The following is a 113,618-nucleotide window of genomic DNA, read 5'->3' as shown; positions in this document are numbered from 1 at the left end:
CTGCGCCGCTACCTTTCGGTCCTGCAAGGACTCGCCCGCAATGGCTGAGGCGCCGACGAACCAGCCGAGCCGCGATGTCGTCCTGGTGGTTGACGATTCGCCCGACACGCTGATTTTCCTCACCGAGGCGATCGAGCGCTCGGGTGCCACCGTGCTGGTGGCGGTGGGCGGCGACCTCGCCCTCGCGCTCGTGGACGAGATCACGCCGGACGTGATCCTGCTCGACGCGATGATGCCCGGCATGGACGGGTTCGAGACCTGCCGGAGGCTTAAGGCCAAGCCGCAGATCGCCGGCGTGCCGGTGATCTTCATGACCGGGCTGAGCGAGACCGAGCACATCGTGAAGGGCCTGAGCGCCGGCGGGATCGACTACGTCACCAAGCCGATCGCCCCGGACGAGATCCTGGCCCGGATCCGCGTCCACCTCGCCAGCGCGCGCGCCGCGCAGAGCGCAAGGGCCGCTCTCGACACTGCCGGGCGCACCTTGTTCGCGGTCTCGGAGGCGGGCGCGGTGCTGTGGGCGACCCCGCAGGCCGGGCGGTTGCTCGCCGGGCTCGGCTCGGATCCGTCCGCGGGCCTCGCGCTGCCCGCTCGCGCCCGGGACTGGCTGCGCGGCTGCCTCACCGGGGGAGCCGCCAACGCCCTGACGCTGACCGGCGGCGACGGTACCCCCTACGCGCTCAGCTTCATCGGACGCACCCCGGACGAGATCCTGCTGCGCCTGTCGCGCGAGGAGGCCTCGGGCGGCATCGAGCGGCTGCGGGCGCGGCTTCCGGTCACCGGCCGCGAGGCCGAGGTGCTGCTGTGGCTGTCGCGGGGGAAATCGAGCCGCGACATCGGCGAGATCCTGGGGCTCAGCCACCGCACGGTGACCAAGCATCTGGAGGGCATCTACGCCAAGCTCGGCGTGGAGAATCGCACCGCCGCCTCGATCATCGCCGCGCGCCACCTGCAGGACTGAGCCGCGCAAGCCCGTGTTGTCCACAGGCATCGCCGCTGCGCGAAACCCGTTGGTAAGCGCCCTCCCACCACGGTCCCGGCACAGACGAACCAATTCGGGAACGGATGCGATGATGACCAGCCACCAGCTCGCCGACGAACTGAGGCGGGTCGCCACCACGCAGGTCAGCGACATCACGCGGGCGGTGAAGGAGGGCCAGAAGTCGATCGCCCTCAACGAGGTGCGCGACATGGCCCGGCGCCTCAGCCTGCTGGCGGACGCCTTCGATCCGAAATCGGCGGCCGAGGCCAAGGCCGACTTCGTCGAGGCCGAGCCGCAGGACGGCGCGCAAGCCGCCTGACGATCGCCGCCTGACGATCGCCGCCTGACGATCGCCGCCTGACGATCGCCGCCTGACGATCGCCGCCCGACGCGCGACGCCCGATCCTCCAAGGAACGCCACGATGGTCCGCGCCACTTTCAGCATCCGCCTGGACGGCGCCTGCCTGCCCGCCTCCGCGGCGCAGTGGGTCGCCGACCTGGACGCCGCCCGGGCCACCGCCCGGACCATCGTCCAGGGGCTGATGCGTCAGCACAGCGGCGATACGCGGCTGCTCGATGCGGCCCTGGTGGTCACCGACGACACCGGCGCGATGCTGCTGGAGATGTCGTTCCTCGAAGCCCTGTACCTGCCGGTCGAGCCGGTGGCCGACCCGTATCGACGCCGGCCTGTCCCGCGGGAATTCGGGGTGCCGCGCACGCCCCGGACGCTGCTGAGCGCCGCGATCGAACCGATCCGGCGCTTCGCCGTCGCCCGGATGATGCGCGGACCTGAATAGTGATCGACTCAACCGAGCATCGCTGGTTTCGCGCGGCCTCTTCTCCGGCGCGCGGAATGCCGCCCGGGATCCGGCACCGAACGACGTCACGCGCCTGATTGCGACAGCCAATTGACGATCGTGCCGCTGCGCGGCGCGTTCGCTGCGGGTTCCCGGATCGCCGTCCACACACGTTCCGGGCATCCGGGAAGGCGCGCGCGGTTCATTCCTGTGCGACGGCCAGAGCCGGCGGAGAGTCAGCCGAACAGGTCGGTGACGGCAAAGCCCCGGTCCGCGAGCCGTTCGGCCAGGACCCGGCGGTGGCAGCGGGCCGGGTCCCGCTCGAAGCACAGCAGGCAGGTCGGGGCGGCGGCCGCCATGGCGGCGAGTTCGTCCAGGGCTATTCCGCCGGCGCCCGTGTCGAGCACCTCTTCACAGTAGATCCTGCGCATCAGCGCCGCGTCGTCCGCCCGGGCCGCCTCGCGGCCGGCCTTCGGCGTGCCGAGGCTGCGCAGATGCGCGTAGCCGAGTCCCGCCTCTGCGAGACCCGTTCCGAGCGCACCCTTCGAGAAGCCGCGCTTGCGCGAGTTCGCCACCGCCCGCACGTCGGCCAGCACGGCCACGCCAGCCGAGCGCAGCGCATCCGTAAGGCGCTCCGGGTCGAGCCCTTCGTAACCTATGGTGAATAATTGCTTGCTCACGGGACCGTGACGGGACTCGCGTTGCGGGACTGGCACTTAGCCAGATCCGGGCCTGTGAACCAACCGGGGATCGATACCGTATGTCGCGGCAGCGACACGCATCTCGGAATTCCGCCGCAATGTTCGCAAAGCTCCGTTAACTGCGCCGGGCCCATCGATTACGCCTGACTTTGGCGCTTCTTCGGTGGCGGGCTGAACACTGATGGTGCGAGATATCAAGCTTTCGCAGGGTCCGTCCGCTTCGGCGATTCGGGGTGCCGGCCGGTTGAGAAGCGTTCGGCGCGTCGCTGCCCGGGTGCTGGCCGTCGCGGTGATGGCCGGCTTGGCCGCGTGCGCGTCGAACACGAATTTCTACCCGACCAAGGGTGACGCCAAGCCCCATCCGGGCGTGGCCAAAGCCAAGCAGCACCCGATCCAGGGCATCGACATCTCGAAATGGCAGGGCAACGTCGACTGGGCCTCGGTCCGGGCCGCCGGCACTCAGTTCGCCTTCATCAAGGCGACAGAGGGCGGCGACCACGTCGACGAGCGCTTCCGGACCAACTGGGACAACGCCGCCAAGGCCGGCGTGCCGCGGGGCGCCTACCACTTCGTGTTCTGGTGCCGCTCCGCCCGGGACCAGATGGAGTGGTTCAAGCGCAACGTGCCGAACGACCCGACGGCCCTGCCGCCGGTGCTCGACGTGGAGTGGAACGGCCATTCGCAGACCTGCCCGAAGAAGCTGCCCAAGGCGCAGGCTCTCGCGATGGTCACGGAGATGCTGGAAGAGATGGAGCGCTACACCGGCAAGCGCCCGATCATCTACACCGACATCACCTTCCACAAGGACGTGCTGGAAGGCGAACTGCCCGACTACCCGCACTGGCTGCGCTCCACCGCGGCCGAGCCGGAGCAGCGCTTCGTCAACCGGAAGTGGATGCTGTGGCAATTCACCTCCACCGGGCGCGTCCCCGGGGTGCAGGGCGACGTCGACCGCAACGCTTTCTACGGCACGCCGTCCGACTGGGCCTCGTTCCTGTCGACCGATTGCGACCCGCGCGAGCACCGGCGGCTTTCGGAACAGGGTCTTTGCACCGACAAATAAATGATCGGGCCGGATAGACTTAGGTTGGTTCCAGGTCAGGGGGCGGGATATAAGCGTGTCGGATTCGCCCGCTAGCAAGCGGGCCGCCCGACGAGGTTCCTTTCGGACGCCTCCCGTTCCACGGTCCCCGACCTGCATGCCCGCTGACCGCGCTGCTTCCCTCACGGGCAACCTGCTCCTCGACGCGCTCCGGGAGTCCGACCGCGCGCTGATCGTCCCCCATCTCGAGCGGGTCTCCTGCGACAAGGGGGCGATCGTGTTTGAGGCCGGCACGGAGGTGGCGCACATCACCTTCCCCTGCGACCAGACCGTCGTGGCGCTGATCATCGGCACCCGGGACGGGCGCTGCGCCGAGACCGCGAGCATCGGTCGCGAGGGAGCCGTCGGCGGCATCGTCAGCGCGGGCCGGGTGCCGGCATCCACCGAGGCGATCGTGCAGATCGGCGGGCCGATGCTGCGCCTGAAGGCCGACCGGCTCCAGGACGCCAAGCGCCGATCCCCCGAGGTCCGCAACCTGTTCGCACGCTACGGCGACTGCCTCCTGGCGCAGGTGCTGCAGGCCGCCGCCTGCAACGCCCTCCATCCGATCGAGCAGCGCTGCCTGCGTTGGCTCCTGACGCTACAGGACCGGATCGGAGGCGACACCCTGCCAATCACCCACGAATTGCTGGCCTCGATGCTCGGCGTCCAGCGCACCTACCTGACCCGCATCCTGCGGACGCTTCAGGACCAGGGCCTGATCCGGGTCGGGCGCGGACGCATCACGGTGCTCGACCGCCGGGCGATGTCGGCCTCGGCCTGCGAGTGCCACGCCCGGGTGCAGCACCATTTCAAGACGGTGCTCGGCGCGGTCTACAGCGCGGACGGCTTCGACCGGATCGAGCCGCCGTCCCTCGCCGAGGGCGACCGGGAGCCCGCCCTGGCCCTGCACGGCAGCCCCCGGCGCTGAGCCTATCCCGACACATCCGCGGGGCTCGGGCGCGGCCCGACACCCGTCGAAGCTGCCGCCCCGTGAGCGCGGTGTCAGGCAGCCGCGCGGCGCTCCAGAATCTCGATCAGCGCCCCGTCCGGACCTTCCACGAAGGCGATCCGCACGCCCTGGCCGCGCTCGGTGATGGGCATCCGCACGGTGACGCCGCGGCCTGCGAGTTCGGCCATGGCGGCGTCGATGTCGGCGACGCGCAGACCGATATGCTCGATGCCGAGGCAGGGCGTCTGCGTGGCGGGGGCGGTCTCGGAGGGGGCCTGCTCAATGAAGACGGTCAGGCCGCCGAGGTTGAGCACCATGCGCTGCACGGGATCGGCGCCGACGCGCTCCACCTCCGTGGCCCCGAAGGTCTCCACGTAGAAGGCTCCGGCCTTCACGGCGTCGCGGCTGCGCAGATGGACGTGGTCGCAGGCATACTGCATCGGATTTCCTCCCGCGGCCCGCTGCCGGCGAGCCGGTGATGGCGTCACGCGTCCAGGTTATGCGGTCGCGCGCGCCGGAGCGAGATCCACCGCTTGACGCAGCGCCCGAACCCGCAGACTTTCGCCGCCATGACCGTTGCAGGGATGCAACAGCCTTCCCACATCCGGGTGGATACCCCACCGCACAGCCTCAAGAGACCGATGCGCAATCCCTACGACGTGCTGGGCGTGGCCAAGGGAGCGAGCGAAGCCGACATCAAGAAGGCTTATCGCAAGCTCGCCAAGGACTTCCACCCCGACCGCAACAAGAACGACGTGAAGGCCAAGGACCGATTCGCCGAGGCGAACTCGGCCTACGAGATCCTGGGCGATTCCGAGAAGCGCAAGCAGTTCGACCGCGGCGAGATCGACGGCGACGGCAAGCCGCGCGCCAGCGGCTTCGAAGGGTTCTCGGGCGGCTTCGGCGGCGGCCGGTCGAGCGGGTTCGATTTCGAGAACATGGCCCGCAGCCGGCAAGGCGGAATGGGCGGCGGCGGGATGGGCGAGGACATCTTCTCGCACATCTTCGGTGAGGCGTTCCGCGCGGGCGGTGCCGGGCCCGGCCAGCGCCAGGCGGCCAAGGGCGAGGATGTCGCGGCCGAGCTGTCCGTGAGCCTGGAGCAGGTCGCCAGCGAAGAAAAGCTGCGCCTCGCCCTGCCCACGGGCCGGGAGGTCGACGTGGTGATCCCCCGGGGCGTCGAGGATGGCCAGACCATTCGGCTTCGTGGCCTTGGCCAGAGCGCCGGCCCCCGCGGCGAGCCCGGCGACGCCCTGCTGACCATCCGGGTCCGGCCGCATCCCCGCTTCACCGTCGAGGGGGCCGACCTGAAGGTCAGCGTCGAGGTGCCGCTGGAGGACGCCGTGCTCGGCGGCACGATCCGGGTGCCGACCCTGACCGGCGCGGTCGAGATGAAGATGCCGCCGATGACGAGTTCGGGCCGCACGTTCCGGTTGCGCGGCAAGGGCCTTCCCAAGAAGGACGGCACCCGCGGCGACCTGCTCGCCACCACGGCGATCACCCTGCCGGATAGCGAGGATCCCGCGCTCATCGAGTTCGCCAGGAACCGACGCGCCAAGGTGGCGTAGAACGCTGCGTAACAGGCGCCCCGCGCCCGGTCGCCCGGCGGCCGGGTGCGCACTTCCGTCTCCGAGCGGGCTCCGTTAAGGAGACCCCCGGTGCCGCAAGGGGCCGAGAGGTTTCCAGGATCGATCATGGCGGAACACGGGCAGGGCATTCTGGCGGGCAAGCGGGGCCTCGTGCTCGGTGTCGCCAACAACCGCTCGATCGCCTGGGGCATCGCCCGCAGCGCCCGCGCGCACGGGGCCGAGCTCGCGTTTACCTATCAGGGCGACGCCCTGCGCAAGCGGGTCGAGCCCTTGGCCAAGGAACTCGACGCCCACGTCATCGGGCATTGCGACGTGACCGAGGCGGCGACCATCGACGCCGTGTTCGCGGAGGCCGCCCGGGTCTTCCCCGAGGGCATCGACTTCGTCATCCACTGCATCGCCTTTTCCGACAAGGACGAGCTGACCGGCCGCTACCTCGAGACATCCGAGGAGAACTTCACCAAGTCGCTCCTGGTCTCGTGCTACTCGTTCACGGCGGTGGCCCAGCGCGCCGAGAGGATCATGCGCCCGGGCGGTTCCCTGGTGACGCTGACCTATTACGGCGCCGAGAAGTGGATGCCGCACTACAACGTCATGGGCGTGGCCAAGGCGGCGCTCGAAGCCTCGGTGCGCTATCTCGCGGCCGATCTCGGGCCGAAGAACATCCGCGTCAACGCGATCTCGGCCGGCCCGATCAAGACCCTGGCGGCCTCGGGAATCGGCGACTTCCGCTACATTCTGAAGTGGAACGAGTACAACGCGCCCCTGCGCCGAACCGTGACCATCGGTGAGGTCGGCGAGACCGCCGCCTACCTGATCTCCGACATGGCCGCGGGCATGACCGGCGAGATCCTGCACGTGGATGCGGGCTACCACGTCGTCGGCATGAAGAGCCCCGATGCGCCGGACCTGACCCTCGACAAGGATTAATCTTCGTCGTCGTCCGCGTCCGCGAATTCACCTGAAAGGGTGAGCCCGCCGATCCAGGTCTCGCCGTCGCGCTTGATGACCGTCCGCGGCCTGGCGCCCCCATGGGTCGCGATCCCGTCCGCCAGCCGCTCGGAATGCGTGACCAACCAGATCTGGGTGCGCTCGGCGGCCCGGGCGATCATCCGGGCGAGCGGTTCCATCAGATCCGGGTGCAGGCTCGATTCCGGCTCGTTCAATGCGATGAAGGGCGGCAGCCTGTAGGCCAGCAGCGCTCCGGTGAGGGCGAGGTAGCGCAGCGTCCCGTCCGACAGTTCCGAGGCCGCGAAGGTGCGGCCCGGGAAGTCCGGGAAGGTGACGCCGAAGCTCGCCTCGCGCCCCGGCTCCGGCACCACGAGCCGGGCGCCCGGGAAGGCGCCGTCTAGCGCCATATCGAGATCGCCCGTGTCCTGCCGGATATGGGCCAGGGTGGCGAACACGGCAGCGAGGTCGGACCCGTCCGAGGCGAGGGTCGGCGTCGTCACTGCCAGGCACGGGCGGCGGAGCGGCGACCCGGCATCGGTCCGAAAATCATGGTGGAAGCGCCAAGCCGTCATGGCGAGCCGAACCAAGGCGATCTCCGGGTGACGCGTCGCGTCCAGGAAGGTGCCGAGCGCGGTTTCGGTGGGCAGCAGATCCAGGGCCAGCGGCCGTTTGCGCCCCTCCTCGTCGCGGGCGAAGCCGGTCCGGCCGTCGCGGTCGAGGATGACCGCCGTGCGGGGGCCGGTCCTGACGGTCAACCGCTCGGCCTTCACCTGCGGTTCCTTGCGGAAGGCGGCGCCGTAGGTAGTGCCGCCGGCCTGCTGCACGAGCCCGAGTTCGACCGCATAGGTGAACGCCTGCCCGGTTCCGTCATCGTGCAGGCTGGCTGACAGGCGGATCCGGGCCACCTCGCCGTGCCGCCGACGCCCCGCCCAGAGCGCCGAATCCATCCCGCCCTCTATGGCGAGCGCGCGGGTGAGCGTTCCCCGGGCCGCGTCCTGAAGCAGTTCGAGGCCGCGATACAGGTTGGTCTTGCCGGTGCCGTTGCCGCCCACGAACACCGACAGGTCGTCCACCGGGAAGCCGATCCGCCGGAGCGAGCGGTAGCCCGAGACCGCGACCTCCCGAACCACCAGCATGCGGCACCCCTTGGATCAGTTCGGGACCTTCAGATCGGCGATTCCCTTCGCGGCCTTCGGGAATCGTGGGTCCATCGCCTCCAGCGTATCTGCGATCGTTCGGGCAATCACGTAGTTGCGGAACCACTTGTGGTTGGCCGGCACCACAAGCCACGGCGCGCGCGGCGTCGAGCATTGCGAGAGCGCGTCGGCGAAGGCCTGCTGGTAGGCGTCCCAGGCTTTCCGCTCGACGAGGTCGGCGGGGTCGAATTTCCAGTGCTTCTCCGGGTCGGCGATCCGGGCTTCCAGGCGCTTCTTCTGCTCGTCCCTGGAGATGTGCAGGAAGAACTTGATCACCACCGTGCCGGACTCGGTGAGCAACCGCTCGAAATCGTTGATCAGCCGGTAGCGGCCCTGCCAGACCGGGTCGGGCACCAGCTCCTTTACCCGCACCACGAGGACGTCCTCGTAATGGCTGCGGTTGAACACGCCGATCATGCCGCGCCCCGGCGTCTTGGCGTGGTAGCGCCACAGGAAATCGTGATCGAGCTCGTCGCTCGACGGCACCTTGAACGACGACACCGTGCAACCCTGCGGGTTCACGCCCTTGAGCACCGACCGGATCGTCCCGTCCTTGCCGCCGGTATCGATCGCTTGGAACACCAGCAGCAGGCTGCGGGCGCGCTCGGCATACAGCCGCTCCTGCAGGGCGCTGATCCGCTCGCGCTCCCGGCCGAGCGCGTCCTTGGCCCAGACCTTGTCGAGGCCGCCATGGGCGTCGGCGTCGACGGCCGTCAGGTCGATCCGCATTCCGGGCTCGACAGCCACGATCCCCGGTGCGACCCGGATCGGGGCCGGCCGATGGCCGCCCAGGGCCGCCGGGACCGCCCCGGCGATCGCATCGGCCGCACCGGCCCAGACGGCGGTCGAGGGCACCCGCGCCCGGGCGGCCTGGTGCCGATCGGGGGCGTCTGTCACGCCCCCGTCCTGCGACTGGCCGGGAAGATGCTTGCCGTGCTTCTTAGACATGGGCAGGACCTTATCGAGGGGCTTTGCCGACGAACGCCCAGAACGGTTGGCACGCCCGGCCGTTCCGGGCGCCTGCACAGCGACAGGATTTTGAGACGGTTGGCCACGATCTATTTCATCCGCCACGGCCAGACCGCCTGGAACGCCGAGGGCCGCCTGCAGGGCAGTCGCGACATCGATCTCAACCCGCACGGGGAGGCGCAGGCCGTCGCCGTGGCCGCGCGGCTGACCGCGGTGGCGGGGGCGGGTGTGGCGGAGGCGGAGTTCCTGGCGAGCCCGCTCAAGCGCACCCGGCGGACCATGGAGATCCTGCGCACGACGCTGGGCCTGCCGGCGGAGGCGTACCGCACCGATCCCCGGCTGAGGGAGATCGGCTTCGGCAACTGGGAGGGCTCGACCTGGGCCGAGATCCGCCGCCGTGACCCGGGGGGCGCTTCGGCCCGCGACCGCGAGCGCTGGAACCACCGTCCGCCCGGCCAGGGTGGCGAGAGCTATGCCGCGCTCGTGGAGCGGGTCGGGCCGGTTCTGTCCGGGCTCGAGCGGGATGCCGTGATCGTCGCCCACGGCGGCGTCGCCCGGGCTGCCCTGGTGGCGCTGGGCCATCTCGACATCTACGCGGCGCCGCGCCTCGGCATCCGCCAGGGCGAGGTGCTGGTCCTGGAGCCGTCGGGCTGGCGCTGGGCTTAAGCCGTCCTTCACCCAGGGTTCAAGGCCGCCTCGATAACGGCATGATCGGCTGGCTATAGGGCAGTCGCCACGGTATGCGCCGATCTGTTCGGTCGGCCAGCGGAGCAGCGGATGAGCGACGTCGCCGAGAAGACCCGGTCCGGACCGGCGGCCGAGGCGCATGAGCGTCCGGCGGGCGGGGCGGCGGTGCTGCGCGGCGCGCACCGCCCCGACCTGATCCGCGACGAGGTGCTGGCCGAGATCTTCCTGGATTCGGCCCGCGCCCGGCCGGAGCATCCCTGTCTGGTCGACGGCGCCCGCGTGATCGCGGGCGGCGTCCATCCGAGCCTGACCTATGCCGAGGTCGCCGCTCGCGCCGGCCGGATCGCCGCCGGCCTCGCCCACCGCGGCATCGGCCCCGGCGACGTCGTCGGCCTGTGGATGGCCCGGGGCCCGGACCTGCTGGTCGCCCAGATCGGCATCACCTTGTCGGGCGCCGCTTGGCTGCCCTTCGACGCCGAGGCGCCGGCCGACCGGGTCGGAGTCTGTCTCACGGATGCCGCCGCCAAGGCGCTGCTGGTCTCACCTGCCCTCGCCGCGACGGCGCCCGACGCCGCGCCCGCCCTGACCCCGGCGGATCTCGACGCGGCGACACCCGCGGATGCCCCGGTACCGGATGCCCGCGCCGCCGGCCTGACGCCGGAGGATCCCGCCTACCTGATCTACACCTCGGGCTCGACCGGCGTGCCCAAGGGCATCGTCATCAGCCACGCCAACATCTGCCACTTCCTCCGGTCGGGGAACGCGCTCTACGGCATGCGCGCCGACGACATCGTGTTCCAGGGCGCCTCGGTCGCCTTCGACCTGTCGATGGAGGAGATCTGGGTCCCGTATCTCGTGGGCGCGACGCTGTTCGTGGCGAGCCCGGCCATGATGGGCGACGTCGAGTCCCTGCCCGGCATTCTCGAAGCCGAGCGGATCACGGTGCTCGATACCGTGCCGACGCTGCTGGCGATGATCTCCGGCGACCTGCCGACCGTGCGCCTCGTGCTGCTCGGTGGCGAAGCGCTGCCGGAGCCGCTGGTCGGCCGCTGGGCGACCGGCGCGCGCCAGCTCTTCAACACGTACGGGCCGACCGAGGCGACCGTGGTCGCCACCGCGGCCGAGATGCGGCCCGGCGAGCCGGTGACCATCGGGGGACCGATCCCGAACTATTCGGTCTACGTCGCGGGCGAGGATCTGAGCCTGCTCGGGCGCGACCAGCAGGGCGAGCTGCTGATCGGCGGGCCCGGGGTGGCCCGCGGCTATCTCGCGCGGCCCGAGCTGACCGCCGAAAAGTTCATCGCCAACCCGTTCGCCTCGGACGGGACCGACCCGATCCTCTACCGCTCGGGCGATGCGGTCTCGCTGGATGCCGGCGGGCGGATCCTGTTCCATGGCCGCATCGACGACCAGGTGAAGATCCGCGGCTTCCGGGTCGAACTCGGCGAGATCGAGTCGCGGATCCGCAGCGTGCCCGACATCAACCAGGCCGCCGTGGTGCTGCGCCAGGACGACGGGGTCGACCGGCTCGTGGCCTTCCTGATCCCCGAACGCGGGCGGACGGTGGATACCGCCGCCCTGCGCCGGACGCTGGCCGGCCAGATGCCGCCCTACATGGTGCCCGGCCATTTCGAGCTGGCCGAGACCCTGCCGCGGCTGACCTCCGGCAAGGTCGATCGCAAGGCCCTGAAGATCGCCCCGCTCACGGTCGCATCCGCCGATGGCGAGCAGGAGCCCCCGGCCAACGAGACCGAAGCGGCTTTGGTCGCCGCGGCCAAGCAGGTGTTCGGCAACCAGCCGATCCCGCTCGAGGGCGATTTCTTCGCCGATCTCGGCGGCCATTCCCTGCTCGCCGCCCGCTTCGTGTCCGCAGTCCGCGAGGCGCCCGCGCTCGCCGGCATCACGCTGCCGGACGTCTACGCCCTGCGCACCATGCGGGCGATGGCCGACGCGCTGATCGCGCGCACCGGCGGCATGGGCGCGGCGGCTGCGATCCGCGACCTGAGCTTCGAACCGCCGCCGCTGTTGCGCCGGGCCCTGTGCGGCTTCGGCCAGCTGATCGCGCTGCCCTTCGTCATCGCGCTCGCCACCGCGCAGTGGCTCGGCATGTTCGTGACCTACCTGCTGCTCACCGGCGGCGGTCTCAGCTTCTTCGCCGAACTGGGCGTCCTGCTGCTCGTCTACATCGCAATCAACGGCGTGACCGCGGTGGTCGCGGTGGCGGGCAAGTGGCTGATCCTCGGCAGGACCAAGCCGGGTCGATACCCGCTCTGGGGGAGCTATTACTACCGCTGGTGGCTGACCCAGCGCCTCGCGCCCCTCGTCCACGTGAAGTGGCTCCAGGGCTCGCCGGCGATCTCGGTCTACCTCCGGCTGATGGGCGCCAAGGTCGGCCATGATGCGCTGATCTCCGACATCGAGATCGGCGCTCCGGACCTGCTGACCATCGGCGACGGCGCCTCGCTGGGCGGTCGCCTCGTCATCGCCAATGCCGAGATCGTCGGTAACGAGTTGGTGATCGGCACGGTCGAGATCGGCGCCGATGCGGCGGTCGGCACCTCCTGCGTGCTCAGCCACGACACGGTGATCGGCGCGCAGGCCGAGATCGCCGACCTGACCACGATCCCGACCGGCACCCGGGTCGGGCCCGCGGAGATCTGGGACGGCTCGCCCGGCCGCAAGGTCGGGATGGCGAACACGGCCGACCTGCCGGCCGCCTCCGAGGCCTCGTGGGCCCGCCGCGCCGCCTTCGCGGCGGCTTATATCGTTCTGCTCGGCGCGATTCCGGCGGTCGGCCTGCTGCCGATCTTCCCGGCGTTCTTCATCTTCGACCAGATCTCGGATTCGCTCTCCGACATCACCGATGTCGACTATCACTGGTACCTGCCGATCCTCACCTGGCCCACCGCCATGCTGATGACCGCCGGCACGGTGCTGCTGATCGCCGGCATCCGCTGGATCGTGCTGCCGCGGACCCGCTCGGGCACCTACTCGGTCCACTCGCTGTTCTACCTGCGCAAGTGGTCGCTGGCGCTCGCCGTCGAGGTCACGCTCGAGACGCTCTCGTCACTGTTCGCTACGGTCTACATGCGGGCGTGGTACCGGCTGATGGGCGCCAACATGGGCCACGGCGCCGAGATCTCGACCAACCTCGCCGGCCGCTACGACCTCGCCGAGGTCGGCGCGAAGAACTTCATCGCCGACGAGGTCGTGTACGGCGAGGAGGAGGTCCGGCGCGGCTGGATGCATCTCGAGGCCGCCCGCACCGGCGCACGGGTCTTCGTCGGCAACGATGCCGTGGTCCCCCCCGGCGCGGTCATCCCGGACGACGTGCTGATCGGCATCAAGTCGAAGCCGCCGGCCAACGATGCGATGAGCCCCGGCGAGACCTGGTTCGGCTCGCCGCCGATCCGGCTGCCGGCCCGCCAGAAGGTCGATCTCGGATCGACCGCGCAGACCTACGAACCCGGGATGTGGCCGAAGATCCGGCGCGGCGTGTTCGAGGCCTTCGCGACCTCGTTCTCGCCGATGCTCTACATCACCCTGGCGATCACCGTGATCGACTGGTATTTCTACCCGGCCATCCTGGAGAAGGACTGGACCGGTCTGGCCGTCAGCTTCGTGACCGCCAGCGTCTGCATCGCGCTGATCCAGTCCGCCGCGGTCATCGCGATGAAGTGGCTGCTGATGGGCGTCTACAAGCCCGGCATGCAGCCGATGTGGTCCTGGTGGGCGATGCGCACCGAGGCGATCGCGGTGGCTTATTGGGGGTTGGCCGGCAAGGTGCTGCTCGAGCACCTCCAGGGCACGCCGTTCCTGCCCTGGGCCCTGCGGTTGTTCGGCGTGAAGATCGGGAAGGGCGTGTGCATGCTCACCACCGACATCACCGAGTTCGACTGCGTGTCGATCGGCGACTACGCCACGATCAACCGCGTCTCCGCGCTGCAAACCCATCTGTACGAGGACCGGATCATGAAGATCGGCCGCGTCGTGGTCGGGCGCGGCGTCTCGGTCGGCGCCTTCGCGACGGTCCTGTACGACACCAAGGTCGGCGACTACGCACGGCTGCGCCCGCTCACCATCGTGATGAAGGGCGAGTCGATCCCCGCCAACACGGAGTGGGAAGGCGCCCCGGCGGTGCCGGTGATCCACGCGGCGCGCGACGAGCAACGGGCGGCCGGATAGGTCGCCGCGTCAATCCGGGGCGCCTGAAACGAGCCCTGGGACGCGCGAGGAAGCGACTGTCGTCATCGCCGCCGATATCCACCTTGCCGAATCGTAAACAACCGCGCGGTATTTTCGTCGCGCTGCTGCGAATTAAGCCGGCTCAAGCCTCGTGAGCCGGTCAATACCGTGCGGCTTATGCTATCTTCAGTATCGGAGACTGATAGAAAGCCGTGCATCTCGATCCAGCCACCCTGCTGATCGTCAGTTCCGTGATGACCTTGCTGGTCGGCACGCTGTTCGTTCTGTCGTGGCGGCAGGCGCCGGGTTCGCGCGCCCTGGCGCTATGGGGCGCGGCGCATATTCTCGGCGCGGTCGGCTCCGGCGGCCTCGCCCTGCGCGGCCAGATTCCCGACCTCGTGTCCATCGCGGTGTCCAACGCCGTGGTGCTGGCGGCCTACGGGCTGATCTGGAGCGGTGTCCGCTCGTTCGAGGGGCGACCGATCCGGATCGGTCTGGCGCTCGCGGGCGCGGCGATCTGGTGCGTGTTCTGCCTCCTTCCGGCCTTCTATGGATCGATCGAGGCCCGGATCGCGTACGCTTCCGCGGTGGCGGCGCTCTACACGGGCGATGCGGCCGTGGAGTTCTGGCGGGGGCGCAAGGAGCGTCTCGCGTCGCGCGTGGCGGCCGAGACCACGCTGGGCTTGCACGCCGCCTTCTACCTGCTGCGGATTCCATCGACCCTGCTCGCGCCGCCGCCACCGCGGTTGAACCCGTTGACCTCGCCCTGGGTCGCGATCCTGTGCTTCGTCACGCTGCTGTTCTCGATCGCCCTGGCCTTCACCTGCATGGCTCTGGTGAAGGAACGAGCCGAGCGCGAGCAGCGCATCGCCGCCGCGACGGACCCGCTCACCGGCATTTCCAATCGCCGGGCCTTCACGGGGGTCGCTGAGGCGACGCTCGCCACGCACCGGGATGTGGCGCTGCTGCTGTTCGACCTCGACCGGTTCAAGGCGGTCAACGACGTCCACGGCCACGCGGTCGGCGACGCGGTGCTGGTGGGGTTCTGCGCCATGGCCGCGTCCCTGTTGCCCCGGGACGCGATGCTCGGCCGGCTCGGCGGCGAGGAGTTCGCCTGCCTGCTGCCCGACGTCTCGCCTGCCGAGGCCCTGGCCCGTGCGGAGGAGTTGCGCCGGACCTTCGCGGGGCTGTCGGTGCCGGAATTGCCGGACCTGCGAGTGAGCGTCAGCATCGGGATCGCGCAGGCCCGGGACGGGATCAGTTTCGAGGCGCTGATGCGCCGGGCCGACGCCGCCCTCTACGTCGCCAAGCGCGGCGGGCGCGACCGGGTCGTGGTGGCCGGACGGATGCAGGCGGCCTGAGCGGGCGCAGTCGGAAATCGGCCGCGGATGCGCTATCGCGGGCCGGATTGGAGACCGGCCATGGACGACCCCACCCGCATCGACCGCCTGGAGATGCGCCTCACCGAGCAGGATTCGACGATCGAGGATCTGAACCGCACCGTCACGGAGCAGTGGCGGGTGATCGACCGGCTCGTCCGCCAGGTCGATGCGTTGCGCGATCAGGTTGAGGAGGCGGCGGCCCGGTCCGCACCGCGCGGGCCCGAGCCGCCGCCGCCGCATTACTGATCGGCATCGGCACGCCGCCCGCAGCGACGCGCCGGGCCGGCGTCAGAAGTTGGCCTGGGTGACGAACTTGGTCACCAGGTAGGCATCGAGCGCCTCCGAACCGCCCTCGCTGCCGTAGCCGGATTCCTTGACGCCGCCGAAAGGCGTCTCGGGCAGGGCGATACCGTGGTGGTTGATCGAGATCATCCCGCTCTCCACCCCGTGGGAGACCTTGGCGGCCCGCTCGGCCGAGCGGGTATAGGCGTAGGCCGCAAGCCCGTAGGGCAGGCGGTTGGCCTCGGTGAGCGCCTCCTCGTCCTCCGAGAAGCGGTTGATCATCGCGACCGGGCCGAACGGCTCCTCGTTCATCATCCGCGCGGTCAGCGGCACCTCGGTGAAGACCGTCGGCTCGAAGAAGTTGCCACGGTTGCCGATGCGCTTGCCGCCGGTCCGCAGCGACGCTCCGGCCGCTTCGGCGTCGGCGGAGAGGGCCTCGATGGCCTCCAGACGCCGCCCATGGATCAGCGGGCCCATCTTGGTGTCCGGATCCAGGCCGTCGCCGACCTTCGCGCTCTTGGCGTAGCTGGTGAAGCCCTCGACGAACCGGTCGAACACCGAATCGTGCACCAGGAAGCGGGTCGGCGACACGCAGACCTGTCCGGCGTTGCGGAACTTCGACGGGGCCAGGACCGACACGGCCTTCTCCACGTCGGCGTCGCCGAACACGATCACCGGAGCGTGGCCGCCGAGTTCCATGGTGGCGCGCTTCATGTGCTCGCCGGCCAGCGCCGCAAGCTTCTTGCCGACCACCGTCGAGCCGGTGAACGAGATCTTGCGGATCACCGGGTGCGGGATCAGGTAGGCCGAGATCGTCGCCGGGTCGCCGTAGACCAGCGACAGGGCGTCGCCCGGGATGCCGGCGTCGAGGAATGCGCGGACCAGCGCCGCGCAACTCGCCGGCGTGTCCTCGGGACCCTTCAGGATCACCGTACAGCCGGTGCAGAGCGCCGCCGAGATCTTTCGGACCGCCTGGTTGATCGGGAAGTTCCAGGGCGTAAAGCAGGCGACCGGGCCAACCGGCTCGCGCACCACCGCCTGCAGCACGCCGTCGGCGCGGGCCGGGATGACGCGTCCGTAGGCGCGCTTACCCTCCTCGGCGAACCAGTCGATCACGTCGGCGGCCGCCAGGGTCTCGACGCGCGCCTCGGCCAGCGGCTTGCCCTGCTCCAAGGTCATGATGCGGGCGATCTCGTCGGCGCGGCTGCGCAGCAGGTCGGCGGCCTTGCGCATCAGCTTGCCGCGCTCGAACGGCGACACCTTCCGCCAGGCCGGGAAGGCCCGCGCCGCGGCCGCGAGCGCTTCGTCCAGGTCCGCCGTGGTGGCGACGGCGCATTGGCCGATCGTCTCGCCCGTGGCCGGATTCAGGACGCCCAGGGTCTCTCGGTCGGCGCCCGTGCGCCAGCGTCCGGCAATGTGTAGCTCGGTATCCGGATACATCGTCAATTCCCGCTCGGCCGCACGATCGGCCGTGGCCGACATGTGGCAACGTGAAGCGGATCGACAATCCCGTTCCGAGCATGGCTGACGCCGCACCGCGACGGTGACGACCTGAGCCCGGTCAGGCGGCCCGGGAGCGGGCGGTGTCCGGAACGGTCACGGTCGTGGCGGTGCCGTGGCGGGCGCGCAGCGTGCCGCCCTTCGGGACGACTTGCCAGCCATCGCGGCAGCCGTCGATCGGCTCGGAGACGACGACGATCCCGCCCGGCCCGTCGCGGTAATACAGGCTCGGCGGCCGACCGTCGCAGGCCCACCGATAGGCGGTGAGCGTCTCGCCATCCGTCAGCAGGGCGGTGAAGCGCAACGGCTCGGAGACGTTGGCCTCCTTCATCAGGGCGCGGATCGTCTCCAGGGTGCGGGCCATCGCGCCGACAGGATCCTGCTCGAGGCCGTTGGCCAGGGCCAGCAGGAAGATCGCCTCGGAATCCGTGCTGCCGCGCCGGTGATCGTAGAAGGCGTCCGGAATCAGCGCCTCCAGCCGACGCTTGATGCGGTGGTAGCCGCCGATCTGGCCGTTGTGCATGAACAGGTGCCGCCCATGCACGAACGGGTGGCAGTTCGCCCGGGCGGTGGCGGTCCCGGTCGAGGCGCGCACGTGGGCGAAGAAGGTTCGCGCCCGGACCTGACCGCACAGGTTGGTGAGGTTCTCGTCCGACCAGGCCGGGGAGATGTCGCGATAGACGCCGGGCTCGGGACGCTCGCCGTACCAGCCGATGCCGAAACCATCGCCGTTGGTCTCGGTTTTCCCTTCGTCGGCGTGCAGGGACTGGTGCACCAGCGAATGCGTCGGCGCGCAGACCAGGTCCGAGAGAAAGACCGGCTCACCGCTATAGGCGAGGAAACGGCACATGTCGGACGTCGATCCTTCCCTGGTCCGTACGATCCAGGCGATGTCCCCCGGAATGGGGCAAACGCCTCAAGCGTGAGATTAACAGTCGGTCCACACGGGTGAACAGTTTCTTAACCGGGACCCAGCTGCGCCATTTTCAAGCGTTCGGGGCAAAATTGGTGCGGCGTGATCGCGGAGCAGGCATGGGCTGCCCGACCACCCGGACACTTGTGAGCCGGCTCTTGGCAGGTCAGCATGGCCGAATCGGGGAATCACCGGTCCACCAATGAGGCCGGGACCCGAAAAGGGGTTCACACGACCGAACCGCAGGAGACTGATATGGATCGCGCACAGCCCGAGTGTTCCGCCCCCGTGGCGCTTGTGGTGGAGGACGACGCGGCCGTGCGCCACCTCGCGACCGCGGTCCTGGAGGAAAGCGATCTGGGCGTGATCGCCTGCGAGAGCGCCGAAGCTGCGCTCTCGGTCCTGGAGCGATCCGACGTCACCGTGGCCCTGCTGTTCGCCGATATCCGCCTGCCCGGCGCCATGGACGGCGTGTCGCTCGCCCAGGCGGTGGAGCGGCGCTGGCCGGACGTGCGCGTGGTCGTCACCTCCGGAGCCAGCCGCGACGCGCGCCTGCCCGATCAGACGGTCTACATGCAGAAGCCGTGGCGGGCGCTCGACGTGCTGGTCCAGGCCGAGCACGCCACGATGGCCGCCAAGGCGGCCTGAACGGGGCCTGCGTGTTGCCCTCCTCCGGAGATGGGGGAGGGGGCTGGCGACCGGAGCCGAACCGGATCTCCGATCGAGCGGCTGGCGTTCCGACGATGCTGGGACAAGAAAGCCCAAGGCTTCCAGCGGTGGCCTTGTGGCAATCCTCGCCGCGCCCGTGATCTCCATGGCTCGAGCGACAGTCGAACGCAAAAAGCCCGGCCGCTTGCGCGGTCCGGGCTTCTGCCGTTCAGGATAGAACGTCTTAGGCGACGGGCGCCGGGTTCACGGCGACCTGGCCGGAGGCGTTGCCGCCCTGCTGCGACGGGGCGGCGCTCGGCGACGGGAAACCGGGGCGACGGCTGCCGGCCGGGAAACGGGGCTTCGGCTTCGGAGCGGCGATCAGGCCCTCGCGGATCGCGGTCTTGCGAGCCTGCTTGCGGGCGCGGCGGACGGCTTCCGCCTTCTCGCGCGCCTTGCGGACGGACGGCTTCTCATACGCCTTGCGCTGCTTCATCTCGCGGAAGATGCCCTCACGCTGCATCTTCTTCTTGAGGACGCGGAGCGCTTGGTCGACGTTGTTATCGCGAACGAGTACCTGCAACGGACTTGATCCTCTGGACCTGGATTTGGGGCTTGCGCAGCCCGCCGCCGATCTGGAAACCGGCAACGTCCCTCGCCCGGGAGCACCCGGGAGGGACGGGAACGTCGGTTTCCGAATCGGCGTGGAGCCCACGCCTTGGCGCGCCTTCTACACCAAGCGCGAACCAGTTCCAACATCTTCCCGGCAGCGATCTTCGCAGCGGACGTCTCGAAATCCGCGGTCACGGGCCGGATGCCGGTTCGGCGCGCAGCAGCCCTGCTTGGGCTCGATTTGGGACGAAGCCGGATTGCAACGCGATCGGACGCGGCTCTAGGCTGTGCGGATGCAACACGACGACCCGCAGCAATTCGCCAGCGACAACTACTCCGGCATCTGCCCGGAGGCCTGGGCCGCCATGGAGGCGGCCAATCGCGGCCACGCGCCGGCCTACGGCGAGGATGCCTGGACCGCCCGGGCCGCGGACGCGTTCCGCCGCCTGTTCGAGACCGAGTGCGAGGTGTTCTTCGCCTTCAACGGCACGGCGGCGAACGCCCTCGCGCTGGCGGCCCTGTGCCAATCCTATCACAGCGTCATCTGCGCCGACTCGGCCCATGTCGAGACCGACGAGTGCGGCGCGCCGGAATTCTTCTCCAACGGGTCCAAGCTGCTCACCGTCCGCACCGAAGGCGGCAAGCTCACCCCGGAGGCGATCCGCGGGCTCGCCACCAACCGCAGCGATATCCATTTCCCGCGGCCGCGGGTGGTCACGATCACCCAGCCGACCGAGACCGGGCAGGTCTATACCCTGGCCGAACTGCGGTCGCTGTCCGCCACATGCCGGGAACTCGGCCTCGCGCTGCACATGGACGGCTCGCGCTTCGCCAATGCCTGCGCCAGCCTCGGCTGCAGCCCCGCCGACATGACCTGGCGGGCCGGGATCGACGTGCTGTGCTTCGGCGGCACCAAGAACGGCATGCATGCGGGCGAGGCGGTGGTGTTCTTCGATCCGAAGCTCGCGGAGGATTTCGGTTACCGGTGCAAGCAGGCCGGGCAGCTCGCCTCGAAGATGCGATTCCTGGCCGCCCCCTGGGTCGGCATGCTGGAGAGCGGCGCCTGGCTGCGGAACGCCGCCCACGGCAATGCCTGCGCCCGGCGCTTCGCCGAGGCCGTCGCCGGCCTGCCGGGGATCCGCGCGCTGTTCCCCGTAGAGGCCAACGCCGTCTTCCTGGCGATGCCGGCTGCGACCATGGAGCGGCTGCGGGCGCGGGGCTGGCGGTTCTACACCTTCATCGGCGGCGGGGCCCGGTTCATGTTCGCCTGGGACGCCGAGGCCGCGCGCGTGGACGCCCTGGTTGCAGACTTGCACGCGCTGGCGGCCGAGGCGGCCTAAGGCTGGGTTTCCAAAGGGCTCAGCCCTTTGGCGGGTTGTCAGGGCGGAGCCCTGATGGAGACGAAGGGCTCCGCCCTTCACCCGCAAAAGGTCGAACGACCTTTTGAAACCGGGACCTGGATCAGCCCGAGATCGGTCGGCCCGGTCGGTTCTTTGCCAATACCGGGGCTTGCCGCTACACGATGCCGAGACCCTCGCCCGAGGCGGCACCGCCGGGCGACGCCCTCCCGTTGTGCCGACCCAGAGCGTTCGCTCCATGCTGATGCAGACCAAGACCGAAGCGAGGCCGGCCGACCCGGTTGCGCGGCGGCGCACCTTCGCGATCATCTCGCACCCGGATGCGGGCAAGACCACGCTGACCGAGAAGCTGCTGCTGTTCGGCGGCGCGATCCAGCTCGCCGGCGAGGTCAAGGCCAAGCGCAACCGGGTCTCGACCCGGTCCGACTGGATGGGGATCGAGAAGGAGCGCGGCATCTCGGTGGTCACCTCGGTGATGACCTTCGAGTACGGCGACTGCGTCTTCAACCTGCTCGACACGCCGGGCCACGAGGACTTCTCGGAGGACACCTACCGGACGCTGACCGCGGTCGATTCGGCCGTGATGGTGATCGATGCGGCCAAAGGCATCGAGGCGCGCACCCGCAAGCTGTTCGAGGTCTGCCGCTTGCGCGACATCCCGATCGTCACCTTCGTGAACAAGCTCGACCGCGAGGCCCGCGACCCGTTCGAGCTGCTCGACGAGATCGAGAAGACGCTGGCGCTCGACGTCGCCCCGGTGACCTGGCCGATCGGCACAGGCCGCAACTTCTCCGGGACCTACGAGCTGGGCGCCAACCGCGTGCGCCGGCTCGACGCCGCCGAGGATGCCGGCATGGTGGCGGTGTCCGGCCCACAGGACCCGCTGTTCGATACGCTGCTCACCGAGAACGGCGCGGCCGATGCGTGGCGCGAGGAGGTCGAGCTGGCCGAAGGCGGGCTCAAGCCGTTCGACCTCGACGCGTTCCGCGAGGGTCACCTGACGCCGGTGTTCTTCGGCTCGGCGCTGCGCAACTTCGGCGTACGCGACCTCATCGACGGTCTCGCCAAGGTGGCGCCGCCGCCCCGCGGCCAGGATGCCGACAAGCGCCTGGTCGAGCCGACCGAGCCGCGCATGACCGGCTTCGTGTTCAAGATCCAGGCGAACATGGATCCGAACCACCGGGACCGGATCGCCTTCATGCGGGTCTGCTCGGGCAAGCTCAGCCGGGGCATGAAGGCCCGGCTGGTCCGCACCGGCAAGCCGATCTCGCTCTCGGCGCCGCAATTCTTCTTCGCTCAGGACCGCGCCATCGCGGACGAGGCTTTTGCGGGCGACGTGGTGGGGATCCCGAACCACGGCACCCTGCGGATCGGCGACACGCTCACCGAAGGCGAGGACCTGCTGTTCCGCGGCGTACCGAGCTTCGCACCCGAGATCCTGCGCCGGATCAAGCTGACCGACGCCATGAAGGCCAAGAAGCTGCGCGAGGCGCTGCAGCAGATGGGCGAGGAGGGTGTCGTCCAGGTGTTCGTCCCGCAGGACGGCAGCCAGGCGATCGTCGGCGTGGTCGGCGCGCTCCAGCTCGACGTGCTGAAGGAGCGTCTCCAAGCCGAGTACGGCCTTCCGATCGATTACGAGACCTCGCGCTTCTCGGTATGCCGCTGGATCGAGTCCGAGTCCGAGATCGAGCTGGACAAGTTCGTGGACAGCCACGGCTCGGCCATGGCCAAGGACCTCGACGGCGCCCCGGTCTTCATGGCGACCACGGCGTTCTCGCTCCGCTACGAGGAGGAGCGCTACCCGGCGGTGCGCTTCACCGATGTGAAGGATTATCAGAAGCGGACAGCGTGAGATGTCGGCGGGGCGGGCGCGACAGGCTTTCCCGCCCTCTCCCTTATCCTGAAATGCGGGGCCGCGGTTCGGACGCCGCGACGGAGCCTTCCGGCAGCCGTGCGGTTCCCGGAGGCCTCCGTCGAGGCGCGTTACGCTCGCATCTCCGGATGCGGGAACCCGGGTTGGAGATGCTGCCCCTCAGAACTTCCCCAGCATCGGGAAATCGACTGTCAGCGTCGATTCCGCCGCGATCGGGGCGTCGCGCTTGCGCGGCTTGCGGTTGAGCACCTGCTTCAGCTTGCTCTTCAGCACGGCCATGTCGAACGGCTTGAGGATGAAGGCGTCCGCGCCCGCCTGGTGGGCGAGGTTGATGTCCTCGAAGTCGAAGGACGATTCGGTGAGCATGAAGGGCGTGTTCATCAGAGCGTCGTCGCCGCGGATCTCGCGCAGCAGGCTCAGCCCGTCCATCGGCTCCATGGTCAGGTCGGAGATCACCAGGGCGTAGCGGCGCGTGCGCAGCCGCTCCAGCGCCTCGGCGGCCGTGGTGACTCCCTCGACATCGGGGAAGCCGATCCGGGTCATCAGCATCACCTCGAGACGCAGGAGCTTTTCCTGGTCGTCGACGATGAGGATCGGGGGCGTATCGCTCTCGGACATCGCTCGGCTCAGATGAAGAGGTGATCGATGCCCTGGCGGGACATCGCGTCGTTCTGGAGCGCCACGCAGAGGCCGTGGATCGCGGTCGCCTTCGGAGTACCACGTTGAAGCATCGGCAGCAGGTTGGCCTTGGCGAACAGGCCGTCGTTGGTCGCGGTGCGCTGGGCGCTCTTGAAGGAGTGGACGAACTCGCGCTTGGCGATCTCCCGCCACTCGTTGATCTGCACGTCGCGGTGGCGCTGGTCGGCGCTAACCCGGTCGAAGGTCTCGTGGACCGACGATCGCTCGCCCTCGATCACCTGGCAGGCGAAGTTGCCCTCGATGATCAGGAAGCTGGTGATCACCGAGAACTCGTTCTTCTTCTGTGCGACCCGGCCGATCTCGTTGATCTGCTCCGACCGCTTTGCCGCATCCGACGAGAGGTTGAGGCGCGAGAAGTAGATGATGTGGACGAGGCTCGTCCGTTTCGCCCGCATGACCTCTAGATCCGCAATCCGTGCCGCTTCGACGCGTCCGGGCGGGACGCCCCCCACCCGGATCAGCCCGTGCCCGATCTTGGCGCGAGCCGGATAACACCCCGTAAACGCGCGCCGGGGATGCCGACGGACCGGGGCCCGCCCGGTCCGGCAGAATCTGCCGGGTCGGCACCTCCGGACGGTCAGTGCTGCCGGGTCGGGTGCGGCCAACGCTAGGCCCGCCAAGGACTTAGGCGTGGCACGGCGGTTGCGCTCGCTTGATCCTGCGGGCCATTGCGGCGCGTTTCGGGATCGCATGCCATGGATCTTTTCACCGCCCTGCAGACCTCGGTCTCCGGACTGCAGGCGCAATCCTATGCCATCAGCAACATCTCCGGGAACATCGCGAACTCGCAGACCACCGGATTCAAGCGGATCGACACCAGCTTCGTCGACATGATGTCCGAGACCACGCCCAAGCGCGAAGTGGCCGGCTCGGTCCTGGCGCAGTCGCAGCTGACCAACACGATCGCCGGCAACGTCGTGGCGTCGAGCGTCCCGACCAACATGGCGATCAACGGCAACGGCTTCTTCACGGTGGTCCGAAAGACCGGTGATTCGAACGGTGCGGCCACCTTCAGCGGCACGAACGTCTACACGCGCCGGGGCGACTTCGCGCAGGACAAGGACGGCTACCTGGTCAACGGCGCCGGCGGCTACCTGACCGGCACGAACCTCGATCCGGTCACCGGGCAGGCGACCAGCACCGGGCTGCTCAAGATCGGCAACACCTCGCTCCCGGCCCAGCCGACGACGTCGCTGACCTACGCGGCCAACCTGCCGGCGACCCCGGCCACCACTGCGTCCGCCACGTCGGGCTCGGATGTCTACAATCAGCTGCCATCCGCGGTCGTCCTGACCGGAGCCACGGTGCCCGGACCCACGGTGCCTTCGACCGCCGCCGGGACCTTCGTCAACAACAGCATCGCGGGCCCGTCGATCACCGCCTACACGCAGACCGGCGCGCCAGTCACCCTGAGCACGCGCTGGGCGAAGGTGCAGGATGCCACCACGACGCCGTCGCAGCCGGCGGTCTGGAACCTCTACTACGCCTCCGATCCCTCGGCGTCGGCGAACTCGACGGCCTGGCAGAATGTCGGGACGGCGTTCACCTTCGATTCCACGGGCAAGCTGACCGCGCCGACCACGAGTCCGGTGTCCCTCGGCGACGTCACGGTCGGCGACTACACCTTCGCGAACATGACCATGAATGTCGGCACCGCCGGCCTGACACAGTACGCCGACACGTCGGGTGCGGTGACCACCAACACGCTCAGCCAGAACGGCAACAGCGCCGGCACGCTGACCAGCGTCGCCATCGGCGAGGACGGCAAGATCAACGGCACGTTCTCGAACGGCTCGGTGCTCGGGCTCGCCACCGTGGGCATCGCCCAGTTCGCCAACCCCGACGGGCTGAAGGCCGATTCGAACGGAAACTACCTGCAGACCGCCGAGTCCGGCGCGGCGCTGGTGGGGCTGAACGGCAGCTCGATTACGGGCGCGAGCAATGAGCAATCCAATACCGACATTGCGAGCGAGTTCTCTAAGATGATCGTAACCCAGCAGGCCTACTCTGCGAACACGCGGGTCATGTCGACGGCCCAGACGATGATGTCTGACCTGCTCAACGTGATCCGCTGAGTGAGGGCGCGATCCCAACCGCGGAGGCCGTGAGATGTCGCTGAACGCGCTTTCCACCGCGACCGCCGGACTTGCGGCCACGCAGGCGGCGATCAACGTCGTCTCGCAGAACGTCGCGAATGCCGGCACGGCCGGATACGTCAAGCGGACGCTCTCGACGGTCGCGACCGGAACCAACAATTCCGGCGTCGCGGTCGGGGCGATCACCCGCAGTTTCGACGCCGCGGCGCTCAAGCAGCTGCGGCTCGAGACCTCGGGGGCCGCCTATACCAGCACGAAGGCCGGCATCGCGTCTCAACTCGACGCGCTCTACGGCGCGCCGGGCAGCGGGGCGGCGCTGGACGGCACGCTGAACACGTTCACCGAATCGCTGCAGGAGCTGTCGGCCAACCCGACCTCGGCGGCGGCACGCACCACCGTGGTCAGCAACGCGTCGGCGCTGGCGAGCCAGATCAACGGCGCCGCCGCCTCGGTGCAGAACCTGCGCTCGGGCGTCGAGGCCCAGCTCGGCACCGACACGCAATCGGCCAGCACAATCCTGTCCAGCGTCGCCCGGCTCAACGCCAAGATCCAGAACACCACCGACGCCTCGTCCCTGGCCGACCTCCAGGACCAGCGCGACCAGGTGATCAACACGCTCTCGGGCTACATGGACGTCCAGACCGTCGCGCAGCGCGACGGCACGGTGTCGGTGCTGACCCAGTCGGGCGTGACCCTGGTCGACCGCGGCACCGCTGCGACGCTGAGCTTCGACGGACATGGGTCGCTGAATCCCACTTCGAGCTACTCGACGGACCCGGCGAAGCGCACGGTCGGCACGATCACGGCCACCCTGCCGGGCGGCGGCAAGATCGACCTCGGGGCACCCGGCGCCATCCGGTCCGGGAGCCTTGCCGCGGGGATCGAGCTGCGCGACCAGGTCCTGCCGCAGGCCCAGCGCCAGCTGGACGACCTCGCCGGGGGGCTCGCCAGTGCGCTCACCGACAAGACCGTGACCGGTACGGTGACCGGATCCTCGGCCACCATCGATCTGACCGGCATCCAGGCCGGCAACTCGCTCACGATCCCGGTCACGGCCGCAAACGGCTCCGTCCGCAACATCACCCTGATCGCCTCGAACAAGGCGACCACCGGGATCGATCCGAGCCTGACCGACGACGGCAGCGGGCTCGCGCAGACCTTCGACATCTCCGGCGGTCCCTCGACCTACGCGAGCGCCATCCAGACCGCCCTGGCGGCGCTCAACACCCGGGCGACCGCCGCCGGCATCAAGAACGTCCCCAATCTCACCGCCACCGGTACCGGGGCGTCGGTCACAGTGGGGCCGGCGGCCGGCAGTACCGACAAGGTCTCGGCTGCAACTGCCGGGATCACGCTGCCGACCTCCCCGAACGATCTAACCTCGGGTTATCCGCAGCTCGCCCTGTTCACCGACGTGTCCGCGGCGCCGCCCCCGACCCCGCAACTGTTCACCGGGTCGTTCGACAGCGGCGCGCAGCTCACCGGCTTCGCGCAGCGGATCTCGATCAACCCGGCGCTGTCCGGCAACACCGCGGCGTTGACCGCATCGAGCGCCACCGATCCGAGCGCGTCGGGCGGCCGGGCGCAGGCGATCTTCACGGCCCTGACCTCGGCGCAACAGACCTTCTCGTCGTCGAGCGGTATCGGCGGGGTCTCCGCGCCGTACCGGGCGAGCGTCGTCGGCTTCGCGCAGGACGTGATCGCCTCCCAGGGGGCCGCGTCCGCGAATGCCGCCGCGATGGACGACACCCAGCAGACCGCGCTGTCCACCGCGCAGGGCCGGTTCTCCGCCGGGGCCGGTGTCAACATCGACCAGGAGATGTCGAACCTGATCGCCCTGCAGACCGCCTACGGCGCCAACGCCCGGGTGCTGACCGCCGCCCGCGACATGCTCAACCAGCTGCTGCAGATCTGACCATGACCACGATCTCTCCCTTCGCGGCCGGGTCCTACGTCGCCAACCGGAATACCTCGCAGCTTCTGACGCTGAAGAACCAGCTCAACGACCTGTCGAACCAGCTCTCCAGCGGCAAGGTCTCGCAGACCTATGGCGGGCTCGGCACCGGGCGCTCCACGGCGCTCGCCGCCCAGGCGACCCTGAGCGCGCTGGACGGCTACGGCGCCGGCATCACCGCCGCCCAGACCCGGACCAAGCTCGCGGTCACGAGCCTGACCCAGGTCGCGAAGCTGGGCACCGATGCCCGTACGGCCCTGAACAACGGCCTGCAGAGCATCGCGGCCAATACCACAGCGGGCCGCTCGATCGCGCAGGCCAACCTGCAGACGGCCCTCGACACGCTGAACCAGTCGGCGGCGGGCAGCTACCTGTTCGGCGGCCGCGACGCCACGACCCAGCCGGTGCTCGACGCCGACACGATCCTCAATGGCACCACCGACGCGCAGGGCAACGCGCTCGCCGGCCTCACGTCGCTGGTCAACGAGCGGGTCGCGGCGGAACTGGGCTCCGGCGGCAACGGCCGGCTGACGCAGACGGCGCCGAGTGCCACCTCCGTCCAGGTCACCGACGAGACGAACGCCGCGACCCGGGGCAAGTTCGGGTTCACCCTGTCCGGCACCCCGACGACCACCGGGACAGCGCTCACCGCCTCGATCACGGGCACCGGCCCGGCCTCACTCAACGTCGGCCTGTCGGGGCAGCCGGTGGCCGGCGACACGGTCAGCTTCGCGCTGAAGATGCCGGACGGCACCTCGACGACCGTGACGCTCACCGCGGCCGCCAGTGCGGATTCGACCTCCACCGGCAGCTTCGCGATCGGTGCCACCGCCGCCGACACGATGACGAACCTGTCCGCGACGCTGACCAACGCGCTCAAGGGGGCGGCCAGCAGCACGCTGGCGGTGAACGCCACCGCGGCCGTGACGACCGACTTCTTCACCGGCTCGGCGAAGGGCGGCCCGAACGGCACCGGCATCATGCCCCAGCAGCGCATCGTCTACGACGCGGCCAAGAACCCGACCGGATTCACAACCGCCAAGGCGACCGACACGGTGCTCTGGTACCAGGGCGAGAACACGTACACGACGCCGGCGGACCCGACCCAGGCCGTGCCGACCTCGCCGCTCGACACGCAATCGGTGCAGGTCAGCGCCACCGGCAAGGTCGGCACGGGCGCCCGCGCCAACGACAAGACGATCCAGAACGTCCTGGCCGGCCTGGCGACCATGGCGTTCGCGCTTCCGACGGCGAGCGACGCCAACACCAGCGCCACCTACAAGGCGGTGGTCGGCAAGGCCGGGACGCTCCTGTCCGCATCCGACCAGACCAACCCCAGCGTCCAGGACACCGTCACGCAGCTCAGCATCGCCGCGACCCGGCTCTCGAACGCCGGCACGACCAACACCGCCACCCGGACCGCGGTCCAGAACACCCTGGATGGGATCGAGCAGGCCCCAACCGAGGAGGTCGTCGCCAAGCTGCTCGACGTCCAGAACCGGCTCCAGGCCAGCTACCAGGTCACGGCCTCGCTCTCGAAGCTCTCGCTGGTCAATTACATCAGCTGACGTCGGTATTCGGCCCCGCGACCATAGTCTTGCCGCTTTCCCGCAGTGAAGCGCGCAGGACGGTCGCGTGTCGTGCGATCGCCTGCTCGAGGAGAGGTCCGCATGGCGCTGTCCGAACCCGTCCACGCGGTCCGCCGCCTCGGCGCCGCGGCGCAGATCGGCGCCATCGTGATGGCCGAACAGGCGATTGACAGCTATCTCGACGATTACGGCCGCCCCGGCGACCGTGCCACCGCCCTCGACATCCTGCTGCGCGACCTCGCCCGGCTGCGGTTCGTCGAGCCTGATCTCGACGCTTTCATCGGCGAGGTCGAGCGTTACATCGATCTGCTGTACCGGGACCTGGCGCGTCAGGCCGCCTGACATGGTGCGCCCGCTCACCGCCCTGGTCCTGAGCGCCGCACTCGTCGGGCACGGCACGCCCGCCGACGCCCGCGATCGCGAGAAGGCGCCGACCGCCGCGGCCACGATGCCGTGCCCTACGAAGGGGCCGGGTTTCGTGCGGCTGCCCGGCAGTGCGAGTTGCATCCGCGTGTCCGGCCGGGTGATCGCGGGTACCGACCTCCGGGCCGGCCCTGGCATCGGCGCGGCGGCCGCGCCCGTGGTCGCCGGCCACCTGGCGATCGACAACCGCGCCGACACCGACCTCGGCGAGGTGCGGACCTACGTGCGGATCGGCAACGGCCGGCGCTGAGGCGGCCCTACAGGTTCCGCGACAGCACCAGCGGTCCGCTGCGCACGCCGCGGCCGTACGGGGAGGGCGCCGGGGCCTGCCGTCCGTAACCCGAGGGCAGCTGCGCCCGTCCGATCTCCTCCGCCAGCGACTTGATCAGCCCCTCCGACACGGATCGCGCGCTGTCGAGCACCGATTGGTTCGCCTCGACGGCCGCGGTGAACCGGCGATGGGCGGCCCGCAGGGTCTCGACACCCTCCGGGTTGAATCTCTTCAGCGCCACGGCATTGGCCTTGGCGACTTCGAGGCCCTGCATGTAGGCCGCGGCGAGCGCCGTCTTGGGCTCGGCCGCCACTAGGCCCTCGCGGAGGCGCCCGGCCCGGACATGCGCGGCCTCCTCGGCCAGCACTGCCTCCAATGCGGCCATGTTGGCCAGCACGCCCCCGACCAGCGCCTCGGCGGTGATCCGGTCGGCGACGCGCAGCGGTTCAGCCCTTTGCATTGCCGGCTCCATCGGTGGTCGCGCCCTGCATCTTCATGATCTCACGAAACACGGAATCGGCGATGCCGATGCCGCCGCTCTTCACGATCTGTCCCGCGTATTCCTTGGTCAGCATCGATCGGTAGACGCCGCCGCCGGTCCCGTTCTCGCCGAGCGGGCCCTCGGTCCCATCCGACTGCATCATCCGGTCGAGGCTGTTCTCCAGGAACATCGACTCGAACTCGGTGGCGGTCTTGTGCGCCTTGGCGGTGTTGCCGGTCTTCAGGATGCCGTCGGACACGCTGGTGGCGATGGATTTCCCGACGCCGGAGGCAGCGTTGGCCGCGATGTTGGCGAGTGGCAGCATGATTTGGCCCTCCAGTCCGTCCTAGGGCATCGTCCCGAAAGCTGGCCCTCACCGTTCGGGACGATGCACGCGACAATCACATCAGTTCGATATCGGCCTGCAGCGCCCCGGCGGTCTTGATCGCCTGGAGGATCGAGATCAGGTCGCGGGGGCCGACCCCGAGGGCGTTCAGGCCATCGACCAGCTCGCGCAGGCTCACGCCCTCCTTGACCAGCGCCAGCTTGTTGCCGTCGCCGGTGTCGACCTTCAGGCTCGTGCGCGGCACCACGGCGGTGCGCCCGTTGGAGAGGGGCGCCGGCTGACTCACCTGCGGCTGCTCGCTGATGGTGACCGTGAGGTTGCCCTGCGCGATCGCCACCGTGGAGACCCGCACGTCGCGGCCCATCACGATGATGCCGGAGCGCTCGTCGACCACCACCCGGGCGGTCTGGTCGGGCTCGACCTTGAGCTGCTCCACCTCGGTGATCAGGCGGATCATGTTGCCGTTGTACTTGGCCGGGATCTGGATCGTCACCGTGGCCGGGTCGGTCGGCTCGGCCGTGTCGGCGCCCATGAAGTCGTTGATCGCCGCGGCAATCCGCTTCGAGGTGGTGAAATCGGGGTTGCGCAGGGACAGCCGCAGGGCGCGGGCATCGTTCAGCTTGAACGCGATCTCGCGCTCGATGTTGGCGCCGTTGGAGATGCGGCCGTTGGTCGGCACGCCCCGGGTGATCTTGGCGGCGTCGCCCTCGGCCGAGAAGCCCGCGATCGCCACCGAGCCCTGCGCGAGGGCGTAGACCTCGCCGTCGGCGCCGAGCAGCGGCGTCACCAGCAGGGTGCCGCCCTGAAGGGATTTCGCGTCGCCGAGCGACGAGACCGTCACGTCGATGCGGGTGCCCTGGGCGGCGAAGGGTGGCAGGCTCGCCGTCACCATCACGGCGGCGAGGTTCTGGGTGCGCATCGTGGCGCCCCGCGTGTTGACCCCGAGCCGCTCCAGCATCGCCTGCAGCGACTGCTTGGTGAACGGGATGTTGTTGAGGGTGTCGCCGGTGCCGTTGAGGCCGACCACGATGCCGTAGCCGACGAGCTGATTCTGACGCACGCCCTCGATGGAGGCCAGGTCCTTCACCCGCGACAGGGCGAGCGCCGGGCCTGAGGCCGCTGCCGTCAGCAGCACCCCGACGACGAGCGCCGCGAGGGCCGATCCGAGGAGCTTGATAGGGTGGCTCGGGCGCATGCCGGGTTTTTCACGGGTGAACGGACCTGCCCCCCTCCTGCCAGCCCCGTGCCAGCCGGGCCTTTCCGTTAAGCCATTGAGAAAAGATATCATTATCCAACCGGCGTGCGGCCGCCGATTGTGGTCGACCGGCACCGAACCTGCCGACCCGGCAGGTTCTGCCGGCCTGTTTACCGGTGCTTAACCGTGCCAGCCGAGAGTCCAGGCAGCGCAGGAGCGCCCGGAGCGACACGAACACGATCATGCGCGTCGACACTCGCCAGCCGATCCAGAATGCCGGCGGCGTCGCGTCCAAGGCCCGGGTCGAGGGCGGGCGTGGCTTCAGCCTCGATGCGGCGCCGGCCTCCACGTCCGGCGCCAATGCGCCGGCCGCTGCGGCGACCCTGGCGGGGCTCGATGCCGTCCTGCTGCTTCAAGGCGAAACCGAGACGCCGCAGGAGCGCCGCCGGCGCACGGCCAAGCGCGGCCACGACCTGCTCGACGGCCTCGACCGCCTCAAGGCCGCGATGCTCGGTGGCCGCGTCTCCCCGCAGGACCTGCGCGCCATCGCCGGCCGCCTGGCCGAGCGCTCGGCCTCGTCGGGGGATCCGCGCCTCGACGGGCTCATGGCCGAGATCGAGCTGCGCGCCGCGGTGGAACTCGCCAAGCTCGAAGGCCGGCGCAGCGCCTGACCGCCACTTTCACCGCTGCTCCCATCAACCACCTCATCCTGAGGTGCTGCGGAGCAGCCTCGAAGGAGCCCTCCAGGGATCGCGCGGCTGGCTGGAGGGCTCCTTCGAGGCCTCCGCTTCGCTCCGGCACCTCAGGATGAGGGGGCAGTTTTGGAGACCCCGTAGGGCTCGCCGCCGCTACCCCGCCCGCCGCTTCGGCCCGGTCGGCAGCATCTGGGGCTCGCCCGGGCCGGTCTCGACGGCGAGATCGGGGACCGCGATGATCGGCGCGCCGCGCAGATCCTTGCGGGTGACGATCGCGCCGCGCTCCTCGAGGTAGGCCAGCATCCGCCGGGCACGGCCGCCCGAGCTGGTGCCGTAGGCGTCGGCCAGCATCGCGTCGGTGGGGCAGGGCGCGCCCTCGATCGCCGCGCGGGCGACCACCAGGAACAGGCCGGCCAGGTCATCCGGCAATCCGGCCGCAATCGCTTGGGCCCGCTCCCAGGTGGAGTTGTCGGCGACCGCGCCGCCCGCCTCGGCCCGGGCCACGGCGAGCCGGCGTTTGAACTCCGGCAGTCCCATCGTGTCGCCGCGCAGGCGCCGGATGCGGCAGCGGACGGTGAAGTCCTGATAGAGCGTCGCGGGGGTGCAGGCGGCGGCATCCGCATCGGCCAGCACCGAGGCCAGGACCTCGGCGAGCGCGGCCTCCCGCGCCTCCGGGTCCATCGGCTCCTCTTCGGGCTCCTCCGGCGGGGCCGGCGGGCGGTAGCTCGCGAGCTGGACGAGGACGTCCGGGGCCGCCACCGGGCGCGGCTTCGGGCGCGGCATCGGCGGCGCCAGGCTGTCGGCCGGGCTCGCCGTGAGGATCAGCGCCCGCGCATCCTCGGTCGGGTCGGGGAGGGGGACGAGCACCGGCGAGGACGACCGGCTCACCGTCAGGGTCGGACCCACCGCGATGGTGAGCGGCCGTCGCGACAGGGCCGGCCCCAACGCCACGAAATGTCCGCGCGGCAGGTCGCGGAACGTCTCGGCCTGGCGGCGCTCCAGCCCGAGCAGGTCGGCGGCGCGAGCCATGTCGATGTCCAGGAAGGTCCGGCCCATCAGGAAGTTGGAGGCCTCGGCCGCCACGTTCTTGGCGAGCTTGGCGAGGCGCTGCGTGGCGATCACGCCCGCGAGCCCGCGCTTGCGGCCGCGGCACATCAGGTTGGTCATGGCGCCGAGCGAAAGGCGCCGGGCCTCGTCCGAGACCTCGCCGGCCGCGGCCGGGGCGAAGAGCTGCGCCTCGTCCACCGCCACCAGCATCGGGTACCAATGGTCCCGGTCGGCGTCGAACAGGCCGCCCAGGAACGCCGCGGCGGCGCGCATCTGGCCCTCGGCGTCGAGGTTCTCGAGCGACAACACCACCGACACCCGGTGCGTGCGCACCCGGGCGGCGATGCGCTGGAGCGCGACGTCGTCGCCATCGGCTTCCACCACGACGTGGCCGTAGCGATCGGCGAGGCTGGCGAAGTCGCCCTCCGGGTCGATCACCGCCTGCTGCACGAGGCCCGCGCTCTGCTCCAGCAGGCGCCGGAGCAGGTGCGACTTGCCGGAGCCCGAGTTGCCCTGGACCAGGAGCCGCGTGGCCAGCAGTTCGGTGAGGTCGAGGAGCGCCGGGCGCTCGCCGGTCAGGCCGAGATCGATATCGGAACGCATGGCGCTCCATAGCATGCCGGAACCGGATCCGGGTGCCCCCCGGACGCGCTGTCCACGCTTCCCGCAGTGCTGCCGCGCGGCTGCAATGCCGCGGCGGCGCTGGACCCGGACGCCGCCGCCCTGTAGGGCCCGCCCTCCCTCGAAAAAAACCGGATCCCTCACGCGATGGCGGCCTGCGGCCTCGATTTCGGCACGTCGAACACCACCCTGGGGCATCTCGCGGCGGCGGGACCGGCCCTGCTGCCGCTCGAGGGCGCGCACCGGACCATCCCCAGCGCGATCTTCTTCGAACCGGGCGAGGCGCCGCTGATCGGCCGGGCCGCCACCGCGGCCTACGTCGACGGCCATGCCGGCCGGCTGATGCGCGGGCTGAAATCCGTCCTCGGCACGCCGCTGATGGACGAGGCGACCCCGGTCGGCCGCGAGCGCCTGCGCCTGCGCGACGTGATCGCCCGCTACCTTTCGGCCGTGAAGGCGCGTGCCGAGGCGGCCTGCGGGCAAAACCTCGACACCGTGGTCCACGGTCGGCCGGTGCATTTCGTCGATGGCGACCCGGAAGCCGACCGGCGGGCCGAGGACACGCTGCGCGACATCGCGCGGGACGTCGGCTTCCGCGAGGTCTCGTTCCAGTACGAGCCGATCGCCGCGGCGCTCGACTACGAGCGGCAGGTCCGCTCGGAGGAGATCGCGCTGATCGCCGATATCGGCGGCGGCACGTCGGACTTTTCCATCGTGCGGCTGTCGCCGGAGCGGCGGGGCCGCCCGGACCGGGCCGGCGACATCCTGGCCAATGACGGCGTGCGCATCGGCGGCACCGATTTCGACCGGCAGCTCAGCCTCGGCACCGTGATGCCCCTGATGGGGCTCGGCAGCCCGATGCGGCGCGGCGACCTCGCGGTGCCGAACGCCTATTTCCACGACCTTGCCACCTGGTCGGCGATCAACCGCCTCTACAATGCGAAGACCCTGCGCGAGATCGACGAGGTGATCCGCGATTGCGCGAAGCCGGCCCTCGTCGCCCGACTGCGCGCGGCCGTCGAGGGCGAGCGCGGCCACGCCCTGGCGGGCGCCGTCGAGGGGGCGAAGATCGCCGCCTCCGAGGCCGGGACGACCGATCTCGACCTCGGCCTGGTCGAGCACGGTCTTACGGCTGTGGTGAGCCGCGACACCCTCTCGACGCAGACCGGCGACCTCGCCCGGGCGGTCGCCGCCCGGATCGCCCGCTGCCTCGCCCAGGCCGAGCTCGGGCCGGAGCGGATCGACGCGCTGTTCCTCACCGGCGGCTCCACCGGGCTGCCGCACCTGCGCACCGCGCTCACCGCCGCGCTGCCCGCGGCCCGGGTGGTGGAGGGCGACACGTTCGGCTCAGTTGGCCTCGGCCTGACCATCGAGGCGGGGCGGCGGGCGGGGTGAGCGTCGGCGATTGACGGGCCCGCCGCGATCCCCGACAAGGCGGGCGCCTCGCGCCCGGAGACCGGCGGCCCATCCATCCCCTCCGCGCCGCCCCGCCCGATGCTGTTCAACTCCTTCGTCTTCCTCCTCGCCTTCCTGCCGGCCGCGCTGATCCTGCACGCGCTGGTGGAGCGTGCGGCGCCGGCCTGGCGGCTGCCGCTGCTCGTGCTCCTGTCGTTCGTGTTCTACGGGTGGTGGGATGTCCGGTTCGTGCCGCTGCTCGCCGGCTCGATCCTGGCGAACTGGTGCGTGGCGTGGGTCTATCGGCGCCGGCCCGGGCCCTGGCTGGTCCCGGCCGCCATCGCGGCCAACCTGGCGGTGCTCGGGGTGTTCAAGTACCTCGACTTCTTCGCCGACCTCGCCAACCTGATCCCGGGTCTGGAGGCGCCACGGCTCGGGCTGGCCCTGCCGCTCGGCATCTCGTTCTTCACCTTCCACCACATCATGTATCTCGCCGACCTGCGGGCCGGCCGGGCGCCGGCCTTCGGGCTGACCAGATACGCCCTCTACATCGCGTTCTTTCCGCAGGTTCTCGCCGGCCCGCTCGTGCGCTGGAGCGAGATCATGCACCAGTTCGACGAGCGGCCCTACGCGCGGCCCGACGCCGCCGAGCGCTTCGCGCGCGGGCTGATGCTGCTCACGGTCGGGCTCGCCAAGAAGGTGTTCCTGGGTGATCCCCTCGCGGCTTACGTGAACCCCGTTTTCCAGGCGGCGGCTGTCGGCAAGGTCGTCACCGTCGCGGAGGCGTGGCAGGCGACGCTGGGCTTCACCTTCCAGATCTATTTCGACTTCTCCGGCTACACCGACATGGCGCTCGGCATCGCGCTGCTGTTCGGGCTGGTCCTGCCGCAGAATTTCGATGCGCCCTATCGCGCCACCTCGCTGCGCGACTTCTGGCGCCGCTGGCACATGACCCTGTCGCGGTTCCTGCGCGACTACCTCTACATCCCCCTGGGCGGAAACCGGCGCGGCCTGCCGCGCCAGGTCGGGGCGCTGGCCGCCACCATGACGCTGGGCGGCCTCTGGCACGGGGCGGGACTGACCTTCCTGGCCTGGGGCGCCTTGCATGGCCTCGGCCTCGGCGCCGGGGTCCTGGCCCGCCGGACGCGCCTGAGCGTGCCGGCGCCGCTGGGTTGGCTCCTGACCAGCCTGTTCGTGATGCTGACCTGGGTGCTGTTCCGGGCGACGAGCTTCGAGGCGGCGCTCGCGATCTTCAAGGGCCTGTTCGGCCTCGCGCCCCACGGCTCGGGCTTCAAGTGGCGCACCATCGCGGTGGCGGCCCTGGTCGCCACGGTGGGCCCGACCGCCTGGGCGGCGGTGCATCGCCTGCCGCCCAGGCGCATCCTGGCCTTCGGCTTCGCGCTCCTGTTCGTCGTCGTCCTCCTGAAGATCGGGGACGATGCGAACTACGAGTTCATCTACTTCCAGTTCTGAGGATGGCGCTCGCTCACCCCCCACAGGATCGGGCCTGGCGCGCTTTCGTCCGCACCGTGCTGCTGGCGATGGCCGGGCTGTTTGCGGCTTATCTCGGGCTGGCGGTGCTGGTCGATCCCTACGATACCGGCCGCTCGACGCTGCTGTCCCGCGGCGCCGTCCGTCCGCAGGGGCCGCGCACCGCCTCGGCTGTGCGTGGCCGCGACCCGGCCTATGCGGGCGCGGTGATCGGCAATTCCCACATCCAATTGATCGAGCCGGCATCGCTGACCCGGCTCACCGGTATCCCGTTCGTGCAGCTGTCGGTGCCGGCCACCGGGCCGTCCGAGCAGTTCGCGCTGCTGGGCTGGTATCTGAAACACCACGCCAGGCCCGAGGCGATCGTGCTGTCGGCCGATGCGTTCTGGTGCTCCGACGACCCGTCATTCCCGAGCGAGCACGGCTTCCCGTACTGGCTGGTCGGCGACTGGCAGGCGTATCTCAAGGGCCTGCTGCGCTTCACCGCCGCGCAGGAGACGATCAACCGCCTCGGCTGGCTCCTGAACCCGCGCCACAAGCAGGCCGCGTCCGACGGCTGGTGGGATTACGAGTCGAACTACCTGAGCCAGGGGTTCGGCCGTGACCCGGCCAAGAAGGCGGCGCTGGAGCGGCCGGTCGGCCCCGAGACGGAGCCGCATCATGGCGGTCCGTTCCCGGTGGCCGACCGGTTGCGGGCCGAACTCGCGCGGATCCCGCCCAGGACCGCCGTGGTGGTGGTGTTTCCGCCGGTCTACGCCCGCGCCGAGCCGCCGGCCGGGAGCCCCCGGGCTGTCGCCGAGGCGGCGTGCCGCGCCGAAGTCCGATCGGCGCTTGCCGTTCATCCGCTGAATACGGTCATCGATGGACGTGCCGGGCGCCCGGACGCCGGCGATCCGGATCTGTTTTTCGATCAAACTCACTATCGGCTGCCGCTCGCCCGAGCGTTGACGGACGAGATCGCCGCCGCAATCGTTCACCTGCGGACGTTTTCGGCGGACTAAGCCCGGCCGTCCCGTCCCGGATACCGGAACAGGGTGATGCGCTCGCCCCTTGATTTTCCATCACCTTTTTTGAAATGCCGGCGACCAGCTTTGAACTGGACGCTCTAGACCGTGGCTTGTTTGCCGCAGGGGGCCACGCATTCGAGACAACATCCAAGCCCTGCGACGCTGCGCGTTGTCGCGATTAAGCACCTCGACTATACGGCACCTCACGTTATCGCCGCACACCGGCCATCCCCTGGTGGGCGGTTACGATCCAGCGAGGGTGACGCATGGCGAAGGTGACGCTGGAGGACGGCTACGTCCCGTCCGACGACGAGCCCTTCATGAACGACCGGCAGCGCGAGTACTTCCGGCGCAAGCTCCTGAGCTGGAAGAGCGACATCCTGCGTGAGGCGCAGGATACGCTCGTCGCGCTGCAGAGCGAGAACGAGAACCACCCCGATCTCGCCGACCGCGCCTCCTCGGAGACCGACCGTGCGATCGAGCTGCGGGCGCGCGACCGCCAGCGCAAGCTCACCGGCAAGATCGACGCGGCGCTCGCCCGCCTCGAGGATGGGTCCTACGGCTTCTGCGAGGAGACCGGCGAGCCGATCTCGCTCCGCCGCCTCGATGCCCGGCCGATCGCGACCCTGTCGCTCGAAGCCCAGGAGCGGCACGAGCGCCGCGAGAAGGTCTATCGGGACGATTGAGCGGGCGGTTCAGATCCCGAACTTACTGCGTCAGCCGCAGCGCGCCGATGCTCGCCCGAATCTGCTGGAACGCCTTGATCAGGTCGTCCGACGTGTTGGCCAGGTAGAACTGGCCCGGATTCGTGGCGCAATTTTTCAGGAGCGTCTGTCCCGCGGCGTCGATCGGATCGGATGGGATGCTGAAGCCGATCGTATAGATCGAGATGTTGACCGCCTTCGCGTTCTTGCAGGCTTCCGCGGTGAGGGCGTCCAGCGCGTTGCGGGCGCCGGCGGCGTCCGAGACGTTCTGGTTGGTGGCGGGCAACCGGCTGTTCGGGTTGGTGCCGTTGGCGTTCTGGAAATAGCCGGCAGCGAAGTAGAGCGACCCGTTGGGCGCGCTCGAATTGGTCGTCCAGCTGTTCTCGCCGTCGGTCATCAGGATGATGATCTTGTTGATCGTCGTCGCGTTCGAGCTGTTGGAACTCGACGCGTAGGCGGCGGGCGGGTTCGTGTCCGCGAAGACGCTCTTCGGGGAAAGCGTCCGCCAGCCCCACATGAAGCCCTCGTGGATGTTGGTCGCACCCAGCGGCGCCATCTGGCCGATCAGCGTCTTGAGCGCGCTGGTGTTGTTCGTGAGCCGTAGGAGCGGCTGGGTCGTGCACCCGAAGTTCGGCCCACTGGGGATGCCCGTCTTGGTATTCAGCGACGTCGGCGCAGCATTCTGAGGTTTGACGTATTTGCACGCCTGGCCTTCGGCAGTGTTGAAAGACGTTCCACTCGCGAGCGGCGGGCAGCTTCCGTTGTCGTCATCGATGTAGCTGTTAAAGCTGTAATAGGTCGTGTACCTGTTTACTGAATATGCAGCGAAGGTCGTGCTGGAATCGCCCGGCTCATCGGGGGCGAACAGCGGCACGAAGTAGGAATCCTTGTTACCGATGGTCGGCGCGCCGTCCTGGACGTTGAGCGGGTAGGGCAGGGTTTCCAGGCAGCCGCCCCAACCCCAGCCGGAATAGACGCCCTGAAGCTTGGCGAAGATATCGAACCGGCTCTTGAAGTTCGATCCGGCAGGCTGGAGAACGTTGGTCCAGTGGTAGCTGGACTGCCCGGTCTGGTCGATCCAGGATGCGTACCGGAAGGCGGTCGGATCGACCGCCACGGCCCCGGCGAACGGCACGATCGAGATCCGCGTCGCGCTGGAGAAGGCCGCGTTGGTGTAGACGTAGTTGACGAAGTCGGTGGCTGCGCTCTGCACCGCCTGAAGCTTGGACTGGCCGCCGCTCGACGCGGACATCGAGCCGGTGTTGTCGAGGACCAGCGCGATCTCGAAGGTCTTGGGCAGCGGCGTCGCGCATTGGGCGGTGGCGCTTGGGTTGATGCGGTTCGTCCCAGTGACCTTGCCGAAGAACACCGTCGAGAGCTTGTGGGCGGTCAGGGTGATCTGGCGCGGGTTGCTGGTGATCGTGAGAGGATCGACCACGAGGTTGGCCACCCCCATGGCGCCGGTCATCGCCGCCTGGGCCTTGAGGTTGAGGTCGGCGTTCGTCGTGGTGAGCGGCGTCTGGCACAGGAGCAGTGCCGTGGCGTCGGTCGCGGCCTGCAGCTTGGTCTCGAGCCGGGTCGCGAAGCCGTAATCGATCGCCGCGCCGGTGAACATCAGCATCGGCACGCTGAGGAAAGCGAACAGTATCGCGACGTTGCCGCCGCGGCCTCGCGCGAAGCCGAACCACCGCGGCCAGTGGGCGCGATCAGGGTGTCGAGCCATCGCACGCCTTCGCAGTGGTGCCGGGCACGACGACCTCGGTGTAGGTGTTCGAGCCGTAGGTCGTGCCGCCGCGGGTCGGCCACGGGACCGACGCCGAGAGGGTGATCGCGTTGCCGACGCCCTTGACCAGCTTGACGAGGGCGGAGCCGATCATCGGCGTGTAGCTGATGCTGACCTCGGCCAGCACGTAGCGCATGCCGGTGGTCTGGTAGCCCGCGGGCACGAGCAGGTCGGTGGCGGTGCCGGTGGCCCGGGGCTTGGCGTTGGCGTTGGCGACGCTGGAGCAGACCTGCGGGACCAGGTTCAGTCGCTTGAGATCGACACCCATCGCGCTGACGACGATCTGGACGGTGCTGGTGTCGAACGGGCGCATCACCTTGGCGGCGGAGGCGACGATGTCGGTCATCAGCGGCGTGCCGATCGGGTTCTGCGTGTCGCCCTGGGCGGTGAGGTCGGCCACGGTGCGGGCGAGCAGGGTCAGCTTGCGCCACTCGTCGATGGCGTGGGCGATCTCGGTCATGCCGGCCCAGATCGACAGCAGCACCGGCAGGATCACGGCGAATTCCACCAGCGCGCTGGCGCGCCGGTCCCGCCGCAGCGCGGCCGCCTTGCCTGCGAGAGACCTCAGCACGGACTCGTCCCGGTGATCTGATAGGGCTCCGTGCGGAACACCGCCGTCGAGGTCAGCAGGCTGGACCCGGCCCCGGCGCCGGTGGTGAACTGTCGGGTGCCGAGACCCATCAGGTTGAACAGGGTCGGGAACTGCACCGCCGCGGTCACGATCACGATCGTGCCCGGCTTGGCGCAGGCGTAGTTCGTGCCGAAGCTGGTGTTCCACGTGCCCGTCGCGGCATTGATCGGCGTCGCCGCGCTGGCGCCGCCGAGCGTACTGGCGGTGGCGACGTCAAGCTTGACGTTCTGGCAGTTGAAGACCGTCGGGATGGTGCCGGCACCGGTGCCGCACATCGTCGTCTTCAGCGAGCCCAGCAGGGTGGCGGCGTCGGTCTGCCCGGCATTGGCGGCCTGGAATTGCCCGGTGAAGATCGTCCGGACCGCGTTCTGCAGGGCGCGGTCGAAGTTCTGGGTGGCCCAGATCTGGAAGGCGATCTGGAAGACGGCGCCGACCAGCGCCAGGAACGGCAGGGCCACCAACGCGAACTCCACCGCGGCCGCCCCGCCCGCATCCCGCAAAAAACGGTTCGGGAGGCAACCTGAGGTAGGTTTCGTTTCAGGGGCTATTTGTACTGGCGGAAACATGGACTCAAACTGCCGCCTGAAGACCAGCGCTTGTCTTGATGTGTAACTAATCGTTTGCGAAAAGCTTAATGCGACCAAGCAGATCACAGTGGAAGCGGATATTCTACTGAAGGTTGCATTAAAAGGCGGGGGCGCGGCGTCTCAGGTGTCTGGCTGCCCAGGAGAGCGCCGCCATTGATTCCGGGCTGTCCGGCGCCACTTCGTCGGCGGCGCGCCCGGCCGGAGAACCGCATGACATTTCCCAGGACAGCCGCGCGCCTCGCCGGGCTGATCGCGGTCCTCGCGCTCGCCGGCTGCGGCGACGCCCCGAAGCCGGGGCCGGCCGGTCCGCCCGGGCCGAAGGGCGACCAGGGCCCGCCGGGTCCACAGGGCCCGCCGGGGCTGAACGGCGCCACGGGCGCGCGCGGCCCCGCGGGGGATCGTGGCACCGAGGGCGCCGCCGGGGCCGCCGGGCCGCCGATGAACGCGCTGGTGCGCCTCGACGTCGCCTGCCACCGCGACGAGGCGCTGATCGGCGCCTATTGCCGGGGCATGGCGGTGGTGCCGTCCGTGACCGTCACCGACGGCATCGCCACGGTCGGCTGCCTCGACATGACCGCCAAGGCCGCCAAGGATGCCGAGCCGGTCGCCGTCTGCATGAGGAAGCCGTGAGACGTCTCGCCCTCGCAGTGCTGGCCGCATCGGCCGCCTCCGGCGTCGATGCGCAGCCGTTCCTGCCCACGGAACGGGCCGCGATCGACCTCGTGCGCACGCGGCAGACGGACAGCCTGGCGACGGTGGACCGGATTCTGGCCTATGCCGAGCGAGCCACCGGGGGCGCCTTCACGCGCGGCGGCTACCGGGTCGTGCGCCGCCCCGGCGAGCCCTTCGCCCGGGTGCAGATCTGCTACCGGCTCGGGACCGATCCGCCGACCTGCGGCCTCGACTACCTCGTCACCGTCAACCCGCCCCATATCGAGCCGGCTGAGCGCTTCGACGGCTTGGCCCGGGACCTGGAACACGGCCCGCGGGCGTTCCTGCGCGCGCTCGCCCGGGAGGCCGATCTCCAGCGGCAGCCGGCGGCCCTGCGGCAGATCCGGGCGGCCCTGGAGCCATACGATCCCTACGACTGGCGCTGAGCGTTACAGCAGGGGCGGCCAGCCCAGCAGGCGTCCGGGCGCGAAGGGCGCGACCGGGACCGCGGGGGTCCGGCCGGTGGCGAGGTCGGCTACGATCTCGCCGGTGATCGGCCCAGTGGACAGGCCGATATGGCCGTGGCCGAACGCGAACAGCAGGCCCTTGTGGCGCGGCGCTGGGCCGATCACCGGCATACCGTCCGGGGTGGACGGGCGCGAGCCGAGCCAGGGCTCGTTGTCGAGGGGGCCGCCGAGACGCAGGGTCTCCCCCGCCTCGCGGGAGGCCGCCTCGATCTGGGTGTGGTCCGGGGCGGCGTCGCGGGCGTTGAGTTCGACCCCCGACAGCACCCGCACCCGGTGATCGCCCATCGGCGACAGGATCGAGCCCGCACCCGTGTCGAGCACGGGACGGGTCAGGGGCGGACTGTCCGGGTGCAGGGCGTAGTGGCGATGGTAGCCGCGCTCGGCCGCCACCGCGAAACGGTAGCCCAGACTTCTCGCGATCGACCCGGAGGCGGCGCCCGCTGCCAGCACCACCTGCTTGGACCGCACCGCGCCGGTCTCGTGGACGACGCGCCAGCCCTCGGCCTCCGGCGACAGGCTTTCGACGCAGCCGCGCAGCCGCCTTCCGCCCAGGCCGGCGAACAGCGCCTCGCAGGCCTCGATCAGGCGGCCGGGCTCGCGCACCGATCCGGTCTCCGTCAGCAGCATCGCCCGGGCGTAGGGGCGCACCAGAGCAGGCTCCAGATCGCGGATCCCCGCCGTGTCGAGGAGGTCGAACGCCACCCCGTGCCCGGACAGGATCTCCCGCTCCAGGGCGGCGGCCTTGAAGGCGGCTTCGGTGCGGTAGGCCTTGAGCCAGCCGGTCCGCTGCAGCCGCTCGCTGGTGCCGGCCCTTGCGGCCAGCCGTTCATGGGCCGGGTAGGCCGCGCTCGTGAGCGGCAGCAGGGCGGCGGCGGCCCGGCGCCAGCGCGAGGCCCGCGCGCTCGCCAGGAAGTGCGCCGTGTAGGGGAGGATCCGCGGCAGGTGCGCGTAGCGCAGGCGCAGGCCCCGGTCGGCGTTGCGCAGGTAGGCCGGGAGCTTGCCCCACAGGGCCGGGCTCGACATCGGCAGGATCGAGCCGCGGCTGACCACGCCGGCATTGCCGTAGGAGGTCCGGGCCCGGGCCTCGCCGGGGTCGCACAGAACCACGTCGAGGCCGCGATCCTTGAGCGCGATGGCGCAGGCGAGCCCGACCATCCCGCCGCCGACCACCACGATATCGGCCGTCTCGTCCATCCCGCTCATCCTGCTCAGCGCCAAGCGTGGCGTTCTGACGGGTTTTGCCGGGGCTGGGTAGCGGGCCGAAGGCGAGGGTACGGGCGGTTCGCGTCACCCATGCGCGAAGGGACGCGCAAAACCGTCCGCAGATCGGCTACAGAGCGGATCATGACGCTCGTCCGCTTCGCTCCCTCGCCCACCGGCTACCTGCATATCGGCAACGCCCGCCCGGCTTTGCTCAACGCGCTGTTCGCGCGCAAGGCGGGCGGGCGCTTCCTGCTGCGCCTCGACGACACCGACGCCGAGCGCTCGACCGAAACGTTCGCCGAGGCGATCCAGGAGGATCTCGCCTGGCTCGGCATCACCTGGGACCTGTTCGCCCGCCAGAGCGACCGCAAGGCCCAGCACGATGCCGCCGCCGACACCTTGCGCGCGGCGGGGCGGCTCTATCCCTGCTACGAGACGCAGGAGGAGCTCGAGCGTCGGCGCAAGCGTCAGCTCGGCCGTGGTCAGCCGCCGATCTACGACCGGGCGGCGCTGCAGCTCACCGCGGAGGACCGCGCCGCCCTGGAGGCGGAGGGCCGCCGGCCGCATTGGCGCTTCCTGCTGGAGGCCCGGACCGTGACGTGGGACGATCTCGTGCGCGGGCCGGCGCATGTGGATTGCGCGTCGCTGTCGGACCCGGTGCTGATCCGCGCCGACGGCAGCTATCTCTACACGCTGCCCTCCGTGGTGGACGATGCCGACCTCGGCATCACCCACGTGATCCGCGGCGAGGACCACGTCACCAACACCGGCGTGCAGGTGCAGATCATCGAGGCGCTCGGCGCGGACGTGCCGGTCTTCGGCCACCACAACCTGCTCACCACCGCGGACGGGGAGGGGCTGTCGAAGCGGCTCGGCCACCTGTCGCTGCGCGGTCTGCGCGAGGCCGGCTACGAGCCGGCGGCCGTGCGCTCGCTGGCGGTGCTGACCGGCTCGGCCGAATCCGTGCGGGCGGTACCCGACCTCGACACGCTGGCGAGCCTCGTCGATCTCGGCGAGATCTCCCGGGCGCCGGCCCGGTTCGACCCCACCGAGCTCGACGGGCTCAACGCCCGGCTCGTCCATGCCATGCCGTACGCCGAGGTTGCCCCGCGCCTCACCGCCCTCGGCATCCCTGCCGAGACCGCGGAGCCGTTCTGGCGGGCGGCGCAGCCCAATCTCGGCCGTGTCTCGGAGGCGGGCGACTGGTGGCGCGTGGTGACCGGCCCGATCGATCCGGTCCTGACAGAGGAGGCCGTGATCGCGGCGGCCCGCGAGACCCTGCCGGCTGAGCCGTTCGGGCCTGAGACCTGGAAGGCCTGGACCACCGAGATCCGCAGCCGCACCGGCACGAAGGGGCGGGGGCTGTTCATGCCGCTGCGCCTCGCGCTCACCGGCTTGGAGCATGGGCCGGACCTCGCCGGGCTGCTGCCGCTGATCGGCCGAGACCGGGCGGCGCGGCGGCTCGCGGGCGAGGCGGCCTAGCGCCTACTCCGCCTCCGGCTCTTCGAGCCGCGTCGCCAGCAGCTTGTCCACGCGGCGGCCGTCGAGATCCACCACCTCGAAGCGCCAGCCGGCGATGTCGCAGGTCTCGCCGGTCTCCGGCAGGCGCTGGAACGCCGCGATGACGAGGCCGGCGGCCGTGGCGTAGTCGCGCGAGGGTGGCAGGCGCAGGCCGAGCTGGTCGGCCATCTCGTCGGCCGGCATCGACCCGGCGATCAGCCAGGACCCGTCCGGGCGGCGCACTGCGTCCGGCTCCACGGATTCGGAGTGGAACGCGCCCGCGATGGCATCGAGGATGTCGGCGGGGGTCACGAGCCCGTCGAAATGGCCGTACTCGTCGTGGACCAGCGCCATCGGCACGGTGCCCTTGCGCAGGGCGTCCAGGGCATCGAGCGCGTCCAGGGTATCGGGCAGCACCGGGGCCCGGCGGACATGCCCCCGCAGGTCCAGGGGCTCGCCGCGGGAGAGCGGGCCGATCAGGTCGCGGACCTGCACGACGCCGATCATGGCGTCCGGGCCGCCATCGGCCACCGGCAGGCGGGCATGGGGGCTCGCCAGCAGGCGTGCTCGGATGGCCTCGGGATCGTCCGAAAGGTCGAGCCACACGACCTCGGTGCGCGGGGTCATGACGCCGCGCACCAGCCGGTCGCCGAGCCGGAGCACGCCGGAGATCATCGCGCGCTCGCCGCCCTCGATGACGCCGGCCGTCTCGGCCTCGGCCACGAGGCTGCGGATCTCCTCCTCGGTGACGGCGCTCGCGCTCTCGGTTTCCTGGCCGATCAGGCGGAACACCGCCCGGGTCGAGGCGTCGAGCAGCCACACCGCCGGCAGGGCCGCCCGGGCGACGAGCCGCATGCCGGGCGCCACCGCGCAGGCGATCCCCTCGGGGTTGCGCAAGGCAAGATGCTTCGGGACCAGCTCGCCGATGATCACCGACAGGTAGGTGATCACCCCGATCACCAGGGTGTAGCCCAGCGTGTCGGCCCAGCCCTTCGGCAGGCCGAGGTCGATCAGCGTCAGCGCCAGGCGGTCGCCCAGCGCCGCGCCCGAGACGACGCCCGACAGGATGCCGATCAGCGTGATGCCGATCTGGACCGTGGAGAGGAAGCGTCCCGGCTCCTCGGCCAGCGCCAGGGCCGCCTTCGCCCCCGGCCGGCGGGCATCCGCATAGACGCGCAGACGACTCTTGCGCGATGAGACCACCGCCAGCTCGGAGAGAGCGAAGACGCCGTTCAGCGCGATCAGCAGGACGACGATGACGAGCTCGAACAGGCGGGCTTGCAGAGCCGCGATCCCGCAGCGCGGGCCGGGCTTCCTCTGATGACATGGATGTCCAACATGGGTGCGAGGCCCGGACCGTTCAACGGCCAAGCCTCCGGGTGCAAATCAGGGCGTGTCCGATCCGCCTTGCCGACCCCGCGACCTCAGGATGAGGGGCGGGATGGGGAGGTCCCACTTCCGGAGCCGCCTTCCGACCGGGATCCGAAGTTCGGAAGAATCCTCAGCGCGGGCGCGCCTCGATCAGCGCGGAATCCAGCAGAAAACTGCCGTCGCCCTCGATGCAGAAGTGCTCTGTGACCTCGACGGGTGCCGAGCCCTGGAGGGCGCGGATCGCCGCGACGTTGACCTCCGGCGTGCGCATCCGGGCGATCCAGCTCGCGAATTCCATCCGCGGCCGGTAGGCTCGCGTGTCGCCCAGGACGAGGCCGGCCGCCTCCAGCATCGCGCGCCATTCCGAGACCCGGTAGTCGCGCACATGAGAGGGATCGCGCAGCAACTCCACCGCCTGGAGGTGGGTGTCGAGCAGGGGCTCCTCCGGCGCGACGATATCGCAGACCACGAACAGGCCGTCCGGCTTCAGCACCCGGCGCGCCTCCGCCAGGGCGGCCGGAACGTCGCGCCAATGGTGGGCGCTGTAGCGGGTCAGCACCGCGTCGAAGGCGGCGTCCGGGAAAGGCAGCGCCTCGGCGGCGCCCTGGCGGGTCTCGATCCCGTCGAGGCCGCGCCGCTCGGCCTCGGCGGTGACCGCCGCCAGCATCTCGGAGGAGAGATCGTAGGCCGTGACCGAAGCCCCCGCCGCCGCCGCCGCGAACGCCACGTGGCCGCCGCCGCAGCCGAGATCGAGCACGCCCGCGCCCGGCAGCCCGCGAACCAGAGCGCCGATCCGGTCCAGGTCGGCGCCGGCGGCGTGGACCGCGCTCGTCACGTAGGCCGAGGCTTGGGCGCCGAACTGATCGACGACGTGGCCGGAATGGGTGCGCGTGCTCATCACGGGTTCCTCAGCTCGGCAGCGGCGCCAGGCGCGAGAGCCGAATCGCGATGGCGAGGGCCAGACCGTAGAGGGTGCCCACGAACAGCACCACGCCGGTCCAGCCGGAATGCGCGAAGAACCAGCCGCCCGCGGTGCCGAGCACCGACGACCCCAGGTAGTACAGGCACAGGTAGATCGAGGAGGCCTGGGCCCGGTCGCGGAGCGCCCGCCGGCCGACCCAGCTGCTCGCCACCGAATGCGCGCCGAAGAAGCCGATCGTCACGACGACGATCCCGGCGACGATCACCAGCAGGTTGTCCGCCTGCGTCATCAGGATCCCGGCCAGCCCGACCCCGGTGGCGAGCCATAGCACCCGCCGCCGGCCGAACCGGCTCGCCAGCTCGCCCGTGACCGGGCTGCTGACCATGCCGGCGACGTAGACGGAGAAGATCAGGCCGATCAACGTCTGGCTCAGGGAGAACGGCGGATCGAGCAGGCGGAAGCCGATGTAATTGTAGATGCAGACGAAGCCGCCCATCAGCAGGAACGCCTCTGCGAACAGCCACGGCAGCCCGGCATCGCGGAAATGGTGGCCGAAGGAGCCCGGCACGTCGCGCCAGGCCATCCGGCGCGGCACGAAGTTGCGGGCCGGCGGCAGCCAGCGCCAGAAAGCCAGCGCCGCGACGAGGGCCAGGCCGCCGATCGTGGCGAGCCCGATCCGCCAGTTCATGTGGTCGGCCATCACGCCGCTGATCAGCCGGCCGGACATGCCCCCCAGCGCGTTGCCGCCGACCAGGAGCCCCATCGACAGGCCGATCGCCTGCGTGTCCATCTCCTCGGCGAGATAGGCCATCGCCACCGCGGGCAGGCCGCTCGCGGTCAAGCCGGACAGCGCCCGCAGGATCAGGAACCCATGCCAGCCCGGGATCAGGGCGGCCACGATGGTCAGCACCGCGGAGGCGAACAGGGAGGCGAGCATCACCGGCTTGCGGCCCCAGATCTCCGAGAGCGGGCTCACCACCAGAAGCGCCACCGCCAGCAGCCCGCAGGGCAGCGACAAGGCGAGGCTGCTCTCGGCCGGCGAGACGCCGAACGCATCCGAAAAGATCGGCAGCAGCGGCTGCACCGCGTAGAGCACCGCGAAGGTCGAGAACCCGGCCGCCGCCAGCGCCAGCGCGGTGCGGCGGAACACCGGCGTACCCGACCGGATCAGCCGCCCGTCGTCGTCGCTCTCCATGAACCGTCCCGCGCCGCCACCTTCGCCCGGTGGTGGGACGCATGAGCCATGACGTCAACCGCGGCGGACGCATTGCTCCGGCCCGCCGCGGTCAGTGTCGTCAGTCCGCTCAGCGTGGCGGTGGCGCGCCCTGCGGCGTTCCCTGCTGTAGCAGCGGCGTGATCCGCCGGACCGTGACGCGACGGTTTTCGCGGGCGGCGTTCTGCGTGTTCACCTTCAGGTACTGCTCGCCGTAGCCCTGGGTGGTCAGGTTCTCCGGTGGAACCTGGAACTGCTGGGTCAGCACCGTCGCCACCGACTGCGCCCGGCGGTCCGACAGGGACAGGTTGTCGATGTCGGACCCCACCGCGTCGGTGTAACCCTCGATCAAGAAGACCTCCTGCGGGTTGGCGCGGATCGCCCGGTTAATCGCCGCGGCGATCACCGACAGCCGGGCCGCCTGGTCCGGCGTCACCGTGAACGAAGCCGTGTCGAAGGTGATCGTGTCGATGTCGACCGAGCGCATCCGCGCGCGCAGATCCGGGCTGTAGCGGACCTGGTCCAGGGTGTAGCGCCGGTCCACGGCGACCACAGGCGGGGCCGTCAGCGCCTCGTAGACCGCACCCTCGTCCGCCTGCTCGTACTCCACCACGTAGCGGTCGCGGGGGATGCGGATGTCGGGGGGCGGCAGCACGACCACGTCGTCGTAGATCGGGCGCGGCGGGCCGGCGTAGCTGTTGTCGATGATCACCACCTCGCGGCCGTCGCGGAAGCGGCGATAGCGGCGCAGCATCCGCCCGTCATCGTCCGTGACGGTGACGATCTGCTCGCCGCCCGGCCGATCGATGAAGCTGTAGAAGTCGGCACCGCGCCGCTCGGAGCGGAAGCCGCGCGGGTCGATGTCCCGGAACCGCTCGTTCTCGTCGTGGCGGATCAGGTAGCCGTCGCGGTCGCGGACGATGATGCGGCCGGGCTCCCGGTAATAGGTGCGACCGCCCTCGCTGAATTCCCGCCGGTCGCGCCGGACCTGGTCGTAGTCGCGCACGTCGTCGTCCGCACGGAAGCCGCCGGGGACGTAGCCGGGCTGGCCCGGCGCGTTGAACACGCCGCGCGCCGCCGGACCGCCAGCGGGCGGCTGGCCCCGTTGCGCACCGGGGGGCGGGGGCGGGACAGGCGCACCCGGCGCCTGTCCGGGGGGCTGCACGGGACGGCCGGGTACCCCCGGCGCCATGTTGGGCGGCACCGGGCGCCCCGGCTCCGCGCCGGGCTGCGGCTGGGCACCGGGCTGCTGGGCATCGAGGCGCTGCACCGGACGTCCGGGTAAGCCGGGCGCCATATTGGGTGGCGCAGGGCGTCCGGGCTCGGCGCCGGGCTGTGCATCCGGGCGCTGGACCGGACGTCCCGGCACGCCGGGCGCAGCGTTGGGCGGCGGCGGTGACGCGCTGGGCCCGGCAGGACGTTGTGGCGGGGCCTCGCGATCGGGAGCGGCCTCGCGGCGCTGCGCAGGCGCGTCCGGCGCGCCGCCAGGGGTGACGCGGTCCTGATCCGGGCCACGGCGATTGCGATCCGGGCCGCGCTGCGGTTGCTCCGTCGCGTCCGGCGCCGGACGATCCTGATCCCGTGTGCGGCGGTCCTGATCGGGCCCGCGCTGCGGCTGCACCGGACGCTCGGGATCCCCCCTCTGCGCGGGCGACGGATCGCGCTGCGCGGGCGGCCGGTCGGGATTGCCGCGGTCCGGCCCGGGGCGATCGGGTGCGCGCCGCTGGTCCGGCGCCGGACGCTCGGGTGCAGCGCGGTCCCGGCCGTCAGGCTGGCGATCCGGCTGCCGCTCCTGCGCGGGCGGCCGGGGCGCGGGCCGCTGCTCGGGGGCACGCTCCCGCGGGGGCGGCTCGGCCTGGGGCTGCCGCTGGGCCGGCGGCTCGGGACGCTCGCGCGCGGCGGGCGGCGGGGCCGGACGCTCCTGCGGCGGACGCTCGGGCCGCGGACCGCCATGAGGCGGTTCGCCGCCGCCGCGCGGGCCGCGCTCGTCCGGGCCGCGCTCGGCCGGGCCACCTTGGGCCAGGAGCATCGGGCTCGGGGATGCGCCCGCGGGCTGCGTCAGGGTCAGGCCCGGGAGCACCGTGCCGGTGAGGAGAATCAGTCGCAGCAGCCGCATCGGAGCCTCGTATCGGATCGAGCCGACCCGAACCCGATGCGCGGCGTATGGTTCCGCCCCGGCCGCTCAAGACTCCGTCAGGGCGTGAGGCGCTGGGGCACCGCGATCATGTCCGGGGCGATGATCCGCACCGCCACGTGTTCGGGCTTGGCGACACTCGGCTGAGCCGCGGCGGCCTTGCCGCCCGCCGCCCCGGCGCCCATTTCGACCCCGGCCCGGCCGGCCGCGTCGGCGGCGAGTTCGGCCGCAGTCCGGTCGGCCCGGCCGACCAGGGTCAGGCGCACCTTGGGACGCGACAGGGCCTCGGCCTGCATGGGCGTGACGAAGATGTCGCCCTTGTGCCGCACCAGCATGCTCTCGGCCTTCACGAGGGACTGCGCCCAGGTCTGGTTCTGAGGTTTGCAGGAGCAGTTCGGGACGAATTCCTTGCGGAACTTGAACGCGTTGGCGAGGCTCGCATAGGCGCGGCTGCCCTTCACCGAGGCGGCGTGCTTCAGCGCCTCGTCGCCGTACGGCATGGAGTAGGCCTGCGCCTCGGTGCCGGGGCAGAGCGCCTGGCACATCTCGTCCGCGCCGCCGCGCCCCTCGGGCAGGTTGCGCATCGGGAAGAAGCCGCCGTCGCAGGTGCGCACGCAGACCATCTGCGGGCCGCCCTTGGCGTAGCTCTCTCCGCTCGCCGCATAGGTTTCCCGGGCCGGACAGTTGGCGGCGACCAGGCCCTGCAGCTCGCGCTTGCGGGCGCCGCTGTCGTCGAACACCGCGCCGCCATAGGTGGCCTTGAGCGCGCGGATGCGCTGCTCGACGGCGCCGCACTGGGGCGGGCGCGTGTCGAAGAACAGGAACTTGCCGCCCTCGCAGTTCAGCCCGCGGAAATAGGCTTCCAGCCGCCCGATCTCGTCGTTGAGCGCCCGGGTCGTGCTGGCACCGGTCTGGACGGAGGCGAGCTCGGCCCGATAGCGCCGGCAGGCGGGCGACGGCAGCTGCGGTGCGCCGGGCCGCGGCTCGCTGAATGCGGGTGGACCGGCCTGCGCATCTTGCGCCCGGGCTGTGTCGAGGCTGAGGGACAATCCGCATGCCAGCGCCGCGCTCAAGATGAGGCGGCCGAGCGAACGGACGATCGGGCGGTCAAGCATCGGCTGCATCGCGTGATCGGGAATGCCGTGGTCCCCTCGGTTGGGCGCTGTCTGCCCCGGCCTCGGGACCGAAGCAGCTTGACTGTACGCCCCCTCGTCAGGCGACGACAGCCCTCCTACATCCGGGTGGCAAGCTTGGGCAGGGAATTGATCCGTGATGTGGTTTCGGAGTCTCACCTATGTTGGGTTGGTTGCCCTCGGCCTCTCCGCGGCGGGGCCGGCCTCGGCTCAGGAACCGGACCGGATCTTCTCCAAATCCACGGTCTGGCGGCCGCTGACGCCCAACGACAAGCTCGTGGTCTACGGCATCGACGACCCGGCCGTGTCGGGGGTCGCCTGCTGGTACACGCAGCCGGAGAAGGGCGGCATCAAGGGGACGCTCGGCCTCGCCGAGGACGTCTCCGACATCTCGCTGGCCTGCCGCCAGACCGGGCCGATCGCCTTCAAGGGCAAGCTGAGCCAGGGCGAGGTCGTGTTCAGCGAGCGGCGTTCGCTGATCTTCAAGTCGATGCAGATCGTGCGCGGCTGTGATGCCCAGCGCAACACGCTGATCTACATGGTCTATTCCGACAAGGTCGTGCAGGGTTCGCCGAAGAACTCGACTTCGGCGGTGCCGCTGGCGCCCTGGGGCACGGAGCCCGCGCCGAAATGCTCGGAGTTCGTCAAAGGCTGACGACGGCCTGCCGGGGCGCCGTTCAGTCCCGGCAGGTGATGCGGATCGGGCGCTCGGTCGGCGTTGAGATCGGCTGCTCGATGGCGCCGGTATATTCGTCGGCGGCCGCGATCCCGAACGTGTTGGCGGCGGCATAGCCCTGCGCTTCGCACCACGCGTTGGCGACCACCTGGCCGCACTCGCTGCCGGGGGTCGTCAGGCAATCGCCGACGCCGTAGCCGTCGCTCGACGGGATCAAGAAGGTCTTCTCGACATGGGCCGGCACCTTGGCGGGCGTCTCGCCGTCGCTGCCGGCGAACGCGCCCTGCGCCAGGCCGGCCGTGGCCAGGGCGGCGGCGATGACGAAGGTACCAACGGCCGTGCGTCGCATGGATCGTCCTTGGGCACAGGATCTTGAGGTTGCGGAGCTTGGTCCGGACGGTCCGACGGCGCGGTTAAGGAAGGCTTACCCGCCGCTTGCGCGGACCATCTCGAATTCCTCACGCTTTTGCGTTAGCCCCATCGGGCGGGCGGCACCGTCGCCGCAGTGCAACAGCGAACCGCCGCGGCGGGACCCGAGCCGTCACGGTTCGGCCGTTCTTCGCGTCGCAGGGCCCGCAGGTCGTTGAAGGCAGGGCCGGTTTTCCGGCGACGGCGCGGCGCCGGGATTCGGCCGCGGCGCCGGAAGGGGATGAGTTTCATGGCGCCGATGTTGCGGCTCTACAACACGCTCAGCGGTGCCAAGGAGGCGTTCGCGCCGATCGATCCCGCCCATGTGCGGATGTATGCCTGCGGCCCGACCGTCTACGACGCGGCCCATATCGGCAACGCGCGCCCGATCATCGTCTTCGACCTGCTGTTCCGCTTGCTGCGCCACCTCTACGGGCCGGGCCACGTCACCTATGCGCGCAACGTCACGGACGTGGACGACAAGATCAACGCCCGCGCGGCCGAGCGCGGCATCACCATCCGTGAACTCACCGATGGCACGCTCGCGCAGTTCCACCGGGATATCGGCGACCTCGGCGTCCTCGGGCCCGAGGATGTGAACGCTCCGGGCGCGCCGCCCCGCTTCATCGAGCCCCGCGCCACCGATCACATCGCCGAGATGCGCACGATGATCGACGCGCTGGTGGCCGGAGGGCACGCCTACGTGGCGGAGGGGCACGTGCTGTTCGACGTCCCCGCCATGCCCGAGTACGGCCGTCTCTCGAAGCGGCCCCTCGACGAGATGGAGGCCGGCGCCCGGGTCGAGGTCGCGCCCTACAAGCGCTCGCCCCTCGACTTCGTGCTGTGGAAGCCGTCGAAGCCCGGCGAGCCGTCCTGGCCGTCACCCGCCGGCATCGCCGAGCCCGGTCGGCCCGGCTGGCACATCGAGTGCTCCGCGATGTCGGCCAAGCACCTCGGCAAAACCTTCGACATCCATGCGGGCGGCATCGACTTGATCTTCCCCCACCACGAGAACGAGGTGGCGCAGTCCCGCTGCTGCTTCGGGACGCCCGTGATGGCCAATGTCTGGCTGCACAACGGCTTCCTGCAGGTGGAGGGGGAGAAGATGTCCAAATCGCTGGGCAACTTCATCACCATCCGCGACGTGCTGAACGACTGGCCGGGCGAGGTCGTGCGCCTGACCATGCTCAGGACGCACTACCGGCAGCCGATCGACTGGACCCTGCGCGGGCTCGAGGAATCGAGCCGCGTGCTCGACCGCTGGTACAACGCGGCCGGGGATGCTCCGGCCGCCGAGACCGCCCCGGGCACGGTGGTCGAGGCGCTCTGCGACGACCTCAACACCCCGGCGGCGATCAACGCGCTGCACGGACTGACCGACGACGCAGCCGCCCTGCGGGCCGGCGCGCACCTGTTCGGTCTGCTCGCCCGCACCCGCAGCGCCCGCGAGCACGATCAGGTCGCGGCGTCCGGGGTCGACGTACCCGCCGTCGAGGCGCTGATCGCTCAGCGCAAGGCAGCCCGGGCCGCCAAGGACTGGCCCGCCTCCGACCGCGCCCGGGACGCCCTCGCCGCGATGGGGGTGTCCGTGAAGGACAACAAGGACGGCACAAGCACCTGGACCGTGGCGCGCTGACCGCCGCGTCCTTGGGGGAGCCGCGTCCGAGCATCGAATGATTTCCGCGGTTTGGCAGGCGCCCTGAGGTTCAAGCCTTCACCCCGTCATCCGGGGCTCGCCTGCGGCGCCCCGGAACGACGGGGCGATTGAAAGCGTCACCGGCGGTCATCCTGGCGGCAGGGCCCGTTCGAGGCATCGCGATCGGTCGCTGAAAAAGCCAGTGACGCGATGACCTTGGCCGCGTCCTCTCGCCCGCTTGCACCAATTGCGTGTTCGCGCATCTGTGGTTGTGGGGCTGGGGGCAGAAGGTTCGCGCGTGACGGCATTCAGGATTATCGGAGCGGGTCTCGCATTGGCGGTCGGGCTCGGCCTCGCCGGGCCGGCCGACGCCATCGACGGCGGGGCGCCGGCGGGACGGGATGCGCTGGCGCAGGCCACCGTCGCCATCGGCACCATCACCCAGCCCGAGGAGGCGCTGAGGCTCACGCGCTGCACCGGGATCCTGATCGCCCCGGACCTCGTGCTCACCGCGGCGCATTGCGTGAACGGCGATCCGCTCGGCGCCCTCGTGGTGTTCTTCCGCGGCACCGAGCCGGCGCGTCCGGTCTACGGCGCCCGGGTCGCGGCCCGCTACAGCCCCGATCCCGGTGAGATGCTGCCGAACGCGGCGCCCGACGTGAGCCTCGCCGACCTGTCCCTCGACCTCGCGGTCCTGCGCCTGACCGAGCCGGTGCGCGACCGGCGCCCGGTGCCGCTCGCGGCCGATCCCCGGCGCGTGCCCAAGAGCCTGCGGATCGCGGGGGCCGGCCTGTCCGGGCGGGGTGTCGGGCGCCTGCGCACCGCGACCCTGACGCCGGTCGCGGCCAGCAACACCGGCCTGACCATCGCCCGGGCGAACGGCGCCCGGATCTGCTTCGGCGATTCCGGCGGCCCGGTCGTCGCGCAGGATCGCGGCGGGACCTATGTCTGGGGTGTCGCCAGCGCTGTGATCACCCGGACCGCGCCGTGCGGCGGCTACGTCGTGGTGGCGCCGGCCGCCCAGGTCTTCTCCGCGACCGGGGTCCGGTAGGCCCCAAAAAGCGAAAACCCCGCGCGGCCGAGCCGCACGGGGTTTTTCGAACGAGGCGGTGATCCGGGAGGATCAGACCGCCATGCGCTCCTCGGCGTCCATCGGCTCGCGCAGCACGTAGCCGCGGCCCCAGACGGTCTCGATGTAGTTCTTGCCCTGGCTGGCGTTGGCGAGCTTCTTGCGCAGCTTGCAGATGAACACGTCGATGATCTTCAGCTCGGGCTCGTCCATGCCGCCGTAGAGATGATTGAGGAACATCTCCTTGGTGAGCGTCGTGCCCTTCCGCAGCGAGAGGAGTTCCAGCATCTGGTACTCCTTGCCGGTGAGGTGCACCCGGGCGCCGCCGACCTCGACGGTCTTCTGGTCGAGGTTCACGATCAGGTCGGCGGTGGTGATCACCGATTGGGCGTGGCCCTTCGACCGGCGCACGATGGCGTGGATGCGGGCGACCAGCTCGTCCTTGTGGAACGGCTTGGTGAGGTAGTCGTCGGCCCCGAAGCCCAGACCCTTCACCTTGTCCTCGATCCCGGCCATGCCGGAGAGGATCAGGATCGGCGTCTTCACCTTCGCCACGCGCAGGTTGCGCAGCACCTCGTAGCCCGACATGTCGGGCAGGTTCAAGTCGAGGAGGATGATGTCGTAATCGTAGAGCTTGCCGAGGTCTATGCCTTCTTCGCCAAGGTCGGTCGTATAGGTGTTGAAGTTCTCGGACTTGAGCATCAACTCGATGCTCTGCGCTGTCGCGCTATCGTCCTCGATCAGAAGTACCCGCATCGTCGGTCCCCAGCCCTGCCGGCCGCATCAGCGCGCAGACACGTCCCCACCGACACCCGCCACCGGCCTGTGGACGGGCGCTCCGTCGCTCTTGACGTGGAACGCTATGGATTAATCGTTAACAAAACCTGATTCCCACCCGCAAGCGTCTCGTTCATCGAGCCCCGAGCTTGGCGGGAGGAACCAGGTCCCTCCACCCCCGCCCGGGGCCGCGATTCCGCTCCGATTGCGACCGGTCCGCCCACGCGCTTGGACGTAAGTGTCTCCCCCGTAACGAATCGGTCCCGGCTGTGACCCTGCGGCCACAGACGCACGACTTCGTGAAGTCCGGCTGGCGCCGGAGCCCGGACCGAGCCGCTACGAGCCCGATGACCGCAGTGTTAAGGAGGCCGGTAAACGAAGCGTTGAGAGCCACGCCGATGACACAGGATCCGGCAAGGTCCGTTACCAGTCTCGCCGCGGCCCAGGCGGCCCTCGACCGCGTCGAGGTGCTAGAGACGTTCGGCCGTGTCGTGGCGATCCGCGGCCTCCTGGTCGAGGTCGCCGGCCCGGTGGCGGCCATGCGGCTCGGCGGCCGGATCGACGTGGAGGGCGCCAACGGCCTCGGGCTGGTGCCGTGCGAGATCATCGGTTTCCAGGGTGACCGCGCGCTGGCGATGCCGTTCGGGTCCCTGGAGGGCGTCCGCAGGGGCTGCCCCGCCTACGTGCGCGACGAATCGGCCGGAGCCATCCGGCCCTGCGGCGCCTGGCTCGGCCGGGTGGTCGACGCCCTTGGCCGACCCGTGGACGGGCTCGGGCCCCTGCCGCAGGGGCCGGATGTCTACTCCCTGCGCGCCGACCCGCCCCCCGCCCATGCCCGCACCCGGGTCGGCGGCCCGCTGGATCTCGGGGTCCGGTGCATCAACACCTTCCTCACCATGTGCGCCGGCCAGCGGATGGGCATCTTCGCCGGCTCCGGCGTCGGCAAGTCGGTGCTGCTGTCGATGCTCGCCCGCTACACCGCCGCCGACGTGGCGGTGATCGGCCTCGTGGGCGAGCGCGGCCGCGAGGTGCAGGAGTTCCTGCAGGACGATCTCGGCGCCGCCGGCCTCGCCCGCTCGGTGGTGGTGGTGGCGACCTCCGACGAGCCGGCGCTCATGCGCCGCAACGCCGCCTACGTGACCCTCTCGGTGGCCGAGCACTTCCGCGACCAGGGCGCGAAGGTGCTGTGCATGATCGATTCGATCACCCGCTTCGCCATGGCCCAGCGCGACATCGGCCTCGCGGCGGGCGAGCCGCCCACGGCCAAGGGCTACACCCCGACCGTCTTCTCGGAGCTGCCGCGCCTGCTGGAGCGTGCGGGACCCGGGGTCGGCCTCGGCACGATCTCGGCGCTGTTCACCGTGCTCGTCGAGGGCGACGACCACAACGAGCCGGTGGCGGATGCGGTCCGCGGCATCCTGGACGGGCACATCGTCATGGAACGGGCCATCGCCGAGCGCGGGCGCTATCCGGCGATCAACGTGCTGCGCTCGGTCTCCCGCACCATGCCGCGCTCCTGCGATCCGGCCTACCTGCCGGTGGTGCGCCGGGCCCGTCGGGTCCTCTCCACCTACGCCGACATGGAGGAGCTGATCCGCCTGGGCGCCTACCGGGCGGGCTCGTCCCAGGAGGTCGACGAGGCCGTGGCGCTCATGCCTCAGCTTGAGGCTTTTCTGGGGCAGGGTAAGGAAGAAGCAACGTCCATCGGCGATGGTTACGCACGGCTTAGCCAGATCGTCGGCATAGCCTAGGCATCATGCAGCGAAGCGGTAACCGCTTGGGTGTATTCGATGATGCGGAACTAGGGTCTGAGCAGGTTCGCGTTCGCGATCCTGTTTGGGGCACGGGCCGGGCATGGTCCTTGGCGCGGCCCTGAGCGTTGCGTGGAGTGAGCGTCCCAATGAAATCGCGTGACACGCTGATCCGGCTGCGCCGCTTCCAGGTTGACGAGAAGCGCCGGCGTGTGACCCAGATCGAGATGATGATGGCGGACTTCCAGCGCATGGCGGTGGAACTCGACCGCGAGGTCGCTGTCGAGGAAGCGCGCGCCGGCATCACCGATGTCGGGCATTTCGCCTACCCGACCTACGCCCGCGCCGCCGCCGGCCGCCGGGACAACATGCGCCAGTCCGCTCAGGCGCTCGAAGGCCAGCTGGCCGAGGCCAAGGCCGAGCTCGGAGAGGCGTTCGAGGAACTCAAGAAGGTCGAGATCCTGAACGACCGCGAGCGGACTGCCGAGCGCGCCGCGGAGGCGATCCGGGACCAGGCCGCCATGGACGGGATCGGGCTCAACCGCGCCCGGGGCTGACCCGCTGTCCGGCTGCTCGCGCACCCACGCGTTGCATCCTCTTCGGCGGCTCGACCGCAGGGTCCGCGTGTGATGTGCCGGCAACGCGGCACGAAACCGTCACGATCACCTGACAAGGGAAATCGGGATGGCCTCGATCCGCTTGCGGCGCGTTGCATGGCGGCGCATCAGGGGCTCTCCCCGGGGCGTCGGTGTACATGAAGAAGCTCAGCGATTTCATCTGGCCGTTGATCGGCCTCGCAGCGGTCGTGATATCGGGCTACTTCCTCTATCAAGAGTTGAAGACGACGTCGCTGGCGGCGATCTGGTCCGCAATCCTGGCGATCCCGCCGCACCGGATCCTGCTCGCAGCGCTCTCGACCCTCGTGGCTTACGCCGCGCTCGCCTGGTACGACCGGATCGCGTTGCTGCACCTCGGCGTCAACCACATCTCGTGGTTGTTCGTGTCCCTATGCTCCTTCACCACCTACGCGCTCTCGCATAACATCGGCGCCTCGGTGTTTTCCGGCGCCCTGGTGCGCTACCGGGCCTACACGGCCAAGGGCCTCTCGGCCGCGCAGGTCGCCGTGCTGGTGGCCCTGTGCTCCTTCACCTTCTTCCTCGGCACGATCCTGCTCGGCGGCTTCACCCTGGTGGTGGATCCTCACCTGCTGACGCGCCTCGAGGGCCGGCTCCCCGGCTTCCTCACCGACCCCAAGACCGCCCTGGTGGTCGGCTTCGGCATGCTGGGCTTCGTGGCCCTGTACGTGCTCGGCTCGATCCTGCACATGCGGCCGCTGCACATCCGCTCGTTCAAGCTGGAATATCCCCGGCCCGGCATCATGGCCCGCCAGCTGCTGGCGGCACCGCTGGAGCTTTTGGGCGCGGCCGGCATCATCTACTTCGCGCTGCCGGATGCGATGAACCCCGGCTTCATCCCGGTGCTCGCGATCTTCCTGGCCTCGTTCTCGGTGGCGCTCGCCTCGCATGCCCCCGGCGGCCTCGGCGTGTTCGAGATCGTGTTCATCACCGCGATGCACATCACCGACGACGCCCAGAAGGACGCGATCATCGCGGCGGTGATCATCTTCCGGATCTTCTACTTCTGGATCCCGGCGCTGATCTCGGTGATCGTCGTGGTGCTCTTCGAGCGCTCCCGCCTCGCCGCCGCCATCGGCTCGCCGACCGCGGTGCCTTCGACCGTGCCGGAGCCCCCGGTGGTCGTGCCCGGGCTCGACGCGCACGAGCTTGAGCGCGAGCTGAAGCAGAAGGCGGTCTAAGGCGGAGAAGCTGGTTGGGCTGGCGTGGCAGAACGTCTGCCGTGGACGTTTCGTGGGGGCTCGGGTGATGTCCTGAGCCAATGAGGCAACGCCTGGAGGATAAGCCACCGTGTCATTCCGGGGCGCCGGAGGCGAGCCCGGAATCCAGAGGCGCCGGCCGTGCAAGGTCTTGATCCGTCGGCGATTATGGATCCCGGGCTTCGCTTCGCGGCCCCGGGATGACAAGGTGGGCGCCGCGTCGTTAGCCCAACTCCAAACCCCTTGAGCGACGAGTCATGCACGTTGAGCCTGCCTTGAGCAGGCCATCGACGCCGCCCCCTCAGATCGAGCCCACGGTGCGCAGCCGCGCCCGCGGGTGGATCTCGGCCTGGCTCATCACCGGGGTCTCCCGCCGGAAGCGCTCGATGATCGAGCGCACGAACGGCCGGGATTGCGCCGAGGTCACCAGCACCGGCATCTCGCCCTGGCGGGCCGCGGCCTCGAAGCGGTCGCGGACCGCGGTGACGAACTCGCTGAGCTTCGAGGGCTGCATCGCCAGGTAGCGCTCCTCGCGCTCGCCCACGATCGATTCCATGAAGGCCTGCTCCCAGGCGGGCGACAGGGTGATGATCGGCAGGGTGCCGTTCTGGTCCTGGTACTGGGCGCAGATCTGCCGGCCGAGCCGGGCGCGGACATGCTCGACCACGTCGCGCGGGTTCTTCACCGCGCCGGCCACCTCCGCGATGCCCTCCACGATCGCCCCGAGGTCGCGGATCGACACGCGCTCGGAGAGCAGGAACTGCAGCACCCGCTGCACGCCGGTGGTCGAGATCTGCGAGGGCATGATCTCCTTGAGCAGCTCGGCGTGCTCCTTCGGCAGCTCGCGCAGCAGCTTCGAGACCTCGACGTGGTTGAGCAGCTCGGAGACGTGCGCCTTGATCAACTCGGTGAGGTGGGTCGAGACCACGGTGGCGGCGTCCACCACCGTGTAGCCCTTGAGCTGCGCCTGATCGCGCAGGGACGCGTCGATCCAGGTCGCCGGCAGGCCGAAGGTGGGCTCCAGCATGTGCTGGCCGGGCAGCTGAACCTGGCCGCCCATCGGGTCCATGGCCATGAACTGGCCCGGGAAGATCCGGCCGGTGCCGGCCTCGATCTCCTTGACCCGCACCACGTAGGAGTTGGCATCGAGCTGGACGTTGTCGAGGATGCGGACCGAGGGCATCACGAAGCCGAGTTCCGCCGCGAGCTGGCGGCGCAGGGCCTTGATCTGATCCGTGAGCCGGTCCTGGCCTTCGCCGTTGACCAGGGCGAGCAGCGCGTAGCCCATCTCGAGCTTCAGGTCGTCGAGCTTCAGGAGGTCGGTGACGGTCTCCTCCTTGGCAGTGGCCGCGGCCGCGACGGCCTTGGCGTCCATCGGGACGCCCTCCGCGTCGAGCGGCGGGGCCTCGTTGGCGGTCTTGTTGGTGCGCCACGCGGCGTAGCCCGCCCCGCCGCCGAGCAGCAGGAACGGCAGCATCGGCATGCCGGGCAGGAGCGCGATCAGGAACATGACGGCCGCCGACATGCCCAGCGCCTTGGGGTAATGCGCGAGCTGCTTGCCCAGCGCCTTGTCGGCCGACCCTTTCACGCCCGCCTTCGACACCAGGATGCCGGCCGCGGTCGAGACGATCAGGGCCGGGACCTGGCTGGCCAGCCCGTCGCCGATGGTGAGCAGGGTGTAGCTCTTGGCTGCGTCGCCGAAGCTCATACCCTGCTGCGCCACGCCGATGACGATGCCGCCGACCACGTTGATGAACGTGATCAGCAGGGCCGCCACCGCGTCGCCGCGCACGAATTTCGAGGCGCCGTCCATGGCACCGAAGAACGACGATTCCTCTTCGAGGGCGGAGCGGCGGGCCTTGGCCACCTTCTCGTCGATCAGGCCGGCCGAGAGGTCGGCGTCGATCGCCATCTGCTTGCCGGGCATCGCGTCGAGGGTAAAGCGCGCCGCGACCTCGGCGATGCGCCCCGAGCCCTTCGTGATGACCACGAAGTTCACGATGATCAGGATCGCGAACACGATGATCCCGATGACGAAGTTGCCGCCCATCACGAAGTTGCCGAACGCCTCGATGACGTGGCCGGCCGCCGCCGTCCCTTCGTGGCCGTGGCCCAGGATCAGGCGGGTCGAGGCGAGGTTCAGCGCCAGCCGCAGCATCGTGGCGATCAGCAGCAGCGTCGGGAAGACGGTGAATTCCAGCGGGTTGTCGATCGACAGGCCGGTCATCATGATCAGCACGGAGGTGATGATCGAGACCGCCAGCAGCAGGTCGAGCAGTACCGCCGGCAACGGGAAGATCAGCACCGCCAGGATGCCCATGACGCCGGTGGCGAACATGAGGTCCGAGCGCTTGGACAGCGCGTGGAGGTCGCCGCGGGTGGGCAGCGAGAGTTGGCTCAGGACCGACGATGCAGCCCCGCCGAAAGACCCGCCCTTGACCGGCGCGCTCGCCGACTCCGCCATCGTGCTCGATCCATCCCGCGTGCCCGCGGGGAATCCCGGGAGCGCACCCGGCAAGATCTGCCGAGCGGATGGTTAGCGCGCCGTTAAGAAACCCCCAGGCCCAGGCGGGAACCCGCACTGCGTTCGCCACTTGATCGGGGGGCGATCAGATCGTCCCGGCGGTCGGGTGGGATGCCCGCTGCCGCGTCACGAAACCGGGCGGCAGCCCGCCGATCGAGAGAACGTCCATGGCCGCCCGCGTCCTCACCGCCCTGTTCGACGAGTACGATACCGCCACCACCGTGGTCGAACAGCTCGAGGCTGCGGGGATCCCGCATAGCGCCATCAGCATCCTGGCAAACCGCGCCGAGCCGGCCGTGCCCCGGGACGAGCCCTTCGGCGAACCCCAGCTCGACGTGGTCGACCCGGTGGATGCGGCCGGGACCGGCGCCACCGTCGGGACGGTCCTGGGCGGGGGCGCCGGGCTGCTGGCGGGGCTCGGGCTGCTGGCGATCCCCGGCCTCGGGCCGGTGGTCGCAGCGGGCTGGCTGGTGGCGGCCGCCGCGGGAGCCGGGGTCGGCGCCGCCGCGGGCGGGCTGATCGGTGGGCTCACGGGCGCCGGCCTCAGCGAGGACGAGGCTCAGACCTATGCCGAAGGCGTGCGCCGCGGCGGAACCCTCGTGACTGTGCAGGCCGAAGATCACCAGGCCGACCGGGTGATGGCGATCCTCGACCGCGGCGGCTCGATCGACCTCGACGAGCGCGCCGAAGGCTGGCGGGCCCAGGGCTGGACCGGCGACGCCTCCGCCAAGGCCGCCTCGGGCGCCTGAGCGCGCGACGCGCCCGATCCATGCCGAACCGGGCGCCCGTCCTCAGGCCATCATCTTGCGGGCGAACATCGAGGCCGCGAACAGGACGGCGGCGCCCGCGGTGACGAGGCTGATCATCAACATCCGCCGCGGCTCGACCGAGGATTGTGCCTTCACCGGCTCGACGATGGGGCTGAAGAACTCGATCTGCCTGGCGGCGACGATGCGGGCCCGCTCGTGGGCGGTCAGCACCTGCTGGTAGTACTTCTCGGCGTTCTTGCGGTCGTTCTCGAGCCCCTCGAACCGAGTCAGCGCGTCCGACAGAAGGCGCTTCTGCTCAGGGTCCTGGCTGGCCGATTGCCGCTCGATCTTGGCGATGTTCTCGTCGAGATCCTTGATCTGCTGCTTGATGTCGATGATCCGGCGCGATTCCGGGCCGAGGTCGCGCTGGCCAATGGCGAGCTGGACCGCCAGGTTGATGCGGGCCGCCCGTAGCTCGGACACGACCTTGAGGTTGGCCTCGTTGGACTTCTGCGCGTCCAGCACGCCTTCGCGATTGCGCAGGTCGCGCATCGCCAGGCGGATCTTGGTCATGCGTTCCTCGGCGAGCTTCAACTCGCGCGTGCTCTCCGCGACGGCGTCCTCGCGGGACTTGACGCTGAGGTCGTTCACCATCCGCTCGGCCTCCTTCATCACCGCCTGGGCGATGGCGAGGGACTCGCTCGGGTCGAAGGCCTCGACCTGGAGCGACATGATGCCGGAGCCGGATTCGACTTCGATGCCGACCCGGCGCTTCCAGTAGCGGAGGAACTTCTCGATCGGCTTATCGGGATCGAAGCGGGAGAAGTAGTCGATGCTGTCGCGGCTGAACCACTCGCGGATCGGCAGCTTCGACTCGATGATCTCCAGCATCGGCCGGCTGAGGATGTACTCGTAGGTGATCAGCGTGTCCTGGGCGACCATCTGATTCGAGACGCCCGACGAGGTGCCGACCGAATCCGGCGTCGCCTTGTCGGCCGTGCCGAGCGCCGGGCGGATCGCGAACCGCGCCTCGCTCACGTAGCGATCCGAGGCGATCAGGCCGAAATACAGCGCTCCGGCCAGGGCCGGCAGCACGAAGCAGACCACGAACAGGATCGGGATCCAGGGGTCGTTCTTGACGTGGCTCTGGTAGGACCGGATGCCCTTCTTGCGGTCCACGAACCGCGACATGCGGGCGATCTGGCGCAACGATTCGGTGATCGCCTGCTGCCGGTCCGCAGTGGTGACCGGCTGCCCCTCGGCTTTCCGGATCTCCATGTTCATGACGTGATCCCTGGCCTCCACGGCCCCCACGGTCCGCCCGTCGCCGGGCCCTCGACCGCGCCGAAACGCTCGTGTCGCACGCCTCTCTCATGAAGAGGCGGCAAAAGCATGTCTTCCCCGGTCGGGTCGATCACGCGTTGAGGCGCCGATAGACCTCGATGGCGTCGTTGACGTCCTCGTAGATGATCGCCCGCCCGTTGAGCAGGACGAGGCCCTGCGTGCACCATTGGCGGATCGTCTCCATCGAGTGCGAGACCATGATGATGTCGGCGTTCTTGCGCCGCTGCGAGAACACCTCGTCGCAGCGCTTGGAGAAGCGCGCGTCGCCGACCGAGGTGATCTCGTCGATCAGGTAGCAGTCGAACGGAATCGCCATGCTCATGCCGAAGGCGAGCCGGGCGCCCATGCCGGACGAGTAGGTGTAGATCGGCACGTCGAGGTAGCTGCCGAGCTCCGAGAAATCCTCGACGAAGTCGAGCACCCGGCGCGGATCCTCGCCGTAGATCCGGGCGACGAACATGACGTTGTCGCGGCCGGTCATCTTGGGATGGAAGCCGCCGGCGAAACCCAGCGGCCACGAGATCCGCAGGCCGCGATGGATCTTTCCGCGGGTCGGATCCTCGGTCCCGGCGATCAGCCGCATCGTGGTCGACTTGCCGGCGCCGTTGATGCCGAGGATGCCGTAGGAGATGCCGGGCTTCAGGGTGAACGACACCTGCTCCAGGATCGTCCGCTTGTGGCCGTCGGTGCGGTAGACCTTGCTGACTTTCTCGAAACGGATCACCGAGTGGTCTCCAGGGCGGGTTGCCGAAACGCCGGCCCGTGCTGTCTGGCTGACCGGCTCCTGCCCCCGGAAAGCGGCGAATCTGAGAAGACCGGGCGCCGGGCCGACCGCGCCCGTAGGGGAGCCGGATGAGGGCCCCGGCTTCACCGTGATCCCGAGCGCAGCATGGCGGCCTGGGACAGCCGACGGGTTTCAAAGCTGGGTTGATCGCCGGGGCGCCCGGCTTCCCTCGGGATAACGACGCGGGTGGATCGGCCCTCCGTTGCAAGCCACCTTGTTCCCAGCGGGCGATACGATTGATCTGCAACAAAATGCCAAATTGAACCCTTGCGGTTGACGTTACTCGGTATCTGGCATACCAGATGCCAAGATGCACAGCGAGACGCGGCTAGGGGCTCCGGACCATCCGGAACTTTAGCGCCGTATCCGCAGGGAGACCGCAATGCCGGACCCGAGCTTCGTTCGTTCCGACCAACACAGCATCTCGACCGTCGAACATCGGCAGCGCAGGGGTCGGACTGTCCGTGGCCGGCGCTGAGACCGTGCTCGACCGTCCGCCCGCGTACGATCTCGCGGGCTTCGCGGCGGCCATCGGCGATGCCGTGGTGGTGGCGGATCCGGAGGGTGCGATCACGGTCTGGAACCCCGCCGCCGAGCGGATCTTCGGCTTCACCGCCGCGGACGCCCTGGGGCAGACTCTCGACCTGATCACGCCCGAGCGGCACCGGCGCCGTCACTGGGACGGCTACGCCAAGACGATGCGGACCGGAATCACCCGCTACGGAGCGGAGACCCTCCGGGTGCCGGCAATCCATAAGGACGGCCACCAGCTCTCCATCGCCTTCACGGTCGGGATGATCCGGGACGCGTCGGACCAGGTGACCGGGATCGTTGCGGTGATCCGCGACGAGACCGAGCGCTGGGCCGAGGAGAAGCGCCTGCGCCAGCGGGTGGCCGAACTCGAAGCCCTTCCGAACGGATCCTGAATACCAAACGGGACCGTCCGAAGACCGCAAACCTCACCGTGCATGGGAGAACGCCAGATGAGCAAGCCGTTGGATGGGATCAAGATCATCGACTTCACCCACGTCCAGGCCGGTCCCGCCTGCACGCAGCTGCTGGCGTGGTTCGGCGCGGACGTGATCAAGGTGGAGCGGCCGGGCTCCGGCGACGTGACCCGCACGCAGCTGAGGCACGTCGAGGATGCCGACGCGCTCTACTTCACGATGCTGAACTCCAACAAGCGCTCGCTGACGCTCGACACCAAGACCCAGGCCGGCAAGGAAGTCCTGGAGAAGCTGATCCAGGATTCCGACGTGATGGTCGAGAATTTCGGTCCCGGAGCGCTCGACCGGATGGGCTTCTCCTGGGCCCGCATCCAGGAGCTCAATCCCGGGATGATCCTGGCCTCCGTGAAGGGCTTCTCCGACGGGCACCATTACGAGGACCTGAAGGTCTACGAGAACGTCGCCCAATGCGCCGGCGGCGCCGCCTCGACCACCGGCTTCTGGGACGGGCCGCCCACCGTCAGCGCCGCAGCGCTCGGTGATTCCAACACCGGCATGCACCTCGCGATCGGCATCCTCACGGCGCTCCACCAGAAGAACAAGACCGGCACCGGCCAGAAGGTCGCCGTGTCGATGCAGGATTCGGTCATCAACCTCTGCCGGGTGAAGCTGCGCGACCAGCAGCGCCTCGACGCGCTGGGCTACCTCGAGGAATACCCGCAATACCCGCACGGGGAGTTCTCGGACGTGGTCCCGCGCGGCGGCAACGCCGGCGGCGGCGGCCAGCCCGGTTGGGTGCTCAAGTGCAAGGGCTGGGAGACCGACCCGAACGCTTACATCTACTTCACGATCCAGGGCCATGCCTGGGCGCCGATCTGCAAGGTGCTCGGCCGGGAGGAGTGGATCACCGACGCCGCCTACAACACCCCGCGGGCCCGGCAGGACAAGATCTTCGATATCTTCAAGACCATCGAGGAATGGCTGGCCGACAAGACCAAGTTCGAGGCGGTGGACATCCTGCGCACCTACGACATCCCCTGCGCGCCGGTGCTGTCGATGAAGGAGATCGCCGAGGACAAGTCGCTGCGCGCGAGCGGCACCGTGGTCGAGGTGCCGCATCCCAAGCTCGGCTCGTACCTGACCGTCGGAAGCCCGATCAAGTTCTCCGACATGACCGTCGAGGTGAAGGCCTCGCCACTGCTCGGCGAGCACACCGACGAGGTGCTCACGGGCCTCGGCTACAGCGCCACGCAGATCCAGGCGATGCACGAGGCCCACGCGGTCTGATAAGCGGCTCCCGACCTCTAATCCTGAAGCGGGACGGCGCACCCTGCGCCGTCCCGTCTCGTGTGCGAGATCCGGACCCGATGCGATCCTTGCTCAGCCGTCTCCTTCCGGAGCTGACCCCCGTCAGCCAGCGCGAACGGTTGCGCTCGGCCGCCGGCGCCCTGCTCGGGATCCTGGCCACTGGCCTGGTCTGCCGCGCCGCGATCGGGCCCGCGGCCGCCCCCGTGCTGATCGCCCCGATGGGCGCCTCGGCGGTCCTGCTCTTCGCGGTGCCGGCGAGCCCACTGGCACAGCCCTGGTCGATCCTCGGTGGAAATTTCGTGGCTGCCCTGGTCGGCGTCACGGCGGCTTTGTGGGTGCCGGACCCGTTCGTGGCTGCGTCCGTCGCCATCGGGCTGGCGATCGCCCTGATGATGGCCCTGCGCTGCCTGCACCCGCCGAGCGGCGCCGTCGCCCTCACGGCGGTGCTGGGCGGCCCGGCGATCCGGGAGCTCGGCTACGGCTTCGTGCTCTGGCCGGTGGCGGTCAACTCGCTGCTGCTGCTGGCCACGGCCCTGCTGTTCAACAATCTCACCGGCCGCGCCTATCCCCACCTGCGCCCGGCCGGCCCGCGCACCGACGACCCGGCCCCATCCTCCCGCCTCGGCTTCCTGGCCTCGGACCTCGATGCGGCGCTGGAGGATTTCGACCAGCTGCTCGACGTCGACCGCAGTGACCTGGAGCAGATCCTGCGGCGGGTGCAGATGCGCGTCTACGGGCGCCGCCCGGGGCAGACCACCTGCGCGGCCATCATGTCCCGGGACGTGATCGGGCTCGCGCCCCATGATTCCCTGGCGGAGGCCTTGCGGCTGCTGCGCCGCCACCGGATCAAGGCCCTGCCGGTCACGGATGAGCGCGCCCGGGTACTCGGGATCGTCACGCAGACCGACCTGCTCGACAAGGCCGCCTGGGACCGGAGCGGCCCGCGGCTCGGCCTCGGCCGCCGTCTGCGGCTGACCGTGGAGCGCGGGCGCGCCCCCCATGGCTGCGCCGCCGACATCATGACCGCGGTCGAGCCCGTGACGCCGGACACGCCGCTCACCGATCTGGTGCTGCGGATGGCGGAGGCGGCCCTGCACCATCTGCCGGTGGTCGATCCGGATGGCCGGCTCGTCGGGATCGTGTCGCAGACGGACCTGATCCCGGCGCTCATGGCCGATGCCGGGGCCGGCGATCCGGCCCGGGCCAGCAGGCCCGTGGACGCCGTCCCGGCCTGACCCGCCCGCTCAGCCCTTCTTGACGTTCCAGAATACCGGCACGCCGTCGAGCACCCCGGTCACCGAAGGCTTGTACGAGGTCTGGTTGAAGTACTGCCCGAGCGGCAGGTAGGGCACGTCCGCGAAGGCCTGCTTCTGCAGGGCGTCCGCAAGCGTCTTGCGCGCGGCGGTATCGGGGGCGTCGAGCCAATCCTGGCGGAGCGTCTCGAGCTTCGCGCTGGTTGGCCAGCCCACCGGCGCATCGGCCCCGGTCCCGCGCAGGAAGGCGCTGACGGCCGGATTGGCCTGGTCGAGCCCGGCCCAGAAGGTGCAGAAGACGCTCCAACCGCCCTGGGCGATCGGGTCGCGCTTGGCCCGCCGCTGGACCACCGAGCCCCAATCCATGACCTGATAATCGACGTTGAACCCGGCGCGGGTTAGCATGTCGGCCGCCACGTCGGCCAGCGCCTTCAGGCTCGGGAAGTCGGAGGCGCCCATCAGCACCACCTTCTCGCCCTTGTAGCCGGCCGCCGCGAGCGCCTTCTTGGCGGCGTCGAAGTCGCGCTTGCCGGTCAGCACGTCGAGGCCGGCCTCGCTCGCCATCGGCAGACCGGGACAGAAGAAGCCGGTCGGGACGTGCCTCAGCTTCGGGTCGTCGCCGGTCACCGCCTGCATGAAGTCGGTCTGGTCGACCACCTTGAGCAGCACCTGCCGGATCGCCGGGTTGTCGAACGGCGGCAGCAGCTGGTTCATCCGCAGGCAGCCGATTAGCCCGGTCGGGTCCTTGATCGAGGTCTTCAGGCTGCCCAAGGTGGGCACGAGGTCGGCGGGCGGCTGCTCCCACCAATCCATCTCGCCGGTCTGCATGGCCGAGGCGGCGGTGGCCTGATCGGGGATCACATGCCACTCGACCCGGTCGAGGAACGCGCGCTTGGGACCCGAGGTCCATTGCGGCTCGCCGCCGTCGCGGGGGACGTATTTGTCGAAGCGCTCGTAGACGACGCGGGCGCCGACCATCCGCTCGTCCGCCTTAAACCGGAACGGGCCGCTGCCGACCATCTCGGTCACCTGCGTGAACGCGTCCGTCTTGGCGAGCCGCTCCGGCATGATGGCGCAGATCGGCGAGCCGACCTTGCCGAGCGCGTCGGGCAGGAGCGGGAAGGGCTTCTTCAACCGGAACTGGATGGTGCGGTCGTCGGGGGCCGAGAGCTCGTCCGTGTAGGCCATGAGCGTCTGGCCCATCGGGTCGCGCTTGGCCCAGCGGCCGATGCTGGCGACGCAATCGCGGGCCAGGACCGGCGTGCCGTCGTGGAAGATCAGCCCCGGTCGCAGCGTCAGCCGCCACAGCTTGCCGTCGTCCTCGACGACGTGGCCGGCGACCATCTGCGGTTGCGCGGCGTAGCTGGCATCGGTCCCGTACAGCGTGTCGAACACCGCGAGCCCGTGGTTGCGGGTCACGTAGGCCGTCGTCCAGATCGGGTCGAGCACCGTCAGGTCGGCCTGCGGGATGAACTTGAGAACCCGGGAGGCCGTGCCTTGCGCCAGCGCCGGGGCGGCGAGCGCCGCGCCCGAGAGGGCCACGAAGGATCGTCTGGTCAGCATGTCGGCGCACCTTTGAGGTGAATATCGCCGAAGCTTAGCACGAGGCGGGCCATGGGGAGGGGCGGGCGGTCGTTTCTCATGTGCAGGCTAAAAGCATTACTTTGCCGACAGATGAGCGCTATGGCCCGGCCCACTTGCATACCCCTCCCCCCCCCCGCGGGGGAGGGTGGCCCGCGAAGCGGTTCGGGAGAGGGGAGCGCCGCTTCCGGACAAGGTGCGACGGGTGCCACACCCTGCACCGTCGCGCTGCCCCTCTCCCGACCCGGCCTGACGGCCGGCCCACCCTCCCCCGCAGAGGGGGGAGGGAGCCCGCGGGTCCTCAAGACGGGTTTTGTCCGGCCGACCTCACACCGCCTTCTTCTTGATCCCGCTCTGCGGGTTGAGGCTGCCGATATTGCCGCTCTCGCTGCCGGCGGCCGGGTCGATCACGGCGTTGATGAGCGAGGGCCGCCCGGAATCCATCGCGGCGTTGACCGCACGGGTCAGCTCGTCCGGCGAGGTGACGTGATAGCCGTCGCCGCCGAACGCCTCCATCATCTTGTCGTAGCGGGAATCCTTGACGAACACCGTGGTGGCCGGGTCGCGCCCGGTCGGGTCTGAATCGGTGCCGCGGTAGATGCCGTTGTTGTTGAACACGACGATGCAGATCGGCAGCCCGTACCGGCAGACCGTCTCGACCTCCATGCCGGAGAAGCCGAAGGCGCTGTCGCCCTCCACGCACAGGACCGGCTTTCCGGTCTCGATCGCGGCGGCGACGGCGAAGCCCATGCCGATGCCCATGATGCCCCAGGTGCCGACATCCAGGCGCTTGCGCGGCTGGTACATGTCGATGATGCCCCGGGCGAGGTCGAGGGTGTTGGCGCCTTCGTTGACCAGGATCGCGTCCGGCCGCTCCTTCACGATGGTCCGCAGGGCGCCGAGCGCGGCATGGAAGGTCATGGGCGAGGCGTTGCTCATGAGCTTGGGCGCCATCTTGGCGATGTTCGCTTCGCGCTTCGCCTTCAGCGTGTCGATCCAGTCGGCCGGGGGCTGCTGCCAGCCCTGGCCCATGCCGTCCAGCAGCGCCTGCACGCAGGACGCGATGTCGCCGACCACCGGGGCGACGATCTCGACGTTCGAATCCATCTCGCGGGGCTCGATGTCGATCTGGATGAACTTGGTCGAGCCCGGCTCGCCCCAGCTCTTGCCCTTGCCGTGCGACAGCAGCCAGTTCAGCCGGGCGCCGATCAGCAGCACCACGTCCGAATCCTTCAGCGCCGTCGAGCGCGCGGCGCCGGCCGAGAGCGGGTGCGTGTCGGGTAACAGGCCCTTGGCCATGCTCATCGGCACGTACGGGATGCCGCTGGTCTCCACGAGGCTGCGGATCGCGTCGTCGGCCTGGGCGTAGGCGGCGCCCTTGCCGAGCACGATCAGCGGACGGCGGGCATTTTTCAGCACGTCGAGCGCCCGGGCGATGGCGTCGGGGGCAGGGCGCTGGGCCGGAGCCGGATCGATCACCTTCACCAGCGACTTCCGGCCGGCCTCGGCCTCCATCACCTGCGAGAACAGCTTGGCCGGCAGGTCGAGATAGACGCCGCCGGGCCTCCCCGAGCAGGCCGCACGGATCGCCCGGGCGACGCCGATGCCGATATCGGCGGCGTGCAGCACCCGGAAGGCCGCCTTGCACAGGGGCTTGGCGATGGCGAGCTGGTCCATCTCCTCGTAGTCGCCCTGCTGAAGATCGACGATCTCGCGCTCAGAGGAGCCCGAGATCAGGATCATCGGGAAGCAATTGGTGGTGGCGTTGGCCAGCGCCGTGAGGCCGTTCAGGAAGCCCGGTGCCGAAACCGTGAGGCAGATGCCCGGCTTCTGGGTGAGGAAGCCCGCGATCGCGGCGGCGTTGCCCGCATGCTGCTCGTGCCGGAACGACACGACCCGCATCCCCGCGGCCTGGGCCATGCGGCCGAGATCGGTGATCGGGATGCCCGGGACGCCGTAGATCGTCTCGATGCCGTTGAGCTTGAGCGCGTCGATGACGAGGTGGAAGCCGTCGGTGAGATCCGGCTCGGCCTCGACCTCGGGGGCGGTGTGGACGATCTTTGCCAGTGCGGTCATCGCGGTGTCTCCCGGAAATTCGGCTTCGGTTCTGGCGTTCCGACCCGGTGCAGGCTCCGGGCCATCGGTGTGTCGCGGGTATCGGGGTGGCTCAGACCACCCGGATCGGCTGGACGGCGAGCGCCGCAGGATGCTCGGCCTCGGCGAGGTAGCGGGCGCGCAGCGGCCGCAGCAGGAAGATCGCGAGCGCGGCGGCGGCGACGTTGAGCCCGATGATCAGCGAGAACACCGCCGACCAGCCGTAGGCCGCCGACAGGAGGCTGGCGAACGGCACCAGGAACGCCGCGGTGCCCTTGGCGGTGTAGAGCAGGCCGGCATTGCTGGCGGCGTATTTCGATCCGAACGTATCCCCGCAGGTCGCCGGGAACAGCGAGTAGATCTCGCCGAACACCCCGAAATAGACCGCGGTGGCGAACACGAACACCATCGGGTGGTGGCCGTAGGTGAGGAGCACGATCACCGCGAGCGCCGCCGTCGAGAAGGCGATGAACATCGTGTTCTCGCGGCCGATATGGTCGGAGACGTAGCCGAAGAACGGCCGGCCGAAGCCGTCGAAGATCCGGTCCAGGGAGATCGCCAGGGTCAGCGCCGCCATCTGGAGGCCGAACAGGCTCACCGGGACGCCGGCCACGTGGAAGTCCTGGGCGATCGGGGCGATCTGCGCCGCCGCCATCAGGCCGCCCGAGGCGACCATGACGAACATCGCGTACATCACCCAGAAGACCGGCGTGCGCACCGCCTCGCGGGGGCTGCGGTCGACCTTCGTCTGCGGCAGGCGCAGGCTCTTGCGCTGGATCGGGGCGGCGGAGACGGGCTTACGCAGCAGGAAGGCGAGGGCGAGCACGATCGCACCCTGGCCGATCCCGAAATACAGGAACGCGTCCTGGTATCCGCTCGTGGCGATCATCCGGGCGATCGGCACGACCGTGATCGCCGCACCCGCGCCGAACCCGGCCGCGGTGGCGCCGGCGGCCAGGCCGCGGCGATGCGGAAACCACTTCAGCGCGTTGCCCACGCAGGTGCCGTAGACCGAGCCGGCGCCGATTCCGCCAACCACCGCGCCCAGGTAGAGCAGCGCCAGGCTGTCGGCGTAGGCGTCGATGGTCCAGGCCAGGGCGATCATGACGCCCCCGAAGGCGACCACGAGGCTCGGACCGTAGCGATCCACGAACCAGGCCTCCACGGGCACCAGCCAGGTCTCGGTGGCGACGAACAACGTGAAGGCGAGCTGGATCGCCGCCCGCCCCCAATGGTAGCGTTGGTCGATGGGATCGACGAAGAGCGTCCAGCCGTATTGCAGGTTGGCGATCATGGCCATGCAGATCACGCCGAAGGCGAGCTGCCACCATTTCGCCGACGGCGAATCCTGGCGTTCCATCCCTGAGCCTCTCTCGTGGGCGGCGCGTCCTTGAGCCGGCGCGTCTGTCTCGTGCCGGCTCAATCATGCATATTCGGCCCAGGCATGCAATATACCAGACCGTGAAGGCTTCGGCTCGCTGTCAGTCTCGGAAATATTGTTCCATCGACATCAGGCCGGCGTGGGACCCCAACTGCCGAGCGTCGGCTCGTCCGCCGGGACCAGCGTCTCGTCCAGTTCCGGAATCCCGGATTGATCCTCGGGGATCCCGATCACCGCCCGGGCCGCGTCCCAGTCGGGATCGCCGTCGGCGTCCGCAAGGGCCTGGCGATCCAGGCCGGTGACCCGGCCGCGGTCGAGGCGCAGGAACACGCGACCGGTCTCGGCGCGGGCGAACCGGACCGCGTCCATCCTGCGCAGGCAGTCGCGCAGGAAGCGCGTGTTGGCGCCGGCTGCCAGATCCACCCCGCGAAACACCGCGTCCGGGGCGCGCGCGAAGATGTCGACCTTGCGGAAGCGCTCGACGTCGATCAGCCCCTTCACGTCGAGGATGTTCAGGACGCCCCCGGCCCCGAACGCGATGGTGCGGGGGCGCTCGCCCTGCGGCACGCTGTTGTCCAGAAACTCGCAGACGACCTGCTTGTCCCGGGCGAGCGCCCAGTTGAAGAACAGGCGCGGCATGCCGGTATAAGCCTCGACGTTGTGGGCCAGCAGGTCCTCGACCGCCTTGAACCGGCCGAACTGCTCGCCGCGTTTGTAGGCGCGCTCCACCGTGTCGGCCGGCGGCGTGACCATGAATTGCATGTAGACCCGCTCGCCGAATCGGGTGAGCAGCTGGCCGCCGCCATCCGAGCCGGCCTCGGCCTGGAAGCTGTCGAACCGGAAGCGGTCGATCAGCAGGTTCGAGATCCGCCGCTCGGCCGCCTTGCGGGTGACGTAGCGGTCGAGCTTCATGTCGATCATCTCGACCTCGTAGCCGGTGAGCGTGCCGGCATACCGGGTTGCCGGTCCGAGGCTGTCGTAGTCGAGCAGGAACTTGCGCCAGACGTCCGGCGTGATCACCGCGAAGTCGGACCACGCCATCCCGAGGCGGCGCGCCAGCCCGAGCTGGTAGGGTCGGATCGTGCTCTTGCCCGAAGCCGAGGCGCCCTTGACGTTCATCACCACCGGGTGGGCCTGCGGAGCGAGCCGCCGGTAGCCGCGGGCCTCGACGACGGCGGCGATCCAGGGCTCGATCAACTCGCCGATGCGGCGGCTGCCGTAGCCGTTCGAGACCAGGGTCCCGGCGATGCCGCGCAGCAGGGCGGGATCGCGGATCAGCGTGTTCTGCCGGGCCAGGATGCCGGAGACGACGCTGCGCAGGGCCTCGCAGGCGGCGATCTCCAGTCCGTCTCCGGCCAGCATCGCCCGGCTTTGCCAGGCTTCGAGATGGTTGAGCGCCCGGGTGGCCGGATCCTGGCGGGGCGGTGTCCTCGGCGGCGGCGGGCGGCGCCCGAGCAGCCGGTCGAGCCATCCGGGCTCCGGCGCGGCCGGGGCCGGCGGGTCGTCGAGGATCGCGGCGATCTCGCGCCGGAGCACCGCGTCGGCCTCGGCACGCAGCGCCGCCAGCGCCGCCTCGACCTCGCCGAGCCGGGGCTCGACGCCTTCGCGCAGGATTGCCGACACGATCGACCGGAAATTCACGCCCAGATCGGCGTAGACTTCGCCCACCGGCACCGACAGGTCGGACATGACCCGGATCAGCACCTCGTGGACGACCAAGCGCCATGGCTTGATCCGGGTGAGCTGGCGGGCCGGCAGCCCGCACAGGTCGCTCATCTCCAGCGCGTCGCGCAGGGGCGTCTCGACGTGCTCGGGCCGGTAGACGGTGATCAGCGGCGTGAAGGCGGCCGGCAGGTCGGACTGGACGCCTGGATTCCAGGGGCCGGCAGCTGTTTCCGGTGAGCTGGCTGCCGCTTCCGTCATCCGCGCGTCTCCCTTTCCCTTCTGCGGGTCAGGGCGGCCCCTGCCTTGGCAGGGGTCGGGAGAGGGGCGGGGCGACGGTTCAGGACTTCACCTCTGGCGCACTCTTTCCGGACGCGGCGCTCCCCTCCCGACCCCCGCCGCAGAGGGGGAGGGGGATGCGCGGCGGAGGGCACGAACCGGGCATACAGCCCCCGCTCTCCGCCACGCCAACACCCTAGAAGACCTTCTGGAACCAGCCGTGCGAGTCCTCGGCCGTGCCGCGCTGGATATCGACCAGCATGCCGCGCAGCCGGCGCGCCACCGGGCCCGCCACCGCGTCGCCGATGGTGAAGTTGTCCTCGCGGCCCTTCACGGTGCCGATCGGGGTGATCACCGCGGCGGTGCCGCAGGCGAAGGCCTCGGTGAGCCGGCCGGCGCGGACGTCGGTGCGCCAGGCGTCGATCGTGTAGGGCTCCTCCTTCACGGTGAGGCCGGCTTCCCGGGCCAGGGTGATCACCGAATCGCGGGTGATGCCGGGCAGGATGCTGTCGGAGAGCGGCGGGGTCTGCAGCGTGCCGTCCGCGAAGACGAAGAACACGTTCATCCCACCGAGCTCCTCGATGTAGCGGCGCTCGGCCGCGTCGAGGAACACCACCTGCTCGCAGCCCTGGCGCGTGGCCTCCGCCTGCGCGGCGAGGCTGGCGGCGTAGTTGCCGCCGCACTTGGCGGCGCCGGTGCCGCCCGGCGCCGCCCGGGTGAAGTGCTCGGAGACCCAGACCGTAACCGTGCCGGTCGGATCCTTGAAGTACGAGCCCACCGCCGAGGCGATGGTGATGAACAGGTATTCCGAGGCCGGCTTGACGCCCAGGAACGCCTCGTTGGCGATCATGAACGGCCGCAGATAGAGGCTGCCGTCGGGCGTGTCGGGGATCCAAGCGCGGTCGATCTCGACCAGCTTGCGCATGGCCTCGACGAACGCGTCCTCGGGGAACGGCGCCATCGCCATGCGCTCGGCCGAGAGTCGGAAGCGGCGGGCGTTGGCATCGGGGCGGAACAGGGCCGCGCCGCCATCGGCGGTGCGGTAGGCCTTGAGACCTTCGAAGATCTCCTGCGCGTAATGCAGCACCGCGGCGGCGGGATCGAGCGGGATCGCCTCGCGCGCCTGGATCCGCGCGTCGTACCAGCCGCGGCCGGCCGAGTACCGGGCCACCACCATGTGGTCGGTGAACACCTTGCCGAAGCCCGGATTCGTCATCAGCGCGGCCCGCTCGGCGTCGGTCCGGCGGGCGGGATGGGCTTGGGTCTCGAACGTCAGGTCGCTCACGGTAGGGTCCTCATAGACACAAGCCCTTATGCCGCGCTCCCGCGGATGAATCTACGGAGCGTGCGCATGGCTCATGCGGCGCATGTGTCGTGCCGCCTACTTGTGTGGGCGTGGCCTCACGCGGTCGGCGTCGGATCCGACAGCTGCATCCGGTGCAGGCGGGCATAGGCGCCGCCGGCCGCGATCAGGTCGTCGTGCCGCCCTGTCTCGATCACCCGGCCGGCCTCCATCACGGCGATCCGGTCGGCCTCCCGCACCGTCGAGAGGCGGTGGGCGATGACCAGGGTGGTGCGGCCGCGCATGAGACGCGTCAGCGCCGCCTGGACGAGGCGCTCCGATTCCGAATCGAGCGCGGAGGTCGCCTCGTCGAGGAGCAGGATCGGCGCATCCTTCAGGAAGGCCCGGGCCAGGGCGATTCGCTGCCGCTCGCCGCCAGAGAGGCGGTTGCCGGCCGGCCCGACCCGGAAATCGTAGCCCTCCGGCAGGGCGGTCACGAAGTCGTGGGCGGCCGCGGCGCGGGCGGCCGCCTCGATCTCGGACCGGCTCGCCCCGGGGCGGCCGAAGCCGATATTGACCGCGATCGTGTCGTCGAACAGCACGACCTCCTGCGAGACCACCGCCACGGCGGCCCGCAGGGAGGCGAGCGTCACGGCGCGCACGTCCTGCCCGTCGATGGTCACCCGGCCGGCGGTGACGTCGTAGAGCCGCGGCACGAGGTTGAGCAGCGAGGACTTACCGGAGCCCGAGCGCCCGACCAGCGCGGTGGCGGCGCCGGCGGGGACCGTGAGGTCGATCCCCTCCAGCGCCGGGGCGTCCGGGCGGTAGCGGAACTGCACGCCCGCGAACCGGATCTCCCCCGCGGTGACGACGAGCGGCGCCGCATCCGACGGCTCGCGGATCTGGGGTGCCTCGTCCATCACGTCGAAATAGCGCCGCAACGCCGCCGCCGCCTCCTGCAGGATGGCGTTGAGGTTGCCCAGTGCCCGGGCCGGCTGGGCGGCGAGCAGGAGCGCCGCCACGTAACCGGTGAAATCGCCGACCGTCCGCTCGCCGGACAGCACCCGCTGCCCGACGAGCACCAGAACCCCCGCCACCGCGATGCCGCCGCCCACCTCCAGCAGCGGGTCGAGGCGCCCGCGGGCGTTGGCGGCCTTCATCTTGAGGCGGCGCACCTCGTCCAGCGCCTGCGCGGCCCGGCCCTTGAGGTAGCCCTCCATGGCGTAGGTCTTGGCGACCCGGGCGCCCTGCAGGCTCTCGGAGATCAGGCTGGCGGTGGCGCCCATCTGCTCCTGGGTGGTAGTCGAGACCCGCCGGAGCTTCTTGCCGATCCGACCGATCGGGCCGGCCACGAACGGCACCGTGAGGCCGGCGACGAGCGTCAGCACCGGGTCCATCCAGACCAGCGCCGCCACGAGGCCGATCAGCATCGCGATGTCGCGCAGCAGGACCGTGGAGATGCGGGTCAGCGCCTCCTTGATGAAGGCGAAATCGGTGGTGAAGCGCTGGGTCAGCGCAGCTGGGCTCTCGCGGCCGAGCTGGGCGAGGTCGGAGTCGATCAGGTGGCCATAGAGCGCCGCCTGCATGTCGGCCTCGACCCGGGTCACGACCCGGTTGGTCAGCACCGTCTGGCCGAACAGGGAGAACCCGCGCAGCGCCGTGACCACGATCACGACGAGCGGCCCGTAGGCGATCGCCGCCGCGTCCTTGCGGTCGAAGGCGTCGAAGGCGGCCTTGATCAGGGCCGGGTACAGCCCGGTCGAGCCGCCCACCAGCGCGATCAGCACCAGCACGACGGCGAGCGTCCCGCGGTGGGGATAGAGCCAAGTGCGCCACAGCCGGGCGAGGAGGGGGACGGTGTCGCCGGGCAGGCGCGCCATGGAGCTTACCGGTTCGGGCCTTTCACCGGGCTCCTTTGGCAAGACCCGCGGCGGCAGCGGTTTGCAGCCGCTGCCGCCGCGGATCAAGTTTTTTGGTTCTTCTGGATTTTTAGATTTTTAGGTTTTTGATCGGGCGCCGTGCCGTCAGCGGTCCTCGCCGCCAGGGCCGCGCTCGCCGTCGCGGTGGTGATGCCAGCCGCCGTGGCGATGGCCGCCCATCGGGCGGGCGAGGATCATCGCGCGCCGCTTCTGGCCCTCGTCGAGGCTCGCGTAGAGCGGCTGCGAGGCGTCGGCGAGCTTGCGCAGGGCCTCGCCCCGGGCGGTCGTGGCGTCTGCCATCGCCCGCAGGGCGGCCGGCGCGTCGTCGGCGATCTTCGGACGATCGCGCATCGCCGCGCGCCGCTCCTGGCGCAACTTCACCATGTCGCGCAGGGCGGCCTCCACCGGCGGCCACAGCTTCTCCTGGTCGGGATTGAGCTTCAGCCCGGCATGCAGGCCGGCGATCCGGGCATCCGCGAAGGCGGCCCGATCCTCAGGGGTCAGGGCGCTCCAACGCCCGTGGCCCCGCGCGCCGTCGGCACTGCGGTCATGCGCTGCGGCGGCGCCGACGAGGCCCAGGCCGAGAACACCGGTGACGAGAAGGGCGGCACTCAAACGTCCAGTCATGGCATGCTCCATCTTACGCTCGGCTGCCGCGGCGATGACCCGGCGGCGGCCCACGACCCGCATCAGGGGCCCCCCCGTGTATCCCGCTTGTGTATGTAACATTGTTACACTACAGGCTCGCTGGCTCCGGTGGATTGGGAGGACGACAGGTGCGCGGGACGGTTCGGTTGGCGTGGCTCGCGGGCCTCGCCCTGTGGCTCGGCGTGTCTCCCCCGGCCCGGGCGGCCCCGGACGGCGAGAAGGTCCGCGCGGTGGCGAGCTTCTCGATCCTGGGCGACCTCGTGCGCGCGGTCGGCGGGCCTCACGTGGCGGTGACCACCCTGGTCGGCCCGGATTCCGACGCGCACGGCTTCAGCCCGTCTCCGGCCGACGCCAAGAAGCTCGCAGGAGCCGACATCGTGTTCGTCAACGGCCTCGGTCTGGAGGGCTGGCTCGATCGGCTGATCCGGGCCTCGGGCACCCGCGCCCCGGTCGTCGTCGTCTCCGCGGGGGTGAAGACCATCGCGGCCGTCGACGATCACGCGCATGCGGAGGACGGGCACGACCACGGCGCCCACGCGGTCGATCCGCATGCCTGGCAGAGCGTGGCCAACGTGCGGATCTACGTCGCCAACATCCGCGACGGCCTGGCGAAGGTCGATCCGGCCCATGCCGACGCCTACCGGTCGGCTGCTGAGGCCTACACGGCGGAGCTCGATCGTCTCGACACGGCGGTGCGACAGGCCGTGGAGAAGATCCCCCCGGCAAACCGCCGGATCATCACCACCCACGATGCGTTCGGCTACTTCGCCGACGCCTACGGGCTGCGCTTCATCGCGCCCCAGGGCGTGTCCACCGACAGCGAGGCGAGCCCCCGGGACGTCGCGACGATCATCCGGCAGATCCGCCGGGACAAGGTGCCGGCGGTGTTCCTCGAGAACATCAGCGATCCGCGCCAGATCGAGCTGATCGCGCGGGAGGGCGGCGCCCGGATCGGCGGTAAGGTCTATTCGGACGCCCTGTCGGGTTCGGACGGGCCGGCGGCGACCTACCTGGACATGATGCGCTCGAATCTGCGGGCGTTCGACGCGGCTCTTGCCCCGGGCTGAGCCGCCCGAGCCGCGGCTTGCGCACCCCGATCCGCCCCGGTGCTTCAACCGGGGCGTGCGCAAGCCCGCATTCTTTCCCGCCCCGGGAATGACATAGCGTAAACCGCCGGTTAAGAGGCCGCCTCTACCCTGAAACGAAACGGGTGCCAGCCGATCCTCGTACCCGGGGGCTCGGGCCCTTGGGGCCTGGCGAGATCGCGTGGCTCGGAGATCGCGTGGCTGGGATATTGCGTGGCTTGGGGGCCTGACCGCTGGCGCTTTTATCGGCTCGTGGGGCGCGAGGCCGCGCGGACCCTCCGTGCCGTCGGCGCCAGCCTGACCGCCTCGCCCGACATCCTGACGCGGATGCGCGTAACCGGGCTGGTGATCGCCCCGCAGGACCTGCGCACCTCCGACGCGACCTTCGCGGACGACATCTATTCCGGCCTGTTCGTCTTCGCCGGACGCTCGCTGGCGGCGAGCGGCGGCTCGCCCTTCGACTACGCGGCGCCTTCGCCGGAATGGGCCGATGAGCTCTACGGCTTCGGCTGGCTGCGCCACCTCCGGGCGGCCGACACCGCGCTCGCCCGGGCCAATGCCCGCGCCTTCGTGGCCGATTTCACCGCCGGCCGGGGCGATGCCGCGTTGGCCCGCCACACCCCGGTGGCGGCGCGGCGGCTGATCTCGTTCCTGTGCCAGTCGCCCCTCGTTCTCGAGGGCGCCGACCACACCTTCTACCAGAACTTCCTCAAGGCCATCGCGCGCAACGCCCAACAGCTCGAGCGCGACCTGCGGCGGGGCGTGCCGCCGCAATGGCGCCTGAGCGCCGCCGTGGCGCTCTGCTACGCCGGCCTGTGCTGCGACGGCATCCAGCCGATCCTGCGCCGGGCGACCCGCATCCTGTCGCGGGAGCTCGACCGGCAGATCCTGACCGACGGCGGCCACCGCTCCCGCGACCCGCGCTACGCCATGGAGCTGCTCCTCGATCTCCTGCCCCTGCGCCAGAGCTATCTCAGCCGCAGCGTCGAGCCGCCGGCCGCGCTGCTGCGGGCGGTGGACCGGATGCTGCCGCTGCTGCGGCTTCTGCGCCACCCGGACGCCTCGCTCAGCCACTTCAACGGCATGGGCGCCACCGATGCCGACCATCTCGCGACGCTCCTGGTCTACGACGGCGCGCTCGCCCGGCCGATGATGCACGCTCCGAATTCCGGCTACGAGCGCCTGGAGGGCGGCCGGGTCATCGTGGTCGCCGATGTCGGCAAGAGCCCGCCGCTGCCCTACTCGCTCAACGCCGGAGCGGGCTGCCTCGCCTTCGAGATGTCGAGCGGGCCGCAGCGCATCGTGGTCAATTGCGGCCTGCCCGCCAGCGGGCCGGACCTGCGCCTGCTGGCCCGCTCCACGCCGGCCCATTCCACCGCCAGCGTCGCCGACGCGTCCTCTTGCCGATTCCTCACCGCGACCGGGTGGTGGGGCGAGCGCCTGGCGGCCGCGTGGCTGATCCGCCGGCGCGGCGCCGTGGTCCTGCGCGGTCCCGCCGCCGTCGCGTCCGAGCGGGTCGAGGAGGCCGACAGCGTGATGCTCGCCGCCCGGCACGACGGCTACGCCCCGGATTTCGGCATCGTGCACGAGCGGCGCTGGCAGCTGTTCCCCACGAATACCCGGCTCGAAGGCCGGGACGCGTTCCTGCGCCAGGGCAAGGCCCGGGTGCGCGGCCACGACGTGGCGATCCGCTTCCACCTGCATCCCGGCATCGCCGTGCGCGGGGTGCCGGATGGGCTCGAACTGGCCTCCGCGCTGGGCGAGGTCTGGGTGTTCCGGGCGTCGGCCGCGGAGATCGCGATCGAGGAGAGCGTGTACTTTTCCGGCCTGACCGGGCCGCGGCGTACCGACCAGATCGTTCTGTATCTGCGCGTCTCCGATGACGTCGAGGTGCGCTGGAGCTTCGAGCGCCTGGCCTCGGCGCCGATGCGGGGCGCCATCGCGCCCTGAACCGGCCGGCTGGCCCCCCGCACCGGATCCATGCTACCGCGCGCCGAAATCACAAGGTTCGGCAAGCAGCTATGGCGCACGATCAGGTGCGGGTCTCCCGCGCGCTCCTCTCGGTCTCGGACAAGGCCGGCCTCGTCGATTTCGCCCGGGCGCTGCATGCCCGCGGCATTGCGCTGGTCTCGACCGGCGGCACCCATCGCGCCCTTCAGGAGGCCGGCCTGCCGGTCACCGAGGTCGCCGACCTGACCGGCTTCCCCGAGATGATGGACGGGCGGGTGAAGACCCTGCACCCGGCGGTGCATGGCGGCCTCCTCGCCATCCGCGACAACCCCGAGCACCAGGCCGCGCTCGCCGCCCACGGCATCGGGGCCATCGACCTGCTTGTGGTGAACCTCTACCCGTTCGAGGCGACCATCGCGGCCGACAAGCCGGAGGCCGACTGCATCGAGAACATCGACGTCGGCGGCCCGGCGATGATTCGCGCGGCCGCCAAGAACCACGCCGACGTCGCGGTCGTCACCGACGTCTCGGATTACCCCGCGGTGCTGGCGGCGCTGGAGCAGACCGGTGGCGCCATCGGGTCCGAACTGCGCCGGCATCTGGCCCAGAAGGCCTTCGCCCGCACCGCCGCCTACGACGCCGCCATCGCCAACTGGATGGCGGTCCAGTTCGGCACCGAGACGCCCGGCCAGTTCCGCGCCTTCGGGGGCGCGCTGGCGCAGGGCCTGCGCTACGGCGAGAACCCGCACCAGTCGGCCGCCTTCTACCGGGCGCCCGGGAAAGTCCGGGCCGGCGTCGCGACCGCGCGCCAGCTGCAGGGCAAGGAGCTGTCCTACAACAACTTCAACGACACCGATGCCGCCTACGAATGCGTCGCGGAGTTCGATCCGGTCCGCGCCGCCGCGGTGGCGATCATCAAGCACGCGAACCCGTGCGGCGTCTCCGAGGGGGCGAGCCTGCTTGAGGCCTACGAGCGGGCGCTGAGCTGCGACCCGGCCTCGGCCTTCGGCGGCATCGTCGCGCTGAACCGGACGCTCGACGCGGAGTCCGCCCGCCGGATCGTCGAGATCTTCACCGAGGTGATCATCGCGCCGGACGCGACCCCGGAGGCCGCCGCGATCGTGGCCGCCAAGAAGAACCTGCGCCTCCTGCTGGCCGGCAGCCTGCCCGACCCGCGGGCACCGGGCGAGACCGTGCGCACCTTGTCCGGCGGGCTGCTGGTCCAAGGCCGGGACGCGGTCGTGGTCGACGACATGCCGCTCACGGTCGTGACCAAGCGCGCGCCGAGCGAGGCCGAATCGGCCGACCTCCGCTTCGCCTACCGGGTCGCCAAGCACGTGAAATCGAACGCCATCGTGTACGCCAAGGGCGGCGCTACGGTGGGAATCGGGGCGGGCCAGATGTCCCGGGTCGATTCCTCGCGCATCGCCGCCTGGAAGGCCGCCGAGGGTGCCAAGCGCCTGGGGCTCGCCGACAGCCTGGCGGTGGGATCTGTCGTGGCCTCGGACGCCTTTTTCCCGTTCGCTGACGGCCTGCTGGCCGCGGCCGAGGCGGGGGCGACGGCGGTGATCCAGCCGGGCGGCTCCATGCGCGACGCCGAGGTGATCGCGGCCGCCGACGAGGCGGGCTTGGCCATGGTGTTCACCGGCCACCGTCACTTCCGTCACTGACGGCCCCGATCCGGCAGAGATCGCGACGTTCGCGCAAACGACGGAGCGGTGGTTCGCCGCCGCCGCTCCGGGGGCGGTTCGGCGTTAACGCTTTGCGGAGAAACGTGCGCCGCTGCGAAGGCTTGAGACGCGGCGGATGCGCCCGCCGGTAGCTTGCCGACCGATCTATTGGCGCAGCCTCGACCAGCGACAAGCCGGTCTAGCAGAATCGATTTTACAGAACAGAATAATAGATAGCCGAATACGCGGCATTTGACACGATTTGCGTCGGATCTATCCGGGGCTTGATATTTTGGCGCCCGGGCGTCATGAAAAATTTGCCGCTCGACGGAACTTTGTCGTCGGACTACGCGCTCTCTTCATGGATCGCGTGTGCGGTGCCCGTGGCATTGGGCTTCGGAGCCCCCATTTCGGGGATGTTGTTTCAGTGTCCTGCGCTGAACAACCTTGGGCCAGGTGACGCGATGTTACTCGCTGCAGTTCTGTTCGTGATCGGATTGCTGATCGGCTGGGCTTATACCATGCTGGTCATGATCGCGACGTCGTTTCTGATCCTGGTCGGCGCCGTGCTTCTGTTCGCGTTCGGCCCCGGTATCGACCTGCTCCACGTGCTGATCATCCTCGGCTATCTCACCGCGCACCAGTCCGGATACCTGTTCGGAGCCTATTGCAGCGGGTATTTCGACGGTAAACGCAACCGCCAATCGCCGCTACCATAGCCAGACCGGACCGCCGGCGAGGTTGTAGATAAGCGCCCAGACGGCAATCATGGTTGTGTTGGCACCGATAACTGCGACGAGCGGCGGCCTGCGTCCGGCCCTGCGATGTAAGTGCGTCACAGCCTCGTCCACGATCCGTTCCCTCTTGTGTCTCAAAGCGTATCGAAGACGGAAGAGAACCGCTTTTGGTTCCACCAAGACTGATTCTTGATCGGCAACAAGCGGTTGTCAGCATACAACCTGTGTGTTTGTGTCGGCCGACTTCGGAGCTGCCCGTACCATTGGGTGCAAAATAATAATAGCCTTTTCGTGTCCGAATTCGCGGCAATGCCAATCTTGAGGCTGGCCGTCCCTTCTTCATGAGGCGGGATCCTCAATAGGCTGCCGATCAGCCAGTACCGAAGTTGTCGGAGCGGATGCGTGACGAAGCGCACCGGAGGCAGCGGCCCCCGAGCCCGCCCGCGCAGGTCCCACCGCGACCCTGGAAACGAAAACACCCGGACCGCGTCGGCGGCCCGGGTGTCGTCACCTGAGGAGGGTCGTGGGTCGGATCAGGTATCGGCGAAGATGTCGCGATCCTTGGTCTCGGGCACGAAGATCAGCCCGATGACGACCGTCGCGACCGCGATGACGATCGGGTACCAGAGGCCGTAATAGATGTCCCCGGTCTGGGCCACCATGGCGAAGGCGGTGGCCGGCAGCAGGCCGCCGAACCAGCCGTTGCCGATATGGTAGGGCAGGGACATCGAGGTGTAGCGGATCCGGGTCGGGAACAGCTCCACCAGCATGGCGGCGATCGGGCCGTAGACCATCGTCACGAACACCACGAGGATGAACAGCAGGCCGATCACCTGCGCCACCTGGGGCCGGAAGATGTCGAACGGGTTCGCCATCTTGACGATGTCGGCGTCGCCGGCCTTCGGGTAGCCGGCCGCCTGGAGCGCAGCGGTCACGGCCTTGTTGGCCTCCGGCGCGCCGCCCTGCGGATAGGCGATCTCGGTGTCGTTCACCCGAATCGTCGCGGGCTGGCCGGGGGCGCCGGGCGCGGTGGCGTATTTCACCGAGGCCTTCGACAGGAAGTCCCGGGCGAGGTCGCAGGGCGCCGTGAACACCCGGGTGCCGACCGGATTGAACAAGGTCCCGCAGGCGGCCGGGTCGGCCGAGACGGTGACCTTCACGTTCTCGATCGCGGCTTCGAGCTTCGGGTTGGCGGTGGCGGTGATGCCCTTGAAGATCGGGAAGAACGTCGCCGCCGCGATCGCGCAGCCCGCCAGGATGATCACCTTGCGGCCGATCTTGTCCGACAGCCAGCCGAACACCACGAAGAAGCCGGTGCCGAGCAGCAGCGACCACGCGATCAGCAGGTTCGCCGTGTAGCCGTCGACCTTCAGGATCGATTGCAGGAAGAACAGCGCGTAGAACTGGCCCGTGTACCAGACCACTCCCTGGCCGGCGACGAGGCCGAACAGGGCGATGATCGCGAACTTGGCGTTCTTCCACTGGCCGAACGCCTCGGTGAGCGGCGCCTTCGAGGTCTTCCCGTCCTCCTTCATCTTCTGGAAGGCCGGCGATTCGGACAGCTGCAGCCGGATCCAGACCGAGATGCCGAGCAGCAGGACCGAGACCAGGAACGGGATGCGCCAGCCCCACTCGGCAAAGGCCGCCTCGCCGGTGAGGCTCCGGGTCGCCAGGATCACCAGCAGCGACAGGAACAGGCCCAGCGTCGCCGTGGTCTGGATCCAGCTCGTGTAGAAGCCGCGCCGGCCATTGGGGGCGTGCTCGGCCACGTAGGTCGCCGCGCCGCCATACTCGCCGCCGAGCGCGAGGCCCTGGGCCAGCCGCAGGACGATCAGGATGATCGGCGCCGCGATCCCGATGGTGGCGGCGTTGGGCAGGATGCCGACGATGAAGGTCGACAAGCCCATGATCAGGATCGTGATCAGGAAGGTGTATTTGCGCCCGACGAGATCGCCGATCCGGCCGAACACCAGCGCGCCGAACGGCCGGACGATGAAGCCGGCCGCGAAGGCCAGCAGCGCGAAGATGTCCCGGGTCGCCGGCGGGTAGGCCGAGAAGAACTGGGCGCCGATGATCGCGGCGAGCGACCCGTAGAGATAGAAATCATACCACTCGAACACGGTGCCGAGTGAGGAGGCGAAGATCACCCGCTTCTCGGCCGAACTCATCGGCCTCGCGGCGTCCCCCGCCCGTGGGATCGCAGTTGCCCCAGCCATGACCCGGTTTCTCCCTGACGACACGTGCGGCCGATGGCGTCGGCTGCGAATCTACGGACTGCGGGCCCTGCACGGGGCGCAGATCACGTATGCGTGACTGTAAGGAACCTGTTGGTCAATCCGCAATCTGGCGGTGGGGCCGGTCATCAACATGGCGGCTTGCGGTGGGTGCGATCCGCCGCTCCGGCGCCGGCCCGGGCGCTCGAACGACGAAGGGCGCGGCTCGCGCCGCGCCCTCCGATCCGTCCGCGTCGGCTCGGCTCAGTGAGCGTGCGCGCCCACCGCTCCGATGCCGGTCTCGGAGCGCACGAACTGCGCCTCGAAGGCGGCGCGCTCGCGCTGGGCCTTGCGGGACCGGTCGAGGCTCGACACGGCCCAGATCGTGAAGAAGGCCAGCGGCATCGAGAACAAGGCCGGGTTGTCGTAGGGGAAGATCGGTGCGGCGTTCCCGAACGTCACCACCCAGACCGCCTTGGACAGCACGACCATCCCGACCGCCGAGATCAGCCCGACGAGGCCACCCGCGAGCGCCCCCCAGGTGGTCGTGCCGCGCCACAGGATCGACATGGCGAGCACCGGGAAGTTGCAGCTCGCCGCCACCGCGAAGGCCAGCCCGACCATGAAGGCGACGTTCTGGTTCTCGAACACGTAGCCGAGATAGATCGCCACGATCCCGATCACCACGGCCGAGAGCTTCGACAGGTTGACCTCGTGCTTCTCGGTGGTGCGCCCGCGGGCGATCACCTGGGCGTAGAGGTCGTGGCTGACCGCGGAGGCGCCAGCCAGCGTCAGGCCCGCCACCACCGCCAGGATGGTCGCGAAGGCCACCGCCGAGATGAAGCCCAGGAAGTACGGGCCGCCCACCGCGTTGGCGAGGTTGACGGCGACCATGTTGGTGCCGCCGATCATGTCCTTCAGCTTGTCGAAGGTGCCCGCCGCGCCGAGCTTGAAGTAGCTCGGGTCCGACATCAGCAGGGCGATGCCGCCGAAGCCGATGATGAACGTCAGGATGTAGAAGTAGCCGATCAGGCCGGTGGCGTAGAACACCGACTTGCGTGCGGCCTGAGCGTCCGCGACCGTGAAGAAGCGCATCAGGATGTGCGGCAGGCCGGCGGTGCCGAACATCAGGCCGACGCCGAGCGAGATCGCCTCGATCGGGTTCGAGACCAGGCCGCCGGGCGCCATGATGGCGTCGCCCTTCGGGTGGACCTGAACCGAGCTGGCGAACAGCGCCTCCGGGTTGAAGCCGTATTTCAGCAGCACCGCGCCGGCCATGAAGGTCGCGCCGCCGAGCAGCAGGCAGGCCTTGATCACCTGGACCCAGGTGGTGGCCTTCATGCCGCCGAAGGCGACGTAGACGATCATCAGCACGCCGACGATGATCACCGCGTAGAGGTAGGGCAGGCCGAACAGCAGCTGGATCAGCTTCCCGGCGCCGACCATCTGGGCGATCAGGTAGAAGGCCACCACCACCAGGGTGCCCACCGCCGAGATGATGCGGATCGCGGTCTGGTCCAGGCGGAAGCTCGCGACGTCGGCGAAGGTGAACTTGCCGAGGTTGCGCAGGCGCTCGGCGATCAGGAACAGCACGATCGGCCAGCCGACCAGGAAGCCGGTGGAGTAGATCAGCCCGTCGAAGCCCGATGTGTAGACCAGGCCCGAGATGCCCAGGAACGAGGCGGCCGACATGTAGTCGCCGGCGATCGCCAGGGCGTTGGTGCCGGCCGAGATGCCGCCGCCCGCGGCGTAGAAGTCGGCGGCCGACTTGGTGCCCTTGGCGGCCTTGTAGGTGATGCCCAGCGTCAGCAGGACGAAGAACAGGAACATGCCGATGGCCGGCCAGTTCGTGGCCGATTGCGAGACGGCGCCGAGGTCAGGCCCGGCCGCATAGGCCGCGCAGGCCGTGATCGTGGCCAGCGTGAGGCCGAGGAGTATGCGGTTCATCGGCCGACTTTCCGCTTCAGTGCGTCGCTCAGCGCGTCGAAGCGCGTGTTGGCCCGGGCCACGTAGATGCCGGTGAGCGCGAAGGCGAACAGGATCACGAACACGCCCATGAACAGCCCGAGCGAGGCGGTGCCGCCGCCGACCTTCACGGCGAGCAGCGACTTGTCGAAGGCGATCAGGCCGATGAAGCCGAAATAGACCACCAGCATCAGGATCGTCAGGATCCAGCCGAACCGGGTGCGCTCGGTGACGAGCTGCTTGAATTCCGGGGTCCGGACGATCCGGTCGATCTGCGGATCGACCGTCGCGGCGGGCTTGCGGGTTGATGGGGGCGCCGTGCCCCCGCGAAGGCCGAGTGTCGAGCCGCTCATGGCGTATTCCTCCCGCGAGGGCGCTTCGGCCCTCCGGTTCCTCTTGAGACCAAGGTTCGTGATTTGTGTTGGGAACGGGCGCCGGACCGGCACCCGCCTCGTCGTTCCTGCGCGGTCCGGCCGATCAGGGCCGGTTCTGCCGGTTCTCGATCAGATCCTCGACCACGGCAGGTTCGGCCAGGGTCGAGGTATCGCCCAGCGAGCCGAAATCGTCCTCGGCGATCTTGCGCAGGATGCGGCGCATGATCTTGCCGGAGCGGGTCTTGGGCAGGCCGGGGGCGAACTGGATCAGGTCCGGCGAGGCGATCGGCCCGATATCCTTGCGGACCCAGGTCACGAGCTCCTTGCGCAGGGCGTCGTCGCCTTCCTCGCCGTCGTTGAGGGTGACGTAGGCGTAGATGCCCTGGCCCTTGACATTGTGCGGGTAGCCGACCACCGCCGCCTCGGCGACCTTGGGGTGGGCGACCAGCGAGGATTCGACCTCCGCGGTGCCCATCCGGTGGCCCGAGACGTTGATCACGTCGTCGACCCGGCCGGTGATCCAGTAATAGCCGTCCGCGTCCCGGCGGGCGCCGTCGCCGGTGAAGTACTTGCCCGGATAGGTCGAGAAGTAGGTCTGCTCGAACCGCTCATGGTCGCCGTAGACCGTGCGCATCTGGCCGGGCCAGGAATCCGCGATGCAGAGGTTGCCCTCGCACGGGCCCTGCAGAACCTTGCCCTCGGCATCGACCATCTCGGGCTTCACGCCGAAGAACGGCCTTGTCGCCGACCCCGGCTTCAGGGCTGTGGCGCCCGGGAGCGGGGTGATCAGGATACCGCCGGTCTCGGTCTGCCACCACGTGTCGACGATGGAGCAGCGCCGATCGCCGACGACATTGTAGTACCATTCCCAGGCTTCCGGGTTGATCGGCTCGCCGACCGAGCCGAGCACCCGCAGCGAGGCCCGCGAGGTCTTCTTCACCGGACCTTCGCCGCCGCCCATCAGCGAGCGGATCGCGGTCGGCGCGGTGTAGAAGATGTTGACCTTGTGCTTGTCGACCACCTCCCAGAACCGGGAGGTCGACGGGTAGGTCGGGATGCCCTCGAACATCAGCGTGGTCGCGCCGTTGGCGAGGGGCCCGTACACGATGTAGCTGTGGCCCGTGACCCAGCCGACATCGGCCGTGCACCAGTACACGTCGCCCTCGCGGTAATCGAAGACGTATTGGTGGGTCATCGAGGCGTAGACCAGGTAGCCGCCGGTGGTGTGCACCACGCCCTTCGGCTGGCCGGTCGAGCCCGACGTGTAGAGGATGAACAGCGGGTGCTCGGCCTCCACCGGCTCGGCCGGGCAATGGTCGGTCACCTGCTCGGCGGCCTCGTCGTAGTAGACGTCGCGGCCCGCTTCCATGGCAATGCTGCCGCCGGTGCGGCGCACGACGATCACGTGCTCGACCAGATCGGTGCCGATCCGCTTGATCGCCTCGTCGACATTGGCCTTCAGCGGCACCTTGCGGCCGCCGCGCAGGCCCTCGTCGGCGGTGATCACCACCTTGGAGGTGCAGCCCTGGATGCGCGATGCCAGCGAATCCGGTGAGAAGCCGCCGAACACGATGGCGTGGATCGCGCCGAGCCGCGCGCAGGCCAGCATCGCGTAGGCGGCCTCGGGGATCATCGGCATGTAGAGGGTGACGCGGTCGCCCTTGCCGACGCCGCGGTTGCGCAGGACGTTGGCCATCCGGCAGACCTGCGCGTGCAGCTCCCGGTAGGTGATGTGCTTGGATTCGTCCGGGTTGTCGCCTTCCCAGATGATCGCGGTCTGGTCGCCGCGGGTCTCCAGGTGCCGGTCGATGCAATTGTAGGCGACGTTGGTCTTGCCGTCCTCGAACCACTTGATCGAGATCTTGCCGGGCTCGAAGCTCGTGTCCTTCACCCTGGTGAAGGGCGTCATCCAATCGATGCGCTTGCCGTGCTCGGCCCAGAAGGCGTCCGGATCGGCGACCGACGCCTCGTACAGCGCGCGATATTGGGCGTCGTCGACGTGAGCACCCTCACGCCACGCAGCCTGCACCTCGACGACCTTGCCTTCCATGGCGTTCCATCCCTGTTTGGTGCCCGATCGTATCGCGGCGTCGGCCGCGCAGCCAGGACTTCCAAAGTAACGTAGCCTACATCGTGCGATGTCGGTATCGTCGCCAAGCCGCTTTCCCCGCCGACAAAGACGCGGAAATAAGTTGGGCGCAATTTAAGGCTTGAGTGAAGGTCGGCCGATGCGCTGTCAAGCGGAGCTTGGCGGCATGCACGTCAGCCGCGGCCGGGTGTTTCCGAATACTTCGCGGAAACGGTCAGGTGAGTGCGCCGAGGGGGGCGAACTCACCCGTTCGCCGCCCGCCGCGTCGGCATGATGATCTCCACCAGCGTGCCGTCCTCCGGCCGCGCCGAGAGCTTGAGACGGCCGCCATTGGCCTCGACCAGGGCACGGGGCAGGGCGAGGCCGTCCTCGACATCGCCGGCCGATCCGGCGGCGGGCACCGTTGCCCCGGCGCCGGTATCCCGCACCCGCAGGGCGATCGCCGCGCTCTCGGTCGAGCCGGTGGAGACGATCACCTGTCCGCCCGCAACCGAGCGCCGGATCGCGTGCTCGATCACGAGGCAGGCCGCCCGGCTGACCGAGCGCTCGTCGGCCTCCAGGTCGTCGAGGTCGGTGGAGAAGCTGGTGCGCACCACGATCCGGCCGCGGGCGGCCTCGCTCTGGAGCCGCGCGACGCAGCCGGCCACCACGTCGTTCAGCGCGATGCGGCGCGGATCGAGCCGCAGGGCACCGGCCTCGACGGTGGCGAGGTCGAGGAGTTCGCCGACGCGCTCCAGCATCAGCTCGCCCGATGTCCGGATCTGGGCGAGGCAACCGCGATAGCGCACGTCCCCGAGGGGGCCGAACGGCTCCTTCAGCATCGCGTCCGCCAGCTCGATCATCCCGGTCAACGGACCCCGGAAGGCCCGATCCAGGCGCGCCAGCGCCGAGTCGAGGCCGCCGCCGGAGGCCGCGGTCGGCCCCTCGGCGCTCGGCTCAATCTGGGCGGCAAGGGGCGGCGCGGCGTTCAGGACGGCGACCCGGCGCCCGTCGACCCGGGCGGGCGAGACGCCGAGCGTCAGCGCCCGTCCGGCCACAGAGACCGAGCCCGGGCTTCCGGCCGCACCGCGCAGGACGTCGGCCACGGCCAGCACGCTCCCCCGATCGAACAGCGCGACGAAGCTGCCGCCGACGATCTCGCGGGGATCGCACCCGAACAGCTCGGCGGCCGCCCGGTTCAGCGCCACGATCCGGCCGGCGGCGTCGAGGGTCAGGACGCCCGCCTCCAGCGCGTCGAGGGCGGCTTCCGCGGCGGCGGTGCGTTCGGCTTGCGCGGCGCGCGCGAGCCGCTCGGCCGTGAGCGCGCCGGCCGGGTCGGCCTCGTCGAGGGGGCGCAGGACCAGGCAGGTCGCCGGCCGGCCTTCCCAGGTGCAGGCGCCGCCCATCACTTCGACCGGCCGGCTGCTGCCGTCGGCCGCCGCGACGGCCGTCCGCCGCGCGGCCGGCTCCGGACCGTCCGGCTGGGGCACCCCACGGAACAGCCGCTCGAGGCCGGCCGTCGTGAGTGCCGGAACGTCGGCGTAGCCGGTCAGCGCAAGGGCGGCCTGATTCGCCGCCAGGATCGCGCCGTCGCGATGCACCAGCGTCGGCAGCGGCAGTCCGGCCAGGAAATCGGGATCGCGCGAGACCGCGGATTCGCGGGCCTCCGGGCCGTCGGCGAGGGAGCCAGGAATGGAATCGGCAAGAGAACCGGCAAGAAAGCCGGCATGCGGGCCGGGGAACGGCATGACCGCGCCGCCCCGGGGTGCCGGGATGTCGGTCTCCGCGTCGTCGCCGGCGTAACGGGCTCCGAGCGCCCGCGCGATCTCCCGGAAGGCGGCGTGCTCGTCGGTCGAGAGCGGCGGCGGCTCGACGACGGTTGCGGCAGGGGAAGGCGGCTCGGAGAACGGCTCGGAGGGCGCGGGAGCGGCGTCGGCCGGCGTCTCGGTCGGCTCCTCAGCCGCCTCCGGTTGCCTCTCCACGCTGGTGATCGCGGGCTTCGGCTCGGCCGGGATCGGGGCGGGAAGCTCGGCCGGCGGGACAGCCTCGGCTGCCGCCGGCTCGACGCTCGCGGGTTCCGGCGCGGTCGGCACCGGTACGGACAAGGCGGAGGCATCGGGCGCCGGCACCGGCTCGGGCGACCGCTCGGGAGCCGCGGCCGGCGCGATCGGGGCCGTGGCCGCCTTCGAACCCAGCGCTGCCGGCACGCTGCGCACCAGCCCGAACCCGCCGAAGCCGGAGAACGCCGCATCCCCCCGCCCCAGTGGTGCGCCGGACAGCTCCACCTGGAACGGGCCGTCGCCGAGATCCAGGCAGGCCGGCTCGGCGCGGAAGGTCATGCGTTCGGCAAGCGCCGCGAACATCCCGTCGGCGCCGGTGATCCGGCCGGTCCCGGCGAGCTCCTGCCAGCGCTGGCCGATGAGGCCGGTGAGGCCCTCGGACCCGGTCAGCGTCGTCAGCGCCCCGGAGGCATCGCTGCGCCACAGGAAGCGGTCCCCCGTGTTCAGGGCCGGCGCCTCGACCGGGACGGCGGCGGGCGCCGGTTCGCTCGCGGGTGCCTCCGGCTGCCGCGCCGCCGGGACACCGTGTCGTGGACGCGGCAGCTTCACCGGGGCTGTCGGAATCACCAGGAAGACCGGCCGGCCGTCGTCACGGGTCCCGCGGACGACCTGGCAGAGCGTTGGCGGGGCGATCCGCCTCGCGTCGAGGGCGAGGCGCGCGAGCCGGGGCGCGGTGTCGTGCGGGTTGGCCCGGGCGACATGACCGGCGAGGGTCGCGCGGTCGGCCTGCCCGAGTGCCGCGCAGAGGGCCTGTCCCGCCGGCGAGGCGAGCAGGATCCGCCCGTCGACCGGGTCGATCACGAAATGAAGGCCGTCTCGGTCGGCCAGCGCGGCGGCCAGGCTGGGCAGGCGCGCCCAGGCCGCGAACGCAGCGACGAGGTCGGCCTCGGCTGCTCCAGCGGTCGATGTCTGTCTCGTCTGCAAAGCCCGCGACCCCGAACCCACGCCCGATCCCTCGTCCCCCGGCCCGCTTTGCCCGAGAAACACGCCCAACCGTACCCCTATTGTAAAGCCACCTGGGTTGCGACGCTGGACTCTTGCGCCGAGCGTCACACGTTTACGTCATGTCAACCTTAATGATGACGGCGCAGGTGGCATATGGCGGCGAATCAGTTATTGTGCAGTGCACAAGGCGCCATCAACAGCCGAATTGAGAGGAGACGTCCATGAGCAACCCCCCGAATTACGAAGTCCCGACCGAGATGCGCGACTTCGCCGAGAAGAGCGTCGATCAGGCCCGCAAGGCGTTCGATAGCTTCATCGGCGCGGCCCGCCGCACCGCCGACACCGTTCAGGGTTCGGCCGAGGTCGCCCGCACCAATGCGCAGGACGTCTCGTCCCGCGGCTTCGAATATGCCGAGCAGAACGTGAACGCCGCGTTCGACTTGGCGCAGAAGCTGGTCCGCTCGCGCGACGTGCAGGAGGCCATGCAGCATCAGGCCGAGTTCGTGCGTAGCCAATTCGCCGCCATCCAGGCGCAGGCGAAGGAGTTCAGCGGCATCGCTCAGAGTGCGATGCAGCAGGGCGCCGAGCGGGCCAAGACGGCGATGCAGCAGAGCGCCGACGAGACCCGCAAGGCCATGGAGCAGGGCCAGGATGCCGTCCGGCAGACGACCCAGAACGCCCAGGACGCCGCCGACCGCTCGTCGCACTGACGCCGTCCGCGCTTTGAACTGTCTCTGCGGCCCGCTTCCGGTTTCCCGGAGGCGGGCCGTCTCGTTTTCGCCGGTATTGCCATCGAGAGCCGCCGGAGCAGGAACGATGCGCCTGCGTCGCGCGAAAGGATCACGGATGCGCCTCACCTCACACGGCCGATCCGGGCTGCGGGCCCCGTTCCGGCTGACCCTCGCCGCCTTGGCGTTCGCCGCCGCGCTTCCGGGCTCCGTCGCCCAGGCTCAGTACGGCGGTGGCTATGGTGCGCCGCCGCCGGGTTACGACGATCCGGCCGACGAGGGCCCCTATCGCCCCGCCCCGCGCCGCCGTGAGCGCCAGCCGGTCGGCTACAATTGCGATGCCATTCAGCAGGGCCTCACCGGGCCGAAGCCGTTCGCATGCCCGCTTCCGGGTCCGCGCCCCCTCGGGGTCCGCTGCTTCTGCGACCTCCCGATCGCCTCGTTCAGCCCGCCGCAGACCGCGGTCGGCCGCGTGGTCCCCTGAGAGGACGCGGGTTTTCAAGCCCAACAGGATCGCCGCTGCGCCTCCACCCAAATGTCTCCGGGGCCTGGAATTCGCGCATGAAGCGCGAGTCTCCTCTCCCACGCGAACTGTCGGATTCACACCTCGGGGACCGCAGAAGGCACGGGCGACACCGCGACTCTCCCTCCCCCCTCTGCGGGGGAGGGGGCAACGCGCGCCCTTCACGAGCCGATGCGCGAAAAACCTGGCACTTCCGCAGGCAGATTCCACCCGCATCGGGTCATGCGTGACTCTGCAATGTCCTGTCGCGCGGATCGGCGCGTTCCATCAAAACGCCGTCCGTCGCCCCTGTCATAAGCCGGCTTTCGTTCGCCGCCCACGCACATCCCACCTTGCGTAATCCGAAGCCCGCCACCTACAAGTTGGGCAAGGGAAACGTCGCCCTAACCGGGTGACGACGGGACGGCGCGGGCCGCGTGGCACCGCCCCGCAGGGAGAGAGACGCGTGACACTCGCTCGGTACGGCGCAGCCTTGGCGCTGCTCTGCGGACTCGGCTCGCTGTCGCCGGCGCGGGCCGCCGAATGCGCCAATCGCGGCCAGCTCGACGACACCTATTGCGACACGAACCAGGATCTGGTCGCCGACATCCCGGCCAAGACCCGCGATCCGAGCGTCATCGTGTTCGCCTATACGCCGGTGGAAGACCCGGCGGTCTACGAGAACGCGTTCAAGCCGTTCACCGCCCACCTGTCGCAATGCACCGGCAAGCGCGTCGTCTACTATCCGGTCCAGTCGAACTCGGCCGAGATCGAGGCGATGCGCTCGGGGCGGCTGACGGTGGCGGGCTTCTCCACCGGGCCGCTGGGCTTTGCCGTGAACATGGCGGGCGCGGTGCCGTTCGCCGCCAAGGGGACCGAGAAGGGGGCCGAGGGCTACAATCTGATCGTCGTCGTCAAGGCGAGCAGCCCGTACAAGACCCTGGCCGACCTCAAGGGCAAGCGCGTCGCCCACACTGCCCCGTCGTCGAATTCCGGAAACCTCGCCCCGAAGGCGCTGTTCCCCGAGCAGGGCCTCAAGCCCGGCGAGGATTACAAGATCGTCTATTCGGGCGGTCACGATAAGTCCGCGCTCGGCGTCGGCACCGGCGATTACGACGCCGCGCCCGTGGCCTCCGACGTGTTCAACCGGATGGTCGCCCGCGGCACGATCAAGGGCGACGATTACCGCGTGATCTACACCAGCGAGAAGTTTCCGAGTTCCGGCTTCGCCTACGCGCACGATCTCAAGCCGGAACTCGCCGAGAAGCTGAAGCAATGCTTCTACGACTTCCGCTTCCCGCCCGACATGGTGAAGGATTTCGAGGGCGATGACCGGTTCGCGCCGATCACCTACCTCAAGGACTGGGCCATCGTGCGCAAGGTCGCGGAGGAGTCGGGCACGCCCTACAACAAGGCGGCCTACGAGCGCGAGGCCGCCCGCGAGGCCGAGGCCGCGCGCAAGAAGGCCGAAGGCGCGCCCAAGCCGTGACCGCGTCCGCTGCGCTGCGCGCGCCCGGGACCGAGGTGCGGGCGGAGGATCCGCGCGCCCTGGTGATCCGCGGGCTCGTCAAGGAATACCGGGCCGGGCAGCCGGTCCTGCGGGGCATCGACCTGGTGGTGCCGGGCACGGGCCTCACCGCCATCATCGGGCCGTCCGGCACCGGCAAGAGCACGCTGATCCGGTGCATCAACCGATTGGTGCAGCCCACCGCGGGCGAGATCCTGTTCCGCGGCGAGGATCTGGCTAAGCTGTCCGGCCGCCCCCTGCGCCGGGCGCGACGGCGGATCGGCATGGTGTTCCAGGAATACAACCTGGTCGAGCGCCTCTCCGTGATGGAGAACCTGCTGTGCGGGCGCCTCGGCTACGTGCCGGTCTGGCGGGCGTGGCTGCGCCGGTTCCCCGAGGCCGATATCCAGCGCGCCTTCGATCTCCTCGAGTCCGTCGGGCTCTCCGGCTTCGCCACGCGCCGGGCCGACGCCCTGTCGGGCGGCCAGCGCCAGCGGGTCGGCATCGCACGGGCGATCATGCAGGAGCCCGAGATCGTGCTGGCCGACGAGCCGACCTCGTCGCTCGACCCCAAGAGCTCGGTGGAGATCATGGAGATCCTGTCCCGGCTCGCGGCCGAGCGCGGGGTGCCGGTGGTGGTCAACATCCACAACGTGGCGTTGGCCCAGCGCTTCGCCACGCGGATCGTCGGCATGTCGGGCGGGCACGTCGTCTATGACGGGCCGCCCGATCGCCTGAGCGAGCGCGACCTGCGCGGCATCTACGGCGGCGAGAACTGGCTCGAATGAGCGCCGTCCCCCAACCGGCCGACCGGAGCGCGGCCGCCCGCGTCGCGTTCCGCCCCAACTGGACCGCCCGGGCCGGCTGGCTGCTGCTTGCGGCCTACGCGGTGTATGCCGCCAGCCAGCTCGGCTTTGCGCCCGAGCGCTTCGCCACCGGGCTCACCCACGGCCGGCAGTTCCTGGCCCGGATGTTCCCGCCGAACTTCTCCCGGTGGGAGCTGATCCAGTCCGGCATCGTCGAGAGCGTGCAGATCGCCGTGATCGCCACCGTGATCGGGATCGTGATCGCCCTGCCGATCGGCTTCCTGGCCGCCCGCAATCTGATGCCGGCCTGGGTCACGTGGCCGACCCGGGCGCTGATCGCCCTGTGCCGGTCGTTCCACCCGATCATCGTGGCGATCCTGTTCGTGAAGGCGATCGGCTTCGGGGCGCTGGCCGGCGTGATGGCGCTGATCGTCGCGTCCGTCGGCTTCATCGCCAAGCTGTTCGCCGAGGCGATCGAGGAGATCTCCCTGAAGCAGGTCGAGGCGGTGCGGGCGACCGGCGCCGGCTTCCTGTCGACGCTGATCATGGGCGTGCAGCCGCAGGTGTTGCCGCGCTTCATCGGCTTCGCGACCTACCAGCTCGATTCCAACCTGCGGAACTCGACCATGGTCGGGATCGTCGGCGGCGGCGGCATCGGAGCGACCCTGTTCACCGCCTACCAGCGCTTCGACTACGACGTGGTGCTGGCGATCCTGATCGTCATCGTGGCGCTGATCATGGTGGCCGAGATCGTCTCGGGCTGGGCCCGGAAGGTGTTCCAGTGAGCGCCGGCACGGCCTTGGCGGCCCCCCCGCGGCGCTGGCAGCGCTTCTCGCCGTGGAAGCGCGTGGCACGGCTCGCCTTCACGCTGTTCGCCGTCGCCGCCTTCGTGGCGAGCCTGCGCACGATCGAGGTGATCCCGGAGTTCCTCTACGACGCCCCCGACCAGATGGCCGACCTGTTCGGCCGGATGTGGCCGATGGATGCCGGCTATATCGGGCCGACGCTGCGCGCGCTGGTGGAGACCCTGCACATCGCCACGCTGGGCACGCTGATCGCCATCGTGATCGCGGTGCCGATCGGGCTGCTCGCCGCCCGCAACATCACCCCCAGCCTCCCCCTGAACCTGTTCGCCAAGTTCGTGTTCGTGACCTCCCGGTCTGTGAATTCCCTGGTCTGGGCGCTGCTGTTCGTGGCGGTGTTCGGCCCGGGACCGCTCGCCGGAACGCTGGCGATCGCGCTGCGCTCGGTGGGCTTCACCGGCAAGCTCCTGGCCGAGGCGCTTGAGGAATCGAACCGCGGCTCGATCGAGGCCCTGCAGGCTGCGGGCGCCGGGCGGCGGGCCACGCTGCTGATGGGCTACTGGCCGCAGGTGAAGCCGGCCTTCTGGTCGATCGCGCTGTTCCGGTGGGACATCAACATCCGCGAATCCGCCGTCCTCGGCCTGGTCGGGGCAGGCGGCATCGGGGTCGCGCTCGATACGGCGCTGAATCTGCTCTACTGGGATCAGGTCGCCGTGGTGCTGGCCGCAATTTTCGCGGTGGTGATCGTGGCCGAGATCGTCGTCACCACGGTGCGGGCAAAGGTTCTCTAGCCTTCATCGAGATGTGGTGAACGCGGGATAAGGCGCGTTCTCAGTCCGGGCTTCGCATCGGAGAACCGGAACGATCGGTGCGATGCATGGACGGGGCGCCGATCCGGACTCCACGGGCGGAACCTGTCGAAGCCCACGATCGCCGTGTTCGCCTGACGCCGCCGTTCCGATACACGCGCGGCACGCGGCATTATCAAAAGTTGTAAAATGGCGGCGCAATACGCGCGCAGTCGCGATCAGGCGCCGCAAATTTTTAATCCCCACCGGTGCGTGCGCGCCGGCACGTCACGATGGCGTTGGCGTCCCCATATCAGTCTCAAGCAAGAGGAAGCGGGTTCGACCAATCGAACCGTACTTGTAAGAGCGTGAGTTTATTTATGAAGACCCGTATCGCCGCCGCCGTCACCGCCCTTCTCCTTGGCGTTGCCCCGGTTTCGTCTGCCATGGCCGATAACGGTGCCCGCTGGACCGGCTTTGCGCCCTACGACGTCGAAGCCACGCATTCGCTCGGCCTCGGCGTCCACGACAACCCCTACTACGAGGGCTGTCCGATGAGCTCGGCGGCCGAGGGCAACGCCAACCAGCAGACGCGTCCCGTGAAGCAGTACGGCCAGACCGCCGGTGGAAACCGCTGCTGATCGGTCGCGGGACCCGTCCCCCGCCCGGGATCGGAACAGCGTGATGGGTGCGACCCCGGCGTAAGCGGCGCGCCTCGCACCCCAAACCTCTCGCGCTTGGGAGAGGGAGCCCGTCGCAGCCGCCATGAGCGATGGCGGCCTCTTGATGGAAGACTTCGCCATCAACCCGAAGGGCATTGAGGAGCCGTCGCGCCATGACACGCACGAGCCTGAAGCGAGCCGGACTGATCCTCGGCCTGATCGCGTCGCCGGCGTGCCTCGATGCGGCGCCGACAGGTGCTCGGCAACGAAAAAGCCGGCCGGTCACGACGGTGACCGGCCGGCTTCATGCCTAGAAAGCTCTGTGCGCCCGGATCACCTCACCCTCAGCCTCACGATGAGGCGGGTACCGAAGATCCGGATCCGTCGTCAGCTCAGTTCAGCACGACGACCTTGGCGCCGACCTTCACACGCTCGTACAGATCGGTGACGTCGTCGTTGGTCATCCGGATGCAGCCCGAAGACACCGCCTGGCCGATCGTGTCCGGCTCGTTGGAGCCGTGGATGCGGTATTCGGTGCTGCCGATATACATGGCGCGGGCGCCGAGCGGATTCTCGATGCCGCCGGCCATGTAGCGCGGCAGGTCGGGGCGGCGGGCGATCATGGCCTTCGGGGGCGTCCAGGACGGCCACTCGCGCTTGGCGGTGACCTTGTTGACGCCGCTCCAGCTGAAGCCCGGCCGGCCGACGCCGACGCCGTAGCGGATCGCCTCGCCGTTACCCATCACGTAGTACAGGCGGCGCTCGGCGGTGGAGACCACGATCGTGCCCGGCGCGTAGGGGGCGTTGAACGCCACGATCTCGCGGGGGATCGGCTGGACCTGCGCCTGCGGCGCGTCCTGCACGCCCTGGCCGTAGCCCGGGGTGCCCTGGTACCCGTACTGGCCCGGATCCGAGTAATACTCCTCGGCGCCGTTGGTGCCGAAGGGATCGTAGGCCGGGGCGGCCAGCGCCGGCGCGGCGGACAGAACAGTTGCGGCAAGGAGCGCCGCGAGGGCGGTGGCCGAGGTCTTCATGGTGTGCCTGCCTGTGCGATAACCTTTGCTATTACAAGCGTGAGCATAGGTTGGCAGTTCCACCCGCCGAAGAAGATTTTCGCTGACGTTGGAATACGTAAGCGGGTTCGCGCGTGCCGCGCGCCACACTCTGCGCTCTGCATCGCCCCGCTCCGAACATCAGTAACCATCGTTCGTGATCACCGACGCGTCACGCGACCTCGTCGGTGTGGACGTCGAAGCGCGCCAGGTGGGCGTAGCCGAAATTGGTCGAGATCGCGCAGTCGGTGGCATCGCGGCCCCGGGCCATGACGATGCGGCCGATCCGCTGGCGATTGTGCCTCGCGTCGAACGTGTACCAGCGCGGGCCGTCGGGTCCCTGGAGGTAGACCTCGAACCAGGCGGAGAAATCCATCGGCGCCGGGTCCTTCGGCACGCCGATGTCGCCGAGGTAGCCGGTGGCGTAGCGGGCCGGGATGTTCATGCACCGGCAGAACGCCACCGCGAGATGCGCGAAGTCGCGGCAGACGCCCTCGCGCTGCATGAAGCCGTCATGGGCGGTGCGGGTCGCGTCGGCGCGCTGGTAGTCGAACCGGATGCGCTCGTGCGTGTAGGCGACGATCGCCTGCACCCGGGCCCAGCCCTCGGGCGTGTTGCCGAACAGCGACCAGGCCGTCTGGGAGAGCTTGTCGGTGTCGCAGTAGCGGGAGCCCAGCAGGAAGACCATCACGTCGTCCGGCAGGTCCTGGACCGGGATCTGCTGGGCCTCCGGGACGTAGGCGTCGAGGAGCCCGGAATCCTGGATCGTGAAGTCGGCCGAGATCGTCATCAGGCCGGGCGGCGCGACGATGCGATGGCAGACGTTGTCGTACACGTCCCGGTACGTATGCGACGGGACCCACGGATCGAACCGGATCTCCTGCGGGGTCAGCAGGTCGGGCATCCGGGAGGGATGGACGCTGAGCATCAGGACCATGGGCGTGGGCTGGGTCAGGCTGAAGCCGATATCGTAACCCGTCCTGATCTTCATCGCGGCCACCTGCTGTCCTCTCGCCCCGGCGGGTCGCCCCGCATGTTCCATCCGGATCCGCGGGCTCAACGCGCCACGATCGGCGGATGAGCTTCAAATCCTGGTGTTCGTGCCTCGTCGTCAGGCAATTCGACCACATCGACGTCCACCCGCATGCCGAGATCGTCGCTGGCGAGCCCGAAGAACGAGCCGTGCAGCGGCACGGCCTGCGCCGGATCGCGCGCCACCGCCACGCGGATCAGGTCGCGGTTGCCGACGATCCCGTTGGTCGGGTCGAACTCGATCCAGCCGGCGCCCGGCAGGTAGACCTGCAGCCATGCATGGGTCGAGCCGCCGCCGACATGGCGGGCGCGGTCGTTGCGCGGGTTATACAGGTATCCGGAGACGAACCGGGCGGCCATGCCGAGCGCCCGGACCGCCTCCATCATCAGCACCGCGAAGTCCCGGCACGAGCCGCGCTTGCTGCGCAGGGTCGTCAGCGGCTCCTGCACGCCCTTCTCGGAGCGGGCGAGGTAGGTGAAGTTCGCCCGCACGCTCCGGGTCATGTCGGCGAGCAGCTCTTGGGTCGGGATCCGGCCGTCGGCCGGGATGAAGCTGCGCGCCCAGGCATCGACCTCGTGGCGCGGATCGGGCCATTGCCGCTCGATCGACCGGGACAGGTCGGGCATGTCCTCGACCCCGTACCCGAACGGGTAATGGGTGGCGTGGGGCGCCAGCGGGAAGACCGGGGCGTGCTCGGGGGTGTGGTCGAGGGTGATCCCGCACACGAAGGTCAGGGTCTCGGCCCGGCCCCCGAAGGTCGCCACCGCGACGCAATTGCCGAACACGTCGAACATCCAGCGCAGGGCCGTGGGCTCGGGTGTGATCTCGAGTGAGGCCTCGATCAGGCGCTGGTCGTAGCTGTCCCGGGGCCGGAACATGATCCGGTGCTCGCCGAAGGCGACCGGGCGCCGGTACCGGTAGACCGTGCGGTGACGGACGGACAGGATCGGCAAACTGGAGGCTCCTCGCGCCGATACGTCGACCGTCAATGCAAGGGCCGGGCCTGTCGCCGTCTCAGGTGACCGGCGGTGCCGGATCCGTGGTCGCCCGCTCGGCCTCCACCAGCACGTCGAAGGGGCGCCAGGGCTTTGCGATGAACACCGCTTCGCTCGGCAGGTCCGGCCGGCGGGCGCCCTGGCCGGTGGTGACCACCAGGCGGGCCCGGGGCCACAGGGTCGCCACCGCGCGGGCGAGCTGAAGACCGGTCATGGCGCCCGCGAGCTGGATGTCGGCGAAGACCAGGGCGACGTCGCCGCCGCGGGCCTGGAGCACGACCAGGGCGGCCTCGGCGCTGTCGCAGCCGACGACCTCGAGCTCGGTCTCCTCCAGCAGAGTCTCCGCCAGCGCGCGCAGCTGCGGGTCGTCCTCGACCACCAGCGCCAGGCGCGGGCTCGCCGCCTCGGCGGCCTGCGGGCTCGGCGTCGGAGCGACGGACGGCTCGACCTCGGCCTGCCGCACCCGGCGCACCAGGGCGGCAAGGTGTTCCGGCACGCCCTCCGACATGAGGTCGTCGTAGATCGACGCCAGCGTCTGCCCGATCTGGTCGAGCGGCATGCTGCTCGGCGAGAGCGTATCGGTGAGCGGCGCGGCCGTGCCCGTCAGAGGCTTTCTCAAGAACTTCCCCCGAAGTCTCCGTGTCACGCCGCAGGTGAGCGCGGCGCTTGTGGACGAACGTCGACGGGACGCCGGGAGTTGCGCGCGAGACCGCGAATAGAGGCCCGCTCGCTGTGCTGTTACTGCGTGGCGACGCCGGTGGCGGCGTCCGCGTAGGCCATGATCCCCGAGACCGCCTGGACGTTCTGGTACCGCGTGCCGCGGGTGCTCATCATCGCCTCGAACTTCTCGTGGACCTGCGCCACCGAGAGGCTGGCCGGCTTGCGGTGCCGGCCGCGGCCGACGAAGCGTCCGGCGGCGAAGAAGATCGAGCGGTTGGCCCGGGCCGGGCCGGGCAGCAGCACGGCCGCGGCGGCGGCCGGCTTGTTGACGACGTTGGCCAGGAACTCCCCGGCATCGTCCGCGCCCAGGAAGTGGGCGAGGTAGACTTCGCCGAGGGTGAGTTCGCGGCCGATGCGCTGGGCGATGCGGCCGGCGTCGCGCTTCAGCATCTCGCCGGCCATCAGCGCCGAGAGATAGGGGTCGCGGCGCAACTCGAGCACCCGGGCGCGCTCGGCGGCGTCGGTGATCGCCGGCCGGTCGTTGGCGTCGGCGGTGACCAGCGCGGCCTCCTTCTCCAGCCCGTACTTGGCGCCGAAGTCGCGGACCACGCCGAGCCAGGTGCGCTCGATGAACTGATAGAGGCCTGTGGCCGAGGAGGTCTTGGCCTGGACCGCGGTGACGAAGCTCGACTCCTTGTCGGCCACCGCCATGAGCAGGACCGGGTCGGTCTGCACCGCCTGGGCGGCCCGCACGATCGTCTGCACCAGGTGGCGCCGGATCTTCATCGGGCCGAATTCGAGGATGTCGTTCGGGTCGCCGCCGGCGCTCTCCGAGAGCAGGAAATCGTAGGACACGCGGTCGACGCCGTTGGAGCCTACGGCGGTGTCGAGGTCGTGCACGGCGGCAAAGCTCGCAGACGCGCGCAGCGGGGTCCGCTCCAGCTCCTCGCTGAGAGCGACGGTGTGGATGCGCGGGCGCGGCATCGGCGGCTCGGTGGCGGCCTGCGCGGAGGAGACCGCCTGGCTCAGCCCGACCTTGCCGAGATCGACCCCCGAGCCGATCAGCGCGGCGCTGAGGCCGCCGGCGATCAGCGATATCGTCAGCACCGAGCGGGCCAGCGCTGGGACGCTCCCGTGGGCACGGCCGAGCATCGGCTGTGCGGTGATGGCATCGGCCCGGCCGGAGCCGAACCGGCCCTGCTGACCCGTGACGTTCCTCGGCGATCCGACCGTGCGGCCCTGCATCGTCTACCCGAATCCTCACGCGCCCTTGACGGCGCCACGGACACACCATCGCTTGACAGATGTGGCGACAACACGGCCGTGCTTGTGGCGGCGATGGGGCGGGCCGGGGTGATTTCGCGGCGGGGCGCCCGTGACTCGGGCCTGATCCGTCCTTAAGAGGGCGGCATGCGGGTCGCGCCTGAAACGGGTGGCGGCCCAGTCCCTTGAGCCCTGCTTAGAGTTCTGCCCCGATGAGCGGCGTCAACGAGATCCGGTCGACCTTCCTCGACTTCTTCGCGCGTGCGGGACACGAGGCCGTGCCCTCCTCGAGCCTCGTTCCGAAGAACGATCCCACGCTGATGTTCACGAACGCCGGCATGGTGCAGTTCAAGAACGTCTTCACGGGCGTGGAAAAGCGCGGCTACGACCGGGCGACCACGGCGCAGAAGTGCGTGCGGGCCGGCGGCAAGCACAACGACCTGGACAACGTCGGCTATACCGCGCGCCATCACACGTTCTTCGAGATGCTCGGCAACTTCTCGTTCGGCGACTACTTCAAGGACCGCGCGATCGAGCTGGCCTGGACGCTGATCACCAAGGAATTCGGCCTCAAGCCCGACCGGCTGCTCGTCACCGTCTACGCCGACGACGACGAGGCCGCGAACCTGTGGAAAAAGATCGCCGGCTTCCCGGATGAGAAGATCATCCGGATCGGGACCTCCGACAACTTCTGGCAGATGGGCGACACCGGCCCCTGTGGCCCGTGCTCGGAGATCTTCATCGACCAGGGCCCGGCGCTCCAGGGCGGACCGCCCGGCTCCCCGGACGAGGACGGCGACCGCTTCCTCGAGTTCTGGAACCTCGTGTTCATGCAGTACGAGCAGCTGGAGCCGGGGGTGCGCAACCCGCTGCCCCGGCCCTCGATCGATACCGGCATGGGCTTGGAGCGCATGGCCGCGATCCTCCAGGGCGTGCACTCGAACTACGACACGGACCTGTTCAAGGCGCTGATCGACGCCGTGGCGCACGCCGTCTCGCGGGCGCCCGAGCCCGCCACGATGGCGTCCTACCGGGTGATCGCCGACCACCTGCGCGCCGCCTCGTTCCTGGTCGCCGACGGCGTGCTGCCGGGCAACGAGGGGCGCGGCTACGTGCTGCGCCGGATCATGCGCCGGGCCATGCGGCATGCCGAGATCCTCGGCGCCCGCGAGCCGACCATGTACCGCCTGGTGCCGACGCTGGTGCGCGAGATGGGCCAAGCCTATCCCGAGTTGATGCGCGCCGAGGCGCTGATCGGCGAGACCCTGAAGCTGGAGGAGACCCGCTTCCGCCGCACCCTGGAACGGGGTCTGTCGATCCTCGATTCCGAGACGCGCGATCTCAAGGCCGGCGAAAACCTCTCGGGCGACACCGCCTTCACCCTGTACGACACCTACGGCTTCCCCCTCGATCTCACCCAGGACGCCCTCAAGGCCCGGGGCATCGGGGTCGACACCGAGGCGTTCACGGCCGCGATGCAGCGCCAGAAGCAGGCGGCGCGCGAGGCCTGGAAGGGCTCCGGCGAGGCCGCCACCGAGACGGTCTGGTTCGGCATCCGCGAGCGCGTCGGCGCCACCGAGTTCCTGGGTTACGAGACCGAGGCCGCCGAGGGCATCGTGACCGCGCTGCTGCGCGACGGAGCAGAGGTGAAGAGCCTCGAGGCGGGGCAGACCGGCCTCGCGCTGGTCAACCAGACGCCGTTCTACGCCGAATCCGGCGGACAGGTCGGCGATACCGGCCTGATCCTGGCGGCGGGCCTGAAGGTCCGCGTCACCGGCACCGAGAAGAAGCTCGGGGACCTGTTCGTCCACCACGTCAGCGTGGAGGCGGGTACCCTCGGGCTCGAACAGGCCGTGGAGCTGAAGGTCGACCACGCCCGCCGCAAGGCGATCCGTGCCAACCACTCGGCCACGCACCTCCTGCACGAGGCCCTGCGGCAGGTTCTCGGCGACCACGTCGCCCAGAAGGGCTCTCTGGTCAGCCCCGAGCGGCTGCGCTTCGACATCAGCCATCCGAAGCCGATCGAGGCGGACGAGCTGGCCCGGGTCGAGGACATCGCCAACGCGGTGCTGCTCCAGAACGCCCCGGTGGTGACCAAGCTGATGGCCGTGGACGACGCCATCGCGTCCGGCGCCCGGGCCCTGTTCGGCGAGAAGTACGGCGACGAGGTCCGGGTCGTCTCGATGGGCCTGCCGGTGGACGCGTCCGGCGCCGAGACCGACCGCGGCCGGCTCAAGAACTTCTCCATCGAGCTGTGCGGCGGCACCCATGCCGGGCGCACCGGCGATATCGGGGCGATCACCATCGTCAGCGACAGCGCGGTCGGGGCCGGCGTCCGCCGGATCGAGGCGCTTACCGCCGACGCGGCGCGCCGCCACCGGGCCGAGGAGGCCCGCACGCTGGCCGCGCTGGCCGGCATCCTGAAGGCCCCGGTCGCGGAGGCGCCAGACCGCCTCACCGCGCTGATGGAGGACAAGCGTCGCCTGGAGCGGGAGCTCGCCGACACAAGGCGCAAGCTGGCGATGGGCGGTGAGACCGGATCGGGGTCCAACGCCCGCCAGAGCGAGATCGGCGGCGTGGCATTCCGGCGCTCGGTGGTCGAGGGGCTCGACATGCGCGACCTCAAGCCGATCATCGACGAGGAGAAGAAGCGCCTGGGCTCCGGCATCGTGGCGATCGTCGGGGTCGCGGCCGACGGCAAGGCGGGCCTCGTGGTCGGCGTCACCGAGGACCTGACCGGCCGTTACGACGCGGTCGGGCTGGTGCGGGCCGGGGCGGGCGCGCTCGGCGGCAAGGGTGGCGGCGGCCGTCGCGACATGGCCCAGGCCGGCGGCCCCAACGGTGCCGGTGCCGAGGCGGCGCTCGACGCGATCGAGCAGGCGCTGACCGACGCGGCTTGAGGATAGTGGGACGGTCCCACCCCCATCCTGAAGCCACGGCACCCACTGTCCTCACGGATCCAAGGTTTCCGCGCGCATTCCAGCCGCTACCCTGTCATCCCGGGCTCGCCTACGGCGCGCCGGGATGAAGAGGCTGTTTTCAGGACGGCGTCTGTAAAGACCAGGGGCACTGGTCAAGCGGGACAACACAATCCCGACTTCGGCTTAAACACCGCGTAGGGGCTGGTGGCGCCACCTTCGGAGGTTGCCCCGAACGCAAACGACGCGTCCGGGACAGGCCCTGGCGAGGTATGTCTACTGCCCGCCGCCTCCGCCCTGGGGGCGACCTGCGAGGACTGGTTGGCGTTGCCGGCAGCGGCGGAATCGTTGGAGATCGAGTCCGCCGGCCGTCCCGTCGGCGAGTCGGTGAGGGCGCTCTCGGCACCGGTGGCGTTCGATTGCGGCGTCACCACCCCGGGGGGCCGGGCGGCACGACGACCACGGTGCCGGTCGGGGATGCGATCACTCGGGCGGAGGCCGGTCCGACCAAACAGGTTGCGCGGGCGGCGGCGCGAATCGTCCGGGTCACGAAGCGGGTCAGTTCACCCGCGTCCAGGTCTGGCGCTTGCAGAACACGCTCATCACGCAGCCCGAGACTTCGAGGGCGTTCGGGCCGGTCAGCCGCAGCGCGCCGGAATAGGTCTTCCCGTCGTTCGGGTTGTAGAGCGAGCCGCTGTAGCCCGATCCGTCCGCCTGGGGGGCGTTCAGGATCTGCACGCCGACGACGCTGCGGCCCCGCAGGGCCGGGTCCGGGTTCTTGGCGTCCAGCGCCTTGCCGGGGGCGCTGACGATGGTGCCGCAATAGCCGCCGCCGCAGGGGGTGACCTTCACCCGGGAGCTGCCGGTCTCGGTCAGCCAGAGGCCCGCGGGATCGGCCGCCAGGGCCGGGCCGCCGGACGCCAGAGCCGCCGAGACCGCAAGTAGCGCCGAAACCGAACGCCGCATCCTCATCCTCCCGAACCGATTCTGTGGGACGCCGTCTTACCGCGACGCTTCGGGCAGCGCACCGCCCAGATAGGTCTCGGCGACCTCGCAGAACGGTTGTCCGGCCCCGGTGGAGAGCACGGCGTCGATCTCGAACAGCTTGTCGTCGGGGCCGGGCGCCGCGGGCTGCGCGAAGGGGCGGACCGCGATGGTCTGCCGGGTCGGCTCCAGGGGGCGCACCACCCGGCCGAAGGGCGTGCGGGTGCCGTCGAGGGTCGCGTTCATCTCGGGCGTCAGGCGCGCCGGGACGTACCAGTTGTCCGCCTCCGACAGCACCCGGTCGCCGCAGGCCAGCCGGACCCGGCGGTAACGCACGGGCTCGTCGGGGCCGATCGCCAGGCGGGCACGCTGGGCGGCGCTGAGCGGCTTGTCGGCCACGTCCATGCGCCGGGCGACGAGGTGCGGGTCGCCGGCGAGCCTGTGGTCGGCGCACCAGCTCTCCAGCGCCAGGGTCGCGCTGTGCGCCGCCAGCACGCGGCCCTGCAGCGCGGCGATCAGCGCGGCCTGCGGCTGGGTCGCGGCCGGAGCCTCCGCCGCGACCGCCGACGGCCTCATCGGAAGGCCCGCCAGCGCCGCCGCGAGACCGAGATGGAGCGCCCAGTCGCGCCGGACCAGGAAGGCGACGCAGCGTCTGACGGCCCGTGGATCAAGGGCGGCGAAGGTGAGTCTGGGCATCGGGAATCCCCGGAGAGCGTAATTCGGTCCACCGCGTCGTCTCGGCCCGAATCCCCCCGGGTGGAGGCGTCCTGTTGGTCTCACGCCCGGTCGGGCGCGTCCGGCCTCGCGGGCGAACGTTTACCCAACCTCGGCCTTTGGGTCGAGGCCGCTGCTACCGCCGGGCTGGCGGCAGGTCGGTGCAGAGGCCGAGCGCCGCCTCGGCCGCGAGCCCGATGGTCTCGCCGAGCGTCGGGTGCGGGTGGATCGTGCGGCCGATGTCGGTGGCGTCGGCGCCCATCTCGATGGCGAGCACGATCTCGCCGAGCATGTCGCCCGCGTTCGGCCCCACGATGGCGCCGCCGACGATCCGCTGCGTCTCCGCGTCGAACAGCAGCTTGGTCAGCCCGTAATCGGCGCCGTTGACGATGGCCCGGCCCGAGGCGGCCCAGGGGAAGCGCGCCACCGCGACGGCCCGGCCGGCGGCCTTCGCGGCCGTCTCGGTGAGGCCGGCCCAGGCGATCTCGGGATCGGTATAGGCCACCGACGGGATCACCGCGGCGTCGAACCCGGCCTTGTGGCCGGCCGCCACCTCGGCGGCGACGTGGCCCTGGTGGACCGCCTTGTGGGCCAGCATCGGCTGCCCGACGAGGTCGCCCACCGCCAGGATGTGCGGCACTGTGGTCCGCATCTGCGAATCCACGGGCACGAAGCCGCGCTCCACCGCGACGCCCGCCGCGTCGAGGCCCAGCCCATCGCCGTTCGGACGCCGACCCGCGGCCTGGAGTACGAGGTCGTAGACCCGCGGCTCCGGCTCGCCCGCGAGCGTGACGGCGATGCCGTCCGGGGTGGCGGTGGCCGAGACAACCTCCGCGCCGGTCAGGACCCGGTCGAACCGGTGGGCGTTGCGCTTGGTCCAGACCGCCACGAGGTCCCGGTCCACCCCCTCCAGCAGGTTCGGCAGGCGCTCGACCACGTCGACCCGGGCGCCGAGCGCGCTGTAGACCGTCGCCATCTCCAGGCCGATGATGCCGCCGCCGATCACCAGCAGGCGGCGGGGCACGAACGGTAGCTCCAGCGCGCCCGTCGAGTTCACGATGCGGGGGTCGTCCGGCAGCATCGGCAGGGACACCGGCGACGAGCCCGCCGCCACGATGGCGCTCCTGAACGCGACGGCGCGGCTGCCGCCCGCCTGCAGCGCGACCGAGACCGTGTTCGCCCCGGTGAAGCGCGCGGTGCCGCGCACGACCTCGACCTTGCGCTGGCGCGCCATCTGGGTGAGCCCGTCGGTCAGGCGCCGCACGGTGCCGGCCTTGAACGTCCGGAGCTTGTCGAGGTCGATCGCCGGCGGGCCGAAGCTGATCCCGTGGGCGGCGAGGCGACCGGCTTCTTCCGTGACGGCGGCCACGTGCAGCAGCGCCTTCGAGGGTATGCAGCCGACATTCAGGCAGACGCCCCCCAGCGTCGCCTCCCGCTCCACCAGGATCACGCGCTGCCCGAGGTCCGCGGCCCGGAAAGCGGCCGCGTAGCCGCCGGGCCCGCCGCCGATCACGAGGACGTCGCAGGACTCATCCGGGGGCGCGACGGCGGGCGCATCGACGGACGCTGTCGTCTCCGCCTCCCTGGCCACGCGGGCGATCAGGGTTCCGGCCGAGACGGTGTCGCCGAGGCCGACCAGGATCTCGATCAATCGGCCGGCGAAAGGCGCGGGGATGTCGAGGGTCGCCTTGTCGGATTCGACCACCAGCAGGGTCTGGTCGCGCGCGATGGCGTCCCCCGGCGCCACCGGGATCTCGATGACGGGCACGCCGGAAAAGTCGCCGATATCGGGGACGCGGATCTCGCGGGTCTCGGTCATGGCGGCGTCCGTCACAGCACGGCCCGGCGCAGGTCCGACAGGACCGACGCGATGTGGCCAAGGAAGCGGGCGGCGGCGACGCCGTCCACGACCCGGTGGTCCCAGGACAGGCTGAGCGGCAGGATCAGGCGCGGCTGAAACGCCTTGCCGTCCCAGACCGCCTCCGTGCGCGAGCGCGCCGCGCCCAGGATCGCGACCTCGGGGGCGTTGATGATCGGGGTGAAGCCGTCGCCGCCGATGCCGCCGAGCGACGATACCGAGAAACAGCCGCCCTGCATCTCCGAGCCCGAGAGGCTGCCGGCCCGGGCCTTGTCGGCGAGCGCCGCCATCTCGGTGGCGATCTCGATCAGGCCCTTGCGGTCGCAATCGCGCACCACCGGCACCATCAGGCCCTTCGGGGTGTCCACCGCGAAGCCGACATGGACGTAGTCCTTGAGGACGAGGTCGTAGCCCTCCAGGGAGGTGTTGAAGCGCGGATAGGCCCGCAGCGCGAGGGCGGCGGCCTTGATCAGGAAGGCCACCATGGTCACCCGCGCCGGCGGTGTCCGCGTCTCCGTGTTGAGTCCGACCCGGAACGCCTCGATCTCGGTGACGTCGGCCCGGTCGAAATTGGTCACGTGTGGGATGGTCAGCCAGTTGCGGCTGAGATTGGCCCCGGAGATTGTCTGGATCCGCGACAGGGGCTCGCGCCGCACCGGGCCGAACTTTTCGTAATCCACCTGCGGCCAGGGCGGCAGGCCGGCGCCGATGCCCGAGGGGGCGGCCGGCGCCTGGGCCGGGGCCTGGAGCGCTGCCTTGACGAAGGCGTGCAGGTCCTCGCGCAGGATCCGCCCCTTGGGACCCGTGGCGAGCACGCGGTCGAGGGTGATTCCGAGTTCGCGGGCGAGCTGGCGCACCGACGGGCTGGCGTGGACGTCGCCGGCGGGGGCGGTGCTTGGGTTGTCACGCGCCACTGCAACGCGCGCGCTCCCTCCCCCCTCCGCGGGGGAGGGTGGCCCCCGAAGGGGGTCGGGAGAGGGGAGCGCCGTATCCGGAAGAGTGGCGACAGGTGTGAAACCCGCCCCGTCGCGCTGCCCCTCTCCCCCCC

At 70.0% G+C, this 113,618-nt stretch carries 98 protein-coding genes (1 of these 98 running past the window's edge); 50 read left to right on the top strand and 48 right to left on the bottom strand.

Going from position 1 to position 113,618, the window contains the following annotated elements; genetic code table 11:
• The 4 genes from AC0IY0_RS17775 to AC0IY0_RS17760 form a co-directional block, all read left to right on the top strand.
• Positions 1 to 48, top strand: partial view of a hybrid sensor histidine kinase/response regulator gene (locus AC0IY0_RS17775; protein ID WP_471764845.1) — the 3' end only. 3,327 nt of this gene lie to the left of the window's left edge; the window shows 48 of its 3,375 coding nt (coding positions 3,328-3,375); the start codon falls outside the window, past its left edge; its stop codon occupies positions 46 to 48.
• A complete protein-coding gene (locus AC0IY0_RS17770; protein WP_147937993.1) occupies positions 41 to 961 on the top strand; it encodes a response regulator transcription factor in 921 nt (306 codons plus the stop codon). Before AC0IY0_RS17775 ends, AC0IY0_RS17770 begins: the two co-directional genes overlap by 8 nt.
• A gap of 109 nt (positions 962 to 1,070) precedes the next feature.
• Positions 1,071 to 1,301 (top strand): hypothetical protein, encoded by a 231-nt coding sequence (locus AC0IY0_RS17765; protein WP_471764843.1) that lies wholly within the window; start codon positions 1,071 to 1,073, stop codon positions 1,299 to 1,301.
• Between the two features lie 103 nt (positions 1,302 to 1,404).
• On the top strand, positions 1,405 to 1,779 hold the full coding sequence (locus tag AC0IY0_RS17760; RefSeq protein WP_147906199.1) for a DUF6894 family protein: 375 nt from the start codon (positions 1,405 to 1,407) through the stop codon (positions 1,777 to 1,779).
• Between the two features lie 236 nt (positions 1,780 to 2,015).
• Here the strand turns inward: AC0IY0_RS17760 and AC0IY0_RS17755 are convergent, their stop codons facing one another.
• Complete coding sequence (locus AC0IY0_RS17755; protein ID WP_147855064.1) at positions 2,016 to 2,459, bottom strand: DUF488 domain-containing protein; 444 nt, start codon at positions 2,457 to 2,459, stop codon at positions 2,016 to 2,018.
• 313 nt (positions 2,460 to 2,772) lie between these two features.
• Here AC0IY0_RS17755 and AC0IY0_RS17750 point away from each other — a divergent pair, with 313 nt between their 5' ends.
• Positions 2,773 to 3,543: a glycoside hydrolase family 25 protein gene (locus AC0IY0_RS17750; protein ID WP_238261092.1), complete on the top strand. Its 771-nt coding sequence runs from the start codon at positions 2,773 to 2,775 to the stop codon at positions 3,541 to 3,543.
• Between the two features lie 136 nt (positions 3,544 to 3,679).
• Positions 3,680 to 4,492: a Crp/Fnr family transcriptional regulator gene (locus AC0IY0_RS17745; protein WP_471764841.1), complete on the top strand. Its 813-nt coding sequence runs from the start codon at positions 3,680 to 3,682 to the stop codon at positions 4,490 to 4,492.
• Between the two features lie 74 nt (positions 4,493 to 4,566).
• Here the strand turns inward: AC0IY0_RS17745 and AC0IY0_RS17740 are convergent, their stop codons facing one another.
• Positions 4,567 to 4,953 (bottom strand): VOC family protein, encoded by a 387-nt coding sequence (locus tag AC0IY0_RS17740; protein ID WP_471764840.1) that lies wholly within the window; start codon positions 4,951 to 4,953, stop codon positions 4,567 to 4,569.
• 201 nt (positions 4,954 to 5,154) lie between these two features.
• Here AC0IY0_RS17740 and AC0IY0_RS17735 point away from each other — a divergent pair, with 201 nt between their 5' ends.
• Both AC0IY0_RS17735 and fabI read left to right on the top strand, forming a co-directional pair.
• On the top strand, positions 5,155 to 6,078 hold the full coding sequence (locus AC0IY0_RS17735; RefSeq protein ID WP_147906195.1) for a DnaJ C-terminal domain-containing protein: 924 nt from the start codon (positions 5,155 to 5,157) through the stop codon (positions 6,076 to 6,078).
• Between the two features lie 126 nt (positions 6,079 to 6,204).
• Positions 6,205 to 7,029 carry an enoyl-ACP reductase FabI gene (gene fabI / locus AC0IY0_RS17730; protein WP_147906194.1) on the top strand — a complete coding sequence of 275 codons (825 nt, stop codon included), beginning with the start codon at positions 6,205 to 6,207 and terminating at the stop codon, positions 7,027 to 7,029.
• Here the strand turns inward: fabI and AC0IY0_RS17725 are convergent.
• Positions 7,026 to 8,186, bottom strand: a complete 1,161-nt coding sequence (locus AC0IY0_RS17725; RefSeq protein WP_471764839.1) for an AAA family ATPase — start codon at positions 8,184 to 8,186, stop codon at positions 7,026 to 7,028. The genes fabI and AC0IY0_RS17725 overlap by 4 nt on opposite strands.
• A gap of 15 nt (positions 8,187 to 8,201) precedes the next feature.
• Complete coding sequence (locus AC0IY0_RS17720; protein ID WP_471764837.1) at positions 8,202 to 9,194, bottom strand: polyphosphate kinase 2 family protein; 993 nt, start codon at positions 9,192 to 9,194, stop codon at positions 8,202 to 8,204.
• Positions 9,195 to 9,293: 99 nt separating this feature from the next.
• Here AC0IY0_RS17720 and AC0IY0_RS17715 point away from each other — a divergent pair, with 99 nt between their 5' ends.
• The 4 genes from AC0IY0_RS17715 (at position 9,294) to AC0IY0_RS17700 (ending at position 15,715) form a co-directional block, all read left to right on the top strand.
• Positions 9,294 to 9,881 (top strand): histidine phosphatase family protein, encoded by a 588-nt coding sequence (locus tag AC0IY0_RS17715; RefSeq protein WP_147906191.1) that lies wholly within the window; start codon positions 9,294 to 9,296, stop codon positions 9,879 to 9,881.
• A gap of 111 nt (positions 9,882 to 9,992) precedes the next feature.
• A complete protein-coding gene (locus AC0IY0_RS17710; RefSeq protein ID WP_471764835.1) occupies positions 9,993 to 14,087 on the top strand; it encodes a Pls/PosA family non-ribosomal peptide synthetase in 4,095 nt (1,364 codons plus the stop codon).
• 212 nt (positions 14,088 to 14,299) lie between these two features.
• Entirely contained in the window at positions 14,300 to 15,448 is a 1,149-nt protein-coding gene (locus tag AC0IY0_RS17705; RefSeq protein WP_419830745.1) for a GGDEF domain-containing protein, read from the top strand.
• A 60-nt stretch (positions 15,449 to 15,508) separates the two neighbouring features.
• Positions 15,509 to 15,715: a SlyX family protein gene (locus AC0IY0_RS17700; protein ID WP_147897699.1), complete on the top strand. Its 207-nt coding sequence runs from the start codon at positions 15,509 to 15,511 to the stop codon at positions 15,713 to 15,715.
• A gap of 42 nt (positions 15,716 to 15,757) precedes the next feature.
• Here AC0IY0_RS17700 and AC0IY0_RS17695 read toward each other — a convergent pair whose 3' ends face one another.
• Both AC0IY0_RS17695 and AC0IY0_RS17690 read right to left on the bottom strand, forming a co-directional pair.
• Positions 15,758 to 17,191, bottom strand: a complete 1,434-nt coding sequence (locus tag AC0IY0_RS17695) for an NAD-dependent succinate-semialdehyde dehydrogenase (RefSeq protein ID WP_147906293.1) — start codon at positions 17,189 to 17,191, stop codon at positions 15,758 to 15,760.
• Between the two features lie 121 nt (positions 17,192 to 17,312).
• Positions 17,313 to 18,101, bottom strand: coding sequence for a class II glutamine amidotransferase (locus AC0IY0_RS17690; RefSeq protein ID WP_147938004.1), 789 nt, complete (start codon positions 18,099 to 18,101; stop codon positions 17,313 to 17,315).
• A 318-nt stretch (positions 18,102 to 18,419) separates the two neighbouring features.
• Between AC0IY0_RS17690 and AC0IY0_RS17685 the strand changes: the two genes are divergently transcribed.
• On the top strand, positions 18,420 to 18,812 hold the full coding sequence (locus tag AC0IY0_RS17685) for a response regulator (protein WP_058193469.1): 393 nt from the start codon (positions 18,420 to 18,422) through the stop codon (positions 18,810 to 18,812).
• 244 nt (positions 18,813 to 19,056) lie between these two features.
• On the opposite strand, the gene rpsU is transcribed toward AC0IY0_RS17685, so the two are convergent.
• The gene (rpsU, locus tag AC0IY0_RS17680; protein WP_147938006.1) at positions 19,057 to 19,395 is read right to left on the bottom strand and encodes a 30S ribosomal protein S21; all 339 of its coding nucleotides are present in this window, start codon (positions 19,393 to 19,395) and stop codon (positions 19,057 to 19,059) included.
• A gap of 322 nt (positions 19,396 to 19,717) precedes the next feature.
• Here rpsU and AC0IY0_RS17675 point away from each other — a divergent pair, with 322 nt between their 5' ends.
• Positions 19,718 to 20,764, top strand: a complete 1,047-nt coding sequence (locus AC0IY0_RS17675; protein ID WP_147938007.1) for a threonine aldolase family protein — start codon at positions 19,718 to 19,720, stop codon at positions 20,762 to 20,764.
• Between the two features lie 256 nt (positions 20,765 to 21,020).
• The gene (locus AC0IY0_RS17670; RefSeq protein ID WP_147906184.1) at positions 21,021 to 22,634 is read left to right on the top strand and encodes a peptide chain release factor 3; all 1,614 of its coding nucleotides are present in this window, start codon (positions 21,021 to 21,023) and stop codon (positions 22,632 to 22,634) included.
• 180 nt (positions 22,635 to 22,814) lie between these two features.
• On the opposite strand, the gene AC0IY0_RS17665 is transcribed toward AC0IY0_RS17670, so the two are convergent.
• Both AC0IY0_RS17665 and AC0IY0_RS17660 read right to left on the bottom strand, forming a co-directional pair.
• The gene (locus AC0IY0_RS17665) at positions 22,815 to 23,273 is read right to left on the bottom strand and encodes a response regulator (RefSeq protein ID WP_147906183.1); all 459 of its coding nucleotides are present in this window, start codon (positions 23,271 to 23,273) and stop codon (positions 22,815 to 22,817) included.
• An 8-nt stretch (positions 23,274 to 23,281) separates the two neighbouring features.
• Positions 23,282 to 23,749 (bottom strand): BLUF domain-containing protein, encoded by a 468-nt coding sequence (locus AC0IY0_RS17660; protein ID WP_147906182.1) that lies wholly within the window; start codon positions 23,747 to 23,749, stop codon positions 23,282 to 23,284.
• Positions 23,750 to 24,049: 300 nt separating this feature from the next.
• On the opposite strand from AC0IY0_RS17660, the gene AC0IY0_RS17655 reads away from it, so the two are divergent.
• From AC0IY0_RS17655 to AC0IY0_RS17635, 5 genes are all read left to right on the top strand, one after another.
• Positions 24,050 to 25,429 carry a flagellar hook protein FlgE gene (locus AC0IY0_RS17655; protein ID WP_471764832.1) on the top strand — a complete coding sequence of 460 codons (1,380 nt, stop codon included), beginning with the start codon at positions 24,050 to 24,052 and terminating at the stop codon, positions 25,427 to 25,429.
• 34 nt (positions 25,430 to 25,463) lie between these two features.
• Positions 25,464 to 27,365: a flagellar hook-associated protein FlgK gene (flgK, locus tag AC0IY0_RS17650; RefSeq protein WP_471764830.1), complete on the top strand. Its 1,902-nt coding sequence runs from the start codon at positions 25,464 to 25,466 to the stop codon at positions 27,363 to 27,365.
• Positions 27,366 to 27,367: 2 nt separating this feature from the next.
• A complete protein-coding gene (locus AC0IY0_RS17645) occupies positions 27,368 to 28,972 on the top strand; it encodes a flagellin (RefSeq protein ID WP_471764829.1) in 1,605 nt (534 codons plus the stop codon).
• Positions 28,973 to 29,074: 102 nt separating this feature from the next.
• Positions 29,075 to 29,335: a hypothetical protein gene (locus AC0IY0_RS17640; protein ID WP_471764827.1), complete on the top strand. Its 261-nt coding sequence runs from the start codon at positions 29,075 to 29,077 to the stop codon at positions 29,333 to 29,335.
• 1 nt (position 29,336) lies between these two features.
• Positions 29,337 to 29,666: a porin family protein gene (locus AC0IY0_RS17635; RefSeq protein WP_147906177.1), complete on the top strand. Its 330-nt coding sequence runs from the start codon at positions 29,337 to 29,339 to the stop codon at positions 29,664 to 29,666.
• Between the two features lie 7 nt (positions 29,667 to 29,673).
• On the opposite strand, the gene AC0IY0_RS17630 is transcribed toward AC0IY0_RS17635, so the two are convergent.
• From AC0IY0_RS17630 to AC0IY0_RS17620, 3 genes are all read right to left on the bottom strand, one after another.
• Positions 29,674 to 30,147 carry a hypothetical protein gene (locus AC0IY0_RS17630; RefSeq protein ID WP_147906176.1) on the bottom strand — a complete coding sequence of 158 codons (474 nt, stop codon included), beginning with the start codon at positions 30,145 to 30,147 and terminating at the stop codon, positions 29,674 to 29,676.
• The gene (locus AC0IY0_RS17625) at positions 30,134 to 30,493 is read right to left on the bottom strand and encodes a rod-binding protein (protein WP_147938012.1); all 360 of its coding nucleotides are present in this window, start codon (positions 30,491 to 30,493) and stop codon (positions 30,134 to 30,136) included. The genes AC0IY0_RS17630 and AC0IY0_RS17625 overlap by 14 nt, the downstream gene beginning before the upstream one ends.
• Positions 30,494 to 30,569: 76 nt before the next feature.
• Positions 30,570 to 31,709 carry a flagellar basal body P-ring protein FlgI gene (locus tag AC0IY0_RS17620; protein WP_419830740.1) on the bottom strand — a complete coding sequence of 380 codons (1,140 nt, stop codon included), beginning with the start codon at positions 31,707 to 31,709 and terminating at the stop codon, positions 30,570 to 30,572.
• 242 nt (positions 31,710 to 31,951) lie between these two features.
• On the opposite strand from AC0IY0_RS17620, the gene AC0IY0_RS17615 reads away from it, so the two are divergent.
• Complete coding sequence (locus AC0IY0_RS17615; protein WP_147906173.1) at positions 31,952 to 32,380, top strand: flagellar assembly protein FliX; 429 nt, start codon at positions 31,952 to 31,954, stop codon at positions 32,378 to 32,380.
• A gap of 177 nt (positions 32,381 to 32,557) precedes the next feature.
• Here AC0IY0_RS17615 and AC0IY0_RS17610 read toward each other — a convergent pair whose 3' ends face one another.
• Positions 32,558 to 34,054, bottom strand: coding sequence for a helicase HerA domain-containing protein (locus AC0IY0_RS17610; RefSeq protein WP_147857184.1), 1,497 nt, complete (start codon positions 34,052 to 34,054; stop codon positions 32,558 to 32,560).
• Positions 34,055 to 34,219: 165 nt separating this feature from the next.
• On the opposite strand from AC0IY0_RS17610, the gene AC0IY0_RS17605 reads away from it, so the two are divergent.
• The 4 genes from AC0IY0_RS17605 to dksA all read left to right on the top strand — a co-directional run bounded on the left by AC0IY0_RS17605 (position 34,220) and on the right by dksA (position 38,651).
• Entirely contained in the window at positions 34,220 to 35,467 is a 1,248-nt protein-coding gene (locus AC0IY0_RS17605) for an Hsp70 family protein (protein WP_471764825.1), read from the top strand.
• Positions 35,468 to 35,566: 99 nt separating this feature from the next.
• Positions 35,567 to 36,940, top strand: coding sequence for an MBOAT family O-acyltransferase (locus AC0IY0_RS17600; protein ID WP_471764823.1), 1,374 nt, complete (start codon positions 35,567 to 35,569; stop codon positions 36,938 to 36,940).
• A gap of 2 nt (positions 36,941 to 36,942) precedes the next feature.
• Positions 36,943 to 37,959: a hypothetical protein gene (locus AC0IY0_RS17595; RefSeq protein WP_471764821.1), complete on the top strand. Its 1,017-nt coding sequence runs from the start codon at positions 36,943 to 36,945 to the stop codon at positions 37,957 to 37,959.
• 272 nt (positions 37,960 to 38,231) lie between these two features.
• Entirely contained in the window at positions 38,232 to 38,651 is a 420-nt protein-coding gene (gene dksA / locus AC0IY0_RS17590; protein ID WP_050733124.1) for an RNA polymerase-binding protein DksA, read from the top strand.
• A 22-nt stretch (positions 38,652 to 38,673) separates the two neighbouring features.
• Here dksA and AC0IY0_RS17585 read toward each other — a convergent pair whose 3' ends face one another.
• Genes AC0IY0_RS17585 through AC0IY0_RS17575 form a run of 3 tightly spaced genes read right to left on the bottom strand, consistent with a single transcriptional unit; the run spans position 38,674 to position 41,583 of the window.
• Positions 38,674 to 40,392, bottom strand: a complete 1,719-nt coding sequence (locus tag AC0IY0_RS17585; protein ID WP_471764819.1) for a pilus assembly protein TadG-related protein — start codon at positions 40,390 to 40,392, stop codon at positions 38,674 to 38,676.
• The gene (locus AC0IY0_RS17580) at positions 40,376 to 41,023 is read right to left on the bottom strand and encodes a TadE/TadG family type IV pilus assembly protein (protein ID WP_471764817.1); all 648 of its coding nucleotides are present in this window, start codon (positions 41,021 to 41,023) and stop codon (positions 40,376 to 40,378) included. The genes AC0IY0_RS17585 and AC0IY0_RS17580 overlap by 17 nt, the downstream gene beginning before the upstream one ends.
• A complete protein-coding gene (locus AC0IY0_RS17575) occupies positions 41,017 to 41,583 on the bottom strand; it encodes a TadE/TadG family type IV pilus assembly protein (protein WP_246691998.1) in 567 nt (188 codons plus the stop codon). Before AC0IY0_RS17575 ends, AC0IY0_RS17580 begins: the two co-directional genes overlap by 7 nt.
• 297 nt (positions 41,584 to 41,880) lie before the next feature.
• Here AC0IY0_RS17575 and AC0IY0_RS17570 point away from each other — a divergent pair, with 297 nt between their 5' ends.
• Together AC0IY0_RS17570 and AC0IY0_RS17565 are read left to right on the top strand one after the other, a co-directional pair.
• The gene (locus AC0IY0_RS17570; protein ID WP_471764815.1) at positions 41,881 to 42,300 is read left to right on the top strand and encodes a hypothetical protein; all 420 of its coding nucleotides are present in this window, start codon (positions 41,881 to 41,883) and stop codon (positions 42,298 to 42,300) included.
• Positions 42,297 to 42,767, top strand: a complete 471-nt coding sequence (locus AC0IY0_RS17565; RefSeq protein ID WP_471764813.1) for a hypothetical protein — start codon at positions 42,297 to 42,299, stop codon at positions 42,765 to 42,767. Before AC0IY0_RS17570 ends, AC0IY0_RS17565 begins: the two co-directional genes overlap by 4 nt.
• A gap of 3 nt (positions 42,768 to 42,770) precedes the next feature.
• Here AC0IY0_RS17565 and AC0IY0_RS17560 read toward each other — a convergent pair whose 3' ends face one another.
• Positions 42,771 to 44,042 (bottom strand): NAD(P)/FAD-dependent oxidoreductase, encoded by a 1,272-nt coding sequence (locus AC0IY0_RS17560; protein ID WP_471764811.1) that lies wholly within the window; start codon positions 44,040 to 44,042, stop codon positions 42,771 to 42,773.
• A 150-nt stretch (positions 44,043 to 44,192) separates the two neighbouring features.
• Between AC0IY0_RS17560 and gltX the strand changes: the two genes are divergently transcribed.
• Positions 44,193 to 45,533 (top strand): glutamate--tRNA ligase, encoded by a 1,341-nt coding sequence (gene gltX / locus AC0IY0_RS17555; RefSeq protein WP_471764810.1) that lies wholly within the window; start codon positions 44,193 to 44,195, stop codon positions 45,531 to 45,533.
• Positions 45,534 to 45,536: 3 nt separating this feature from the next.
• Here gltX and AC0IY0_RS17550 read toward each other — a convergent pair whose 3' ends face one another.
• From AC0IY0_RS17550 to AC0IY0_RS17530, 5 genes are all read right to left on the bottom strand, one after another.
• Complete coding sequence (locus AC0IY0_RS17550; RefSeq protein WP_471764906.1) at positions 45,537 to 46,823, bottom strand: hemolysin family protein; 1,287 nt, start codon at positions 46,821 to 46,823, stop codon at positions 45,537 to 45,539.
• A gap of 229 nt (positions 46,824 to 47,052) precedes the next feature.
• Complete coding sequence (locus tag AC0IY0_RS17545) at positions 47,053 to 47,820, bottom strand: class I SAM-dependent methyltransferase (RefSeq protein ID WP_471764808.1); 768 nt, start codon at positions 47,818 to 47,820, stop codon at positions 47,053 to 47,055.
• A 10-nt stretch (positions 47,821 to 47,830) separates the two neighbouring features.
• On the bottom strand, positions 47,831 to 49,039 hold the full coding sequence (locus AC0IY0_RS17540; RefSeq protein WP_471764806.1) for an MFS transporter: 1,209 nt from the start codon (positions 49,037 to 49,039) through the stop codon (positions 47,831 to 47,833).
• Positions 49,040 to 49,148: 109 nt separating this feature from the next.
• A complete protein-coding gene (locus AC0IY0_RS17535) occupies positions 49,149 to 51,173 on the bottom strand; it encodes an OmpA family protein (protein ID WP_471764805.1) in 2,025 nt (674 codons plus the stop codon).
• Between the two features lie 77 nt (positions 51,174 to 51,250).
• Positions 51,251 to 52,306, bottom strand: a complete 1,056-nt coding sequence (locus AC0IY0_RS17530; protein WP_471764804.1) for a DUF2865 domain-containing protein — start codon at positions 52,304 to 52,306, stop codon at positions 51,251 to 51,253.
• A gap of 157 nt (positions 52,307 to 52,463) precedes the next feature.
• Between AC0IY0_RS17530 and AC0IY0_RS17525 the strand changes: the two genes are divergently transcribed.
• Entirely contained in the window at positions 52,464 to 52,979 is a 516-nt protein-coding gene (locus AC0IY0_RS17525; protein ID WP_187193393.1) for a CreA family protein, read from the top strand.
• 22 nt (positions 52,980 to 53,001) lie between these two features.
• On the opposite strand, the gene AC0IY0_RS17520 is transcribed toward AC0IY0_RS17525, so the two are convergent.
• Positions 53,002 to 53,349 carry a hypothetical protein gene (locus tag AC0IY0_RS17520; RefSeq protein WP_147909977.1) on the bottom strand — a complete coding sequence of 116 codons (348 nt, stop codon included), beginning with the start codon at positions 53,347 to 53,349 and terminating at the stop codon, positions 53,002 to 53,004.
• Positions 53,350 to 53,658: 309 nt separating this feature from the next.
• On the opposite strand from AC0IY0_RS17520, the gene cysS reads away from it, so the two are divergent.
• Positions 53,659 to 55,044 (top strand): cysteine--tRNA ligase, encoded by a 1,386-nt coding sequence (gene cysS, locus AC0IY0_RS17515; RefSeq protein ID WP_419830731.1) that lies wholly within the window; start codon positions 53,659 to 53,661, stop codon positions 55,042 to 55,044.
• A gap of 298 nt (positions 55,045 to 55,342) precedes the next feature.
• Positions 55,343 to 56,095, top strand: coding sequence for a trypsin-like serine protease (locus AC0IY0_RS17510; RefSeq protein WP_147940955.1), 753 nt, complete (start codon positions 55,343 to 55,345; stop codon positions 56,093 to 56,095).
• 72 nt (positions 56,096 to 56,167) lie between these two features.
• Here AC0IY0_RS17510 and ctrA read toward each other — a convergent pair whose 3' ends face one another.
• On the bottom strand, positions 56,168 to 56,869 hold the full coding sequence (gene ctrA / locus AC0IY0_RS17505) for a response regulator transcription factor CtrA (protein ID WP_147857559.1): 702 nt from the start codon (positions 56,867 to 56,869) through the stop codon (positions 56,168 to 56,170).
• A gap of 419 nt (positions 56,870 to 57,288) precedes the next feature.
• Here ctrA and fliI point away from each other — a divergent pair, with 419 nt between their 5' ends.
• From fliI to AC0IY0_RS17490, 3 genes are all read left to right on the top strand, one after another.
• Positions 57,289 to 58,641 carry a flagellar protein export ATPase FliI gene (gene fliI / locus AC0IY0_RS17500; RefSeq protein ID WP_147940954.1) on the top strand — a complete coding sequence of 451 codons (1,353 nt, stop codon included), beginning with the start codon at positions 57,289 to 57,291 and terminating at the stop codon, positions 58,639 to 58,641.
• A 149-nt stretch (positions 58,642 to 58,790) separates the two neighbouring features.
• Positions 58,791 to 59,198 (top strand): flagellar export protein FliJ, encoded by a 408-nt coding sequence (gene fliJ / locus AC0IY0_RS17495; protein ID WP_007566480.1) that lies wholly within the window; start codon positions 58,791 to 58,793, stop codon positions 59,196 to 59,198.
• A 197-nt stretch (positions 59,199 to 59,395) separates the two neighbouring features.
• A complete protein-coding gene (locus tag AC0IY0_RS17490; RefSeq protein WP_147909973.1) occupies positions 59,396 to 60,457 on the top strand; it encodes a lysylphosphatidylglycerol synthase domain-containing protein in 1,062 nt (353 codons plus the stop codon).
• Positions 60,458 to 60,776: 319 nt separating this feature from the next.
• Here the strand turns inward: AC0IY0_RS17490 and flhA are convergent, their stop codons facing one another.
• Positions 60,777 to 62,939, bottom strand: a complete 2,163-nt coding sequence (flhA, locus tag AC0IY0_RS17485) for a flagellar biosynthesis protein FlhA (RefSeq protein ID WP_471764802.1) — start codon at positions 62,937 to 62,939, stop codon at positions 60,777 to 60,779.
• A 227-nt stretch (positions 62,940 to 63,166) separates the two neighbouring features.
• On the opposite strand from flhA, the gene AC0IY0_RS17480 reads away from it, so the two are divergent.
• On the top strand, positions 63,167 to 63,748 hold the full coding sequence (locus tag AC0IY0_RS17480) for a hypothetical protein (RefSeq protein WP_147909971.1): 582 nt from the start codon (positions 63,167 to 63,169) through the stop codon (positions 63,746 to 63,748).
• A 42-nt stretch (positions 63,749 to 63,790) separates the two neighbouring features.
• Here the strand turns inward: AC0IY0_RS17480 and AC0IY0_RS17475 are convergent, their stop codons facing one another.
• A complete protein-coding gene (locus AC0IY0_RS17475) occupies positions 63,791 to 65,032 on the bottom strand; it encodes a KpsE/RkpR family capsule polysaccharide export protein (RefSeq protein ID WP_147909970.1) in 1,242 nt (413 codons plus the stop codon).
• A gap of 130 nt (positions 65,033 to 65,162) precedes the next feature.
• On the bottom strand, positions 65,163 to 65,816 hold the full coding sequence (locus AC0IY0_RS17470; protein WP_147940952.1) for an ABC transporter ATP-binding protein: 654 nt from the start codon (positions 65,814 to 65,816) through the stop codon (positions 65,163 to 65,165).
• A 542-nt stretch (positions 65,817 to 66,358) separates the two neighbouring features.
• On the opposite strand from AC0IY0_RS17470, the gene AC0IY0_RS17465 reads away from it, so the two are divergent.
• The 3 genes from AC0IY0_RS17465 (at position 66,359) to AC0IY0_RS17455 (ending at position 69,366) form a co-directional block, all read left to right on the top strand.
• Positions 66,359 to 66,802 carry a PAS domain-containing protein gene (locus AC0IY0_RS17465; protein ID WP_471764904.1) on the top strand — a complete coding sequence of 148 codons (444 nt, stop codon included), beginning with the start codon at positions 66,359 to 66,361 and terminating at the stop codon, positions 66,800 to 66,802.
• Positions 66,803 to 66,859: 57 nt separating this feature from the next.
• On the top strand, positions 66,860 to 68,110 hold the full coding sequence (frc, locus tag AC0IY0_RS17460; protein WP_471764799.1) for a formyl-CoA transferase: 1,251 nt from the start codon (positions 66,860 to 66,862) through the stop codon (positions 68,108 to 68,110).
• An 80-nt stretch (positions 68,111 to 68,190) separates the two neighbouring features.
• Positions 68,191 to 69,366, top strand: coding sequence for an HPP family protein (locus tag AC0IY0_RS17455; protein WP_147909968.1), 1,176 nt, complete (start codon positions 68,191 to 68,193; stop codon positions 69,364 to 69,366).
• A 9-nt stretch (positions 69,367 to 69,375) separates the two neighbouring features.
• Here the strand turns inward: AC0IY0_RS17455 and AC0IY0_RS17450 are convergent, their stop codons facing one another.
• The 7 genes from AC0IY0_RS17450 to AC0IY0_RS17420 all read right to left on the bottom strand — a co-directional run bounded on the left by AC0IY0_RS17450 (position 69,376) and on the right by AC0IY0_RS17420 (position 80,209).
• A complete protein-coding gene (locus AC0IY0_RS17450; protein WP_147909967.1) occupies positions 69,376 to 70,947 on the bottom strand; it encodes an ABC transporter substrate-binding protein in 1,572 nt (523 codons plus the stop codon).
• A gap of 345 nt (positions 70,948 to 71,292) precedes the next feature.
• Positions 71,293 to 73,041 carry an oxalyl-CoA decarboxylase gene (gene oxc / locus AC0IY0_RS17445; protein WP_471764798.1) on the bottom strand — a complete coding sequence of 583 codons (1,749 nt, stop codon included), beginning with the start codon at positions 73,039 to 73,041 and terminating at the stop codon, positions 71,293 to 71,295.
• A gap of 91 nt (positions 73,042 to 73,132) precedes the next feature.
• Positions 73,133 to 74,419 (bottom strand): oxalate/formate MFS antiporter, encoded by a 1,287-nt coding sequence (gene oxlT / locus AC0IY0_RS17440; protein ID WP_147909848.1) that lies wholly within the window; start codon positions 74,417 to 74,419, stop codon positions 73,133 to 73,135.
• 150 nt (positions 74,420 to 74,569) lie between these two features.
• Positions 74,570 to 76,363, bottom strand: coding sequence for a DEAD/DEAH box helicase family protein (locus tag AC0IY0_RS17435; RefSeq protein WP_147909849.1), 1,794 nt, complete (start codon positions 76,361 to 76,363; stop codon positions 74,570 to 74,572).
• A gap of 214 nt (positions 76,364 to 76,577) precedes the next feature.
• The gene (locus tag AC0IY0_RS17430) at positions 76,578 to 77,666 is read right to left on the bottom strand and encodes a branched-chain amino acid aminotransferase (RefSeq protein ID WP_471764796.1); all 1,089 of its coding nucleotides are present in this window, start codon (positions 77,664 to 77,666) and stop codon (positions 76,578 to 76,580) included.
• A gap of 116 nt (positions 77,667 to 77,782) precedes the next feature.
• Positions 77,783 to 79,543, bottom strand: coding sequence for an ABC transporter ATP-binding protein (locus tag AC0IY0_RS17425; protein WP_471764795.1), 1,761 nt, complete (start codon positions 79,541 to 79,543; stop codon positions 77,783 to 77,785).
• 144 nt (positions 79,544 to 79,687) lie between these two features.
• A complete protein-coding gene (locus tag AC0IY0_RS17420; RefSeq protein ID WP_471764794.1) occupies positions 79,688 to 80,209 on the bottom strand; it encodes a Spy/CpxP family protein refolding chaperone in 522 nt (173 codons plus the stop codon).
• Positions 80,210 to 80,358: 149 nt separating this feature from the next.
• On the opposite strand from AC0IY0_RS17420, the gene AC0IY0_RS17415 reads away from it, so the two are divergent.
• From AC0IY0_RS17415 to AC0IY0_RS17400, 4 genes are all read left to right on the top strand, one after another.
• Complete coding sequence (locus AC0IY0_RS17415; protein WP_471764793.1) at positions 80,359 to 81,297, top strand: metal ABC transporter substrate-binding protein; 939 nt, start codon at positions 80,359 to 80,361, stop codon at positions 81,295 to 81,297.
• A gap of 231 nt (positions 81,298 to 81,528) precedes the next feature.
• Entirely contained in the window at positions 81,529 to 83,265 is a 1,737-nt protein-coding gene (locus tag AC0IY0_RS17410) for a heparinase II/III family protein (protein WP_471764792.1), read from the top strand.
• Positions 83,266 to 83,336: 71 nt separating this feature from the next.
• Positions 83,337 to 84,935, top strand: coding sequence for a bifunctional phosphoribosylaminoimidazolecarboxamide formyltransferase/IMP cyclohydrolase (gene purH / locus AC0IY0_RS17405; RefSeq protein ID WP_471764790.1), 1,599 nt, complete (start codon positions 83,337 to 83,339; stop codon positions 84,933 to 84,935).
• 308 nt (positions 84,936 to 85,243) lie between these two features.
• A complete protein-coding gene (locus tag AC0IY0_RS17400) occupies positions 85,244 to 85,654 on the top strand; it encodes a hypothetical protein (protein ID WP_471764789.1) in 411 nt (136 codons plus the stop codon).
• Positions 85,655 to 86,205: 551 nt separating this feature from the next.
• Here AC0IY0_RS17400 and AC0IY0_RS17395 read toward each other — a convergent pair.
• The 5 genes from AC0IY0_RS17395 to AC0IY0_RS17375 all read right to left on the bottom strand — a co-directional run bounded on the left by AC0IY0_RS17395 (position 86,206) and on the right by AC0IY0_RS17375 (position 95,276).
• A complete protein-coding gene (locus AC0IY0_RS17395; protein ID WP_419830726.1) occupies positions 86,206 to 87,888 on the bottom strand; it encodes an MFS transporter in 1,683 nt (560 codons plus the stop codon).
• Between the two features lie 261 nt (positions 87,889 to 88,149).
• Positions 88,150 to 89,832: a cation acetate symporter gene (locus AC0IY0_RS17390; protein ID WP_147940068.1), complete on the bottom strand. Its 1,683-nt coding sequence runs from the start codon at positions 89,830 to 89,832 to the stop codon at positions 88,150 to 88,152.
• The gene (locus tag AC0IY0_RS17385; protein WP_147909857.1) at positions 89,829 to 90,203 is read right to left on the bottom strand and encodes a DUF485 domain-containing protein; all 375 of its coding nucleotides are present in this window, start codon (positions 90,201 to 90,203) and stop codon (positions 89,829 to 89,831) included. The genes AC0IY0_RS17390 and AC0IY0_RS17385 overlap by 4 nt, the downstream gene beginning before the upstream one ends.
• Positions 90,204 to 90,327: 124 nt before the next feature.
• Positions 90,328 to 92,274 carry an acetate--CoA ligase gene (acs, locus tag AC0IY0_RS17380; RefSeq protein ID WP_147940069.1) on the bottom strand — a complete coding sequence of 649 codons (1,947 nt, stop codon included), beginning with the start codon at positions 92,272 to 92,274 and terminating at the stop codon, positions 90,328 to 90,330.
• 281 nt (positions 92,275 to 92,555) lie between these two features.
• Positions 92,556 to 95,276, bottom strand: a complete 2,721-nt coding sequence (locus AC0IY0_RS17375) for a PAS domain-containing protein (RefSeq protein ID WP_471764787.1) — start codon at positions 95,274 to 95,276, stop codon at positions 92,556 to 92,558.
• A 242-nt stretch (positions 95,277 to 95,518) separates the two neighbouring features.
• Here AC0IY0_RS17375 and AC0IY0_RS17370 point away from each other — a divergent pair, with 242 nt between their 5' ends.
• From AC0IY0_RS17370 to AC0IY0_RS17340, 7 genes are all read left to right on the top strand, one after another.
• Positions 95,519 to 96,007: a phasin gene (locus AC0IY0_RS17370; RefSeq protein ID WP_147909934.1), complete on the top strand. Its 489-nt coding sequence runs from the start codon at positions 95,519 to 95,521 to the stop codon at positions 96,005 to 96,007.
• Between the two features lie 136 nt (positions 96,008 to 96,143).
• Positions 96,144 to 96,509 (top strand): hypothetical protein, encoded by a 366-nt coding sequence (locus AC0IY0_RS17365; RefSeq protein WP_419830723.1) that lies wholly within the window; start codon positions 96,144 to 96,146, stop codon positions 96,507 to 96,509.
• Positions 96,510 to 96,993: 484 nt separating this feature from the next.
• Entirely contained in the window at positions 96,994 to 98,016 is a 1,023-nt protein-coding gene (gene phnD, locus AC0IY0_RS17360) for a phosphate/phosphite/phosphonate ABC transporter substrate-binding protein (protein WP_471764786.1), read from the top strand.
• A complete protein-coding gene (gene phnC, locus AC0IY0_RS17355) occupies positions 98,013 to 98,822 on the top strand; it encodes a phosphonate ABC transporter ATP-binding protein (RefSeq protein WP_246691993.1) in 810 nt (269 codons plus the stop codon). Before phnD ends, phnC begins: the two co-directional genes overlap by 4 nt.
• Positions 98,819 to 99,625, top strand: coding sequence for a phosphonate ABC transporter, permease protein PhnE (gene phnE / locus AC0IY0_RS17350; RefSeq protein WP_147909931.1), 807 nt, complete (start codon positions 98,819 to 98,821; stop codon positions 99,623 to 99,625). Before phnC ends, phnE (AC0IY0_RS17350) begins: the two co-directional genes overlap by 4 nt.
• Positions 99,622 to 100,434 carry a phosphonate ABC transporter, permease protein PhnE gene (gene phnE, locus AC0IY0_RS17345; RefSeq protein WP_147909930.1) on the top strand — a complete coding sequence of 271 codons (813 nt, stop codon included), beginning with the start codon at positions 99,622 to 99,624 and terminating at the stop codon, positions 100,432 to 100,434. The genes phnE (AC0IY0_RS17350) and phnE (AC0IY0_RS17345) overlap by 4 nt, the downstream gene beginning before the upstream one ends.
• A 377-nt stretch (positions 100,435 to 100,811) precedes the next feature.
• Positions 100,812 to 101,072 (top strand): hypothetical protein, encoded by a 261-nt coding sequence (locus AC0IY0_RS17340; protein ID WP_147909929.1) that lies wholly within the window; start codon positions 100,812 to 100,814, stop codon positions 101,070 to 101,072.
• A gap of 413 nt (positions 101,073 to 101,485) precedes the next feature.
• Here AC0IY0_RS17340 and AC0IY0_RS17335 read toward each other — a convergent pair whose 3' ends face one another.
• From AC0IY0_RS17335 to AC0IY0_RS17315, 5 genes are all read right to left on the bottom strand, one after another.
• Positions 101,486 to 102,127 carry a L,D-transpeptidase gene (locus tag AC0IY0_RS17335; RefSeq protein ID WP_147909927.1) on the bottom strand — a complete coding sequence of 214 codons (642 nt, stop codon included), beginning with the start codon at positions 102,125 to 102,127 and terminating at the stop codon, positions 101,486 to 101,488.
• Between the two features lie 190 nt (positions 102,128 to 102,317).
• On the bottom strand, positions 102,318 to 103,136 hold the full coding sequence (locus AC0IY0_RS17330) for a transglutaminase-like domain-containing protein (RefSeq protein WP_147909926.1): 819 nt from the start codon (positions 103,134 to 103,136) through the stop codon (positions 102,318 to 102,320).
• Between the two features lie 65 nt (positions 103,137 to 103,201).
• On the bottom strand, positions 103,202 to 104,131 hold the full coding sequence (locus tag AC0IY0_RS17325; protein WP_147898787.1) for a transglutaminase family protein: 930 nt from the start codon (positions 104,129 to 104,131) through the stop codon (positions 103,202 to 103,204).
• A gap of 61 nt (positions 104,132 to 104,192) precedes the next feature.
• On the bottom strand, positions 104,193 to 104,732 hold the full coding sequence (locus tag AC0IY0_RS17320) for a response regulator (RefSeq protein ID WP_461232514.1): 540 nt from the start codon (positions 104,730 to 104,732) through the stop codon (positions 104,193 to 104,195).
• 179 nt (positions 104,733 to 104,911) lie between these two features.
• The gene (locus tag AC0IY0_RS17315) at positions 104,912 to 106,078 is read right to left on the bottom strand and encodes a transglycosylase SLT domain-containing protein (protein ID WP_147909925.1); all 1,167 of its coding nucleotides are present in this window, start codon (positions 106,076 to 106,078) and stop codon (positions 104,912 to 104,914) included.
• A gap of 230 nt (positions 106,079 to 106,308) precedes the next feature.
• On the opposite strand from AC0IY0_RS17315, the gene alaS reads away from it, so the two are divergent.
• Positions 106,309 to 108,996, top strand: a complete 2,688-nt coding sequence (gene alaS / locus AC0IY0_RS17310; RefSeq protein WP_471764785.1) for an alanine--tRNA ligase — start codon at positions 106,309 to 106,311, stop codon at positions 108,994 to 108,996.
• A 576-nt stretch (positions 108,997 to 109,572) separates the two neighbouring features.
• Here the strand turns inward: alaS and AC0IY0_RS17305 are convergent.
• The 4 genes from AC0IY0_RS17305 to AC0IY0_RS17290 all read right to left on the bottom strand — a co-directional run.
• Positions 109,573 to 109,980 (bottom strand): DUF2147 domain-containing protein, encoded by a 408-nt coding sequence (locus AC0IY0_RS17305; RefSeq protein WP_471764784.1) that lies wholly within the window; start codon positions 109,978 to 109,980, stop codon positions 109,573 to 109,575.
• A 36-nt stretch (positions 109,981 to 110,016) separates the two neighbouring features.
• Entirely contained in the window at positions 110,017 to 110,694 is a 678-nt protein-coding gene (locus tag AC0IY0_RS17300) for a hypothetical protein (RefSeq protein ID WP_419830716.1), read from the bottom strand.
• 154 nt (positions 110,695 to 110,848) lie between these two features.
• A complete protein-coding gene (lpdA, locus tag AC0IY0_RS17295) occupies positions 110,849 to 112,531 on the bottom strand; it encodes a dihydrolipoyl dehydrogenase (protein WP_471764782.1) in 1,683 nt (560 codons plus the stop codon).
• A gap of 11 nt (positions 112,532 to 112,542) precedes the next feature.
• Positions 112,543 to 113,618, bottom strand: a 1,076-nt coding sequence (locus AC0IY0_RS17290) for a 2-oxo acid dehydrogenase subunit E2 (protein ID WP_471764780.1), incomplete at its 5' end; no start/stop codon positions are given.

It is taken from the genome of Methylobacterium sp. AC315, assembly GCF_979253755.1.
This window is presented reverse-complemented; position numbering and strand designations above follow the sequence as displayed.

Coding starts and splice junctions, on each gene's coding strand:
- AC0IY0_RS17610 (WP_147857184.1), bottom strand. CDS start 34,054: ATGCGTTCCGATATCGATCTCGGCCTGACCGGCGAGCGCCCGGCGCTC.
- AC0IY0_RS17400 (WP_471764789.1), top strand. CDS start 85,244: ATGAAAAATTTGCCGCTCGACGGAACTTTGTCGTCGGACTACGCGCTC.
- acs (WP_147940069.1), bottom strand. CDS start 92,274: ATGGAAGGCAAGGTCGTCGAGGTGCAGGCTGCGTGGCGTGAGGGTGCT.
- gltX (WP_471764810.1), top strand. CDS start 44,193: ATGACGCTCGTCCGCTTCGCTCCCTCGCCCACCGGCTACCTGCATATC.
- lpdA (WP_471764782.1), bottom strand. CDS start 112,531: ATGACCGAGACCCGCGAGATCCGCGTCCCCGATATCGGCGACTTTTCC.
- AC0IY0_RS17660 (WP_147906182.1), bottom strand. CDS start 23,749: ATGCGGGCGAAACGGACGAGCCTCGTCCACATCATCTACTTCTCGCGC.
- AC0IY0_RS17560 (WP_471764811.1), bottom strand. CDS start 44,042: ATGGACGAGACGGCCGATATCGTGGTGGTCGGCGGCGGGATGGTCGGG.
- AC0IY0_RS17525 (WP_187193393.1), top strand. CDS start 52,464: ATGTGGTTTCGGAGTCTCACCTATGTTGGGTTGGTTGCCCTCGGCCTC.
- oxc (WP_471764798.1), bottom strand. CDS start 73,041: ATGACCGCACTGGCAAAGATCGTCCACACCGCCCCCGAGGTCGAGGCC.
- AC0IY0_RS17635 (WP_147906177.1), top strand. CDS start 29,337: ATGGTGCGCCCGCTCACCGCCCTGGTCCTGAGCGCCGCACTCGTCGGG.
- AC0IY0_RS17760 (WP_147906199.1), top strand. CDS start 1,405: ATGGTCCGCGCCACTTTCAGCATCCGCCTGGACGGCGCCTGCCTGCCC.
- AC0IY0_RS17520 (WP_147909977.1), bottom strand. CDS start 53,349: ATGCGACGCACGGCCGTTGGTACCTTCGTCATCGCCGCCGCCCTGGCC.
- phnE (WP_147909931.1), top strand. CDS start 98,819: ATGAGCGCCGTCCCCCAACCGGCCGACCGGAGCGCGGCCGCCCGCGTC.
- dksA (WP_050733124.1), top strand. CDS start 38,232: ATGGCGAAGGTGACGCTGGAGGACGGCTACGTCCCGTCCGACGACGAG.
- purH (WP_471764790.1), top strand. CDS start 83,337: ATGGCGCACGATCAGGTGCGGGTCTCCCGCGCGCTCCTCTCGGTCTCG.
- oxlT (WP_147909848.1), bottom strand. CDS start 74,419: ATGGAACGCCAGGATTCGCCGTCGGCGAAATGGTGGCAGCTCGCCTTC.
- AC0IY0_RS17330 (WP_147909926.1), bottom strand. CDS start 103,136: ATGAAGATCAGGACGGGTTACGATATCGGCTTCAGCCTGACCCAGCCC.
- flhA (WP_471764802.1), bottom strand. CDS start 62,939: ATGGCGGAGTCGGCGAGCGCGCCGGTCAAGGGCGGGTCTTTCGGCGGG.
- AC0IY0_RS17385 (WP_147909857.1), bottom strand. CDS start 90,203: ATGAGCGGCTCGACACTCGGCCTTCGCGGGGGCACGGCGCCCCCATCA.
- AC0IY0_RS17490 (WP_147909973.1), top strand. CDS start 59,396: ATGAAGAAGCTCAGCGATTTCATCTGGCCGTTGATCGGCCTCGCAGCG.
- AC0IY0_RS17585 (WP_471764819.1), bottom strand. CDS start 40,392: ATGGCTCGACACCCTGATCGCGCCCACTGGCCGCGGTGGTTCGGCTTC.
- AC0IY0_RS17475 (WP_147909970.1), bottom strand. CDS start 65,032: ATGAACATGGAGATCCGGAAAGCCGAGGGGCAGCCGGTCACCACTGCG.
- AC0IY0_RS17540 (WP_471764806.1), bottom strand. CDS start 49,039: ATGGAGAGCGACGACGACGGGCGGCTGATCCGGTCGGGTACGCCGGTG.
- AC0IY0_RS17390 (WP_147940068.1), bottom strand. CDS start 89,832: ATGAACCGCATACTCCTCGGCCTCACGCTGGCCACGATCACGGCCTGC.
- AC0IY0_RS17670 (WP_147906184.1), top strand. CDS start 21,021: ATGCTGATGCAGACCAAGACCGAAGCGAGGCCGGCCGACCCGGTTGCG.
- AC0IY0_RS17620 (WP_419830740.1), bottom strand. CDS start 31,709: ATGCGCCCGAGCCACCCTATCAAGCTCCTCGGATCGGCCCTCGCGGCG.
- AC0IY0_RS17370 (WP_147909934.1), top strand. CDS start 95,519: ATGAGCAACCCCCCGAATTACGAAGTCCCGACCGAGATGCGCGACTTC.
- AC0IY0_RS17725 (WP_471764839.1), bottom strand. CDS start 8,186: ATGCTGGTGGTTCGGGAGGTCGCGGTCTCGGGCTACCGCTCGCTCCGG.
- AC0IY0_RS17710 (WP_471764835.1), top strand. CDS start 9,993: ATGAGCGACGTCGCCGAGAAGACCCGGTCCGGACCGGCGGCCGAGGCG.
- AC0IY0_RS17435 (WP_147909849.1), bottom strand. CDS start 76,363: ATGACGGAAGCGGCAGCCAGCTCACCGGAAACAGCTGCCGGCCCCTGG.
- AC0IY0_RS17640 (WP_471764827.1), top strand. CDS start 29,075: ATGGCGCTGTCCGAACCCGTCCACGCGGTCCGCCGCCTCGGCGCCGCG.
- AC0IY0_RS17530 (WP_471764804.1), bottom strand. CDS start 52,306: ATGCTTGACCGCCCGATCGTCCGTTCGCTCGGCCGCCTCATCTTGAGC.
- AC0IY0_RS17625 (WP_147938012.1), bottom strand. CDS start 30,493: ATGCTGCCACTCGCCAACATCGCGGCCAACGCTGCCTCCGGCGTCGGG.
- cysS (WP_419830731.1), top strand. CDS start 53,659: ATGGCGCCGATGTTGCGGCTCTACAACACGCTCAGCGGTGCCAAGGAG.
- AC0IY0_RS17740 (WP_471764840.1), bottom strand. CDS start 4,953: ATGCAGTATGCCTGCGACCACGTCCATCTGCGCAGCCGCGACGCCGTG.
- AC0IY0_RS17605 (WP_471764825.1), top strand. CDS start 34,220: ATGGCGGCCTGCGGCCTCGATTTCGGCACGTCGAACACCACCCTGGGG.
- AC0IY0_RS17420 (WP_471764794.1), bottom strand. CDS start 80,209: ATGACTGGACGTTTGAGTGCCGCCCTTCTCGTCACCGGTGTTCTCGGC.
- AC0IY0_RS17685 (WP_058193469.1), top strand. CDS start 18,420: ATGGATCGCGCACAGCCCGAGTGTTCCGCCCCCGTGGCGCTTGTGGTG.
- AC0IY0_RS17770 (WP_147937993.1), top strand. CDS start 41: ATGGCTGAGGCGCCGACGAACCAGCCGAGCCGCGATGTCGTCCTGGTG.
- AC0IY0_RS17450 (WP_147909967.1), bottom strand. CDS start 70,947: ATGCTGACCAGACGATCCTTCGTGGCCCTCTCGGGCGCGGCGCTCGCC.
- AC0IY0_RS17595 (WP_471764821.1), top strand. CDS start 36,943: ATGGCGCTCGCTCACCCCCCACAGGATCGGGCCTGGCGCGCTTTCGTC.
- AC0IY0_RS17700 (WP_147897699.1), top strand. CDS start 15,509: ATGGACGACCCCACCCGCATCGACCGCCTGGAGATGCGCCTCACCGAG.
- AC0IY0_RS17720 (WP_471764837.1), bottom strand. CDS start 9,194: ATGTCTAAGAAGCACGGCAAGCATCTTCCCGGCCAGTCGCAGGACGGG.
- AC0IY0_RS17675 (WP_147938007.1), top strand. CDS start 19,718: ATGCAACACGACGACCCGCAGCAATTCGCCAGCGACAACTACTCCGGC.
- AC0IY0_RS17630 (WP_147906176.1), bottom strand. CDS start 30,147: ATGCAAAGGGCTGAACCGCTGCGCGTCGCCGACCGGATCACCGCCGAG.
- AC0IY0_RS17645 (WP_471764829.1), top strand. CDS start 27,368: ATGACCACGATCTCTCCCTTCGCGGCCGGGTCCTACGTCGCCAACCGG.
- AC0IY0_RS17320 (WP_461232514.1), bottom strand. CDS start 104,732: ATGCCGCTCGACCAGATCGGGCAGACGCTGGCGTCGATCTACGACGAC.
- AC0IY0_RS17765 (WP_471764843.1), top strand. CDS start 1,071: ATGATGACCAGCCACCAGCTCGCCGACGAACTGAGGCGGGTCGCCACC.
- AC0IY0_RS17745 (WP_471764841.1), top strand. CDS start 3,680: ATGCCCGCTGACCGCGCTGCTTCCCTCACGGGCAACCTGCTCCTCGAC.
- AC0IY0_RS17570 (WP_471764815.1), top strand. CDS start 41,881: ATGACATTTCCCAGGACAGCCGCGCGCCTCGCCGGGCTGATCGCGGTC.
- AC0IY0_RS17455 (WP_147909968.1), top strand. CDS start 68,191: ATGCGATCCTTGCTCAGCCGTCTCCTTCCGGAGCTGACCCCCGTCAGC.
- AC0IY0_RS17615 (WP_147906173.1), top strand. CDS start 31,952: ATGCGCGTCGACACTCGCCAGCCGATCCAGAATGCCGGCGGCGTCGCG.
- AC0IY0_RS17425 (WP_471764795.1), bottom strand. CDS start 79,543: ATGGCGCGCCTGCCCGGCGACACCGTCCCCCTCCTCGCCCGGCTGTGG.
- AC0IY0_RS17340 (WP_147909929.1), top strand. CDS start 100,812: ATGAAGACCCGTATCGCCGCCGCCGTCACCGCCCTTCTCCTTGGCGTT.
- AC0IY0_RS17695 (WP_147906293.1), bottom strand. CDS start 17,191: ATGTATCCGGATACCGAGCTACACATTGCCGGACGCTGGCGCACGGGC.
- AC0IY0_RS17750 (WP_238261092.1), top strand. CDS start 2,773: ATGGCCGGCTTGGCCGCGTGCGCGTCGAACACGAATTTCTACCCGACC.
- ctrA (WP_147857559.1), bottom strand. CDS start 56,869: ATGCGGGTACTTCTGATCGAGGACGATAGCGCGACAGCGCAGAGCATC.
- AC0IY0_RS17335 (WP_147909927.1), bottom strand. CDS start 102,127: ATGAAGACCTCGGCCACCGCCCTCGCGGCGCTCCTTGCCGCAACTGTT.
- AC0IY0_RS17535 (WP_471764805.1), bottom strand. CDS start 51,173: ATGCGGCTGCTGCGACTGATTCTCCTCACCGGCACGGTGCTCCCGGGC.
- AC0IY0_RS17665 (WP_147906183.1), bottom strand. CDS start 23,273: ATGTCCGAGAGCGATACGCCCCCGATCCTCATCGTCGACGACCAGGAA.
- AC0IY0_RS17735 (WP_147906195.1), top strand. CDS start 5,155: ATGCGCAATCCCTACGACGTGCTGGGCGTGGCCAAGGGAGCGAGCGAA.
- AC0IY0_RS17600 (WP_471764823.1), top strand. CDS start 35,567: ATGCTGTTCAACTCCTTCGTCTTCCTCCTCGCCTTCCTGCCGGCCGCG.
- AC0IY0_RS17480 (WP_147909971.1), top strand. CDS start 63,167: ATGGCCGCCCGCGTCCTCACCGCCCTGTTCGACGAGTACGATACCGCC.
- AC0IY0_RS17690 (WP_147938004.1), bottom strand. CDS start 18,101: ATGTGCCGTTTCCTCGCCTATAGCGGTGAGCCGGTCTTTCTCTCGGAC.
- fabI (WP_147906194.1), top strand. CDS start 6,205: ATGGCGGAACACGGGCAGGGCATTCTGGCGGGCAAGCGGGGCCTCGTG.
- flgK (WP_471764830.1), top strand. CDS start 25,464: ATGTCGCTGAACGCGCTTTCCACCGCGACCGCCGGACTTGCGGCCACG.
- fliI (WP_147940954.1), top strand. CDS start 57,289: ATGACACAGGATCCGGCAAGGTCCGTTACCAGTCTCGCCGCGGCCCAG.
- AC0IY0_RS17545 (WP_471764808.1), bottom strand. CDS start 47,820: ATGAGCACGCGCACCCATTCCGGCCACGTCGTCGATCAGTTCGGCGCC.
- AC0IY0_RS17655 (WP_471764832.1), top strand. CDS start 24,050: ATGGATCTTTTCACCGCCCTGCAGACCTCGGTCTCCGGACTGCAGGCG.
- alaS (WP_471764785.1), top strand. CDS start 106,309: ATGAGCGGCGTCAACGAGATCCGGTCGACCTTCCTCGACTTCTTCGCG.
- AC0IY0_RS17315 (WP_147909925.1), bottom strand. CDS start 106,078: ATGCAGGGCCGCACGGTCGGATCGCCGAGGAACGTCACGGGTCAGCAG.
- fliJ (WP_007566480.1), top strand. CDS start 58,791: ATGAAATCGCGTGACACGCTGATCCGGCTGCGCCGCTTCCAGGTTGAC.
- AC0IY0_RS17365 (WP_419830723.1), top strand. CDS start 96,144: ATGCGCCTCACCTCACACGGCCGATCCGGGCTGCGGGCCCCGTTCCGG.
- AC0IY0_RS17395 (WP_419830726.1), bottom strand. CDS start 87,888: ATGGCTGGGGCAACTGCGATCCCACGGGCGGGGGACGCCGCGAGGCCG.
- AC0IY0_RS17300 (WP_419830716.1), bottom strand. CDS start 110,694: ATGCCCAGACTCACCTTCGCCGCCCTTGATCCACGGGCCGTCAGACGC.
- AC0IY0_RS17305 (WP_471764784.1), bottom strand. CDS start 109,980: ATGCGGCGTTCGGTTTCGGCGCTACTTGCGGTCTCGGCGGCTCTGGCG.
- frc (WP_471764799.1), top strand. CDS start 66,860: ATGAGCAAGCCGTTGGATGGGATCAAGATCATCGACTTCACCCACGTC.